The following is a 113,212-nucleotide window of genomic DNA, read 5'->3' as shown; positions in this document are numbered from 1 at the left end:
CACTGCTTAAGGCAATCGCCGCTGGCAACTCGTCACCGGGCACCAATTCCGGGGTCAGGGACGACCAAGCCGGCATCATCAACGCCGTACCAGTGCCCATGGCCAGGGTCAACAGCAGCAACAATGGCACGGTCATCAACCCGCTCAGGGTCAGCAATGCCAACAACAACGCCACGCCGGCCATCCAGCCTTGCACCATCAACAGATAACGACGCTTGTCGACAATGTCGGCCAACGCACCCGCCGGCAAGGCGAGAAAAAACATCGGTGCCGCACTGGCGACCTGTACCAGCGACACGGTCATCGGGCTGGCCGACAACGAGGTCATCAACCATCCGGCGCCGACCTCATGCATCCAGGTGCCGATGTTCGAGGCAATGCTGGCCAGCCACAGTCCACGGAAAATCCCGTGTTTCAAAGGACTCCACGGTGAACGGTTAACGGAACTGACAGTACTTTCGCTGGGCTGGCTCATGACGGTTCCCTGATCACGACTACTGTGGGCTTAACAACAGAACAATTGTGGGAGCGAGCTTGCTTGCGACGAGGGAGTGTCAGTCAACCCAAGTGTCATCAGACATTCCGCTATCGCGAGCAAGCTCGCTCCCACAGGGATAGCATCTAATTCAACATTGGCGGCTTACTTGACCTTGCGCTGCGATGCCTTGTGCACCATGGTGTAAGCGTAATCCACGCCCATGCCATACGTGCCGCTGTGTTCCATCACCGCCTCATAAGTATCCTTGTGCGCCCAGTCACGCTGGTATTCGAGTAATGCTTGTTGCCAGATCACCGGCACCACGCCGACCTGAATCATCCGTTGCACCGACATGTCGCTGGTTTCTTTGCTGGCGGTCCTGGGCGCAGCCATATTCCCGAGCCGGAAAAACACATCATGTAATACCGCAATCCCCTGCGGCAGCTCCTACACCGGTTTTTCGGCGCGCTTGAGGAATGGCGCTGACCCGATCATAAATGTTCAAGAACCCACTTTTGAACTGCAGGTGTATCGTTTATATCGCCATTAAAAACAAATTGCGGATCATAACTTTGATTATTTCCTCGCGTTCGACCTCTCCATACCTTTAATGGCAGCCAGAACTCGGCGCCACTCGGCAGCGTTTGAGCGCCAATATCAATATAAAGCGTATCGGCGCTCGTGGGTAACCCCAAATGAACAACCCCCGGAACAGTAAGAACGACGTCCGCAAAGTCGAGACAGGCACTTGCGCAAAATGAGTCAGTAACCAGCGCAAGCTTACCTTTAAAACCTTGGGCATTGACTCCTCTCGAACCCTCTTGATCGACCGAGGAAGTGCTGGGCTGACGCAACCAGTCTTTCTTTTCGTGAAGTGCGAGTTCCATCGATCTGGTTAAACTAAAAACAAATTTATAAGCTTCACTATTTTTTCCATAGTCGCTTTCCATGGCAGTGAGCGCTTTATTGAACGTTGAGAGTGCAAAAGGAGAAACTCGCCACATCGCATACGCACGAGATGGCTCATCCAGGCTTTTTACCAATTTCGAGCCTAACAGAGCGGACAGTATTTCAGCCCCCACTAAACTGTTGCCGCCGCGATTGCCTCGTGTATCAAGCACAACCAGCTTGGCATCATCGAGACTCTTAATGACGTCGAGCATTTTATCGAGGGAAGCATTCTCGGCTGCTGATGGCATGAAGTTGGATACATGTATCCAATATCGCCCGCCCCCCAAATCCTTGAGAGATTGGACCGGTTGAGGCTGGTGCAGGAAAGCCTCTAATTGTCCGGAGTCTTCTTGCCATAACAAAGTAAAATTTTGTCTTGCTCCATTTGGGAGAATAACCAGACAGCTTTTTGACAAGACCCTCGCCAGCACAGGATAGTTGGCATCATCGACCGTTAACTGCGTAGCCAAATGCAACCAGACCGACTTCAGGCTAAGTCTACGATCAACATAAGGAGATATTTCACTCTCTAGTATCTCGTGAACTGATTTGTCATCACACGATATAACCTTGGAATCAATCGGCGGTAACGGCACAGGCCAATTTTTTGCGGCGTGCTTTACAACAAAATCCTGCCCCTGCATGTCCAGAATAAAACCTGCCCAAGAAGAACCCCCAGGATTACTTTGACTCAGCCCTACGTGTCCATCCTTGAAGCCCGCGATGTAAAAATCAAGCACGGCTTGAGAGTCTTTCTTTGAGTTGACACGTTTTGCCAGCTGACTAGCCTCCAGATAACCCTGTTCGACCCAGTCTGTAAAAGACTCATTATTACTATCTATAGCACCCGGATGAGAATCAACTATCAGTTGCCGAATAACAGAAAGATCATTGACAGTTAGCTCCTGCCAATTTTTTACAGGCACTTCATCAGCCAATACAAAAGGCGACAACACAACAGAAAGAAGCATCAAGCATAAGCTTTTAAGGGGAAAGGCATTAGCATTACAAGTCATTTAAAACACCAAAAAAGCAGACAAATGATGATCACATAGATGTCATCTGATCTTTGCGCGCCTAATGCCCAACCGACTGATCCACACTGCTAGCAAAATCACCGAACCGCCGAGCAACAACCGCCCCAGTTCTTCATGCTGGTTCCAGATCAGCAGATTGATCAGCAACCCCACCGGCACATGCAGGTTGTTCATCACCGCCAGGGTCCCGCCGTTGACCAGGCACGCGCCTTTGTTCCACCAGTAGAGCCCCAAAGCGGTCGAAACCAGGCCGAGGAACAGCAGCACGCCCCATTGCAGCGGTGCTTCGGGCAGGAAGTTCTGTTTGCCGAACAGCAGAAACGCCGGCAATGCCACCGCCAGTGCGCCAAGGTAGAAATAACCGAAGCGTCGGTAGTGCGGCAGATCGCTCGGGTGGCGGGCAACCAGGTGTTTATAGAGTACCTGCCCGGCGGCGTAGGTGAAGTTGGCCAGTTGCAGCAACAGGAAACCCATGAAGAAGTCCGGGTTGATCCGGTCAAAGCGAATCACCGCCGCCCCCGCCACCGCCACCAGCGCCGCGACCAGGGCCCAGGGATTGAAGCGACGATTCAGTGCATCCTCAATCAGGGTCACATGCAACGGCGTGAGGATGGTGAACAGCAACACTTCCGGCACCGTCAATACGCGAAAGCTCAGGTACAGGCAGACGTAGGTCACGCCGAACTGCAACGCGCCGATCAGCAGCATGCCGCGCATGAATGCCGGTTCCACCGAACGCCAGCGGGTCAGAGGAATGAACACCAACCCTGCCAGCAGCACACGTACGAGTACTGCGAAGTAACTGTCGACATGACCGGCCAGGTATTCGCCGATCAAACTGAAGGAAAACGCCTGGATCAGCGTGACAAAAAGTAGATAGCCCATGCTCGCCTCATTTCGAATGGCGGCGACGATAACGGGTTTTGCTACTGATCGCGAACGCTAAACCAACACAAAAACTGTGGGAGCGGGCTTGCTCGCGAAGAGGGAGTGTCAGTCGACATAAATGTGGGATGACACACCGCTTTCGCGAGCAAGCCCGCTCCCACAAGGGTTATGTGTACGCTCAAAAAATCCCGGGCAAAAAAAAGCCCGATCTCGCTAAAGCGTTCAATCGGGCAAGAGCACTCAGGAGCAACAAGTGCGAAGGGAGGTTCGATGCGCGTGCAGGCTTGAAGGGTTGCGCCAGGTCACTAGACCATCCAGCGATTATCCGGCGATTAACGGGTCAGGCCACTTGCGAAAGCTTGGCGTTCGCCTGGTTCAGGCCTTTCTCCTGGAAGTCACCGCCCAGGTTCATGCCTTCGGCGTGGATGAACGTCACGTCGTGGATACCGATGAAGCCCATGACCTGACGCAGGTATGGTTCCTGGTGATCGGCGGCGCTGCCGGCATAGATGCCGCCGCGAGCCGTCAACACGTAGGCGCGCTTGCCGCTGAGCAGGCCTTGCGGGCCGGTTTCGGTGTACTTGAAAGTCACGCCGGCACGCAGCACATGGTCGAGCCAGGCTTTCAGGGTGCTGGGAATCGCGAAGTTGTACATGGGCGCGGCCATGACCAGCACATCGGCGGCGAGCAATTCATCGGTCAACTGGTTGGAGCGTTCCAGGGAAGCCTGCTCGATGTCACTGCGCTGCTCGGCGGGCTTCATCCAGCCACCCAGCAAGTTGATGTCCAGGTGCGGCACCGGCTTGACGGCCAGGTCCCGGACGGTGATCTGGTCATTCGGGTGAGCGGCTTTCCACTGGCTGATGAAGGTCTGGGTCAGTTGACGGGAAATCGAATCTTGCTGACGGGCACTGCTTTCGATGATCAGAACGCGGGACATGGGATGTAGCCTCCATCTGAGAATGCTGTAGGTCGATGGAGTGAAGGTTAAACAGAGTCATATCGATGAAAAAGCGCAAATAACTGCTATAACCCATCAATAAATTCGTTTATAAGCTCAGCATACTCTGTGGGAGCGGGCTTGCTCGCGAAGGCGGTGTGTCATTCACGTTGATATCGACTGGCACGGTCTCTTCGCGAGCAAGCCCGCTCCCACAGAAGATTGTTGTCATTTCGGGGTGCAGCTCAGCTCGATGCGCAGCTTGATGATGTTGCGGCTGAACTTGGCGGTGGCATTTTTGTGCTTGCCGGCCGGTACGTCGATCTTGCGGGTACGTGGTGCTTCCGGGCCATTAATGAAAACGGCTTTGCAGCTTGCATCGACGTCGCCGTAGTTGGCCACCTGAATGGAGCCGATGTCGCTATCCGTGTCGTAGGTCTGGTAATCGATCTTCATGCCGTTGAGGTCTTTCTTCACATCGATCGGGTAAGCCATCGCCGTCAGCGGCAGCAGCGCCAGCAGCACACAACAGAATTTTTTCATTCAGCAGCCTCCAATAAGGGCTGCCAGCTTAGGACAAGAGGAGCTCAACATGAAAGCGCCCCGCGTGACCCTTGATCAATGGCGAACGCTGCAGGCTGTGGTCGATCACGGTGGTTTCGCCCAGGCCGCCGAGGCGCTGCATCGCTCGCAATCGTCGGTCAGCTACACCGTGGCACGCATGCAGGATCAGCTCGGCGTGCCGTTGCTGCGCATCGACGGACGCAAAGCCGTGCTGACCGAAGCCGGCGGCGTGCTGTTGCGGCGCTCCCGGCAACTGGTGAAACAGGCCAGCCAACTCGAAGACCTGGCCCATCATATGGAGCAGGGCTGGGAAGCCGAAGTACGCCTGGTGGTCGATGCCGCTTACCCAAGCGCCCGCCTCGTCCGCGCCTTGACCGCATTCATGCCGCAAAGCCGTGGCTGCAGGGTGCGCCTGCGTGAGGAAGTGCTGTCGGGCGTGGAGGAAGTCCTGCTCGAAGGCGTGGCCGACCTGGCCATCACCGGGTTCAGTATTCCCGGTTACCTGGGCGCGGAATTGAGCGACGTCGAGTTCATCGCGGTTGCCCACCCGGAACATCCCCTGCACCGCCTCAACCGCGAACTGAGCTTCCAGGACCTGGAAAGCCAGATGCAAGTGGTGATCCGCGACTCGGGGCGCCAGCAACCACGGGACGTCGGCTGGCTCGGTGCCGAACAACGCTGGACTGTCGGTAGCCTGGCCACCGCCGCGACTTTCGTCAGCAGCGGCCTGGGTTTTGCCTGGCTACCCAGGCACATGATCGAACGAGAGCTCAAGGAAGGTACGCTCAAGGTGCTACCGTTGGATCAGGGCGGTAGCCGCAACCCGAGCTTTTACCTGTATTCGAACAAGGACAAACCGCTGGGACCTGCCACGCAGATTCTCATCGAACTGCTGCGTACGTTTGACACTGCACCACTGGACGCACCGTTCGCCGCCCCCGAACAAGCCTGACACGGAGTGTATGCATGGCCTATTTCGAACACGAAGGTTGCAACCTGCACTATGAGGAATATGGCCACGGCACGCCGCTGCTGCTGGTCCACGGTCTCGGCTCCAGCACGCTGGACTGGGAAAAACAGATCCCGACACTTGCCACCCGTTACCGGGTGATCGTTCCTGATGTACGCGGCCACGGCCGCTCCGACAAGCCCCGGGAGCGCTACAGCATCGCCGGTTTCAGCGCTGATCTGGTCGCGCTGATGGAGCATCTGAACCTTGGCCCGACGCATTATGTGGGGCTTTCCATGGGCGGCATGATCGGCTTTCAACTGGGCGTGGATCAGCCGCTACTGCTGAAAAGCCTGTGCATCGTCAACAGTGCGCCCGAGGTCAAGCTGCGCAGCCGCGACGATTACTGGCAGTGGTTCAAGCGCTGGAGCCTGATGCGCGTGCTGAGTCTGGGGGCTATCGGCAAGGCCTTGGGCGACAAGTTGTTCCCCAAGCCCGAGCAGGCAGAATTGCGACAAAAGATGGCCGAGCGCTGGGCAAAAAACGACAAACATGCTTATCTCGCCAGCTTCAATGCCATTGTGGGCTGGGGGGTCCAGGAACGACTTTCGAAAGTCACCTGTCCAACCCTCATCGTCAGTGCCGACCGTGACTACACACCGGTGGCGCTGAAGGAAAGCTACGTAAAACTGCTGCCTGATGCGCGGCTGGTGGTGATCGCCGATTCACGCCACGCCACGCCGCTGGACCAGCCGGAACACTTCAACCAAACACTGCTGGATTTTCTGACCGCAGTCGACACCACCACTCAGGATCACTGAACCATGCTGAAAAAAATCGCCCTCGCCGCAGGCTCCGTCCTGTTTGCCGCCAACCTGATGGCCGCAACGCCGGAAAAGGCACCGCACGTGCTGCTGGAAACCACCAACGGCCAGATCGAAATCGAACTGGACCCGGTCAAGGCCCCGATCAGTACCAAGAACTTCCTTGCGTACGTCGATAGTGGTTTCTACAACAACACGATTTTCCACCGGGTGATTCCGGGGTTCATGGTCCAGGGCGGTGGCTTCACCCAGGCCATGCAGCAAAAAGACACCAAGGCACCGATCAAGAACGAGCACAACAACGGCCTGGTCAACGTTCGTGGCACCTTGTCCATGGCCCGTACTTCGGTGCCTGACTCGGCCACCAGCCAGTTCTTCATCAACGTCAAGGACAACGACTTCCTTGACCAGGGTGACGGCTACGCTGTGTTCGGCAAAGTGGTCAAAGGCATGGACGTGGTCGACATCATCGTCAATTCGCCAACCACCGTTCGTAACGGCATGAAGGACGTGCCAGCCGACCCGGTGTTCATCAAGTCGGCCAAGCGCATCGACTGAGACTAAGCTGGACAAGGATGTCCGAGCCGTTGCCGGTGTTTGCCGGCAACGCTCAAACCGTTAAAAGGAGAGCCCGTTCGCGGGCGAACAACCCATGCTTTATCGCCGCTTTGAAAAACTGATCGATGTTTTCCGTGAAGCACCAACGGCGTCTCCGCCGGACCGGGTTTTCCCTTTTTATACCTATTACCTCAAGCAGGTCTGGCCAAGCTTCGCCGCCCTGCTGATCGTCGGGCTGATTGGTGCATTGATCGAGGTGGCGTTGTTCAGCTACCTGAGCCGCATCATCGACCTGGCCCAAGGTACGCCGAACATCAATTTGTTCCAGGAACACGCCCTGGAACTGACCTGGATGGTGGTGGTTGCGCTGGTTCTGCGCCCTATATTCGTTGGCCTGCATGACCTGCTGGTGCACCAGACCCTCAGCCCCAGTATGACCAGCATGATCCGCTGGCAAAACCACAGTTATGTGCTCAAGCAGAGCCTGAATTTTTTCCAGAATGATTTCGCCGGGCGCATCGCCCAACGCATCATGCAAACCGGCAACTCACTGCGCGACTCCGCCGTGCAGGCCGTCGATGCCCTGTGGCATGTGCTGATCTACGCCATCAGTTCGCTGGTGCTGTTCGCCGAAGCCGACTGGCGCCTGATGCTCCCGCTGCTGACCTGGATCGTCGCTTTCATCAGTGCCCTCTGTTACTTCGTACCCAGGGTGAAGGATCGCTCGGTGATGGCCTCTGATGCGCGCTCCAAACTCATGGGGCGGATTGTCGACGGCTATACCAATATCACCACCCTGAAGCTGTTCGCCCACACCAACTTCGAACAGCAATACGCCCGCGAAGCCATCAAGGAACAGACCGAGAAGGCACAACTGGCCGGCCGCGTGGTCACCAGCATGGACGTGGTCATCACCAGCCTGAACGGCTTGCTGATCGTCTGCACCACCGGCCTCGCCCTGTGGTTGTGGACCCAGTCGCTGATCACCGTCGGCGCCATCGCTCTGGCCACTGGTTTGGTGATCCGCATCGTCAACATGTCCGGCTGGATCATGTGGGTGGTCACCGGCATTTTTGAAAACATCGGCATGGTGCAGGACGGTCTGCAGACCATTTCGCAACCGGTCACCGTCACCGACCGCGACCAGGCCAAACCCCTGGCGGTGGCCCGCGGAGAAGTGCGTTTCGAGCATGTGGATTTTCACTACGGCAAGCAGAGCGGGATCATCGGCGACCTCAACCTGAGCATCAAAGCCGGTGAAAAAATCGGCCTGATCGGCCCGTCCGGTGCTGGTAAATCGACCCTGGTGAACCTGCTGCTGCGCCTGTATGACGTGGAAGGCGGACGCATCCTGATCGACGGCCAGAACATCGCCGACGTCAGCCAGGAAAGCCTGCGCGAGCGCATCGGCATGATCACCCAGGACACCTCGCTGCTGCACCGTTCAATCCGTGACAACTTGCTGTATGGCAAACCCGACGCCACCGACGCCGAACTCTGGGAGGCCGTACACAAGGCCCGGGCCGACGGGTTCATTCCTTCACTGTCGGACGCAGAGGGCCGCACCGGTTTCGATGCCCACGTTGGCGAGCGCGGGGTGAAACTCTCCGGTGGCCAGCGCCAGCGCATCGCCATTGCCCGTGTGCTGCTCAAGGACGCGCCGATTCTGATCATGGACGAAGCCACGTCAGCACTGGATTCGGAAGTCGAAGCGGCGATCCAGGAAAGCCTCGAAACCCTGATGCAGGGTAAAACCGTGATCGCCATCGCACACCGGCTCTCGACCATCGCCCGCATGGACCGGCTGGTGGTACTGGAAAACGGCAAGATCGCCGAAACCGGCAGCCATGCCGAACTGCTGGCCCATGGCGGTTTGTATGCGCGCTTGTGGCAACACCAGACCGGCGGGTTTGTCGGGATCGACTGAGCATTGCTGCGACCACAAACCCTGTGGGAGCGGGCTTGCTCGCGAATGCGGTAGATCATTCAACAACGATGCCGACTGATACACCGTCTTCGCGAGCAAGCCCGCTCCCACAGGGATTGGCGTGACCGATGGACCCAAAACACCGCCAGAACCCTTCAACAACGGGTCCTGGCGGTTTTTTCTGCCTGCTGGAATTCTGAAAAAACCCTGCTGTACTCACTGCAACGTTCTGGAGGTGGTTCTGCAGTCCATCGGCTGGATGCTCAAGGCTGCATAATCTCGAAAGGGCTCACTCTCATGTCTCTGTTAAAACGTTCGGCTACAGAGTTGGTAGGTACGTTCTGGCTGGTGTTGGGTGGTTGCGGCAGTGCGGTGCTGGCGGCGGCTTTTCCGGATGTGGGGATCGGTCTTCTCGGGGTGTCCTTCGCGTTTGGCCTGACCGTGCTGACCATGGCCTTCGCCATTGGCCATATTTCCGGCTGTCATCTCAATCCTGCGGTATCCCTCGGCCTGGTGGTGGGTGGGCGGTTTCCGGCCAATGAATTGCCGGCCTACATCATTGCCCAGGTCATTGGCGGCGTGATTGCAGCCGCCCTGCTGTACTTCATTGCCAGCGGCAAACCCGGTTTCGAACTGGCGGGAGGATTGGCATCCAACGGCTATGGCGAACACTCGCCCGGCGGCTATTCGATGGCCGCAGGGTTTGTCTGTGAACTGGTAATGACGGCGATGTTCATCCTGATCATCCTCGGCGCCACCGACAAACGTGCACCGGCTGGACTGGCACCGATTGCCATCGGCCTGGGGCTGACGCTAATCCACCTGATCTCGATCCCGGTCACCAACACCTCGGTCAACCCGGCGCGCAGCACCGGCCCGGCGCTGATCGTCGGCGGCTGGGCGATTCAACAACTGTGGATGTTCTGGGTCGCACCGCTGCTCGGTGCAGTCGTCGGCGGCGTGCTGTATCGCTGGCTGGGCAAGGAAGACACCTGACACACTGCGCGGTGAAGATCAGCCTTGTCGATAAGGCAAGGCTGACTTCGCATCCTCCGCATAAGCCAGTACCCCCAACCGCTCCTGCTCCAGGAAGTCTTTCACCGCCGCTTTCAATCCCGGATGCCGCAAGTAGTGCCAGGAATGGGTGATCACCGGCTCGAATCCGCGAATCAATTTATGCTCCCCCTGAGCCCCCGCATCGAAGCGCTGGAAACCGTTGGCGATGGCGTATTCCATGCCCTGGTAGAAGCAGGTCTCGAAATGCAGGCGGTCGAACTCCGCCAGGCAACCCCAGTAACGCCCGTAGAAACTGTCGCCCCCCACCAGGCTGAAAGCCATCGCCACCGGCCGTGATCCCTGTTTGGCCAGCACCACGCGAATCGATTCGGGCATGCGTTCGGCCAACAGGCTGAAAAATTCTCGCGTGAGATACGGCGCTTGCCGGCGCACCGCGTAAGTATTGGCGTAGCAGGCATAGACGAAATCCCACTGTGCCTGGCTCAGCTCTCGACCTTCAAGCCACTCGAATTCAATGCCCTGCCCCGCCACTTGCTCCCGCTCTTTGCGCATCTGTTTGCGCTTGCGCGAACTGAGCACGTCGAGGAAGTCCTGAAAATCCCGGTAGCCGCGATTCTGCCAGTGGTATTGACAGCCAACGCGCTGCAACCAGCCGGGCTGCTCGCTCAATGCCGCGTCGGTGAACGCATCGGTGAAATTGATGTGGGCGCTGGAGAGCCCCTCAAGCTCAAGGTAACCCGGCAGGCTTTTCAATAACTCGAAGCCGTCTTCGACCGTGGCCGCCAACAGCCGTGGCCCGGTAACGGGACTGAACGGCACGGCGGCCAACAGCTTGGGGTAGTAGTCGATGCCGGCGCGTTCACAGGCATCGGCCCAGGCGTGATCGAACACGTACTCGCCGTAGGAATGCCATTTGCGATAACCGGGCAGCGCAGCGATCAGGCGGTCACCTTCAACGTGCAGCAGATGCTCGGGCTGCCAGCCGGAATGGGGGCCGACGCTGCCGCTGTCTTCCAGCGCGCTCAAAAAAGCGTGACGCAGAAAAGGCTGAGTCTCGGGCACCAGGGCGTCCCAGGTCCGCGGGGCGATTTCTGACAGTCTTTGCAGGCGTTGCAACGGCATCACCATCCTCACTTTTCATGGTGTGAAAGCCTCGCGAGTATCGCCGATCGCTCTCCTTTGCACACGATCAATTCGACGACAGCGCTCTAACTCAATAGTTCACGACGACTCTGTATCGTCATCGACATGACATCACATCGCCACCGCTCTGTCATAAACCATCGCGATACTGGCGCCTGTTTTTAGAGCGCCGGGTTATACCCGGCCACTGTTTTCCGCCCCTTACGGTCGGTTGTGTCCGGATGGCTCTGTCATCCCCTCTCATCTTCGGAGATTGATATGCGTCTTGCTTCCACGAAAACTGCGGCGGCCTTGTGCGGTGGCCTGCTGTTGGCCATGAGTGTTCCGGCCAGTGCCGCAGTCGACGCCAAACTGCTCGACATGCTCAAGGCTAACGGCTCGATCACCAACGCGCAGTACAGCGAACTGCAAGCCGAGCTGGCCAGGGATCAGAAAGACCAGCAGATCGCGCGTCAGGCTCAGCAAGAGACTAACGAGCAAATCGCGGCCACCGCGAAGAAAACCGAGGCACTGAGCACCTTCGACCAGAAGCTGGCCTGGGCCGCCAAGACCCAATTCAAGGGTGACGTGCGTTTCCGTGAAGAAACCGTGCACAACGATGGCGTGCCAAACAACAAGGACCAGGATCGTCAGCGCATTCGTGCCCGCCTGGGTGCCTACAGCGAAATCAACCCGCAGGTCGACACTGGTATCCGTATCGCCACCGGCAGCAACGACGACGCTCGTTCGACCAACCAGGATCTGAACAACTACTTCGACAAGAAGCAGATCTGGCTGGACCTGGGTTACATCGACTACCACCCTGACGCGATCAAGAACCTGCACCTGGTTGGCGGCAAGATGCCGCAACAGTGGGTGAGCATGGGCGACATCATCTGGGATAGCGACATCAACCCTGAAGGTCTGGCCGTCACTTACAAGTACCCGCTGAGCGGCAGCACCGAGCTGTTCGGTAGCGCCGGTCACTACACCCTCAAGGACAACGTCGACGGTGAAGGCGTGCAGTTCAAGCACGACCTGCGCCTGTACGCTGGTCAGTTGGGTGGTCGCTTCGCCATCACCGACAGCATGAAAATGACGTTGGGCGGCAGTATCTACTCCTACGACAACGACAGCAGCAGTGCCTGCCCTACCTCCGGCACCGTTACCACGCCATGCGCCCTGGCCGTCAACGGCAACAGCCCGAACGAAACCTTCAAACTGTACGAAGGTTTTGGCCAGCTGGACTTCACCAACCTGCCGGTTCCGCTGTCGCTGTACGGTCAGTACGTCAACAACACCGATGCCAGCAACGACCAGGACACTGGCTGGCTGGCCGGTGTGAAGTCCAAGGTCTACGGCTTCAACCTGGACTACAACTACCGCGACGTGCAGCGTAACGCCGTGGTGGGTGCCTTCACCGACTCCGACTTCGCCAACGGCTTCACCGGTTCGCGCGGCAGCAAGCTGAAAGTGAGCTACGATCTGGACAAGAACTTCGCCCTGGGCGCGACCTACTTCATGGCGACCTCGGACCAGACCAACGCCAACATCAAGAAAACCGATTCGGACATCAACACCCTGCAACTGGATGCCGAAGCCAAGTTCTGATTCACCCCGCTACACGACCCGGGCAAGGAAGCCCGGGCCGCTTTTACAGCCTGGCGTTGGTGTGTCGGTCCCCATCATCCTCCGACACATCAACGCGAGTCTGTTTTCACATCCCCGCCTGCACCCTTCAATTGTGGCGAGCGAGCTTGCTCGCGCTGGACTGCGAAGCAGTCCCGAACTCAGCCACCGCGTTTTACCGGACACACCGCATCAGCTTGTCTTGCGACTGCTTCGCAGCCGAGCGGGAGCAAGCTCCCTCGCCACAAATGCCCAACCCAAAAAAAATCGCAGCTTTCGGCTGCGATCTTTTCATCTGCTGCGACAGTTAATTCAAACTCAGCGCTTGCGCAGCAACACGCTACCAATCGAATAACCGGCGCCGAACGAGCTGAGCACGGCCAGCGAGCCGGCGGCCAGATCGTCCTGGTTCTTGTGGAAGGCAATCACGGAGCCGGCGGAACTGGTGTTGGCGTAGGTGTCGAGAATCACCGGCGCTTCCTGTTCGGTGGCGTCGCGGCCCAGCAGTTTCTTGACGATCAGGTGATTCATGCTGAGGTTGGCCTGGTGCAACCAGAAACGCTTCACGTCGCTGACGTTGAGCTGGTTCTCTTCCAGGTGCGTAGCCACCAGTTCGGCCACCATCGGGCACACGTCGCGGAACACCTTGCGACCTTCCTGCACGAACAGTTTGTCCCTGGCGCCAATACCCTCTTCCGCCGCGCGGTTGAGGAAGCCGAAGTTGTTGCGGATGTTGTTGGAGAACTTGGTCAGCAGCTTGGTGCTGACGATGTCGAACTGGTACTTGGAAGTGGCCAGGTCGGCACGTTCGATGATCACCGCGGTGGCGGCGTCGCCGAAGATGAAGTGGCTGTCGCGGTCACGGAAGTTCAGGTGGCCGGTGCAGACTTCCGGGTTGACCATCAGGATCGCCCGGGCCTGACCCAGTTGCACGCTGTTGGCAGCGGTCTGGATACCGAAGGTCGCCGAAGAGCACGCCACGTTCATGTCGAAACCGAAACCCTGGATGCCCAGCGCTTCCTGGACTTCGATGGCAATGGCCGGGTAAGCGCGTTGCAGGTTGGAGCAGGCAACGATCACGCCGTCGATATCGGCAGCGGTCTTGCCGGCGCGCTGCAGGGCTTGTTCGGCAGCGCCGATGGCCATCTGGCACAGCACCGACCACTCGTCGTTGGAGCGTTCCGGCAGGCGCGGGGCCATGCGTTGCGGGTCAAGGATGCCTTCCTTGTCCATGACAAAGCGGCTCTTGATGCCAGAGGCTTTCTCGATGAACGCGGCGCTGGACTCGGTCAATGCTTCCACTTCACCGCGTGCGATGGCATCGGCGTTGTCGGCGTTGAATTGCGCCACGTAAGTATTGAAAGACTGCACCAGCTCTTCGTTGGAAATGCTGTTGGCCGGGGTGTACAGGCCGGTGCCACTGATGACGACGTTATGCATGGTCGTGTCTCTAATCTGTTCAGGCAGAAAGCATTGGCACCGTCGTACCAACACGCAAAGGGTCTATTCCAGTCCGGGGACGCAAACCTGGCATCGCTTAATTCCGACCCGCCCGCAACCGTGAAGGCTCAAAACCGCGGGGCCGGTGTTTATAGGCGCGAAGTTTGCCATAAACGTGGGCATTTCGCCCCTATTTGCTGGATCAAACTCCCACTGACACACCACCTGACCTGTGGGAGCGGGCTTGCTCGCGAAGGCGGTGTATCAGGCGACAGTGATATCGACTGACACGACGCCTTCGCGAGCAAGCCCGCTCCCACAGGGTATTGCACCAGCCTCGGGTCTACGGTTCGACTTGCGACCACTGCTTGTTCAGGCGCTTGTCGGAAATCGGCACCTTGGTCCCCAATTGCTGGGCAAACAGCGACACCCGGTATTCCTCCAGCCACCAGCGATACAACTCCAGCTGCGGATCGCGCTTGCCTTCCTGGGCATGTTTGTTGGCGCGGGTCTGGTATTGCGTCCACAGGCCGCTCAATTCACCGCTCCAGACCCGGTCTCGCTGGACCTGGGCACCGATTTTTTCGAAACGCTGTTCGATGGCCTTGAGATAACGCGGCAACTCCTTGAGCCATTGCATCGGCGTTTCCCGGACAAACCCCGGATACACCAGGTGGCTGAGTTGCTGCTTGATGTCGTTCAGGGCCACGGCTTGCGCAAGATCAATCTTGCCCTTGAAGCGCTTTTGCAAGCCATGCCAATGCTTGAGGATTTCCAGGGTCAGCTTCGCCACACGCTCGGCGTGCTCGGTCCAGGCGCCACGCTTGCGCTCGGCCAGCGACGCCAATCCGGCGCCGTCACGGGGCAACGGCTCTTCGCCTTCGAGAATGCAGCTGTCGAGGCTGGCCAGCAGAATGTCTTCCACCAGCGCATCGACACGCCCCATGTCGCGGTACAGCAGGCCCAGTTCGGTCAGACCCGGCAACTTGCCACGGAGGAATTTCGCCGACTCGGCCAATTGCTGCATCAGCAAGCGTTGCAGGGCACGGCGATGCTGGAACTCGGCTTCGGCCGGGGTCGAGAAACGCCCTTCCTTGACTGTGCCCGCCTCTTCCACCAGCGCCGGATAGACCGTCATCGACAGCCCGGCGATCTTCTGTTGGGTTTTCTCGGCCACGGCGGCAAACACTTTCGGCTCCACCGGCTGCTGGCTCTTCGCGGTTTGTGGCACCGCCAATGCAGCCTGGCTGGCCTCGGCGAAACGCGCCGTCAGTTCGGCCAGATCGCGCCCCTCACCGAGGAACTTGCCCTGGCCGTCGACGATCTCCAGGTTCATCCGCAGATGGCTTTCGACCTGCTGCGCCGCCTCGGCCCAGGCCTCATCGCTGACCCGCGCTCCGGTCATGCGCAGCAACTCACGACCCAACGCCTGGGGCAGCGAACCCTCGGCAAAGGTCATGCGCTGCAGGGCGGCCTTGACGAAGTCCGGTACCGGCACGAAGTTCTTGCGCAGGGCCTTGGGCAGGTTTCGCACCAGGGCAATGCACTTGGCTTCGATGACACCCGGCACCAGCCAGTCCAGGCGTTCCGGCGGCAGCATCGGCAACAGCGGTGCCGGCACGCGCAGGGTCACGCCATCCCGTGGATGGTTGGGTTCGAAGTGGTAGCTCAGGGCCAACTCCAGATCACCGATGTGCAGCGTATCCGGGTAATGCTGCGCTGTGACCTCACTGGCTTCACGGGCCAGCACGTCTTCCTCACGCATGATCAGCAGCTGCGGATCTTTCTGACTGTTGATCCGGTACCAGCTGTCGAAAGTCGCCGTCTGATGAATCTCCGCCGGCAGGCGCGCATCGTAGAAGGCGTACAGGGTTTCTTCATCGGCAAGGATGTCGCGACGGCGGGCCTTGGCCTCCAGTTCGTCGAGTTGCTCCAGCAGTTGCTTATTGGCCGTCAGGCACTTGGCTTTCGACTGAATCTCGCCGCGCACCAGCGCTTCGCGGATGAACAGTTCGCGGGACACTACCGGGTCGACCGGACCGTAATGCACCGGCCGGCGACCGACCACGATCAACCCGAACAGGGTGATCTGCTCGAACGCCACGACCTGGCCGCGCTTCTTTTCCCAATGCGGTTCGAAGTGGTTTTTCTTGATCAGGTGCCCGGCCAGCGGCTCAATCCAGTCGGCGTCAATCTTGGCGACCATACGTGCATAGAGCTTGGTGGTTTCCACCAGCTCGGCGGTCATCAGCCATTGCGGGCGTTTCTTGCCGATGCCCGAGGACGGGTGAATCCAGAAGCGCCGCTGACGGGCGCCAAGGTAATCGCCCTCTTCGGTTTTCTGGCCGATCTGGCTCAGCAACCCCACCAGCACCGCTTTGTGCAGCTTCGGATAGTCCGCGGGTTCTTTATTGAGGCTCAACTGCATGTCGCGACAGATCAGGCTCAACTGACGATGGGAGTCGCGCCATTCGCGCAGGCGCAGGTAATTCAGGAAATTCTTGCGGCACCAATTGCGCAGCGGGTTGGCACCCAGCGCCTGACGCTGCTCTTCGAAACCGCACCACAGATTGACCAGTCCGGCGAAGTCCGAGTCGGCGTCTTTCCATTGGGCATGGGCCTGATCTGCCGCCTGCTGACGCTCCGGTGGACGTTCACGCGGGTCCTGAATCGACATCGCGCTGGCGACGATCAGCACTTCCTGCAAGCTGCCGAGCTTGGCTGCTTCGAGCAGCATGCGGCCCATGCGCGGGTCCACCGGCAGCCGCGCCAATTGACGACCGAGCGGGGTCAACTGGCTGTTGCGATCCACCGCCGAGAGTTCCTGCAGCAGGTTGTAACCGTCGCTGATGGCCTTGCCATCCGGCGGCTCGATGAACGGGAACGCGCTGACCTCACCAAGGCGCAGGTGCAGCATCTGCAAAATGACTGCCGCAAGGTTGGTACGCAAGATTTCCGGATCGGTAAATTCCGGGCGACCGAGGAAATCTTCTTCGCTGTACAGGCGTACGCAAATGCCCGGCTCGACCCGTCCGCAACGGCCCTTGCGCTGGTTGGCGCTGGCCTGGGAAATGGCTTCGATGGGCAGGCGCTGGACCTTGGCGCGGTAGCTGTAGCGGCTGATGCGTGCGGTGCCGCTGTCGATCACGTAGCGGATGCCCGGCACGGTTAGCGAGGTTTCCGCGACGTTGGTCGCCAGTACCACGCGACGGCCCGGGTGCGACTGGAAAATCCGCTGTTGCTCCGCCGGCGAAAGGCGCGCATACAACGGCAGGATTTCAGTGTGCTTGAGCTGAGCCTTGCGCAGCATGTCGGCGGCGTCGCGAATCTCGCGCTCACCGGGCAAAAACACCAGCACGTCACCGGGACTGCGGCGTTCGCTGCGCTCGTAAGCAGCAATTTCGTCGAGGGTGGCGAGGATCGCCTGATCCACGGTCAAGTCATCTTCGACGCGATTACCCTCTTCGTCCTGCTCAAGCGTCAGCGGGCGATACCAAGTGTCCACCGGGAAGGTACGCCCGGACACTTCGACAATCGGTGCATCGTCGAAGTGCTTGGAAAAGCGCTCCAGATCGATGGTCGCCGAGGTGATGATGACTTTCAGGTCCGGGCGGCGCGGCAGCAGGGTTTTCAGGTAGCCGAGCAGGAAATCGATGTTGAGGCTGCGTTCGTGGGCTTCGTCGACGATGATCGTGTCGTAGCGTTCCAGATAGCGGTCGTTCTGGGTTTCCGCCAGCAGGATGCCGTCGGTCATCAGCTTGATCAGAGTATTGGAATCGCTCTGATCCTCGAAGCGCACCTGATAACCGACCAGCGCGCCCAGCGGCGTACCGAGTTCTTCGGCAACCCGGCTGGCCACGCTGCGCGCAGCGATCCGCCGTGGCTGGGTGTGACCGATCAGGCCATGCTGGCCGCGACCGATTTCCAGGCAGATCTTTGGCAACTGGGTGGTTTTACCCGAACCGGTTTCGCCGGCAATGATCAGCACCTGGTGCTTTTCCAGCGCTTTCTTGATTTCGTCGCGCTTGGCGGCAATCGGCAAACTGTCGTCGTAACGAATCACCGGCAGGCTGGCCTTGCGCGCCAGCACCTGCTCACAGGACGCCTGCATCCGCGCCACCCACTGGGCCAGCTTGGCCTCGTCGGTTTTCTTGCGCAGCTCAAGCAACTGCCGCCGCAGCCGGTGGCGGTCGGCGAGCATGGCGTGATCGAGGTTTTTCAGCAGTTTGTCGATGGAGGGCGATTCGTCGGTCATCGGGTACGCAATTCAGTCGTCTAGTGGCGCAAGGGGGGCGATTGTCGCAGATTTTACGACCGCTGCGCGGCCGATCGCGAGCAAGCTCGCTCCCACATGGGATCTATAGCGACCACAAAATCGGGGCACGCCACGGTCAAATGTGGGAGCGAGCTTGCTCGCGATCGATTGCGAAGCAATCGCAGAGAACTACTCGTTATCGAGGCCCTTGCGCCGATACGGAAACACATCAATCACCTTCCCCGCCCGAATCGCCTCCTGCAGGCTTTTCCAGTAATCAGCGTTGTACAACTCGCCATGCAGTTGATCGAACAGCTTGCGCTGCCCCGAGTCGGCAAACAGGAACGGCGGAAATTCTTCCGGGAACACGTCCAGCGGCCCGATCGAATACCACGGTTCGGAGGCCATTTCGTCCTCGGGGGTGCGCGGTGCCGGAATGTGGCGGAAGTTGGCCTCAGTGAGGAAGCAGATCTCGTCGTAGTCGTAGAACACCACCCGGCCGTGACGGGTAACACCGAAGTTCTTCAGCAGCATGTCGCCGGGAAAGATGTTGGCCGCCGCCAGTTGCTTGATCGCCAGCCCGTAATCTTCCAGGGCTTCGCGCACCTGCGCCTCGTTGGCGTTTTCCAGGTACAGGTTCAGCGGGGTCATGCGGCGTTCGGTCCAGCAGTGGCGGATCAGCACCGTGTCATCTTCCACCGACACCGTCGACGGTGCGACTTCCAGCAGTTCTTCCAGGCACGCCGGGGCGAACTTGCTCAGCGGGAAACGGAAGTCGGCGAACTCCTGGGTATCGGCCATGCGCCCGACGCGGTCGACGCTCTTCACCAAACGGTACTTTTCGATCACCGTGGCGCGGTCGACGTTTTTCGATGGCGAGAAACGGTCCTTGATGATTTTGAACACGGTGTTGAAACCCGGCAGGGTGAACACGCTCATGACCATGCCGCGTACGCCGGGGGCCATGATGAACTGGTCGTCGGTGTTGGCCAGGTGATTGATCAGCGCCCGGTAGAACTCCGACTTGCCGTGTTTGTAGAAACCGATCGAGGTATACAGCTCGGCGATGTGCTTGCCCGGCAGGATGCGCCTGAGGAAGCCGATGAACTCCGCGGGCACCGGCACATCCACCATGAAATACGAGCGGGTGAAGGAGAAAATGATCGACACGTCCGCTTCGTCGGTGATCAACGCATCGATCTGGATGCCGCGACCTTCGAGGTGCAGCAATGGAATGGCTAGCGGCCATTGCTCATCGGTGGTGTAAATACGCCCCACCAGGTACGCGCCTTTATTGCGGTACAGCACCGAGGAAAATAGCTCGACGCTCAGCTCCGGGTCCTTGCACACCCAATCCGGCAGGTTCTCGCGCAGCTGCGCTTCGAGGCGTTGCAGGTCACCGGGCAGGTCGGCGTAATCCTCGCTGAAGCGGTAGTCAGCAAAGATGCTGGCGAGCATGGCCGACAATTGGCCTTGCGGCTTGTAGGTGCGGGTTTGCGCGGCCCGGGCCCGGCGCAGGCTCGGCCGGGTGGTGTGGATGAACATGCAGCCATCGCTGATCAAGTCATGGCTGAACAGCCCGCAGAAGATCGAGTTGTACCAGGTCTCGGACAGTTCATCGTCGAAGCGCAGGTCGATCAGGCTGATGTAGGCGCTTTTGACCAGCGGCCAGCAACTGACGTCCAGCGTATCGGCGTCGAACGCAGTGCGCAGGCGCGCCACCGTTTCACCGACTTTTTCTTCGTACAGATTGATCCGTGCCGCCGACGCCGATTGCGTCTCTTGCCACCGGGCCTGTTCGAAGCGGGCCCGGGCGCCGTCAGTGATCTGGCGAAAGTGCTCGCGGTAATCGTCAAAGCCATCGAGGATCAAGCGGGCGATGTCGGCGGCTGGCCACTGCTGCGGCATGGTGAGACCTCTGCGGGAATTCGGAAGGCTGAGCTTAGCCAGTGAACCGGGTGCAGGAGAAGCGTAATTTTCCCGGCGAATTGAATGCCCGGTTTTCGGTTGCCATCGATCACACACTCAGCAACACTTTCGCCCCTCCATCAAGGAAGGACCGCGCTGTGAACCCCATCGATATTTTCCGTTTACTGTCCCTGGCGGCCATTTGGGGTGCGAGTTTCCTGTTCATGCGCATCATCGCCCCGGTGATTGGCAGCATTCCTACGGCTTTTTTCCGTGTATCAATAGCCGCTGCCGGACTGCTGGTGATTCTTGGGCTGATGCGCATCAGTTGGGATTTCAAGGGCAAACTCAAGACCGTGATGCTGCTCGGGGTGATCAATTCCGGCATCCCGGCGACGCTCTATTCGGTCGCGGCACAAGTGCTGCCGGCCGGTTACTCGTCGATTTTCAATGCCACAACCCCCTTGATGGGCGTGCTGATCGGCGGGCTGTTTTTCCATGAACGGCTTACTGGCGCCAAGCTCGGTGGCGTGTTCCTGGGGTTGTTTGGCGTGGGCGTGCTGACCCGTGCCGGTCCGGTGGCGTTCGATATGGGACTGCTGATGGGAGCCGTCGCCTGCCTGCTCGCAACCACTTGCTACGGCTTTGCGGGGTTTCTGGCCCGGCGCTGGCTCGATCAGGCCGGCGGTCTCGATAGCCGCTTGTCGGCACTGGGCAGCATGCTCGGCGCGACATTGTTCCTGCTGCCGCTGTTCGGCTATAGCGTGTTCAACCAGCCACCGGCGAGCTGGGGCGGCTGGAGCGTCTGGCTTTCGTTGTTGGGGTTAGGTCTGGGCTGCACGGCGTTTGCCTACATTATTTACTTCCGGCTGCTGAGCTCGATTGGCCCGGTGAAATCGATGACCACGACCTTTTTGATCCCGCTGTTCGGCGTGTTGTGGGGGGCGTTGTTTCTCGATGAGCCATTGTCGATGGCGCATATCTATGGCGGGTTGTTGATTGCGCTGGCGTTGTGGTTAGTGTTGAAGCCGGCTGCTGTGAAACCTGGCCTGGTGGCTGACCGGTAGGATTGTTGCGAGACGGATGACGCCTTCGCGGGCAAGCCCGCTCCCACAGGGTTCGATGTCGCGTACAAATTTTGTGTACAACATCAAATACTGTGGGAGCGGGCTTGCCCGCGAAAGCGGCTGATCAGACGCCAAAAGTCACAAAGGCCCGGAGCAATGCTCCAGGCCTTCTCGGGTTTACGCCGATTTACGGAACACAAACACCAGTCCGACGATGATCAACAGCATGCCGAACAGGCTCAACAGCGCCAGGCGGTTGCCGAAGATCAGATAGTCCATCACCGCCGTTACCGCCGGCACCAGATAAAACAGGCTGGTGACGTTCACCAGATTGCCCCGGGCGATCAAGCGGTACAGCAACAGCGTCGCCAGCACCGACACCACCAGCCCCATCCATAGCACCGGCACAATGAAACCGCTGCTGTGTTCGAAGTGAAACGGCTGGAAGGGCACGAACACTCCGCACAACAACAGCCCCGCGAGGTACTGCACCGGCAGCGTTCCGAGGGGATTGTCAGTGATGCGTTTTTGCATGATCGAACCAAACGTCATGCTCGCCAGCGCCAGTAAACCGAAGAGCATCCCGGCCAGCGACATCCCGGCCAGTCCGATGCCCTGATAGACCACCATGATCAACCCCGTCAGCCCCAGGGCCAGGCCGAACATCCGGCTCCAGGAGCGCTGGCGCTCCATCAGCACCACCGTGAGGATCGGCTGCACGCCCATGATGGTCGCCATCACCCCGGGCGTGACTTTCAGGTCAAGGGCCAGCAGATAGAAAATCTGATAAGCCCCCAACAACACCACACCGGTGGCCATCGCATACAGCATCGGTTTGCCGCCCTTGGGCAACTTCAGCTTGAGCAAGGGCACCAGCAACACCAGACCGCAAAGCGCGATAACGAAACGAAACATCAGGAAAGCAAAGGGCGACGCGTGGGCCAGCCCCCACTTGGAGAAAATCGCCCCGCTGCTCCACAGCAAAACGAACAGGCTCGTGGAGGCCGCCGCGAGTGCGGACTTTTTCGAAAGGACAAACATGAATACCACCTGTAGTCAGGCAAAAAGCCAACTCAGCAAAAGCTGAAGTTCAGTAGTTTTTTCAGGCGGGCAAGGGACAGCAGATGAAAGCTGATCAGCCCGAAATGCCAACGCCTGGCGGTGATACGACTGCGCACACCGGCGTGCTACTGACAGGTGGGGGGTAATGACTGATCTGCCCGGGCTGCTGATTCCCGCACGGCACGACGCCAGCGTTGACCGCTGAATCGACTACCGCGTTGATGTGGAATGCAGGCATTGGGCTGATCTTTGATCGAGGGAGAAAAAAGTGAGTCCGAAACTCACCGCGCGCCGACTATAACCAGCCCTCGACATGGATTGCAACGACTTGGTCAAAAGGCCAGTAACGACAAGTACAAGGGCGCTGCCTAGGCTTGAGAGCAACTGCAACGCCCAACGATGGGGAATGGAATGCAAGAGATCACATGCCAAGGGAAAGGACTCATCTTCGGTATCAGTTGTACAAGTCTCAGGCCAGAAAGCAGGCCAGCATTACCACCGCTCGACTGCAGAATGAATTGGAGCAAACAGGGGCATTTGACATCGAATTATCGCGAGTTCGCTTCGAAGCAATCGACGCTCAGGCACTCAATGCCTACGATCAGTGGGGCGACACTCATTTTTCATGGCATGACGTCACAGGATGGAAAGCCAGAGAGCCAATGTGTTTCGACCTGGCGATCTGGTTTGATCAGGAATTGTGCGGGCTTTGCTTCGCAAATCCGAACCAGAGCCGTTTGAGAGTGAAAATAGTCCGTCTGGAGGGTAAACCTGCTAACGATCACCCCTTGAAGAGGCACGTAGCAACACTGACATTGACCGCCGTTACCCACTTCGCACGAATCATAGGCAGCGAGCAGATTGAAATTCAGGAGCCGCTTGAAGGTGCAATCACTCTGTATCAACAGCTTGGTTTCGAATTCGATATGGAAGGTCGTCTTGTGATGCTTGTGGAGTACGACTAGTATCGGACCATCTGTTCATTTAATGAGCAACGCTGGAAGCATTATGAAAGCTCTCGTTGAAAACAAAGCTGCATACGCTAAATCTGTCAGAAACAAGCAAAAACGCTCCTCCATGGAATTATCCGAGGGTCAGTTGCGTCGTTTCAAAGAGGCGTTGGCAAACCCGATAATCGACGAACCTGCCGGCGTTCTCGCAGGCGCATCGTTTAAATTCTCGTCATAAAAAAACCGCTCCCAGTGAGCGGTTTTCTATTGCGTGACTGGCCTTAGCCAAACAACCAATACCCCAACAACCCCAGCACCACCACCGCCAAAACCGGTCGCAAAACGCGATACGCCTTGGGATTACGGCGTTTCCACTGTTTGACTACGCCGCTGAATTTGTCGCTGGAGTTCTTGCTCCAGGCATATGCCTTGTTGATCCCACCCACGCGCTCGTCATCCAGGTTCTGAGGAGCGGTAGCACGGCCCAGCCAAGCGCTGATACTGCGATTGATGCGGGTCATGACGCGATTGCTCAGCGGACGCTCGATATCACAGAACAGAATGACGCGGGTCTTTTCCGTTTCGTTCTTGACCCAGTGCACATAGGTTTCGTCGAACATCACGTCTTCACCATCGCGCCAGGCGTAAACCTGGCCGTCGACGAAGATGCGACAATCGTCGGAGTTCGGTGTCGACAACCCCAAGTGGTAACGCAGGGAACCGGCAAACGGATCGCGATGCGGATTGAGGTGGCTGCCGCCCGGTAGCAGCGCAAACATGGCGCCTTTGACGTTGGGAATGCTGCTGACCAGTTCCACGGTTCTCGGGCACAGGGCTTCGGCAGAAGGCAGCGGTTTGTCATACCACTTGAGATAGAAACGCTTCCAGCCCTTCTTGAAGAACGAGCCAAAACCGGCGTCGTTGTTCTTTGCCGCCGCGCGGATATACCCCTCGTCGAACAAGTGCATCGCTTCGTCGCGGATCACTTCCCAGTTGTCCTTGAGCACATCCAGCTCCGGGAACTTGCTGCGATCCAGGTACGGTTTCGAAGGCACACCGGAAAACAGGTACATCAAGGCGTTATAGGGTGCGAACAGTGCCGAATGGTTAACGAACTGACGCAAAACCGGCAGACGCGCCTTGCCGCGTAAATGCACATAGAGGGTGCTGCCGAGAAACAGCAGCAACAACGAGGCCTTCGCGGCAAACGATAAGGTCATCAACAACTCCTTTGAAGATAATCGACATTGCGCCACGCCCATTGCCCGACATGGCTGCCGGCATGATAAACACTGCCGACCTGGTGAAAAACCCGCACTTTTCAACATTCAATGTTAATGAATGTGCAACAAAGCATTGCTTACCATAAGGCGCCTGAACGCTGGCTGATGAAAATCCATCATCAACCGAACAAGATCAATAGTTCGCAACCAGCGATAATGCCTCAGGCATCACCGCCGACCACGACGCGCCAATGCTCAGCGCTTACTGCTGATTCTCCTGCTCGGTAAACAGATCACTGAACAGCATGCTCGACAGGTAACGCTCACCGGAATCCGGCAGGATTACCACTATGGTCTTGCCCTGCATTTCCGGGGTCTCCGCCAATCGTACGGCCACGGCCATGGCGGCGCCGCAGGAAATCCCGCACAAAATCCCCTCTTCCTGCATCAAACGCAAGGCCATGGCCTTGGATTCTTCGTCACTGACCAGCTCCACCCGATCGACGATCGACAAATCGAGGTTCTTCGGCACAAAACCGGCACCGATGCCCTGGATCTTGTGCGGGCTCGGCTTGATTTCTTCACCGGCCAGGGCCTGGGTAATCACCGGCGACACCGCCGGTTCCACCGCCACTGAGAGTATCGGCTTGCCCTGGGTATTCTTGATATACCGTGAAACCCCGGTGATGGTTCCACCTGTTCCGACGCCTGCCACCAGCACGTCGACCGCGCCGTCGGTATCGTTCCAGATTTCCGGGCCGGTGGTTTTTTCGTGGATGGCCGGGTTGGCCGGGTTGTCGAACTGTGCCGGCATGAAGTACTTCGACGGGTCGCTGGCAACGATTTCTCCCGCTTTTTCGATGGCGCCTTTCATGCCTTTGGCCGGCTCGGTCAACACCAGTTCGGCACCCAGTGCCTTGAGCACCTTGCGGCGTTCGATGCTCATGGATGCCGGCATGGTCAGCACCAGTTTGTAGCCACGGGCAGCGGCCACGAAGGCCAGACCGATGCCGGTATTGCCGGAAGTGGGTTCGACGATAGTCATGCCCGGCTTGAGTTTGCCGCTGCTCTCGGCATCCCAGATCATGTTCGCGCCGATCCGGCACTTGACCGAATACCCCGGGTTGCGCCCTTCGATCTTGGCCAGAATGGTCACACCACGCGGCGCAATGCGATTGATCTGCACCAGCGGCGTGTTGCCGATGGAGTGGGCGTTGTCAGCGAAAATGCGGCTCATGGCTGGGTCCTTAACGACAGCATTGAAATAGGGCATCAAGGTAAGCCTCTTGCCAGCAGGCGTCCAGTCGGGTCGAACGTCCGCTTATCGGTGCAATCAATGACTCTGGATCGCCAGAGTTTTACCACCATAAAACGTCGATACAACTTGGCCTCTGCGGCCCCTCATCGGCCTGGTTGTGCTGCTGATATCGCTACACATCGCCTTGCCCAATCTGGTGCGCAACTATCTCAATTTTTTTGCGCGTGACGATGTACCGGCCAGTGTCTTCTGCCGCACGGGGCGAATTCGATTGCTGTTGCAGGAAGTCCCAACCCAGGCAGGCCAAGGCCAAAGACCGGGGCACCGCTTCCCTGCCACCGCTATAACGACTGATGCTGCGGGTACTGACCCCCAGCGCTTCGGCGGCCTGTGTGAGAGACAAACCGGTGCGGGCGCGCCAGTCGATAAAGATTCGAGTGTTTTCGTCGGTCGCGTTTTGTGCGATCGCATCCAGGTACAACGTATCCGCACCAATTTGAATGTCCTGCTCAGGCCATTCGACGCACCAGCCATCATCGCCCACGGCGGCACCGGCGAAGGCGCGCCCCTGCAATGGCTGCAAGCCTGGAAAGGCCAGCAGATCACGACTCAGATCCAGTGTCAGTTGCTGGCCGTCAATAAAGGTCAGTTGCAGGCAATATTCCGGTAGTGGCTTTACGGCCAGCAGCCGTGGTCGTTTCATGGGTAACATCGTTTCCAGTCCTCGAGCAATTGCGCCTGATGAGCCCCGACCCACTCCAGCGCTTCCCTGATGATCAACGGTGGAGCCTTGCCTGCCAGCACTTCGACGGTTTCCAGGCTGAGCATGACATCCAGACCGCCACCGGTCAGGTGAACATGAGGCGGCGGATGATCCTTCTCGCGCAATTGAATGCGGTATGTATCTCGAAATCGGTATTTGGTAGACATGCCCGGCAAGCTATCGCCAAAATGGCGATAGCTCAATACTGGCCAGCAGCCGAGACTGAGTCAAGATGTGACGCCCCATTCAGAGACTGAATAAGCCGTCTGCGTTCACAGTCGACCGGGCAGCGCGTTATAGTCGGGGCTGACTCTTTTATTGCGCCCCCGCCCTGCCTCGTTCAGGTCGGCGTTACCGTTCGAGGATTAGCAGATGAAGTTCGAAGGCACCCAGGCCTACGTCGCCACCGATGACCTGAAGCTTGCGGTCAACGCCGCCATCACCCTGGAGCGGCCGTTGCTGGTCAAGGGCGAACCGGGTACCGGCAAGACCATGCTCGCCGAGCAACTGGCCGAATCCTTTGGCGCCAAGCTGATCACCTGGCACATCAAGTCCACCACCAAGGCTCACCAGGGCCTGTACGAGTACGACGCGGTCAGCCGCCTGCGCGATTCGCAGCTCGGCACGGAAAAGGTCCACGACGTTCGCAACTACCTGAAAAAGGGCAAGCTCTGGGAAGCCTTCGAATCCGAAGAGCGGGTGATCCTGCTGATCGACGAAATCGACAAGGCCGACATCGAATTCCCGAACGACCTGCTGCAAGAACTCGACAAGATGGAGTTCTACGTTTACGAGATCGACGAGACCATCAAGGCCAAAAAGCGTCCGATCATCATCATTACCTCCAACAACGAGAAAGAGCTGCCGGACGCGTTCCTGCGCCGCTGCTTCTTCCACTACATCGCTTTCCCCGATCGCGTGACGATGCAGCGGATCGTCGACGTGCACTACCCGGACATCAAGAAAGACCTGGTCAGCGAAGCGCTGGACGTGTTCTTCGACGTGCGCAAGGTGCCGGGCCTGAAGAAGAAGCCTTCGACCTCCGAGCTGGTGGACTGGCTGAAGCTGCTGATGGCCGACAACATCGGCGAAGCGGTGTTGCGCGAGCGCGATCCGACCAAGGCCATCCCGCCGCTGGCCGGCGCTTTGGTGAAAAACGAACAGGACGTGCAATTGCTTGAGCGTCTGGCGTTCATGAGTCGTCGCGGCACTCGATAAGGGTCAACGCCATGTTGCTCAACCTGTTCAATGAAATGCGCGCAGCCAAGGTACCGGTTTCGGTACGCGAGCTGCTGGACCTGATCAACGCGCTGAAACAGCGCGTGACCTTCGCCGACATGGACGAGTTCTATTACCTGTCCCGGGCGATCCTGGTGAAGGACGAACGGCATTTCGACAAGTTCGACCGGGCGTTCGGTGCCTACTTCAATGGCCTGGAAAAACTCGACGACCACTTGCAGGCGCTGATTCCGGAAGACTGGTTGCGCAAGGAGTTCGAACGCTCGCTGACCGATGAAGAGCGGGCGGCGATCCAGTCCCTCGGCGGCCTGGACAAGCTGATCGAAGAGTTCAAGAAACGCCTCGAGGAACAGAAGGAACGCCACGCCGGCGGCAACAAGTGGATCGGCACCGGTGGCACCAGCCCGTTCGGCTCCGGCGGCTTCAACCCGGAAGGCATTCGGGTCGGCGACGCCGGCAAGCGCCAGGGCAAGGCGGCCAAGGTCTGGGACCAGCGCGAATACAAGAACCTCGATGACTCGGTCGAGCTGGGCACCCGCAACATCAAGGTCGCCCTGCGCCGCTTGCGCAAGTTCGCCCGTCAGGGCGCGGCGGAAGAACTGGACATCGATGGCACCATCGATCACACCGCCAAGGACGCCGGCTTGCTGAACATCCAGATGCGGCCGGAGCGGCGCAACACCGTCAAGCTGTTGCTGCTGTTCGACATCGGCGGCTCGATGGACGCTCACGTGAAGATTTGCGAGGAGCTGTTCTCGGCCTGCAAGACCGAGTTCAAGCATCTGGAGTACTTCTACTTCCACAACTTCATTTATGAATCGGTGTGGAAGAACAACATGCGCCGCACCTCCGAGCGCACCTCGACCATGGACCTGCTGCACAAGTACGGCGCCGACTACAAAGTGATCTTCATCGGCGACGCCGCCATGGCGCCCTACGAAATCACCCAGCCGGGCGGCAGCGTCGAGCACTGGAACGAAGAAGCCGGCTACGTGTGGATGCAGCGTTTCAAGGAAAAGTACAAGAAACTCATCTGGATCAATCCGTATCCGAAAGACACCTGGGGCTATACCTCATCGACCAATATCGTGCGGGATTTGATTGAGGACCAGATGTATCCGTTGACACTTCGCGGGCTGGAAGAAGGGATGCGGTTTTTGTCCAAGTAGAAGTTCGTCGGCTGTGAAGGCCTCTTCGCGAGCAAGCCCGCTCCCACATTTGGAATGCATTTCACTGTGGGAGCGGGCTTGCTCGCGAAGCTTTTAGTGGCTTATGAAACGCTGCAAATACTCGACTTGCTCGCGATGAGCGACATCCTGCACCACCGGCCGCAACCTCACCGATGCACCCGGCAGACACTGCGCCAACCGCGCCAGCGCCAACGGCGTCAACGCCCCCAAACGCGGATACCCACCAATGGTCTGCCGATCATTGAGCAACACAATCGGCTGTCCGTCCGGCGGCACCTGGACGGCCCCCAACGGAATACCTTCGGAAATCATCGGTTTGCCCTGGTACTGCAACGCCGTACCCAACAGACGAATCCCCATCCGGTCGGCACGGCTGTCGAGGCTCCAGGTGCTATTGAACGCGTCGAACAGGCTTTGCCCGCTGAACTCGCCAATCTGCGCACCGAGCACCAGATCCAGCACTGGGTCGCCGGTGAAATCCGGCACCCATTCGCTCGGCAACTCCCGCAGCAATACCAGCGGGTTCCCCGAGTAGCTCAATGATGCGCCCTTACCCAGCGCATGGCCCATTCCGTCCAGGCCGCCGAGTTCCTCCCGGACCACCGTCGCGCTACTGCCCAGCACTTTCGGTGCATCAAACCCACCCGGCGCCGCCAGATAGGCCCGGGCGCCGAGCAGCGGCCGGGTGAATTGCAAGCGCTGACCTTTGTGCAACCTGAAACTGCGCCAGGGTGCCAGCGCCTCGCCGTCCACCTGCGCGCCAAGATCCGCTCCGGCCAAGGCCAGCAGGCAGTTTTCCTCGGCAACGACGCTGAACCCGCCGAGAGTGATTTCGATCACCGGCTTATCCAGTTCGTTGCCCAATAGCCAGTTGGCCCAGGACATCGAACACCAATCGGCCGCTCCGCCTTGGGTCACGCCCAGATGGCGCACGCCGAATCGACCGGCATCCTGCAACAGGCACAGAGCCGTACTCGCTTCAATCTTCAGACGGCTCATGCCTGGACCTCCAGTGGCGTATCGTCACCGCCCAGGTTAATGAACTCGGCATGGCCAACCGCTTCGAATCGTACGGTGTCACCTGGCTGCATCAGGCTGTAACCGTCACGGTTGCGATCGAACAATTTCGCCGGCGTGCGGCCGATCAGGTTCCAGCCGCCCGGCGACACCACCGGGTAAGCCGCTGTCTGCCGTTCGGCGATGCCGACACTGCCGGCGGCAACTTTCTTGCGTGGTGTGTTCAGACGCGGTGCGGCGAGCACCTCGTCCACCAGCCCCATAAAGGCGAAGCCCGGCGCAAAGCCCAGGGCGAACACCTGATATTCACGCTCGCTGTGACGACGGATCACCTCCTCCACCGCCAATCCGCTGCGCTGCGACAACAGGCTCAGCTCTGGACCGACACTCAAGTCGTACCACACCGGCAACACATGACAGGTACCGCGAGTACGCGCATTGGGCGACAGATCGATCAGCGCCTGGGCAATCAATTCCCGGGCCTGAGCGGGACTCAGCGCGGTCAAGTCGTAATGCACCATCAATGTGGTGTAGGACGGCACCAGATCGATCAGATGCTCACCGAATGCCGTGCGCAGACTTTCACTGGCCGCCAGCATCCACGGCATGTTGGTTTCGGCGATTTCATCGAACAGGCGCACCATCAGGCAATCCAGCGCCACCACTTCCACCCGCAGCTTCATGACGCACTCTGCCGGTTCAAGGCTTCACGGATGCGTTGCACGGCAGCGACCGAACTGGCGTTGTCGCCGTGCACGCAGAGGGTGTTGGCCTGCAAATGCAGGGCACTGCCGTCGCTGGCGGTGAGGTGATCGCCACGGGCAATGGTCAGCGCCTGCTCGATGATTTTTTCCGGGTCGTGATGCACCGCGCCCGGCAGTTGTCGCGAGACCAGCCTGCCGGCGCTGTCGTAAGCGCGATCGGCGAAGGCCTCGAACCACAGTGTCACGCCGTATTCATCGCCTAGTTGCTGGGCGGCGCTGTTGTCGCGGGTCGCCATCAGCATCAATGGCAGAGTACGGTCGTAGGACGCCACCGCTTGCAAAACGGCGCGCAGCTGCGCCGGGTTGGCCATCATGTCGTTGTACATCGCACCATGGGGTTTGACGTAGCTGACCCGGCCGCCCTGGGCCCGGCAGATGCCGTCGAGGGCGCCGATCTGGTAATGCAGAATGTCCTGAAGTTCCTGGGCGGCATACGCCATGGAGCGGCGGCCGAAGCCCACCAGATCCTGATAGGCCGGATGCGCGCCAATTTGCACACCGTGGCTGAGGGCCAGGCTGACGGTCTTGCGCATGATGCTCGGATCGCCGGCGTGAAAACCGCAGGCGATGTTGGCGCAATCGATGAAGGGCATGATTTCTGCGTCCAGACCCATGGTCCAGCTGCCGAAACTCTCGCCGATGTCGCAGTTCAATAGCAGGCGGCTCACGCTGAACACTCCTGTAGGCTTTGTTCTTTTTAGCTGCGGGACATATCTGTAAGACATGCCCGCAGGTTATCAGTTACTGGGCGTCGAGTTGCTTGCCACGGGTTTCCGGCAAACTCAGGGCCGCGAGTATCACCACACCGTAGGAAACTGCCGCAAAGGCACCAATGCCCACACTCAGCGGTACAGTCTGGCTGAGCAGACCGATCAGCAGCGGGAACAACGCCGCCAGCGCCCGGCCGATGTTGTAGCAAAACCCCTGGCCCGAACCGCGAATGCGCGTGGGGAACAATTCGGTCAGAAACGCGCCCATGCCACTGAAAATCCCCGAGGCGAAGAAGCCCAGCGGAAAGCCCAGCCACAGCATCACGCCGTTGCTGACCGGCATTTGCGTGTACAGCAACACAATGGTGAACGAGCCCACGGCGAACAGGATGAAGTTCTTCTTGCGTCCGAGGATGTCGGTCAAATAGGCGCTGATGACGTAACCGACGTAGGAACCAATGATCACCATTGCCAGATAACCGCCAGTGCCGAGTACGCTCAAACCGCGCTCGTTTTTCAGGAACGTCGGCAGCCAGGACGTGATCGCGTAATAGCCGCCCAGCGCACCGGTGGTCAGCAACGAAGCGCGAATCGTGGTGAAGAGCATGCCGGGGGCGAAGATCTCGTAGAACTTCGAAGGATTGCTCGGCGCCTCCTTGGCTTTGGCTTCACGATAGATTTCCGGGTCCTTGACCAGCCGACGGACGAAGATCACGAAAATTGCCGGCACGATGCCCAGGATAAACAGTGCACGCCAGGCGTCTTCCGCAGGCAAGACCGAGAACAGCAGCGCGTACAGAATCGCCGTCAGCCCCCAACCCAACGCCCAACCGGATTGCACCATGCCTACGGCCTTGCCACGGTCCTGGGCACGAATGACTTCACCGATCAGCACGGCGCCGGCCGTCCACTCGCCGCCAAAACCGAAGCCCATCAAGGTCCGCGCAATCAGCAGTTGCTCGTAGCTCTGGGCAAAGCCGCAAAGGAAGGTGAAGAAGGCAAACCACAGCACGGTCAGTTGCAAGGTGCGCACACGGCCGATGCGATCGGAAAGAATTCCCGCCACCCAGCCACCGATGGCCGAAGCGATCAACGTGCTGGTATGAATCAGCCCGGCCTGACCGGTGGTGATGCCCCACATGGCAATCAGGGTCGGCACCACGAAGCTGAGCATCTGGGTGTCCATGCCATCCAGGCCATAGCCGATCTTGCAGCTCCAGAAGGTGCGGCGCTCCTGCTGATTGATGTTGCGATACCAGTCGAAAGGTCCCGGGCGAGCCGTGGCTTTCGCAATGACGGGGGTGTCTGGCGCACTCATGGCAAATCTCCGCGCTGATTTTATTGGTATTGTTCTGAGCCCCGACGACGCCTATCGTGGGAACCGGATGCGTCGATTCTTGGACCCGCACCCCTGCTGAGTCCAACTAATAAAACCCCGCCTTAGGCATAAGAAATCTTTATCCCATGAACCTGAAGTTTCTCGAGACCTTTGTCTGGGTCGCCCGACTCAAGAGTTTTCGCCTGACTGCAGACAAGCTCTTCACCACCCAGGCCTCGATTTCCAGCCGTATTGCAGTGCTTGAAGGCGAGCTCGGAGTGAAGCTGTTTCTGCGTGATTCGCGCGGCGTGAGCCTGACACCCGAAGGCTTGAAAGTGCTCGATTACGCCGAGCAGATGATGGACACCATGCAGGCGCTCAAGCAGTCGATCGAGACTCGTTCGAGCAAGGCCGGACGGGTGCGCATCGGCGTGATGGACACGGTGATCCATACCTGGCTCAGCCCGTTGGTGGCGCAGATGACCGATCACTACCCGCTGGTGGAAATCGAGCTGGTGGCCGATACCTCGCTCAACCTCTGCGATCAGCTGCAAAAAGGCTTTCTCGATGTGATCCTGCAAACCGACCTGCTGCGTCAGGAAAGCGTGCGCAGCCTGGAACTGGCCAGCCACCCGATTGGCTGGATCGTCGCCAGCAACTCGATCTACAACCGCAATTACACGAACGTCGCCGAACTGGCGCGTGAACGTATCATTACCTACTCGAAAAACTCCCATCCTCATCAGGACGTGCTCAGCCTGATGCAGGCCAACGGCGTGCTCGCGCCACGGCTCAATTGCGTGAACTCGGTGTCGGCGATCACCCGATTGCTGCGTGACGGCTTCGGTATTGGTGCGTTACCGCCGGTGCTTGTCAGTGAAGAACTGGCCCGCGGCGAATTGACCTTGCTGGCACTCGACCAACGCCCGCCCAACCTGCAAGTAGTGGTGTCTTGGCGGGTCGGCGCAGAGTGGGTCGAAGAGATCGTGACGCTGTGTCAGCAGGTGGTGGAGCACTATGCGCAGAAGGTGGGCGAGCACTACATGGTCTTGAGCAAACCCCAGGCCAGACTCTGAAAAAGGGCTTTCTACATCACAAGTAGCAATCGCTATCATTTGCATTATTGTTTTGAAAATGTATTCTCTGCGCGCATTCAGCTAAACCATTGTCCAGAAGGAGTCGGACTTGATGCGCGCTTACACGCAAAAACAGCAGCAATTGCTCTCGCACTGGAGCGAAGCCCTCGGCACTCAGGCCTTCCAGTCCCACCGCATCACCCTCGACCATTTGAGCAATGCCCTGGAGCCCGCCGCCCAGCGCTGCTTCCAACGCCTGATCCAGGCGCTGTTTCGCGAAGGTCTGATCAACCCCGACGCCTGCGAATACGACGACAACAGCCGTTGCTGGCTGCCGCTTGGCAACGGCGCGCACCTTTGCTTCGATCACCTGTCGGGCGGAAGAATGAACAGCTGGGATGTGCGCGGCAGCATCGTCCTGCACACCCCCGACAACCTGCCCCACAAAATCCAGTTGCCCAGCGAACTGCTCGCTCACCTCGGCACTCAGCTCAACCCGCCCGCCTCCCCACAAGTACTGGAACGCCTGGCCTGCGAGCTGGACGATAGCTACAGCAACGACACCCTGTGCCTGGCGTTCCACCATGGATGGACCGAGCGCCTGAGAGAGCAGATCGACACCAGGCACGACAACAATCTGCTCGCCTGGCTCAAAGCCAGCCCCGACCACCAGAACCCGACGTCACTGCTCGAACAGTGGGGCACGCTCGGCCATCCATGGCATCCGAACTACAAGACCAAACTAGGCTTGAGCGCCGCGCAGGTCATCGCTTTCTCGCCGGAATTCGAAGCGAGTTTTCCGATTGTGCTGTGCGCCCTGCACCGTCAGTACACACACGTCGAGTCACTGGCCGGCACCGCCGATTACTGGGACTGGTGGCAGGGCCACTTCCCGCAGGCCGCCGAACAATTGCAGCGCCATTTGCAGCAACGGGGCCTGGAAGTAACGGACTACTTCCCGCTGCCGTCGCACCCATGGCAAGCCAATGAAGAACTGCCCAATTTGTTCGCTGGCGAGATCGCCGACAACCTGCTGATCATCACCGACATCGTTGCCTTCACTGGCCACCCGACCATGTCCTTCCGCACAGTCCTGCCAGAGGCCAGCCGCGTTGCGCCGATGGTCAAACTGCCAGTGGCCCTGCGACTGACCAGCGTGCAGCGCACCGTGTCGCCGCGCTCGGCCCGGATGGGACCGCGCATCAGCCAACTGATACTGCAGATTCTCGATCATGAACCGCAGATTCAGCGCCTGCTGAACATCGTGCCGGAGCGCATCGGCGTGCACTACGCACCACAACCGGCCAACGACGAACGGTCCCGGCATGCCGCTGTGCTGTACCGCGACAACCCGCTGACCCTGTTGCAGGAAGGCGAACTGGCCGTGCCGGTCGGCAGCCTGTTCGCCGTCAACGAATTCGAACAACCGTTGCTGCGTGACTGGGTGCAACTGGCTCAGGGCCGTGACGACAGCGAGGCCATGCTGGCGTTCTTCGATGATTACCTGTCGATTGCCGTCCCGAGCCTGCTGGGCATCTACCTGATGTATGGCGTGGCGTTCGAAGCGCACCAGCAAAACAGCTTCATGGTGATGGGTTCTGACGGGCAGTTGAATCGGCTGTTGCTGCGTGACTTCGGCGACATTCGCATTGATCGCAAAACCCTGCACGCCAGGGGGCTGGATATCCAGTTGCACGATCCGAAAATGACCCTGTACGACGACGCCGGATTTGTCCGCGACAAGCTCCTGCACACCACGTTCATGTGCCACCTCGGTGAGTTGACGTTGCTCTGTGCCCGTCACTGGAATGTGTCGGAAAATATCCTTTGGGAGCGTCTGGCTACGCACGTTGAACAGTGCTTCGAGAGCGTGCGCGAGCACGTCGAACCGGCACGCTGGGAAAGCGAGCGCCAGGCCCTGCTGGAACAGGATTGGCCGGCCAAATCGTTCATGCGCATGCGCTTGCACGACAGCCACGCCGACATCGTCGGACGCCTGAGTAATCCGCTGCGAACCAACGCCGATGCTCGCTGAAGGTCGTGCGTTGCGACTGCTGATCGTCATCCAGTTTGTCTCCATGGGTGCCATGGAAATGAGCGGCCCGTTCTGGCCCATGCAGATCCAGCATCTGCTTGGGCCAGAGGGCGCCGGCTACACCGCGCTGCTGTCGGCGCTGGTCTATGCCGGCCCGATGCTGGCGGCCATGCTACTGACGCCCGCATGGGGGCGGTTGGGTGATCGCACCGGGCACAAGCCGATGATCGTTCGGGCGTTGCTGGCACTTGCGCTGTGCCAGGGGCTGGCGGCCATTACCCTTGACCCGTGGCTGCTGGTGGGCATTCGCGTGATGCAAGGCGCATTGGCCGGGTTTCTCGCCGCCGCGCAAGCCTATGCCCTGGCCTGCTGCGACAGCTCCCGGCGCGGTCACACCCTGGCCCGTCTGCAATCGGCGACCGCCGTCGGCTCGTTGATCGGTCCGGTACTGGGCGGCTGGCTGATGGACATCTCGGGGTTTGCCCTGCTTTGTTATGGCGCAACGGCGGTTTGCCTGCTGTGTGCACTGGGGAGTTTTTTCCTGCCGGCCGACAAGGCGCGAGCCTCGACGAAGAAACCGCTGGCGCCGGTGGCCCTGCCTAAAGGCTGGCTCGGTGGAATTCTGTTGGTGATCGTGTTGATTCAAGCCGCGAAGATGATGCCGCAACCCTTCTACGCGCTGTACGTCGCCGACATTCTGCACGCGCCGGGCTGGCTGATCGGCGCTACTTACGCCGCGAGCGCCGCGACCCTGGCCATTTCCGCACCGTTGTGGGGACGTCTGTTCGACCGCTGGCAGCCGGCTTACACCTTGCGCGTCATCGAAGGCGTTGCCTGGCTCTGCGCCCTGACGCTAGCGGCCACGGCACTGGCTAACGAATGGCTGGGTTTTCTCGTCAGCCGGCTGGTCTGGGGCATCTGGCAAGGCGCGTTGCTCCCTGTCGCCTATGCACTGATCGCCAACACCGTTTCGTCAAGCCAGCAGGGTTTTGCCCTCGGCCTGGGCAACAGTGCGGCCAAGGCTGGCGCCCTGCTCGGTGCTGTCCTCGGCGGGATCGGCATGGGGCTGGTCGGGCTGGCCCACAGTTTCTGGCTGGTGGCGTTGACCTACGCACTGGCCGCCATCGGGATCCGCTGGGTGCGCTCATTCACCTCCACACCTGCCCCCGCAGTTTTATCTACCCACACTTATCACGACTAAAAAAAAGACCCTCTCATGACCCGAACCAAACTTTCTTTGCTGATTCCGCTGCTCGGCTCCGTCAGCGCCCAGACCTGGGCCGAGGACACCGAACAGCAACCCGGCACGTTGACCATGCAAGCCACCGTCGTTTCCGCAACTCGCAGCGAAGCGACCATTGCCTCGATTCCAGGCTCGGTCCAGGTGATCGACGAACAACAGATTCGCCAACAGAGTGGCGCCGGGCGTCGGGTCTCCGACATTCTGGGGCAACTGGTTCCCGGCCTGGCGCCGTCCAGCGGCGGGATGAGTAACTTCGGCCAGACCCTGCGCGGGCGCAACATGCTGGTGTTGATCGACGGCGTGTCGCAGAACGCCACGCGTGACAACTTCCGCCAGCTCAACAGCATCGCACCGGCCAGCATCGAACGCATCGAGGTGGTTTCCGGTGCCAGCAGCATTTATGGTGCCGGTGCTTCGGGCGGCATCATCAACATCATCACCAAGCGCAACCAGGGTCAGGACCTTGCCTACAGCAGCAAACTGGGCCTGACCAGCGGCAACAACCTCAACAGTAAAGGTTTTGCCTACGAGGCTTTTCAGAGTGCGACCGGGCGCAAGGATGCCCTGGACTGGTACGTGTCCGCCGACCTGACCCAGCGCAACGATCAGTACGACGGTAACGGCAATCGCATCCCTCAGGACACCTCCCAGGGCAGCAACATGGACACCGAAACCTATGACCTGCAAGGTCGTTTCGGTTACGAACTGGATGCCGATAAAAAACTCAGCCTGTCGCTGCAGGACTACAAGGACCAGCAGGACACTGGCTACACAAAAGACCCGAAAAACCTGCAACAGGCCGTGGCGGTCAAAGGACTGAAACTCGACGACCAGCCCTACACCCATAACCAGGCAGCCAACCTCAACTACACCGACAACGACTTCTACGGCCAGGGTCTGCAACTGGAAAGCTACTGGCGCCGGGCCGACGCGCTGTTCTTCCCGGACCTGTCGCGGGGCAAGGCCGGGATCGCCGACAACAACAGCGTGCAGGATGTTTACGGCCTGCGTGCGGCCATCGACACGCCGTTGCCGGCCATCGGCAGCGCCACCGGCAACCTGGTCTGGGGCGCCGACTATGATCACGAACGCTCCCGTCAGCGCGGTGACCAATACACCCTCAATGGGCTGACCTACACCAAGACCGGCACCACTTACGAGATGGGCCCGGACATCGAAACCACCACCAAGGCGCTGTTCGGGCAGATGTCCTGGGACATCGGTGACTGGACCTTGCGTGGTGGTGTGCGCCGCGAATGGATCGAAAGCGAGGTCTCCGACAGCATCGCTTACGGTCAGATCGTCCAGACCGGCGTACGCGCCATCCTGCCCGGTGACACCCTCAAATACGACGCCACGCTCTATAACCTGGGCGCGGTCTATCACCTGAGTGAAAACCAGGACGTCTTCGCCAATTTCAGCCAGGGGTTTTCGCTGCCGGACATCCAGCGCTTCCTGCGTGACGTGAACAGCACCTTCGATATCCAGAGCCTCAACGCCCAGGCCATCAAGGTCGACAGCTACGAGCTGGGCTGGCGCGGTAACTGGGACCGGTGGCAGGCCGACGTCACCGTGTATGAAAACACCTCGGACGTGACCCAGTTCTATGATGCCAATGACCGTGTCTTGCGTCTGATCAACCAGAAGGAGCGGGTTCGCGGCATCGAAAACAGCCTGACCTACCTCGCGACCGATCACTGGTCGGTGGGTGGCACCTATGCCTGGGCCAAAGGCGAGACCGAGCAGAACGGAAAATGGATCGATTTGCCGGCAACACGGATTTCACCGGCCAAAACCACGCTGTTCGTCGGCTACACCGAAGACGACTACAACCTGCGCCTGCAAGGCATGCACCTGTCCAGCTACGACGCTGCCGCCAAGGACAACAACGGGCGCGACATCGAAGGCTATACGCTGGTGGACCTGCTCGGCTCCGTGTACTTGCCGGTCGGCCGTCTGGAAGGCGGAATATACAACCTGACCAACCGCACGTACGTCAATCTGTTCGCCCAGGCCAACGCCAGAGCGCCATTCCCCAATGCCGAAGGCCGTACCTTGAGCATGAGCTATTCGGTTGATTGGTAATTAAGCAAGGAGCCGGCTTGCCGGCTCCTTGACGTTCGACGGTGTTACAAACCGCGTAAATCCCGCTCTTCGATCGGCCGGCTCTGGCGCAGGCGTTTACCGCCCAGCACCACCCAGTCGATCAAGCGATACAGGCATTCAAGGCCAAACGACAGCAACATTGCGCCACTCATGCCCCAGATCATCGCTTCGGGCGTCAACAGGATCTGGTAGCTGTAGCCATTCCAGGTTTCCTTGCGAATGTCCGGATCGGCAGCCAGCACCACTTGCAGGAAGCGGATGTACCACGGCCCCTGCATCGCCTGGAATTGCTTGTCCAGCGCCAATTGACGGTTCAGCAGGTTGCTCAGGCTGTCGGCGTCGCTGCGGAAGATCGGATCTTCGCTGGCGCGGTAATGGGCCACCAGGGCCTGCATGTCACCCTTGAAGAACTGATTGGCGGTGTTCTGAAAGCCGCTCAACCCGGCTTGCGCCTCGATCAGATGGGCTTCGACACGCTTGGCGTAATCATTGATGAACCCCGGCACCTGGACACCGATCAACAGGCCCGCCGCAAACAACACCAGCCGTAGATAACTGAGCAACATGGAAAGCAGATCCTTATTCGGTCTTGCCCTGGCTGACGCATTCGCCGCGTCGCCACAGGCTCCATTGGCCCGGTTCGTAGCGGGTCCAGGTTTCGTTTTCGGTCAGGGGTTCGGTGGCGATGACGGTGACCACATCGTTGGGTGTGGTTTCGGCCTGAAAATCGACGATCACGTCGACATCTTTCAGGCGCGCCGGGCCAAACGGTGCGCGACGGGTGATTTGCGCCAGTTTGGTCGAGCAATAGCAGAACAGCCAGTCGCCATCGCTGAGCAGGCAGTTGAATACACCTTTGCTGCGGTACTCGGCACAAGCGGCCACCAGATCCGGTAGCAACGCTTCGATCTCGACCGGCTCGGGGAACGCCGCACGCACACGGTTGAGCAAATCGCAAAACGCCGCTTCGCTGTCGGTATCCCCCACGGGGCGATAGAAACTGGCCGCTGGCTGAAAATCCGCCAACTGGCCGTTATGGGCGAAACACCAGTTGCGCCCCCACAGCTCACGGACGAACGGGTGGGTATTGGACAGGCAGACCTTGCCGACATTGGCCTGGCGGATGTGCCCGATCACCACTTCGCTCTTGATCGGATAGCGCTGCACCAGGTTCGCGACTTCCGACTCGCAGCTCGCCGCCGGGTCCTGGAACAGCCGCAGCCCACGGCCTTCATAAAAGGCAATGCCCCAGCCATCGCGATGCGGGCCGGTACGACCGCCGCGCTGCATCAGCCCGGTGAAGCTGAACACGATATCGGTCGGGACATTGGCGCTCATGCCCAATAACTCACACATGTTCGGACTCTCGCTCAATCGCAGGGGCAAGGTTACAGACGGGGTTCGACTCGCATCCGTTGAGGACTGCTCGGCACGGGAGGACGACCGTATCGATCATCGCCGGCACCGCCGAACGGTTGATCATCCTCGGGCTCGTCGGCGCGGACGGCGGCTTTGGTGGCAGCCTCACGCTCCTTGCGGGCGTTGGCGGCGCGCTCGATGGGGAAACGGATCGCCACCAGCACCAGATAGAGGCCGAATGCGATCATGCCGTACATGAACAGATCGGAAATGGCCCGCCAGGCGTTGTTGCCGACCTTGAACAGCAGGTCGAGCGCGGTAATGGCGACGGCCGGTGCGACTTTATCCTTGACCGGGTCGATGATGGTCGGGCTGAACAACAGCACCGCCATCGCCAGCCGCAGTGGCTCACGCAGCCAACGCCACATCCAGCGGGTCAAGCGCATCCACACCAACAGGCAGCCCAAAGCGGCGAAGGCGTAGAGGCCCCAAGCGATCAGATAGTCGTTCTCGGTCATGGTGTCCATGGCAAGGCAGGCAAAGAGGCGCTTATGATAACGGCTTTTCGCCCATCAGGCTGCATCAATGCCTGACTGTTGAGCGCTATCCATGTGGGAGCGGGCTTGTGTGGCGAGGGGGCTTGCCCCCGTTCGGCTGCGAAGCAGTCGTAATACAGACACCGCGTGGTTGACTAAACACCGCAGTGACTCGTTTTAGGGCCTCTTTGCGACCCAACGGGGGCAAGCCCCCTCGCCACACAAGCCCGCTCCCACAGGTTGCCAGGCCCCTATTTCGTACATTGTTCGAGAACCCTTCATGCCCCTATCCGCCAACACTTGCGACGCTCCGATTGCCCACAAGGCTGAAGGTTCCGACCCGTATGCCTGGCTGCAAGAACGCGACACCGATGCAGTGCTCGATTACCTCAAGGCTGAAAACCGCTATCAGCAAGCGCAAACCGCCGACCAGGCCGGATTGCGCGAAACCCTGTTCGAGGAGATCAAGGGGCGGATACTCGAGACCGATTTGTCCCTGCCCTCGCCATGGGGACCGTATCTGTATTACACCCGCACCCTGGCGGGTGACGAATACGCCCGGCACTACCGCTGCCCGCGTCCGGCCGATGACAGCCTGACCCTCGACGAAAGCCGCGAACAACTGCTGCTGGACCCGAACGAACTGGCCAACGGCGGTTTCTTTTCGCTCGGCGCGTTCAGCATCAGCCCGGATCACCAGCGCCTGGCCTACAGCATCGACTCCAGTGGCGACGAGATTTACAGGCTGTTCGTGAAGGAACTGTCCGACGGCCGCGTCAGCGAACTGGAATTCCAGGACTGTGACGGCAGCATGACCTGGGCCAACGACAGCCTGACGCTGTTCTTTGGCGAACTGGACGATACCCATCGCCCGCACAAGCTGTACCGCTATCGCCTGGACGGCACGGCGGCCGAAGAAGTGTTCCATGAGCCGGACGGCCGTTTCTTCATGCATTGCTACCGCTCAAGTTCCGAACAGCAATTGCTGCTGTCCGTGGGCAGCAAGACCACCAGCGAAGTCTGGGTCCTCGATGCCTCCCAGCCCCAGCAGGCGTTCACCTGCCTGGCGCCACGGGTTGAAGATCATGAGTACGACGTCGATCACGGCGTACTCGACGGTCAACGGACCTGGTTCATTCGCAGCAACCGTGACGGGATCAATTTCGCCTTGTATACCGCCGTCGATACCGGTGCCGCGCCGTCCGAGGCCGACTGGCAGAACCTGATCCCCCACAGCGACACAGTGATGATCGACGGCATCAGCCTGAACACCGGGGCCATGACCCTCAGCCTGCGGGTCGGCGGCTTGCCGGTCATTGAAGTTCACCCGCAAGGCCTGGCGCCCTATCGCGTACAACTGCCGGATGCAGCCTACAGCCTGCACGTGCAAAACAGCCTGGAATTCGAAAGCGACCGGATTCGCCTGCGCTACGAAGCGTTGAACCGTCCTGCGCAAATCCGTCAGCTTGAACTGGCGACCGGTGAGCAGAAAGTGCTCAAGCAAACCCCGGTGCTCGGTCCGTTCGACGCCGATGCCTACGTCAGCCAGCGCCTGTGGGCGACCGCACCGGACGGTACGCAAGTGCCGATCAGCCTGGTGATCAAACGCGGTGACCTCGGCAAACCCGTGCCGTTGTATCTCTACGGCTATGGCGCCTATGGCGAAAGCCTCGACCCGTGGTTTTCCCATGCGCGCCTGAGCTTGCTGGATCGCGGCATGGCGTTTGCCATTGCCCACGTGCGTGGCGGCGGCGAACTGGGGGAAGCCTGGTATCGCGCCGGCAAGCAAGAGCACAAGCACAACACCTTCAGCGACTTCATCGCCTGCGCCGAACACTTGATTGCCCAGGGTTTTACCAGCCCTTCGCAACTGGCGATCAGCGGCGGCAGCGCCGGTGGTTTGCTGATCGGCGCGGTGCTCAATCAACGGCCGGAACTGTTTGGTGCCGCCATCGCCGAAGTGCCGTTCGTCGACGTACTCAACACCATGCTCGACCCTGACCTGCCGTTGACCGTGACGGAATACGACGAGTGGGGCAACCCTGAGGAGCCGGATGTCTATGATCGGATCAAGGCCTACGCCCCGTACGAAAACGTCACCGCACAAGCGTATCCGGCGACCCTGGTGATCGCCGGCTACAACGACAGCCGCGTGCAGTATTGGGAAGCGGCCAAGTGGGTGGCGAAATTGCGCGCAACCAAGACCGACAGCAATCCCCTGCTGCTCAAGACTGAACTGGGAGCCGGGCATGGCGGGATGAGCGGTCGATATCAGGGATTGCGTGACGTAGCTCTCGAATATGCATTTTTGTTCAAGGTTTTGGGTATTGCCTGAGGAACCTGGTGCGGTGTGCCGGTCTTAACTCCACACACCGACAGCCGAAACAACCCGTATCCCTTGTGGGAGCGAGCTTTTGTGGCGAGGGGGCTTGCCCCCGTTCGATTGCGCAGCAATCGCAAACCTGTCACTGCGATCGAGATCAGGATTGCGGCAAATGGTTTCAGGGGCGCTTCGCACCCCAACGGGGGCAAGCCCCCTCGCCACAGGCCCGCTCCCACAGGGGATTTGCGGTGAATTCAAGTCAGTAACCATCACAAAAAAGACCGTGACGACATGTCCGAATCAACCTTTCTGAACAACGAAATTCGCGACTGGCTAATGGATTGCGGCCTGTTCAATCAACTGCTGCCGGTGGACTTCGCTGCGGCTTCGGGCTACTTCAGTATCAGCACCATTGCCCAGGGCGAGGAGATCTTCCAGGAGGGCGATGCTGGCAGTTTCATGTGCATCATTCATACCGGTCAGGTGGCCGTGCAGAAAACCACCGCTGACGGACAACGAGTCACCATCGCCACCTTGCGCAGCGGCCGCTCGTTCGGCGAAATGGCCGTGCTCGATGGTGAACGGCGCTCGGCCAGTTGCGTGGCCGCAAGCAACTGCCAGTTGCTCAACCTGGGCAAGGACTCGCTGGAAAAGATGCTCAACGATGCGCCGAAAATCGCCGCCAAGATCATTCGCGCCCTCGCCGTTTCCCTCTCCAAACGCCTGCGCATGGCCGACGGCCAACTGCTTTCGCAGCAGGTCTAGCCGCCCGGCGACTTGGGTTTCGGCGGATTGAACTCCAGCCCCGGCACGGGCTGGTCCTTGGTCGGCGGGCTCGGCATTTCAATCGGCACCAACGGCGGACCGCTACTGCCGGGGCCGACTTTAGGCAAAGGCGCCGGGCTGATTTGCGGGTACGGCGTGGGCGTCGCGGTGCCGGGCGAACCGGGCATCGGCGCGGGGCTGACAGGAATCGATTGCAACTGCTGGCCCTGCACTGCAGTTATCGAGAGCGCGGCCAGGGCAATGACCGTTAGAATGGTGCGCTTCATCAATGGCTCCGTTGGCCTTGTCGTCATAAACAGGCTACTCCCAACTGCGTCTGTTTGCCCTCCCGTGTTCTGCCAATTTTCTTCAAGTGAGCCCCATGAAACGTTTCGTTCTGCTGGACACCACCCCCATACCTGAAAACGGCGGTGCCCTGTGCCTGTTCGAATACGGCGAGGATTTCGTCATCAAGATCCAGGGTGGTGACGGCGGGCAATTGATGAACACGCGCATGCACGGCTCCGAAGATGCCCTGGCCGAAATTCCGTGTCGCAAAGTCGCCGGTCGGCCGAATTCGCGGGTGCTCATCGGCGGCCTGGGCATGGGTTTCACCCTCGCTTCGGCGCTCAAGCACCTGGGCAAGACCGCCGAAGTGGTGGTCGCCGAACTGGTCCCCGGTGTCGTCGAGTGGAACCGTGGACCGCTGGGCGAGAAGGCTGGCAATCCACTGCTCGATCCGCGGACCGTGATTCGCATGGAAGACGTGGCCAAGGTCCTGCAAGCCGAACCTCAGGGTTTCGATGCCATCATGCTCGATGTCGACAACGGCCCCGAAGGCCTGACCCAGAAAGCCAACAGCTGGCTGTATTCCGCCGCCGGACTGAACGCCTGCGCCAAAGCCATGCGCCCCAAAGGCATACTGGCGGTCTGGTCGGCCAGCGCTGACCGGCAGTTTTCCGACAAACTGAAGAAAGCCGGGTTCAAGGCCGAGGAAGTGCAGGTCTTCGCCCATGGCAACAAGGGCACCCGCCACACCATCTGGATTGCCGAGAAGCTCAAGGGCTGAGCTAAACTTCGCTTAATACCGTCATTAGTCTTTCTACAAAGGTGAACCCATGAGTTCGTCCACCCCGACCAACACTTCGAAGCTGGATCGCATCCTCGCCGACAACCAGCGCGACAAGGAAATGGGCTACCGCGACAAGGCCCTGAAGATGTATCCGCACGTCTGTGGCCGCTGCGCCCGTGAGTTCTCCGGCAAGCGCCTGAGCGAACTGACCGTGCACCACCGCGACCACAACCACGACAACAACCCGCAGGACGGCTCGAACTGGGAGCTGTTGTGCCTGTACTGCCACGATAACGAACACTCGCGTTATACCGACCAGCAGTATTTCGACGAAGGTTCGCTGAGCACGCCAAAAATCGCCAAGGCCACGCACAACCCGTTTGCGGCGTTGGCGGGGTTGATGAAAAAAGAAGACTGAAGATCTTCAGCGCCTGAACCGGCCCCTTCGCGAGCAAGCCCGCTCCCACATTGGTTTTGTGTACGACGCAGATCAAATGTGGGAGCGGGCTTGCTCGCGAAGGCATTGGCTCAGACACCACAAGTCTTGAATCTGCCCGCCCTCCCCCAATCCCCGTATAATCGCGCTTTTTTCCCGAAAGGCACCCCGCTCGTGGCAGACAAACGGTACAGCTGCATTGGTTTGTATAACCCCAAATCACCGGAGAACGTCGGTTCGGTGATGCGCGCCGCTGGCTGTTATGGCGTGGCGTCTGTGTTCTACACCGGCAAGCGCTACGAGCGCGCCGCCGATTTCGTCACCGATACCAAGCGCGTGCACTACGACATCCCGCTGATCGGCATCGACGACCTGAAGAAAATCCTGCCCCTCAATTGTGTACCTGTCGCCGTTGAACTGGTCGAAGGCGCCCGCCCGTTGCCGGAATACACCCACCCGGATCGCGCGCTCTACATTTTCGGCCCGGAAGACGGATCGCTGGATAAAGAGATTCGCGACTGGTGCGAAGACGTGGTCTACATTCCGACCACCGGGTGCATGAACCTGGCCGCCACGGTCAACGTCGTGCTCTACGACCGTATGTCCAAGGGGCTCAATACCCGCTCCGGGCCAAAATTCCGCTGAATCGCCGCACATCCGATTGAACAAGCTGCCCGCCCAGGCAGTCAGCTTAACTATCGATCACTGAAGCCTGGAGTCAGACCATGAGCGAACTCAAACCCGTCGAGCGTATCGAATCCACCCCGTTCCAGAGCCCCTCCGAGCAAAACGTGCAGGGCTGGGAACGCATCGGTTCCCTGGCCGGCGGCGTGGTGATGGTGGGCAAGGGCCTGCGTCGTGGCGGGGTCTTTGGCCTGATCCAGGTGGCCATCGGTGGCGTGGCCATGGCGCGTGGCATTACCGGCCACAGCTCGGCGAAAAGCCTGCTGGAGAAAAGCCGTCAGGACATGAACAACGTGCGGGCGAAAATCCAGCGGGCGGGGGAAGAACTGAAAACGCTGAAGGCCAATGCCGAGGCGGCGACCAAAACTGCCACCGTGACCGGCAATGATTCGTTGAAGTCGCCGAAAGCCGGGGTTTGATCCAAAGGTTTCGGTGAGGCTACTGGCCTCTTCGCGAGCAAGCCCGCTCCCACATTGGTTTTGTGTACGGCACAAAACCAATGTGGGAGCGGGCTTGCTCGCGAATGGCGGTGTTACTGAATCAACTCGGTACTGAGCACTTTTGAAGAACCACCGATCACGCTCTCGCTGAGCTGAACAAACGCCTGGGTATCGATTTCCCCCAGCCGCATCGCCCCGCGCAACACATCATCCAGCGAACGCTTGTTATGGGTTTTCAGGCGAATCTCGCGGTCCAGTTCCTGCAGCAACACCACTGCCCTGGCCACCTGCGCCGGGCTGATCTGCTCACCGCGCAGCGTGGTGACTTTCTGGCTGTCCCTGACCAGTTTGCCGTGCAGGTTCTCGTAGCGCTCATCGCTCATGCCGCCGGCCCGGCGCACCAGTTCGATGGCGTAATACTCGGCAAAGCCTTCGCCGATCCAGTCACTGCGCTGCGTACCGTTGATCCGCCCGAACACCTGGGCCAACTCACGGACCAAGGCACTGGTGCCGCTTTCGCTGACCAACGGCAGGTGGCTGTTGAGGTAGATCGACTCGTGCGCCGACCGGCTGCCGCGCCACATTGGATCATTGGCCCCGACGATCAGCAGTTTGCCAGGGTGTCGCGGATACAGCGCCTGCACTTGCGGCCAGACGAAGGTCAGCAGCGTCAGCACATCCATCCGGCGCATACCCTGCCCTAGCGGCGAGGCGACGGTGACTTCGGTCTCGCCCAGACGAGTGCGGCGGCTGCCAAGTTGGCCGGCGAGCATCCAGCCTGTGGGCCGGTCGAACAGTCGGGACGGGTTATCGATACGGAATTTGTTCTGGCCAATCCGTGGCCAGGCGGTTTCAACGCTTTTCCAGCCACCGGGCAGCTCGAATACAAGACGAGAAACCAGTTCGATGCCGTCCTGTTGATCGAGTCTGGCGGCGGGCACCAGATCGTCGCCACGCATCAACGCCCAGTTTGGCGTCATGCGCGTGTCGAAGCTGCCGTTCTTGCGCCCATGGCTGATATTCACGCGATAGGTCAGGCTGGCCTTGTCAGCAGACGGACGCCAGACACCACGCGCCGTTTTGCCGGGAGTCAGTTGCCATTGGCCGTCGGCCTTGAAATCGCTGTAGTGGCTGCCGTCGCCGAGGTCGAAATCCAGGCTGCGTACCGCCGAGCCCTGGGCGAGCGTCAGGCGGACTTCGGCCTGATCACTCTGCGGCAACAGGCGCACGTGATAATCCAGATCGACCTTGTTCGCGGCCCACACAGGCGAATTCACGGCCAGTAATCCAACGACCCACGCCTGCCGCCATCCCACAGCCATACACACTCCTGATGTGGCGAGCGAGCTTGCTCGCGCTGGGCCGCATAGCGGCCCCAAATCCTTGTTATCACTGGCGACTTTGTGAGTGCTACGCACTGTTACGCCAGCCTGGTCAAACGGGAGCAAGCTCCCTCGCCACAAAAAAAGCGATGAGCATTAACCCGCGCGGAAAATCAGATGATCTTCCCAATCGTCTTCCGGCACGCTGCCTTCGGCGAGCATGCGCCCGGACTGTGAGATCCGCTCGTGATGCACGGCATCGCGATCGCCGCACACCAGGTGATGCCACAACGGCAGGTCCTTGCCTTCGCTGACCAGGCGATAACCGCAGGTTGGCGGGAGCCATTTGAATTCGTCGGCCTTGCCCGGCGTAAGCTGGATGCAGTCCGGCACGGTGTCACGACGGTTAGGATAGTCCGTGCACTGGCAGGTTTTCAGGTCCAGCAATTTGCAGGCGATGCGCGTGTAATAGACGCTATTGTCGTCTTCGTCCTCAAGCTTTTGCAGGCAGCACAATCCACAGCCGTCGCACAGCGACTCCCATTCCTCCTGATCGAGTTGATCGAGGGTTTTGCGTATCCAGAACGGTTCTACTTTGGCGGCCATGGTTCGAGCATCGACATCAGGTGGTGAAAAGGCCGCCAGTCTAGTGCCCGAAGCCCCGCGGGCCAAGCATTGGCGACTGTCGGTAGAACGGGCTTGTCAGTTTTTGCGCTGCCAAGTAGCTTTGCCAATCGCAAGGAGCCCTGCCCGCGTGCCATTAACGCTCAACCGCGTTGCATTACGGTGAACCGCCACGGCTCTAGAGAAGCCTCAAGGCCCAGCTCAACTGCGCCTACAGGTTTCGGACGACCCTCACTTTCAAACGTAGCAAGGAATCTCTTGATGAGTGCTAACCCACGCGTTGCCGATTACGCCATTCACCCTCAGTTCACCGATCGCTGGTCGCCCCGCGCCTTCACTGGCGAAACGATTCCAGAGGAGACTCTGCTGAGCTTCTTCGAAGCCGCACGCTGGGCACCCTCGGCCTACAACTCGCAGCCTTGGCGTTTTCTTTACGCGCGTCGTGATACACCGAACTGGGAGCGCTACCTGGGCCTGCTGAACGAATTCAACCGCAGTTGGGCACAACATGCTTCGGCCCTGGTGATCGTGATTTCGAAAACCACCTTCGCCGTGCCTGGCGCGACTGAAGAAACCCCGGCCCTGTGGCACACCTTCGACACCGGTTCCGCCTGGGGCCACCTGGCCTTGCAAGCGAGCCTGAGCGGCTGGCACACCCACGGCATGGCCGGCTTCGATCAGGAACTGACCCGCAAGGAGCTGAACATTCCTGAAGGCTACGCCCTGCACGCCGCCGTCGCAGTGGGCAAGCTGGGGGACAAGGCGAGCCTGGCGGATTACCTGCAAGCCCGTGAAGAACCGAGCCCGCGCCGTCCGTTGAGCGAATTGGCGGCTGAAGGCGACTTCACCCTCTAAACCGCTGCACATACCAATGTGGGAGCGGGCTTGCTCGCGAATGCGGTGTATCAGTCACTAAATTGTCGACTGACACTCCGTATTCGCGAGCAAGCCCGCTCCCACACTTTTTGATCGCGGTGAATCAATACCCGCGATCGAAATCCACTTCTCCGCGCAACGCCTCTCCCGCCTGATACGCCCGCAGGTTCTCGACAAACAGCTTCACCATCATCGACGGCGAAGTCGGTGCCGAGCTATGGCCGGTCAGCAGCAAACCCCAGGCTGTCCAGAATGGATGACGCTGGGGCAATGGCTCCTGACGGCACACATCGATCACTGCGCCCGCCAGATGCCCTTCTTTCAAGGCGTCCACCAGATCCGCATCGACCACCGCGACACCGCGCCCGGCGTTGATGAACAACCCGGTCGGCTTGAATTGCTTGAACAGCGCCGCGTCGTAGATATCGTGGGTTTCCGGCGTGTTCGGCAGCAGATTGACCACGTAATCGACTTCACCGACCAGCCGCGGCAGATCCGCCAGTGAACCGACTTCGATAAACGGTGCCTGCTCCCGCGCGCTGCTGGCAACGCCATACAACTCGACGCCGAACGGCACGAGGAACTGCGCGACACTTTGACCGATGTCACCCGTGCCGACGATCAACACCTTACGCCCGGCCAGGCTCTGCCCCTGGCGGCTGTCCCATTTGCGCTCGACCTGGCTGACCAGCCGTGCCAGCACTTCACGTTCGTGACCGAGCATATACGTGAGCACGTACTCGGCCATGACCTGTCCGAAGATGCCGACGGCACGCGTCAGCCGATAGTGCCGCGGCAAACCGTCAGCCAGCAACGGCGTAATGCCGGCCCAGGTCGATTGCAGCCATTGCGGTTGATGGCCCTGGCGCAACAGGGTCGCCAGCAGATCAGGCTGGCCGAGCCACACCGGACAATCGGCGGCCTGACTGGCCAGTTCAGCGGAATCACCGCTGGTCAGTACCTCCAGATCCGGCGCCGCCTCGCGCAACAGTTGGGCGTACACGGGGTGGTCATGTTCAGCAATCAGGACGCGCATGCTTCAAACCTTTCAAAAACAGTGCAAACGGCCGCCGACAGAGCTGTGCTCCATCGAGGCTGCCATCGCTAAAATCAATCAGTGTTTCACAACCACTCTGAACAGAGCCTGTCTGCCGCTCACACCGGATCGTTGCGACGCAACAATTCTTCCGGCAAGTGCTCGATGTACTCGTCTTCGGCAGGCGGCATTTGCAGGTGATAACCCTGTTTTTCGAGGTTTTCCAGCACGACCGTGATGTCCTCGCGCGACAGCTTGCGCTCAGGGCTCAGTACCAGGTCAAACGCGTGGATGGCCTTGCCAAAGGCTGCCATCAGGGCATCCGGCACGCGCTCCAGAGCATCGCTCTTGAGCACATACAGGTACATTTCGTTTTTCTTCGAGCTGCGGTAGATGGAGCAAATACGTTTCAAGGCTGTTCTCCGGCGGTGGCCAGGCTGTCGAGCAGCGCCTGGCCCATCAATTCGCGGCGCCAGCCACGCAGCGAATCAGGCAATTGGTAGGGACCATTGGGGAAGCCGCTCTTGAGCAGCGCTTCCAGGGTTTTCTTGCGCAGCATCAGTTCCGGTGCAATGTTCAGGCGCTCGGCCTCGGCCTGGCCGATGGCTTTCAGCTGTTTGAGCAATGCCGCGGCATCCACCGGCAGCGGCTCCGGCACGGCTGGCGGCCATTGATCAGGCGACACACTGCCAGAGCGCTTGATCAGATCAAGCAGAAACTCGCCATCCTGACGCACGGTACGCGGGTGCATGTCTTCGATTTTCGCCAGGGCACCGAGGTTATCCGGTTGCGTACGCGCCAGCGGCCACAACGAATGCTCGCGGATAATCCGGTTGCGCGGCAGGTCACGGGCCCGGGCTTCCTTTTCGCGCCAGGCGCAGAGCTCACGCAATACCGCGAGTTGGGCACGGGACAGCTTCCAGGCCAGCTTGGCTTCGCGATAGACCTCGTACGGGTCGGTCTCGCGGCGCAGGTTGGCCACCAGCTCGGCGCCATCTTCCAGGACCCAGGCGTATTTATCGTCAGACAGCTTTGGACGCAGCTTTACGAAGACTTCAGCCAAATGCACGGCATCTTCGGCGGCATAGCTGATCTGGGTTTCGGATAGCGGACGTTGCAGCCAGTCGGAACGGGTTTCACCCTTGGGCAGGTCGATGCCGAGCACTTCCTGCACCAGCCGCGAATAGCCCATGGAAAAACCGAGGTTCAGGTAAGCGGCAGCCAGTTGCGTATCGAACAATGGAGCTGGCAGGCTACCGGTCAGGCGTAGCAGGACTTCGAGGTCTTCGCTACATGCGTGGACCACTTTGACCACGGCCGGGTTTTCCAGCAGCGCGGCGAATGGTTGCCAGTTGTCGATGCTCAGCGGGTCAATCAGGTAGGCGCGCTCGCCATCGCCGACCTGCAGCAGGCCCGCGATCGGATAGAAGGTGTCGACCCGCATGAATTCGGTGTCGAGGGCAACGAATGGCAATTGCTGCCACTCGGCACACAATCGTCCGAGGCTATCGTTGTCGCGAATCCAGTGAATATCGATGGCCACACGGCTCTCCCTTGAAGAATGGCGCGCAGTATATATCGCCCCCGGCGATTTCCGCGCATCCACTGAACAAGAGCATTAGCGAAAATTACTGCGTGGCATAAAGAATAGTCCGACAAAGTCGGACTAGCTGGTCTTACCCAGCACGTAGACCCGCATCCGCACGCAACCGGGCAAAAAGTCGTGATGGCTGAGCAAACGGAAACCCGCCTGCCTGAACTCGCTTTCTACTTCGGCCTTGCTCGGCAACGGCCGGGCAGGAACGCCCCCCACGCCCGGACGCGCGCCCTTGAAACGACTGTCCAGACGCACCGCGACAATCACCGTATCGCGACTGACCCGGTAAAACTCGCCAAGCATCGCCAGGCGGTGTTCTGAGTGGGTGAGGTGCTGAAACAGTTGCATGCAAAAAATGCAGTCAACCGCATTCTCCGACAAGCCAATCTTGAACGCGGAGCTTTGAAAGGTCTTGACCCGCTTCAACAAACTCTGCGGATGATGTGTACGGGCATGATCGAGGATGTCTTGAGACGGATCCGTCGCGAGGATCACCCGATTCGCATGTTCGGCCAGCACCGACCAGAAACGCCCCACACCACAGGCCACGTCGAGGATCAGACCGGGCTCGCCAGCGACGTTGAGCGCATTGCGCACCATACGCTCCTCACGCCAGAGCGTCAGACGCCCGGCCAGGCCCGGCGCTTGCGGCTGATGGCAGACGCGAGCGTGCTCCTGGTCGTAGCGCCGGGCAATCTCAAGCTCGATGGCGGATGGGGGCTGAGCGGACATGTGCATTGGCTCTTGATGAAAGTTCTACAGGCCGCAGGTCGGCGGCCGCCGCGTGAAACAAAATCGGAGCACTCAATCTTTGGCCAACGCGCCGTCGACCACTGGACCACGACATCCGGCAAACATGTCCAGATCCTGGTTGTAGACTTTGCTGTTGACCTCCAGCAACCCAAGCATCGAATGGAACAGGTTGTCCTGACTCAAGGGTTTTTCACGACTCTGTTGCAGGCAATGGGCATCTACCGCAAACGATTTTTTATAGCTGTCGGAGAACCAGGCAAACATGGCTACATGCTTTTGCTGCTCCGGGGCCAGCATGTAAGGCGTACCGTGGAGGAACAAGTTGTATTCACCCAGGGACTCACCGTGGTCCGACAGATAGAGCATCGCGGTATCCACTTTGTCCTGACTACCGCGCAACAGATCGATCAAGGTCGACAGCACATGGTCGGTATACACCAAGGTGTTGTCGTAGCCGTTGACGATACTTTCGCGACTGCAATTGTTCAGGGCGTTACTCTCGCAAACCGGGGTGAAGCGTTCGAATTCTTTCGGATAACGCTTGAAGTACTCAGGACCGTGGCTGCCCATCTGGTGCAGTACCAATACGGTGTCTTTGTCCAGGTTATCGATGAAATGTTGCAGTCCTTGCAGCAGGATTTCGTCGCGGCATTCACTGTTGGCACACAACACCGGGTCTTTCAGGTTGCTGACGTCCTGAACGGTGACGCGATCGCACGTACCTTTGCAGCCTGACTGGTTGTCACGCCAGATCACGTCAATACCCGCATGCTTGAGCACATCCAGCAGGCCTTCTTCATTCTTTGCCTTGCTGGCGTTGTAATCCTTGCGCCCCATATTGGAGAACATGCAAGGCACCGATACGGCGGTTTCAGTACCGCAGGAATGCACATCGGTGAAGGCGATCAGGCCATCTTCCTTGCTCAGTTTCGGAGTGGTGTCCCGGCTGTAGCCAAGGATGCCGAAGTTCTCTGCCCGGGCACTTTCACCCACGACAAGAACCGTCAGGGATTTGCGGCTGTGAGTTTGCCAGGCCGGATTGCGCACGGCATCTTCACCGATTTTGACAAAGGGTTGCTGTGCCGTTGCTACTTTCTCGCGCAAGAAACCAACCGAGGCACCAATATAGTTGCTTGGCACCACCATCAGGCGCAACTCGTGGTGATTGCGAAACAGCGAAGACAGGCCTTGATAGTTAACCAGTGCAACACCACCAATGACCGCTGCCGAGGCAAAAGTCACCAGAACTTTACTGAGTAGTTCACGGTGCCAACGGCGATAATCAATCGGAGTCTTCCACAACAGCCAAGACGGTAAAACGCCGAGCAGCGCGATATAAACAAACAACTTTGGCGACAGTAAGTCGCGCACTTCCGTAGCATTGGTCTCAGCGAAGTTACGCAACATGCCAGTGTCGATCAGAACACCATACTGGCTCATGAAATACGCCACACCCGCGCTGATCATGAACAGCAGGGTCAGGACCGGCTTCAGCACCGGCCGGAATGCCAGCAGGGTCAGCACAATATTGAAGGCCGCGAAGATCATCACCCCGAAGGCCACACGCATGACGATGCCTTTGCCGTCGGATGCGGTGATTTCGAACAGGTGTTGCCAGAGTACAAAATTGAAGCCAACTAACAAAAATACGCTGGCAATCAGTGTCACCCATTCGGGGCGCACGGCTTTAATCTTAAGCATGAGATTCGGCGGGTCCTGAAAATAAGTGCCTTCGGTAAATGTGAAAATTTCATTTACCGAGACAGCTCTAATTTTAGATAGCCAACCATCAATTTTTTGTGAAAAAGAAGCCAACAATTAGTTGGCTTATAAAACCTGCCTGAAACCTTCAGACTATTTGAGAATGGTTCAGCCCTGATTCAGATTCGACTCAAGCCTGGTGCAAATACCAGCGCCAGTCCTGCTCACCGACTTCCCCCATGAATTGGCGATATTCGGCGCGTTTCACCGCCAGGTAAACGCCGAGGAATTCACTGCCGAAGGCCTCCCTGGCCCAACTCGAACCTTCCAGCGATCGCAAGGTGGTCAGCCAGTCTGTCGGCAACAGTTTCGCGGCCTGGGCGTAGCCATTGCCTTCCACCGGCGCACCCGGGTCGAGTCGCTCGCGGATACCGCGATGAATGCCGGCCAGAATCGCCGCAGCCGCCAGATAAGGATTGGCATCCGCACCACAAATTCGATGCTCGATGTGCCGGGAATACGCCGGCCCGCCGGGTACGCGCAAACTCACGGTGCGATTGTCCACGCCCCAGGTGGCCGCCAGGGGTGCATAACTGTTGGCCTGGAATCGACGGTAGGAGTTGGCGTTGGGGCAGAACAGCAACAGCGAATCGAGCAAGGTACTGAGCATGCCTGCGACGGCCTGCTTGAGCAGGGGCGTTCCATCCGGGGCTTCACTGGCGAAGAGGTTGTTGCCGTCCTTGTCTGCCAGACTCACGTGCATGTGCATCCCGGTGCCGGCCAGGTCATCGAAAGGCTTGGCCATGAAGCAGGCTGTCATGCCGTGCTTGTGCGCCACCCCTTTGACCAGACGCTTGTAACGCACCGCTTCATCCATCGCCTGCAACGCGTTGGTGCGGTGTTCGAGGGTGATCTCCACTTGCCCCGGTGCGTACTCGGAAATTGCCGTGCGTGCCGGAATCCCCTGGAGCTTGCAGGCGCTGTAGAGATCGGCCAGGAACGGCTCGATCTGTTCAAGCTCGCGCAAACCATAGACCTGCGTTGCGCGCGGACGCCCGCCATCGACATCCCGTGCCGGTTGCGGCCGGCCATTGCTGTCGCGTTGCTGATCCAGCAGGTAGAACTCCAGTTCCGCCGCCATGACCGGGTAATAGCCGTCAGCCTGCAGACCTTCGATGACTTTCGCCAGCAAATGCCGAGGATCGGCAATGGTGGCGGGCATTCCTTCCGTCGGGTGCATGCTGACCTGCACGGCCGCGGTCGGTATCAGTCGCCAGGGCATGCGCGTGAGACTGCCGCTGATCGGGTAGGCCCGGCAGTCGATATCACCGACATCCCAGACCAGCCCGGAGTTTTCCACGTCATCGCCGTTGATGGTCAGACCGAGGATGGTGCTCGGCAATGGTCGCCCGCTTTCGTAAACCCCCAGCAACTCGTCACGATGCAGCAACTTGCCTCGCGGCACACCGTTGTTGTCGAGGATGAACAACTCGAACATTTCAATATCCGGGTTCTGCTCCAGAAAGGTCAGGGCTTCTTGCCTGGTGGCAAACGAGGTCGTGGCACAACTCATGGGAACTCTCTTTTTCCGTGTCAGGCGGGTACGCAAAAGCACCCGCGCTTTAATCCCGGCATCAACCGGAAATCTAGGGACAATCAGCGGAAAAAGCAGGAATCCGGCGGGCGCGCATGGCGGCAATGCCACAGCGCCCAGAAGGCCAGTTCAGAAGGTAGTGCAGAGAGGTTTGGCGCGGTGGCGGGCGTGAGTCGACGACCAAGGCTCGACGCACGTGCGTCGGTGGATGCCTTGAAGTGGATTGCGACTGGCCAACCGTCCATAGAGAGAACCGCAGAAAACAGATGACCGCAGCGTCACACGACGGGTTGAGTCGTTAAATCGGGATTTGAAGAACTTTGGATGTCGCCTGGCTAAACATTTGACTGTTCAGTGCAGCCCCCCCTGTGGGAGCGGTTTGTATTTAATTTCCAAATACCACGCCGGACTTTCTGATTTGCCGTCTCCATGCCTCACGCGTCTAATCGGAACCCTACTGTTCAAGGCCCGATCATGGAAAACACCCGAGCCACTTCCCGCCCTGCCCTCTGGTTCATGTTCAGCATTGTCCTGGTTGCCCTGAACCTGCGCCCATCCATGGCCGCTGTCGGACCTTTGCTCCCGGTGATTCGCGTCGACATCCCGCTAAGCTTCAGCCTGGCTTCACTGCTGACCATGTTACCGGTCATGGCCATGGGACTGGCGATGTTTGTCGGCCTGCGCGTCAGCCAGCAACTCGGCGATCAGCGCACGGTGGTGTTCTCGTTGCTGATCATCGGCGTGGCCACGGTTTCGCGGTTGTTCCTTGATTCAGCAGCGGAGTTGATCCTCAGCGCGGTGCTGGCAGGTATCGGGATCGCCCTGATCCAGGCCCTGATGCCAGCGTTGATCAAATCCCGATTCAGCGACCACGTTGCCCTGAGCATGGGGCTCTATGTCACGTCGATCATGGGTGGTGCCGCCATTGCTGCGTCCTTTTCACCGCTGGTGATGCAGGGCACCGGCAGCTGGCGCATGGGTCTGGCGATCTGGGCCGTTCTCGCCGTGCTGGCATTGCTGTTCTGGGGCACCCAACGAGCGGGGATGCCGACACTGGATTCAAAGACATCCAGCAACGTTTCATTCTTCGCCAATTCCCGCGCATGGTTACTCGCGATCTTCTTTGGCCTGGGCACTGCGTCCTACACCTGTGTTCTGGCCTGGTTGGCGCCGTACTACGTGGAAAAGGGCTGGAGCGAACAGCACGCCGGGTTGCTGCTCGGATTTCTGACCGCCATGGAAGTGCTGTCAGGTCTGCTGACCCCCGTCATCGCCAATCGCAACCGCGATCGCCGCATCGTGCTGATGGTATTGCTGACGCTCATCATCGCCGGCTTCAGCGGACTGATTCTGAGCCCGCAGCATTTGAGCCTGATTTGGCCATGCCTGCTGGGGCTGGGCATTGGCGGCCTGTTCCCTATGAGCCTGATTGTATCGCTGGATCACCTGGACAATCCCTTGCGCGCCGGTGGCCTGACCGCGTTCGTTCAAGGCATCGGCTACCTGATTGCCGGCCTGTCGCCGCTGCTGGCCGGGATAATCCGCGACCAGCTCGGCAGCTTCGAATGGGCCTGGTGGTCGCTGACGGCAGTCATGGTGCTGATGATGTTGATGGTCTTGCGCTTCAACCCAAGGCACTACACCCGACACATCCACTGACCCGGAGCCTGCCATGAAAACCACCGGTTTCGCCGTAGCTCACGCCAGCATGCTGCTTTGGGCCTTGTTGATCGCCGCGTCGTTTTCCGCCGCGGCGCAAGTCAGCCAGGCCATCGACCCGATCCTGCTGACCGGTTTGCGCCTGCTGTTTTGCGCCGTAGTATTTCTGCCGCTGTTGCTGCTTAAAGGCGACGCCGGCATGACCGCCCGCGGGCTGCTCGGTCATGCCGTGCTCGGCCTGCTGCTGGCGTTGTACTTCGGCTCGCTGTTCGAAGCCTTGCGCTACACCTCGGCCGTCAACACCGGGACGATGTTCACGCTGGTGCCGCTGATGACCCTGGCGTTCGAAGCCGTGCTGACACCTGACAGCCGCCTGAAACAACGGATTGTGCCCATGCTGCTCGCCGCTGCCGGGGCGGTCTTGCTGATCATGAAGGGCACCGGCCCCGGCGAGTTACCATCGCCGTACGCATTGACGGTGTACGGCATCGGATGCCTGGCGATGGCGCTCTACGCCCCCCTCAGCCAACGCCTGAAAGCCAATAGCCTCAAGGGGCGCGGGCCGGTGGCCATGACGTTCTGGAACATGCTGTTCGGTGCGCTGTTTCTGCTGGTGTTCTGTGGATTCAGTGGCGGTTGGCGCTCGGCATCATTACTGACGCTCAACGACTTCTATTGGCTGATGTACCTGGCCGTATTCGCCACGCTGGCAACGTTCTGGCTATTGCATCGGGCCATCGGCGTGATCGCGCCTTCCTCGGTGATTTCCTACATCTACCTGAGCACGCTGTTCATCACCTTGTTTCACTGGCTTTGGGGGCGCCAGATGCCTCTGCCGCTGGAGTTGGCCGGTGCGGTACTGGTAGGCATCGGCATGTTTGCACTGCTGATGTCCAGCCGCCGTGCAGTGTCGCTGGTAGTCCAGGGCTGACTCGGCCTGAACCGAAACCCCCTGCAAATCATTCTCAATGCGCCCTCGTTCCGCTAGGATCATTCGCTCACACTTGCGCACGGTCAGCGCAGGGGCGCAGCGAGACAGAACGGATGCTGAACAGTAATTCACTTAGAAAACTCGATATGCAGGACCTCATGGTGTTCGTCGCCGTGTATGAGCAAAACAGCGTCACTGGTGTATCCGAGACGCTTTGCATCAGCCAGTCCACGGTGAGTTACTGCCTGAAAAAACTGCGCACCAGTTTCGCGGACGAACTGTTCATCAATACCCGCACCGGCGGCATGCAGCCCACCTGCAAGGCCGGCACGATGTATCCTCACGCGCTGAAAATCCTGGAAAGCATCAACCTGTGTCACGCAGGTCCCCCCGCATTCAACCCTGGCCTGCAACCTGTGACATTCAACATCTGCGCACCGGAATACTTCGAACTGTTGATTCTGCCGCGCCTGTTGAAAACCTTTGACCTCGCCGATCTTCCGGTGATGGTCAATGTGTTAAAACTCGAAGCGGACATCCCGGCTGAAGCGTTGCGCGACGGTAGCCTCGACCTGGTGATGTGCTTCGGCCCGAACTTTCATCGCAGTCATGCCGACTTCACATCCCGGACGCTGCTCAAAGACGATCTGGTCTGTGTTTTCGATAAACGCGCCGCGCCGGCGGAACCACGCCTGAGTCTGCAAACCTATGTCGAGCGTCGACACGTGTTCCCGACACCCTGGACATCTGCCACTAACATGGTCGACGGCTGGCTCGCGCAACAGGCAAGACAGCGCCAGATTATCGCGCGCGCCAACAGCTACAGTGCAGCGCTGAAGCTGATCACCGGCACCGACTATGCCCTGACCCTGCCGCGCCGTATCCAGCAACTTCTGGCCAGCTCAGACACCTTCGATCACTGCGAAGCACCCGAAGGCTTGCCGGGTTTCACCCTCGATATGCAGTGGAGCCAAGGCGTTGATCAAGATAGCGCCAACGCCTGGCTACGAGAGCAAGTGATCCTGGCCTGCACCGAGCAGGAAACGGCCTGATACTCAGTTGTTGATGGCGGTCTTGCTGTAGGAATCGCGATCGATATCGAGAATCTCCACGCACAACTGGACTTCAACGCCGCCCGGCCACTCACACAGATCCTGCACCACCGCCAGCAGGCTTTCAGACAGCTGCTGCTTGATCTGTGCGGAACGACCACTCAACAGCGCCAGCTTCACATGCACGAACGCCCGCTCAGCCAATGCCGTACCGACTTTGAACGTCTCGACCTTGACCGCGCGGCTCTTGATGTCGAATTCGGCAGCAAACTGACCAGAAGCCACCAACGCATTGTTCAAACGCATCAATGCCACATCGGCATTCAGATCAGTCAGGTTGGCGGTGTATTCCATGTGCAGGTGAGGCATGAGTGGGTTCCTGATAGTGGATGAACAGGTGGTACATATAACACAGCGCCGCCGTGCTCATTCGGGCAGCGGCAAAATCGCACGCTCACTCATGAACGCTTCCAGGCGCGAGCGTAACCAGCGCTCGGCGGGGTCGGTATCGACATGACTGAGCCAAACCATAGACAGGTCCAGGGTGGGTGTCTTGATCGGAAAGGGTTCCTTGAACAGCATTCCCGATGCGGCCATCGCCTCGGCGGTGTAGTCCGGCAGGCTGGCAATCAAGTCCGTCCCGGCGAGCAGTGCCGGCAAAGAACTGTATTGCGGTACCGAGAGCACCACCTGGCGCGTGCGGCCGATTTCCGCCAGCCACTCGTCGGCGTAACCGCTGACATTGGCGGTATGGGACACCAGCACGTGCGGTCGCGCGCAATACTCATCGAGGGTCAGCGGTGTGTCGGAGGCATCGGCGCGCAAAATGCAGGGCTGGATGTGCCGCAGCAACTTGCGTTTGGCATTGGCCGGCAAGCCACGGGTCTGGCTGATACCCACCGTGATATCGCCGGACGCCAACAAGTCGGGAATCCGCCAGTAATCGACATGCTGCACTACAAACACCACATTGGGCGCTTCCTGGCGCAGGGTTCGCAGCAACGGCGGCAACAGGCCAAACTCGACATCGTCGGACAACCCGATGCGGAACGTCATTGTGCTGCTGGCCGGGTCAAAATCATGGGTCAGGCTCAAGGCCACGGACAAGGAGTCCAGCGCCGGCGACAAGTGCCTGATGATTTCCTCAGCCCGCGCTGTCGGCTCCATGCGATGACCAACGCGTATGAACAGCGGATCATTGAACATCGCACGCAAGCGGTTGAGCGCAGAGCTGATGGTCGGCTGACCGAGAAACAGCTTCTCCGCCACCCGAGTGACATTACGCTCAAGCATCAGCGTTTCGAATACCACCATCAGGTTGATATCCGCCTTGCGAAGTTCGTTGCGATTCATCCCTTGTCCCCCGATCCCCAGACTGGAAGGCAGTGTAGAAAGGCTCGGGGGCTAACGTCTACGTGCTTGCACGACAGACAATGCCGGTGCAGACGTTACGTTTGTTCAATTCAAAGTCAGCGCCTGTATTCCGATTGCCAGTTTGCGCGGGTCGTTACTCATACCAAGCTCTCCCGGACTGATGGCATTGGGGTATTTGAAAAAAATACGCAGTACGCCCTGATGTTCGATGAGCTGTTGCACGGCTGCGGGTAATTCGATGTTGATTCGGTTTGCTTCAGGCTTGACCAACCGGGTGGACAGTACACTCACATCATTGACGACAACCTCCAGCGACTGCTCTGTGTGCGTAGGTGCGAGCAACGCGCTGGTTTCCAGCAACAATGAATTCACCCTTGATGTTGGCCGCAAAACGATTTGCGACTCGGCGCCTTCGGACCAGGTTCCCCACGGTTCGTTGAGCGACCATCCCTTGGCCAAATAATCCACCGCCGGACTCTCTTTACTGAACACCACTCTCTCACCTTGCTTGAGCTCCGGAATCAGCTTCAATGCATCCGGCGCCAAGACGGGCGGGCAATCGTTACAGCGCTTCCATCCCGGCGCCAACACATTCAAACCGTCAATTCTGGCGAGCACATCAATATCACTCTTCAATGTCAGGGCAGCCTGGAGCAAGGAGCGGTTATCCAGCACGTACAGGGTATCTTGCGCGTAACTTCCCGAATCCAGCATCCGAACCGACTGTGCCTGCGCCGCCTCGACGGCCAGCGAACTGACTCGCCCAAGATAGACGGCATTTGTGGGCAGATGATGGGTATGCGCATAGTCGGCCAATGTCATCCACTGCTCCGATAAGTTCTGCGGGCGAATCCATCGCACGTACTGATAATGCTTTGCTGCTTGTTGCCAGAAAGGATCGGCCAGTGGCGTCTTCCACTTGGACGCCGGTGAAGTCATGAAAAAACCGCGCGAGACTGTCCATCCCGATCGCGTATCCGCCACCTGAATCACCAAAGCGATGCTCAACAGCAACATCGCCGTGCGCGGGGTATGCCCGCGAACCACCACATAAAGAGTGACAAAAATAACCATGTACATCACCGGCCAGATCATCCGCCCTGAGCCACGGAAGATGGTTGCGACGGCTACAACGGCGTCCGGCAGGGGAATCCGGAATTCGAATGACCCTACACCTACGTTATTGGATACGGCGAACATCGCCAGGCTGGCAAGCGCAATAAAAAGCAGCGGATATCGGCGAACCTTGGCGCCAAGGTCCCCCGCCCCTTGCAGCAATAGCACGAAAGCGCAGATGAGCAGGAAAATGACACCCAACCCCAGGAAGGCAAACCCATCACTGTCGCCCAACACACCTGGCATGTCCCGCAGGGTGTAGGACCAGGTACCCGGATCAAAGAGGGTCAGGACATTCGCCCGAAACAAGCCATATCCCATTAACGAAAGACCACCATCGCCAACACTGAAGTAACCCGCTTGCCAGCAACACAGACTGACCAGCAGGAACAGACCGATCAACTCGGTCAGCGCTTTGCCCAGCGTCAGGCGGCGCTGGAGGGCTTTGGCTGCGAGGTCCGCGATCCAGATCAATGCAACCATCGCCAGCAAATAAGCGTGCACCAGTGCTGTCGCACCAAGCAGCGTCCCCCATGCCAGACAGCGTTTTTGCGTAAATGGGCGCAGGGCCAGATAAAGCGCTGCCAATACGAGAAAATGTCCGGCCAGGGATAAATGCACTCCCATCCGGATAATCATCGCCGGGACGAACAAAAACAGCCCGGCACCGAGCAATTGCAACACCACATTGCGACTGACCAACCCCGTCAGCTTCCAGCCAAACCAGCTCTGCAGGATGAAGCACGTCAGAAACCAAAACCCGAAATACTGGAATGGTTCAGGAAGCAGAGCCGAAAACGGCTTGAAGATAAAAGCGAACAGAGGATTGGAATCCGAGAAAATTACCGCGTTGCTCAATTCCAACCCATACGACGGATTAAGCCCTAACGGAAATGTCCACGGTGAATGCCTGAAAAAAGCCCAGCCCAGGTAATGCGTGGCTGGGTCGCCCCCCTCCAACCAGGCAATATTCATCGGGTTCAATGCCCGCGGGCCGACCACGATGAAAAATGCAAGGATTCCCAAAAGGACGGGCAGCAGCGCAGTCACCCGGCGCGTTGTGGAAAGTTTCATCGGTACGTCCAGAAATTGTGCAAGACAAAAGTGAATGCCGGAATCGTTAGCGCCACCGCACCAATCCCCAGCAGATAATGCAACCCCGCCATCTGCGCGACCCAGGCGACAAACATCGCCAACAAAAAACCGCCCGCCGATACCAGCAGGAAACGCAGCAGTGTTCTGCCATGCAATCGGGCAGAAAAACTCCAGGTCGTGTTGATGACGTAGGACACCACCGTCGCCACGGCAAATGCCACACCGTTAGCCAGAGGCGGATGTGCGACGACGAAATTGATGAACAGCACCGCAACCAGCGCATGCAGGGCAGTAACGAACAATCCGGTTACAGCAAAGCGCAAACCGCGCTGGATCAACGCTGTTTTTTCGGCTGATGTCACGGCTTTCGCGCCAGCACGAATACACTCAAACCGGCCAGGCGGTTCATGCCCATCAATGGCAATTCAAGCTTACAGAGGGTCTTGAGCACAGTGTTCACCAGCGGATGATGGCGTTTAAGCTGCGAACGAGGCGCCAAACCCTTCCGTCCGAGGGGCAACAAGCGTAACGCAGCGGCAATCGGGAACACCGCACCGAAATAGTAGGCACCGCGTTGTACCGTCAAACCCGCGTTCCGGGCCAGAGTTTCAAATTGGGCCAGGGTGTAGCGACGCTTGTGTTCGAGAAAGTCGTCGTGGCCGCTCCAGAGAAACTGGAAGGCCGGCACCGTCATCAGGAAGCGACTGCCTGACGGCACTGTATCGACGTAAGCCTTGAGCAAACCGAGGTCGTCATCGACATGCTCCAGCACGTCCATCAAAAGTACCAGGTCGGCGTCGACGGTCTCGATGCCACGACGGTAATGCACCGGTTTACCGGCGGTGGTCGCACTGGAATCGGCGATGTAGCTGATATCGACGCACCAGGCCTCGCGCGCCTCGGTATGAGCCAACAGATGGTGGGTAAAAAAACCGGAACCGGCGCCCACGTCGAGAATCCGCTTGATTGGCGCGTCACCCAGCAGGCGGCGGGTCGCTGCCGCTTTCGAGCAGTAATACCAATGTTCACCGATGTTATCGCCGAGGATGGCGGTTTCCTTGAGATCCATGCTTTAGGCCTTGGGGTCGTAGACGCGGCGCACGAGAAAAACCGGCCGGCGTTTGGATTCGATGTAAGTGCGGCCCAAGTACTCACCGAGTACGCCGATGCCAATCAGTTGCAGGCCGCCAAGGAACGTCACGGCGACCATCAGCGAGGCGTAACCGGGCATGTCGACACCATGGATCAACGTGCGCAATACGATAAATATGGCAAAAGCGAAAGAGACGAGCGACACCAGCGCCCCTATATACGTCCACACTCGCAAAGGCTCAGTGCTGAAACTGGTGATACCTTCCAGCGCAAAGTTCCACAGCCGCCAACCGTTGAATTTACTCTGCCCCGCTACCCGCTCGGGACGCTTGTAATCAACCAGGGTGGTGCGAAACCCGACCCAGGCAAACAGGCCTTTCATGAAGCGCCGGGATTCGGGCAAGGTCAGCAAGGCATCGACTACACAGCGATCCATCAGGCGAAAATCCCCGACGTTTTCCGGCAGCGGCTGCTCAGCAATCTTGTTGTGCAGGCGATAGAACCAGTGGGCGGAAGTCTGTTTGGCCCACGTATCGCTACGACGGCTGATCCGGTGACCGAGTACCACTTCATAGCCCTCTCGCCAACGCTCGATCATCTGCAAAATGATCTCTGGCGGATCCTGCAGATCGGCGTCGATCGGCACAACGATCTGTCCGGTGGCGATCTGTAAACCGGCGGACAATGCCGCTTCTTTGCCGAAGTTGCGACTCAGGTCAACGATGCGCAGACGCGAATCGTGCTGCTGACGCTCAAGCAGACGTGCAAGCGTGGCGTCAGTGCTGCCGTCATTGATGAATACCAATTCAAGCTTTATCAATTCCTGCTGCCGGAAGACTTCATCAATGCGCAGGAGAAACGTGTCGAGACTGTCTTCCTCGTTAAAAACGGGGACAACCAGCGATAACGTCACCTGGGAGGCCAGTTGCGTTCCATGCTCAGTCAATGGAGTGCTCTTTTTATAGTGGTTTTCGGTTGCCGACAGATTTTGGACGCTATGAGCGACTCCGTATTAAGCAGTAGCTCCGAAGGTGTTGCAAGTGTGAAACGGCGCCGTTTTGGACAATCCAGAGGCTGATCCACCCGCTCTAACCCGCCGTCTCAGAACATCCGCCAACGACTGGAAACAAATGTCCGATAGCAAAAAAAACCTGCTCCGCTAGGCTTGCATCGATGCGTCACACAGGTTGTCGCACGATCTATCGCAGGGAGCGAACTGAATGTACTTCGAGATTTACAGGCAATTCAAAGGCACACCGAGCACCGGCAAAGGCCAATGGCGATGGAGGTTGCGGGCGGGGAACCATGAGACCATCGCCAGCGGCGAGTCTTATGTGAACAAAGCGGATTGTTTGCACGTGATCGAATTAATCAAGGGTGTACAAGGGGAGGCCCCGGTCAAGGAGATTTGATAGCTGCCGACAGTAATCGCAGAAACGAAAAAGCCCCGTAGCTTTTCAGCTACGGGGCTTTTTCCATGTAATGGCGGAGAGATAGGGATTCGAACCCTAGGTACCGGTGAAGGTACAACGGATTTCGAATCCGTCCCATTCGGCCACTCTGGCATCTCTCCAACGGCGCGCATCATAACAACACTTTCGCAGGAAGCGAACCCCCCAAGCGAAATATTTCTGTGCTTTCAGATGCTTGCGTCGATTAAAGCGGTACGCCCAGACGATTGGCAACTTCTTCGTAGGCTTCGATGACATCACCGAGGCCCTGACGGAAGCGGTCCTTGTCCATTTTCTTGCCGGTGGCCTTGTCCCACAGACGGCAGCCGTCCGGGCTGAATTCGTCGCCCAGCACGATGGAACCATCGTGGAACACGCCGAATTCCAGCTTGAAGTCGACCAGCAGCAGGCCAGCGTCGTCGAACAACTTGCTCAGGACTTCGTTGACCTTGAGCGACAGTTCTTTCATGCGAACCAGTTGCTCGGCGGTGCCCCAGCCAAATGCCACGACGTGGGATTCGTTGATGAACGGGTCACCCTTGGCGTCGTCCTTCAGGAACAGTTCGAAGGTGTAAGGGTTGAGCTTCATGCCCTCTTCGACACCCAGGCGCTTGACCAGACTGCCAGCGGCGTAGTTACGCACGACGCACTCGACCGGGATCATGTCGAGCTTCTTCACCAGACACTCGTTGTCGCCCAGCAATTTGTCGAATTGGGTCGGCACGCCAGCAGCTTCGAGCTTCTGCATGATGAAGGCGTTGAACTTGTTGTTCACCATGCCTTTGCGGTCAAGCTGTTCGATACGCTTGCCGTCGAACGCCGAAGTGTCGTTGCGAAACAGCAGGATCAAACGGTTAGCGTCGTCGGTCTTGTAAACCGATTTGGCTTTGCCGCGGTAGAGTTCTTCACGTTTTTCCATGATGGGCTCCGCTTGCTAAGTAGATGGGCTAGGCGATGTGACGCCAGTCGAGCCCTGAATCTTGATCGGCCAGTTGCAGCCAGTCCGGGTCGCACCCGAGAGTGTCGACAAAACATTGCCGGGCCAGCTGCGGCAGGTTGTTCTTGCTGCTCAGATGGGCCAGGACCAGGTGTTGCAGGTCTTTCCAGCCCAGCTCGGCCACCAGGAATGCCGCCTGATGGTTATTCAAATGTCCCAGTTCACCGCCCACCCGCTGCTTGAGAAAGTACGGGTAATGACCGCGAGCCAGCATGTCACGACAGTGATTGGACTCGATCATCAACGCATCGAGGTCCCGATAGCCGTCCAGCACCTTGTCACAATACGAGCCCAGGTCGGTCAACAGGCCAAAGCGGCGCTCACCGTCACTGAAAACATATTGCGTCGGTTCTTGTGCATCGTGGGCCACGGCAATGACACCAATGCTCAAGTCGCCGATTTGCAGCTGTTCGCCGCCAGCCAGAAAGCCTGCGGGTTCAATCGGTTTGCGCATCCCGCGCAAGGTCCCGCGACTGAGGTAGACAGGCAGATTGTAGCGCCGAGACAGCAAACCCACGCCATGCACGTGGTCGGCATGTTCGTGGGTCACGAGTATCGCGCTCAACTGCGCAGGGTTCACACCCAGGCGCAGCAGGCGTTTTTCGGTTTCCCGCAGGGAAAACCCACAATCCACCAGCACGTACGTATCAGCACTGGCTATCAGCGTGCCGTTCCCTTGACTACCGCTGCCGAGAACGGCGAAACGCATAGGATCAGCCCAGGTTGTCCTGAATCTTGCTCAACACTTTACGCGCCACGTCTGCCGGCGCCACGGTGTTGATGTTTTTCTCGACGGTGACCTGGACGTTCTCGCCAACCTTGCTCAGGCGAACCTGATAACGTTCGGCGCGGGCGTCAAGCTCTTCCTTGCTCGGCGCGCTGCCGAACAGGCTGCTGAAGAAGCCTGGCTTGTCGTCTTTCTTCTCGGCTTTTTCGGCCAGGTTGATGTAGTACAGGCCCAGGCTGCGGTTGATGTCTTCAACGCGCCATTCGCCTTGTTCCAGCGCACGACCGACGCTCGACCAGGCACGATCCAGGTCGGTACCGACGTTCAGCACAGGGTTGCCGCTGCCGTCTTCACTCAGGCTGACACGACTAGGCGCGTCGAAATCACGCGAAGCCAGCATCGAGACCGAACCGCCCTTCTCCGAGATACGGCTCATGCTCGCGAGCATGTCGTCGACCAGTGCCGCATCCAGGCCAGTGTTGACCGAACGGTTGGTGAAAGCCACGTCAGCGGTGCTGCCGGCAGGACGCTCGGCGCTGACCACATAGACTTCACTGGTGTTGCGCTGCACGCCCGGCTCGATGCGCACCCGCACACGGGTTTCGCTGTCCGTGCTGACCCCCGCCGCGCTCAGGCGCTTGGCCATGGCCGCAGACAGTTCGTCGGAATGCTGCCAGGTCGTGGTGAATTCACCGGTTTGCGGACGCTGATCATCCAGACGGAAACCGTTGTCCTGGAAGAACTGAACGGCCACGGGCCAGACTTCAGCCGGTGGATTCTGCGCCAGGATGGAGCTGGAGCCGCCGCTCTTCTGCAGGGAGTAGGCACTGGCATCGGCACCCGCCGTCAGCGGCTGCGGCCGAGGTACGACGTATTCGCCCTTGACGGTGTCATCGGCCACGTTGCGCGGGATCGGCAACAGCGGATCCAGACGCTTGGCGGTACGGACATCCTGCGGTATTTGCATCGGTGCAGTCTGTTGCGCTTCCAGGTAATCGCTACCACGGTCACGGAAATAACCTTCCGGGCCCCAGATCCATCCGCAGCCACTGGTGCTGGAGATAATCAAGGCAAGTGCGGAAAGTCCGGCCATTCGCTTCATGCGTTGTACTTCCTCAATTAAACCAGGACGCTGCACTGGCGCAGGGCCGTGCGCAGCGTTTCGTGACAGGGTGCGCTCAGCCAGGTCAACGGCAGGCGAATGCCTTCGTGCATCAGGCCCATTTCAACCAATGCCCACTTCACCGGAATCGGGTTGGCTTCGATGAACAGGTCCCTGTGCAGCGGCATCAGTTTTTCGTTGATTGCCCGCGCAGTCTCGGCATCCCCCTTGAGGGCGGCCTCGCACAGATCGGCCATTTCACGCGGAGCGACGTTGGCGGTGACGGAGATGTTGCCCTTGCCGCCCATCAGGATCAGCTCGACGGCAGTCGGATCATCGCCGGAAAGGACGATGAAGTCCTTGCTTACGCCATCGAGGATGGCTTTGGCGCGCTTGAGGTCGCCGGTCGCTTCCTTGATACCGATGATGTTCGGCACGGTGGACAGGCGGATCACGGTTTCGGCCTGCATGTCGCAGGAGGTGCGGCCGGGAACGTTATAAAGAATCTGCGGGATGTCGACCGCTTCGGCGATGTGCTTGAAGTGCAGGTACAGGCCTTCCTGGGTCGGCTTGTTGTAGTACGGCACGACCAGCAGGCAGGCATCGGCGCCGGCTTCCTTGGCATTACGGGTCAATTCGACGGCTTCGCGGGTCGAGTTGGCGCCGGTACCGGCGATCACCGGAATGCGGCCATTGACCTGTTTTACAACGGCACGGATGACTGCGATGTGCTCGTTGACATCGAGGGTTGCCGACTCGCCGGTGGTGCCGACGGCGACAATGGCATGGGTGCCGTTTTCAAGGTGGAAGTCCACGAGTTTGCTGAGGCTGTCCCAGTCAAGACGACCCTGTGCATCCATGGGTGTGACCAGTGCCACCATACTGCCCGCAATCATGAAACCGCTCCTGCCGGAAAAAGAGAGCCGTAATGGTACTGGCGCCAAGATGCTTGCACAAGCGAAGTACTGTGCTGCCGCCATTCCCCTTGGCGCCGGTTTTCGCTACCCTTCAGACTTTGATCGGTACAGACAAGCTCGTCCGTCGGGTTTCAGCCTCCATTTTCGGCATCACAAGCCCTGATCCAGCGTTGCCACCTCTCGCTCCCGCCCTGGCGGAGCACGTCGCAACCTGCCGCTTGGGGCTTTCTGAATTCGCATCCGCAGGCTCGCTCCCGACAAAACGCCACTTCGATGTATCGACCGCTCATCGCTTTAGGAATGCTGCATGTCCACCCCCACAGTTCGCGAACAATTCCTTGTTATCAGTGCCCTCGGCGCCAACCCCATGGAGCTGACCAACGTCCTGTGCCGCGCCAGCCATGAAAACCGCTGCGCCGTGGTCACTTCTCGCCTGACCCGTCATGGCGAATGCAGTGCGCTGGTGCTGGAAATCTCCGGTAGCTGGGATGCCCTGGCGCGCCTGGAAGGCAGCCTGCCGGTGCTGGCCAAACGGCATGCGTTCACGGTCAACGTGGTGCGCAGCGCCGCCCTGGAAAACCGCCCCCAGGCCCTGCCATACGTCGCTTATGTCAGCTCGGCCTACCGCTCGGACATCATCAACGAACTGTGCCAGTTCTTCATGGACCACAATGTCGAACTGGAAAACCTGACCTGCGACACTTATCAGGCTCCGCAGACCGGCGGCACCATGCTAAATGCCACGTTTACCGTGACCTTGCCGCCCGGCGTGCAGATCAGCTGGCTGCGCGATCAGTTCCTGGATTTTGCCGACGCGCTGAACCTCGATGCCCTGATCGAACCCTGGCGCCCACAGAACCCAATGTAAGGAAGCTTTCATGGCCGTTGCCATCGACCAACCGGTTGCCGATTTCGAAGCCCCCGCCACCAGCGGGCACACCGTCAGCCTCGCCGGCCTGAAAGGCAAGCAGGTGGTGATCTACTTCTACCCCAAGGACAGCACGCCGGGTTGCACGACCGAGGGGCAAGGCTTTCGTGATCAGTATGCTGCGTTCAAGGCCGCCAATACCGAAGTGTTCGGCGTGTCTCGCGACAGCCTGAAATCCCACGAGAACTTCAAGTGCAAGCAAGAGTTCCCCTTTGAGCTGATCAGCGACAAGGACGAAGCCATCTGCCAGCTGTTCGACGTGATCAAGCTGAAAAAGCTGTATGGCAAGGAATACATGGGCGTGGATCGCAGCACGTTCCTGATCGACGACAAAGGCGTGCTGCGTCAGGAATGGCGTGGCGTGAAGGTGCCGGGGCATGTGGATGCAGTTCTGGCGGCGGCTCAGGCCCTGAACAACGCCTGAGTCATATAGCGCCTATCCGGACGCCTTCGCGAGCAAGCCCGCTCCCACATTTTGGACCGTGTTCGTCTGAACAACTCGGTCAACTGTGGGAGTGGGCTTGCTCGCGAAGAGGCCCCTGACTTCACCGAAAATTTGGCGCTGACAGTCAAAGCAACGGCGCAACTTCCGGCTCCTTGCGCGGCCAGGCATCCAGCACGGCCTTGAACAGCGTCGCCAGGGGAATCGCAAAGAATACGCCCCAGAACCCCCACAACCCGCCAAACAGCAGCACCGCGCAGATGATCGCCACCGGGTGCAGGTTGACCGCCTCCGAGAACAGCAATGGCACCAGCACGTTGCCATCCAGCGTCTGAATGATCCCGTAAACCGCCATCAGATAGATGAACTGATCGCTCCAGCCCCACTGGAACAGCGCAATCAGAAACACAGGCACTGTCACCACCACGGCGCCGACATAAGGCACCACCACCGAAATCCCCACCAGCAATGCCAGCAGCGCCGCGTAATTGAGCTCAAGAACAACAAAGGCAATGTAGGTCACGCCACCGCAAATGAAGATTTCGATGACCTTGCCGCGAATGTAATTGGCGATCTGCCGGTTCATCTCATGCGCGACCCGGGTGATCAACGCCCGCTCACGGGGCAGGTAACCGCGCACCCACTGGCCGATCATGGCCCGATCCTTGAGGAAGAAAAACACCAGGATCGGCACCAGCACCAGGTAAATCATGATGTTCACCAGCAATGGCAGGCTCGACAGCGAGAATGTCAGCGCCCACTGACCAAACTTGCCGATTTCGCCCCGCGCCACTTCGATGGCTTGCAGCACTTGCTCATCAGACACCAGATGCGGATAGCGCTCGGGCAGCAGCAGCAACAGTGACTGCCACTTGGCGAGCATGCCGGGCAACTCGTTGAACAGCGTGATCAGTTGATGCCAGAGCAATGGCACGACAACCACGATGAACACCAGCAACAGCCCCATAAACAACGCAAAGACCAACCCCACCGCGACCCCGCCCGGCACCCGCAGGCGCTCGAGGGTCACAACCAACCCTTGCATCAGGTACGCCAGCACCATCCCGGCGAGCACCGGCGCCAGCATACCGCCCAGAGTCAATACGGCGGTGAACGCCAGAAACAGCAGGACAGCCAACACCACCGCTTCTTCATCGGAGAAATAGCGCTGAATCCAGTCGCGTAACACTTTGAACATCAATAATCCTTAGGGACAAACGCAGCCGATTTCAGGCTTTTTTCAACCAGTAGCGGTAAACACCCGCGTCTTCTTCTTCACGAAGCAGGGTATGACCGGCCAATCGGGCAAAGGTGCGAAAGTCACGCTGCGAACCCGCATCGGTGGCGATGACCTTGAGCACTGCACCACTGGCCAGCCGGTTGAGCTCCATCTTGGCCTTGAGCAACGGCAACGGGCAATTCAGGCCACTGGCGTCCAGTTCAACGTCATGCTCTACAGCGTCGGTCATATTGCATCACTCCGGGTCAGGTGGTTGAGTTGCCTAGAATATCTGGTCGCAACGCTGGTGTCCGGCTACAGTAAGGTCTTTGTCGACTAAGGCTTTGTGCATGACATTTTTGCGCCCTACCCTGCTGACGCTCGCTTGCCTGCTCGCCTCACCGGGCTTCGCCGACGACTTGCCGTCACTCGGCGACGCCAGCTCTGCCATTGTCTCGCCGCAACAGGAATACCAGCTCGGCCGCGCCTGGCTGGCAATGTTGCGCAGTCAGGTTTCGCAGCTCAACGATCCGCAACTCAAGGATTACGTGGAATCCAGCGTTTACCGACTGGTGGAGACCAGCCAGGTCACCGACCGGCGCCTGGAATTCATCCTGATCAATAGCCCGCAGCTCAACGCCTTTGCGGCGCCCGGCGGAATTGTCGGGGTTAACGGTGGCTTATTCCTGAACGCCCAGACCGAGGGCGAATACGCTTCGGTACTGGCGCACGAATTGGCTCACTTGTCGCAGCGCCACTTTGCCCGGGGCGTCGAAGCACAAAAACGCATGCAAGTGCCGATGATGGCGGCATTGCTGGCCGGGATCGTGGTTGCAGCCGCCGGCGCCGGTGACGCCGGGATCGCGGCCATTGCCGGCACACAGGCAGCGGCCATTCAGGAACAGCGGCGCTTTTCCCGTCAGAACGAACAGGAAGCCGACCGTATCGGCATTCTCAATCTGGAAAAGGCCGGTTACGACCCCCGCTCGATGCCCACGATGTTCGAGCGCCTGATGCGTCAGTACCGCTACGATGCCAAGCCGCCGGAATTCCTGCTGACTCACCCGGTCACCGAATCGCGTATCGCCGACACCCGCAACCGCGCCGAACTGGCGCCACAGGGCGGTATCGAAGACAGCATGCGTTATCAACTGATTCGCGCGCGCGTCCAACTGACCTATGAAGAAACCCCGGGGCTCGGCGCCAAGCGCTTCCGCGCCCTGCTCGATGAGAACCCGAAAAACGACGTGGCGCGCTACGGCCTGGCGATTGCCCAGATCAAGGGCGGCCAATTGAACGAAGCCCGGGAAAACCTCAAGCCGCTGCTGGCCAAGTCACCCAACGAAATCATTTACAACCTGGCTCAGGTCGATCTGGACATCACCAACAATCGCCTGCCGGATGCACAGTCCCGGGTTGACCGGTTGATGACCCAGTACCCTGGCAACTATCCGCTGAATCAGGTGCGCGTCGACCTGCTGCTCAAGCAGAATCGCGCCGCGGATGCGGAGAAAGCGCTGGAAGGCCTGCTCAAGTCGCGCCCGGATGATCCGGACGTGTGGTATCAGGTTGCCGAGACGCGCGGCCTGTCGGGCAATATCATCGGCCTGCATCAGGCTCGCGCCGAATATTTTGCGCTGGTCGGGGACTACAAACAGGCCATCCAGCAACTGGACTTCGCCAAACGCAAGGCAGGCAGCAACTTCCCGCTGTCTTCGCGGATCGACGCACGGCAACGCGAGCTGATGGAACAGGAACGCATGATCAAGGACATGATGGGCTGACGCCCCCCCAGAGACAAAAAAATCCGGACAAAAAAAAACCGCCTCTTTCGAGGCGGTTTTTTTATTCAACCAACAACCGGGTTATTCAGCCAGTTTGAAGGTGATGAAGCTCGCACGCCCCTGACGCAGAACCCGCATCGACACCGAGCGGTTCTTCGGCAGCGCCTTGGCGATGTCCGCGAACTCCTTGGTGGAACCGATCGCCTGGTTGTTCAGGTGGGTGATCACATCACCCGGCTGCAAGCCGATCATGGCGGCAGGGCCGTCCTGCACTTCCTTGATCACCACACCACCTTTGAGGTCGTAGGTTTTCTTCTGGTCGTCAGTCAGCTCGACCACGGAAACACCGAGGCGATTGCTGCTGCGCTCGATGCTGGATTTCGGCTCGGCGCCCAGCTCTTTACCTTCTTCCGGAATGGCACCAACGGTCAGCTCGACATTCTTGCGCTTGCCGTCACGAATGACTTCCAGATTGGCTTTTGCACCCGCCTTCAACGCGCCAACGAGATGCGGCAAGTCGGCCGACATAACGATTGGCTGACCGTTCATGCTCAGGATCACGTCGCCCACTTGCAGGCCACCCTTGGCAGCCGGGCCATCATCCTGGATTTGGGCAACCAGCGCACCCGCCGGCTTCTCCAGACCGAACGACTCGGCCAGGTCCTTGCTCACTTCCTGAATCACGACACCCAGCCAGCCACGGCTGACTTTGCCACCGGATTTCAGCTGATTGGAAACATCCATGGCCACATCGATCGGGATCGCAAACGACACACCCATGAAGCCACCGGAGCGGGTATAAATCTGCGAGTTGATCCCGACCACCTCACCGTTCAGGTTGAACAGCGGACCACCCGAGTTACCCGGGTTGATCGGCACGTCGGTCTGGATGAACGGCACATAGTTTTCGTTCGGCAGGCTGCGACCGACGGCACTGACGATGCCTTGGGTCACAGTGTGGTCAAAGCCGAACGGCGAACCGATCGCGACAACCCATTGGCCGGCCTTCAGGTCCTGGGATTTACCGAGTTTCAACACCGGTAGATCCTTGCCTTCGATTTTCAGCAGCGCCACGTCGGAGCGTGGATCGGTACCGACCAGCTTGGCTTTCATTTCGCTACGATCAGCCAGGCGGACGAGGATTTCGTCAGCATCGGCGATCACGTGGTTGTTGGTCAGGATGTAGCCATCGGAAGAGATGATGAATCCCGAGCCCAGGGAGGTTGCCTCGCGCTGACGGTCACGAGGTGAACGCGATTGTGGCGGCATGCCCCGCTCGAAGAATTCGCGCAGCATCGGCGGCAAACCTTCGAGATCAGGCATCTGCTCGCTGACTTTGCGATCCGGCAGCTTTTGCGTGGTACTGATGTTCACGACTGCAGGCGACGCCTGCTCGACCAATTGCGTAAAGTCGGGCAACTCGACCGCTTGGGCGGTGACCGCCTGACCGAGCACCAGGACAGTGGCAATAATGGAAAGGTAAGACTTCAAGCGTGGTATCGACATACGGCTCCCGTTACGACGAGCATGGTTAAGCGATATGGAGCAAGGAACACCGGGAACAATACGCCGGTATTTTTGTTCCGGGAACAACAAACAAGGCCAGAGCCGAGGGGCTCTGACCTATAAAAAATTTTTGGGGTATTTGCAAACTGAAATGCTCACGAAACATTTCAAATCCAGTTCACTGCTTGGTTGCAGCGGCGTCGGAGCGCATCGAAAGTGCTATCCGTTCAGCGGTACCGACGGGTATCTCGCCGACGACGGTCACCATCATGTCACCCTGTGCCGTGCTCAAGCGCCGGGAAACCGCGACGGTTGGCCCCAACTGAGTGCGGGTATCGGTGACGGTTGCACCGTTCAAAGGCTCCAGGAACACCGAAAAACGCGCCAGGCCATCGTCATACAGCAGACTGTTGACCTGGGTTTTGGTTTCCGGATCCTTGCGCGCCGTACTGCTGGTCAGCTCGAAACCGGGTGGTAGCCAGTCCGAATGCCAGACCTGTGCGGCTTTGACTGCGGAAGCCTTGTCGCTTTCGAGATTGACTGCCTTGCAATCATTACTGGCCTGCAAGTCGTTTTCGGAAGGAGCGTCAGCGGTATCCAGTTGCGTGAACTGGAAGCGCTCCAACAACCGTCCCTTGTCGTCCAATAACAAAGACTTCAGGGGCAGGCCGGTCTCTTTATCCAGATGCAGTTCAAAACCGTAGCGGTGTTGGTCGCGGGGAGTCAGCGATACGATTACCGCCGAACGCCCGGCGACACGCGACTTGCCGATGACGGCGAGGTCATACCAATTCTTCAGCTTTTGAGGATCAAGTGCACGGGCAGCGGAGTTTGGGGAGTCCCCAAGCCCTGCTATCAGGGTGCCGCTGACGCATTGAGTATGCCCATCAATGCGTACGACTTCCTGCGGTGAGCCGTCGAGCCGGATCAATCGCTCGCGGACCTTCCCATCCTGGACGCGGTGCCAGATGTTATGGGTAGAAAAACTACCGTTACGCTCGTAGACGAAAGTACCCTGAAAGCTTTGCTGTTGCTCGGCCTGGCCCAGGCGGGTCAACCAGTCCTGGGCTTCATCGGCTTGGGCTGGAACGATGAACCAGCCGCTGAGCAGAAGCGAAAGTAGAGGTATGGCGCGCATGATCCTCCTTAACGGTTTTCCAGACTTGCGGCACGAGCGTAAGGCAGAGCGCTCTCAGTACCTTTCAGTGCAGCCTGTTGTGCATGTTGGCGCAAGTAACCTGGCAGACGCTGATCGTGCCAGCCTGGCTGACCTTGCAAAACGCCATTGGCCATTGGGCCAGTTGCATCTGAACTCTCATTGTAGCCTGCCAGAACAGCCGGGCCTTTTACTTGAGGAACGGCCAATCCGGGTTGACTGGATTGCTGGGCCAGTTCGACACCGGCGATCTCATCCTGGTTGTACAGACGCACACCGGCCAGTACCGCCAGGGTCACGGAAGCTGCGACCGCCAGACGACCCAGGCTGCGCCATGGACCGCGGGAAGCTTTTGCCGGTACGGCTTCGTCAGCCAGGGCAGCAGAAACAGCCGCAGCGATATCCAGACGCGGAAGCAGCAGATCCTTGTGCATCACTGCCCGAGCGATCTGATAACGAGCCCAGGTATCACGAGTTTCAACATCGTCACAGGCATTCAATACCCGACGTAATTCCAATTCGTCCGCTTCGTTATCCATCACTGCGGACAGCGATTCCTGCAGGGCTTCACGACTCATGGCGTTCCTCTCTTGGCTGTCGCCGCTGTCTTTAGTTTTCCTGCAACAACGGCTGCAGGGCTTTGTCGATGGCCTCCCGGGCGCGGAAGATCCGGGAGCGCACGGTGCCTACCGGACATTGCATGACACTCGCAATGTCCTCGTAACTCAGACCATCAAACTCACGTAAAGTTAAAGCCGTACGCAAATCTTCCGGCAGTTGCTGAATGGTTCGATGGACGGTGCCTTCGATCTCATCCCGCAGCAAGGCCCGCTCTGGCGACTCGAGATCCTTGAGGCCATGATCGCCATCGTAGAACTCTGCATCCTCGGAACTGACATCGCTATCCGGCGGCCGACGGCCGCGTGAAACCAGATAGTTTTTCGCCGTATTGATGGCGATGCGGTAAAGCCACGTATAAAACGCACTGTCTCCGCGAAAATTTCCAAGTGCACGGTACGCCTTGATAAAGGCTTCTTGTGCCACATCCTGGGCTTCATGGGTGTCGTGCACAAAACGCACGATCAACCCGAGAATTTTGTGCTGGTATTTCAGCACTAGCAGATCGAAAGCACGCTTGTCGCCGCGCTGAACGCGTTCGACCAGTTGCTGATCCTCTTCCTGGGTTAGCATGAACACTCCTCGATGAGCTCGGAGGAGGCTTGCAGAACTAAACGACCAGACTTGCAAACATAGACTCGGGCTTTTCGCAAAAGTTCTCCCCCTCCAGGCAAGTTTCCTGCGGGCTCTGATTTGGCACGCACGAAAAGCGCAGCACGAGTTGACCCGGCTGCGCGGATAATCTTGTCATCGGATTCTTCAGCAAGGATCGAACTGCCATCCCCCACTGAAACCGACACTGTCCCTTGTTTCAGGCAACCGTCTATTGATCTTGGCCCTTTGGCAAAAGTTCCAAATATTTATAGCCGTGCCAACCCGACATTGTGCAACCGTGAAGGGAAAAAGACTGTTAAATCGGCGATACAGTCATTCTCGCGCCCAACGGGCAGAAAAACATCCGACGAAGCGACCGATGTTTTGCGTCACAGTAGTTTCACAATGCCATGCTGGCTCGGGTATTGTGCCGCTCCCCCCCTCTATATACTAGTAGGCGGTGCGGCTGCCTCGACTCGCCAGTCCAGCTGCGCCACCCCCGACCCGGGTCGCTTTGAGCGGAATCCTGAAATGAGCCAACAGTTTCAACACGATGTTCTGGTAATTGGCAGCGGTGCTGCCGGCTTGAGCCTTGCGCTGACCTTGCCCGGTCATTTGCGCATTGCCGTATTGAGCAAGGGCAACCTCGCCAATGGCTCGACTTTCTGGGCCCAGGGTGGCGTTGCTGCCGTGCTGGATGACACCGATACCGTTGAATCCCATGTCGATGACACGCTCAATGCCGGCGGCGGCCTGTGCCATGAGGATGCCGTGCGCTTTACCGTCGAGCACAGCAAGGAAGCGATTCAATGGCTGATCGACCAAGGCGTGCCCTTTACCCGCGATGAACAGTCGAGTAATGAAGATGGCGGGTTCGAGTTCCACCTGACCCGCGAGGGCGGCCACAGCCATCGGCGCATCATCCACGCCGCCGATGCCACGGGCGCTGCCATTTTCACAACCCTGCTCGACCAGGCCAGGAAACGACCGAACATTGAGCTGCTGGAGCAACGGGTTGCGGTTGACCTGATCACGGAGAAACGCCTGGGACTCGAAGGTGATCGCTGCCTCGGCGCTTATGTGCTCAATCGCGGCACCGGCGAAGTCGACACTTACGGCGCGCGTTTTGTGATCCTCGCCTCAGGTGGCGCGGCCAAGGTTTACCTTTACACCAGTAACCCCGACGGCGCCTGCGGCGATGGCATCGCCATGGCCTGGCGCTCGGGCTGCCGGGTGGCGAACCTGGAATTCAACCAGTTCCACCCCACTTGCCTGTACCACCCGCAAGCCAAGAGCTTCCTGATCACCGAAGCCCTGCGCGGCGAAGGTGCCCACCTGAAACTGCCAAACGGCGAGCGCTTCATGCCGCGCTTCGATCCACGTGCCGAGTTGGCGCCACGGGACATCGTCGCCCGGGCCATCGACCATGAAATGAAACGCCTGGGTGTCGATTGCGTCTATCTGGACATCAGCCACAAGCCCGAAGCCTTCATCAAGACACACTTCCCGACGGTGTACGAACGCTGCCTGGAATTTTCCATCGATATCACCAAACAACCGATTCCGGTGGTACCGGCGGCGCACTACACCTGTGGCGGCGTGATGGTCGACCAGCAGGGCCGCACCGATGTGCCAGGGCTCTATGCCATTGGCGAAACCAGTTTCACCGGCCTGCACGGCGCCAACCGCATGGCCAGCAACTCGCTGCTGGAATGCTTCGTTTATGCCCGCTCGGCGGCGGCAGACATTCTCGAACAACTGCCCCGCGTTTCGATGCCTGCCCCCCTTCCCGCCTGGGATGCGAGCCAGGTCACCGATTCCGATGAAGACGTGATCATTGCGCACAACTGGGATGAGTTGCGGCGTTTCATGTGGGACTACGTCGGTATCGTACGCACCAACAAACGCCTGCAACGGGCGCAACACCGCGTACAACTGTTGCTGGATGAAATCGACGAGTTCTACAGCAACTACAAGGTCAGCCGGGATTTGATCGAGCTGCGCAACCTGGCCCAAGTGGCCGAGCTGATGATTCTGTCAGCCATGGAGCGCAAGGAAAGCCGTGGCCTGCATTACACCCTCGACTATCCGGACATGTTGCCGGTCGCGCTGGACACTATTCTGGTGCCGCCCACCTACGGCGGCTGAATTTGAGCCGGACCCGCAGGCGTCGGTGCACATCCGCCGCCTGCGCATCCCGGGGCACACAAATGGCCCTGACCCGGCGCTCGCCACGCAGACGAAAGCGCAATACCACAATCAACGGCAGCGCCAGGCTGTCCGGCCTTAGTTGCACGGGCTGCCAACCTTTGGCCCGACTCCACAACTGCCAGCCTTCGGTATCGCGCCGCAAGCCACAAAATGCCTGCGGGTGCGTCAGCAGGATCTGCCGGGGCAACAGCCAGACTCCATGAGCCACGCACAGCACAACGCCGAGCGAGCTGGCCCAGAGCGGAATTGACAGTAAAAACAGCGAGCCCAACGCGAACAGTTGGGCGAAAAGATATGCCGCCAGCAATTGCCGTGAGGCATGCCAGCGGCATTCGAACGAATTACTTGGGCTGGACACGATCCAGGATCATGCGAACCATGCGTTGCAGCTCGGGATCTTCCGATTCGCTGCGTTCCATGAACCAGCCGAACATGTCCTGATCCTCACACGTCAGCAGTCGAACGTACAACGCGCGATCCACCTCGTTGAGCGTTGCGTAAACCTCTTTCGTGAACGGTACCAGCAACACGTCAAGCTCAAGCATGCCACGGCGGCTGTGCCAAAAGAGGCGGTTCAGTTCAACATCTTCGACCATGGAGCGCTCCTCAAATAGGCCGCAAGTATACAGGCCCGCGCCCGGTCGAACAGTCGGCTTTGGTCGGGCACCGGTGATCCTTTGTGAACTACCCATTTCCAAGGCGTCCCCTTATGATGTCCGCCAGACTCTTTACCCTGCGATGACCCATGGCCGATTCTGCTTTTTTCTGCACCCTTTCTCATGAAGGTGTTCTCGCGGTCCGCGGCGCGGACGCCAGCAAATTCCTGCAAGGCCAATTGACCTGCAATCTCGACTACCTGAGCGATTCCCGGGCCAGCCTCGGTGCGCGCTGCACCCAAAAAGGCCGGATGCAATCGAGTTTCCGCATCCTGCTCGAAGGGGACGGCGTAGTCCTGGCCATGGCCAGCGAATTGCTCGAACCACAACTGGTGGACCTGAAAAAGTACGCGGTGTTTTCCAAGTCGAAACTGACCGACGAAAGTGCCGCCTGGGTCCGCTTCGGCATTGACCATGGCGACGCCGCACTGGCCAGCCTCGGCCTGGACCTGCCGGCAGAAACCGACAGCGTCGTGCGCAACGATGGGTTGATTGCCATCCGTGTCTCGCCTGAGCGCGCCGAGTTGTGGGTCGTCACCGGTCAAGCCGATGCGGTCAAAGGCAAGTTGTCGGCTTTGCTGAGCGAAGGCGATCTGAATCAATGGCTGCTGGGTCAGGTCCGCGCAGGGATCGGCCAGGTCATGCCCGGCACCCGCGAGTTGTTCATCCCGCAGATGCTCAACCTGCAAGCGGTCGGTGGCGTGAGTTTCAAGAAAGGTTGCTACACCGGGCAGGAAATCGTCGCGCGGATGCAGTACCTGGGCAAACTCAAGCGCCGCTTGTATCGCCTGCAACTGGCAGCCAGCGAGCTGCCTGAACCGGGTGTCCCGCTGTTTTCCCCGACCCACGGCAGCTCCATCGGCGAAGTGGTGCTGGCTGCCCGCACCGGGCAAAACATTGAACTCCTGGCGGTGTTGCAAGCCGAAGCAGCAGACAGTGGAGACATCCACCTGGGCGCGATCGAAGGGCCGTCCTTGCAGCTGCTCGACCTGCCTTATGAACTGGACCGCGATCGCGAAATCCAGCAATAACGGCAGCACTTGGCGCGACACCTAGAGAGACTAAATGAGCGAGCTGGCGGAAAAGGTCCAACAGGATTTGGTTGAGGCCATCAATAACGATGACCTGGTTCTGCCAACGTTACCGGAAGTGGCCCTGCAGATTCGCAAGGCCGCGGAAAACCCGGAAGTCAGCGTCAGTACCCTGAGCAAAGTGATCGGCCGTGATACCGCGCTGTCGGCACGCCTGATCAAAGTGGTCAACAGCCCACTGTTGCGCGCAACCCAGGAAGTGACCGATCTGCATACCGCGATCACCCGCCTGGGCATCAACTACAGCTGTAATCTGGCGATCGGCCTGGTCATGGAGCAGATTTTCCATGCCCGCTCCGACGTGGTGGAACAGAAGATGCGCGATGTCTGGCGTAAAAGCCTGGAAATCGCCGGCGTCAGCTACGCCTTGTGCCGTCGATACACCCGACTCAAACCCGATCAGGCGGCCCTTGGCGGGCTGGTGCATCAGATCGGCGTGCTGCCGATCCTGACCTACGCTGAAGATCACTATGAGCTGCTGTCCGACCCGGTCAGCCTCAATCATGTGATCGACCAGATTCATCCGCTGATCGGCGAAAAACTGCTCAGGGTCTGGGAGTTTCCCGACATGCTGGTGCAAGTGCCGCAGCTATACCTGAACTTCAAACGCCAGTCTGCGCAGGTCGACTATGTGGACCTGGTACAGGTGGCCAGCCTGTATTGCCACAAAGACACTGATCATCCGATCTCGCGCATCGATCCCTTCAGCGTACCCGCTTTCGTCAAGCTCGGGATCGATCCGGACAACAAGGAGATGTGTGCCGATCTGGAAGAAACGCGCTCGATGTTTTACTGATCATTGTGGCGAGGAGCTTGCTCCCGCTGGGGCGCGAAGCGGCCCCTCCTTTCCCCTAAAGAGCAGGGGACTGCTGCGCAGTCCAACGGGAGCAAGCTCCCTCGCCACAGTAGGTCTGCTCAATCCCCTGCAATAAAGCTCACCCGCACCTTCAACCCCGCGTGTTCGCCATCGTGCAGGCTGATCTGGGCCAGATGCGCGCGGCAGATCTCACCGACAATCGCCAACCCCAATCCAGAACCGGCCACTTGCTGATTGCGTCGGTAAAAGCGCTCGAATACCCGATTGCGCTCCTCCAGAGGAATGCCGGGGCCATCATCTTCGACTTCCAGCACGGCGGGCGCCGAGACGCGCAAAACCACGTTGCCACCCGGCGGCGTGTGAGCCAGTGCGTTATCCACCAGATTGCTCAACAGTTCGTTCAGTAGCGTCGGCTCACCCCGCAGCCAGACGGGTTCTTCCGCCTCCAGCGCCAGCGCGATACCACGCTTGTGCGCCAACGGCGCCATGGCCATGCCTAGTTCCCGGGCCAATTGACTCAGGTCCAGTAACTGCGCGCCGCCCTCGGCAATCGCCCTGGCACCATTTTCGACCCGTGCCAGGGAAAGCAATTGATTGGCCAAGTGGGTCAAGCGATCAGTGCCTTGGGCTGCGGTCTCCAAAGTGCTGCGCCAGGTATCGGGCTCGGCTGAGCGCATGCCCAGTTCCAGTCGCGCCTTGAGCGCCGCCAGTGGCGTACGCAGTTCGTGGGCGGCATCGGCGATGAATTGCGCCTGTTTCTCGAACTGCCCGCGCAGGCGTTCGGTAAAGTGATTGAGCGCACGCACCAGCGGCCACAATTCGCGCTGCACTTCCACCAACGGCAGGGGGCGCAGATCGTCCGGCTGGCGCTCTTCCACCGCCGTACGCAAGCGCTCCAACGGGCGCAACGCGGCACTCACTGCGAACCACACCAGCATCAATGCCCCGCCCGCCAACATACCCAGGCGTAACAAAGTATCCGCCGCCAGACTGCGGGCCATGCTCACTCGCGCTTCATCGGTTTCTGCCACGCGGATTTCCGCCATGCCGTTCATGTTCGGCTCGCTCACGGGTTTGAGCAGGCTCACCACACGCACGTTCTGCCCACGGTATTGGGCGTTGTAGAAACGTGCCAGCGCCGGATAGTCATCGGTGCGCGGCGTTCCCGGCGGTGGCCCGGGCAGGTTTTCGTAACCGGAAATCAGCTTCTGATTGATGTCATTGACCAGATAGAAAATCCGCCCGGCGCTGTCGTAGGCGAAGGTATCGAGGGCGACATAAGGCACGTCGAGGCTAAGGCTCCCGTCGCGCGCGGACAGGCCCGCGGCGATAGTCCGCGCCGAGGCCAGCAAGGTGCGGTCATAGGCCGTGTCGGCGGCTTCGCGACCGTTCCAGTAGGCGCTCAATCCACTGGCCAGCATCAACACCACCAACAATAGCGCCAGGTTCCACAGCAACCGCCAGCGCAGACTGCTGGGCTTATGCATCGCGGCTTTCCAGCAAGTAACCGAGGCCGCGGAAGGTCACGATGGCGACCGGCTGGCCGTCGAGTTTCTTGCGCAGGCGGTGCACGTAGATTTCGATCGCATCGGGACTGGCCTCTTCATCGAGCCCGAATACTTGGGAGGCCAGTTGCTCCTTGCTCATCACCCGGCCGGGACGCGCAATCAGGGCTTCGAGTACAGCCTGTTCGCGGGAGGTCAGGGTCAGCAGTTCTTCGCCGAGGGTGAAACGCCGGGTTTCCAGGTCATAGGCCAGCACACCACAACGCTGAATGCGCTCACCGCCCAGCACACTGCGACGCAGCAAGGCTTTGACCCGGGCTTCGAGCTCGGTCAGTTCGAACGGCTTGGCCAGGTAATCGTCGGCTCCAAGGTTCAGGCCGTGGACCCGATCCTTGACATCGCTGCGCGCGGTCAGCATCAACACCGGCAGGTTCTTGCCCCGCGCCCGCAAACGCGCCAGCACTTCGAAACCATCCATGCGCGGCAAGCCGACATCGAGGATCGCCATGGCGTATTCCTCGCTGCCCAGCGCCAGGTCGGCTGCCACGCCATCGTGCAGCACGTCCACGGTCAGCCCGGTGCTCTTGAGCGCCTGGGCGACACTTTCGGCGAGCTGCAAATGGTCTTCGACGAGCAGGACACGCATGGATCTTTACCTCATTCCGGGATGGTCGACGCCACTCTCTGGCGCGAAGTTTACAGCCGCAACCGCCGCTGTGAAGCCCGAAAACCGTGAAAGCCAGCTGAAAGGTTAGCGAAAGGTTAGCCCGTTACAGTCCAGCCACGGACAGTTTCGACTGCCGTCGCTGCCGCCACACAGCGTTACGAAAAACGCCTCGAAGCGTTTTCGACAAATAAGAACAATAAACGGAGTAAGTCATCCATGCAGTCCCTGCAGACCCAGGCTATCGCGCCTGCCCGCCTCTCCCGTTTCAGCCACACCGCGCTTGCCAGCGCTGCCGCCCTTGCCGGTTTTTCACCTTTGAGCCAGGCCGCATTCGTCGACGACAGCTCGGCCACTTTCGAAACCCGCAACATGTATTTCAACCGCGATTTTCGCGACGGTACCAGTGCCCAACAGTCCAAGCGCGACGAGTGGGCCCAGGGTTTCATGCTCAATCTGAAATCAGGCTACACCGACGGCACCGTGGGGTTCGGTGTCGATGCGCTGGGCATGATGGGGGTCAAACTCGATTCGAGCCCGGATCGTACCGGTACCGGCCTGCTGCCGACCGACGATGGGCGTGCCGTCGATGAATACTCCAAACTCGGCCTGACCGGTAAAATGAAAATTTCCGCCAGCGAGCTGAAAATCGGCAGCCTGATTCCGGAATTGCCGATCCTCAAGGCCAACGACGGGCGCATCCTGCCGCAGACCTTTGAAGGCGGCATGCTGACCTCCAAAGAGATCAAGAACCTGACCTTCACCGGCGGGCGCCTGAACAAGGCCAAGGATCGCGACAGCACCGACTTCGAGGACGTTGCCCTCAACAACAAGAACAGCCGTTTCGCTGGCACCGTGGCCGGCAAGCACTTCGATTTCGGCGGCGCGGACTACAAGTTCACCGACAAGATCACCGGCAGTTATCACTTCGCGCAACTCGATGAAGTCTACAACCAGCACTTCCTCGGGTTGATCGCCTCGCAACCGTTCGGCCCCGGCACTTTTGCCAGCGACCTGCGGTTTGCCATCAGTGACGACCAGGGCGAAGCCCGTGGCGGCAAGATCGACAACAAGTCCCTCAACGGCCTGGTGAGTTACGCCTTGAGCGGGCACAAGTTCAGCGCGGGCTACCAGCACATGTCCGGCGACAGCGCATTCCCGTATGTGGATGGCAGCGACCCGTACCTGGTGAACTTCGTACAGATCAACGACTTTGCCGGCGCCGAGGAACGCTCCTGGCAAGCGCGCTATGACTTCGACTTCGTCGCGCTCGGCGTCCCTGGCCTGAGCTTCATGAGCCGTTACGTGAGTGGCGACAACATCAAGCTCAAGAACGGTGACGAAGGCAAAGAGTGGGAACGCAACTCCGAGATTAAATATGTTGTACAAAGCGGCGCACTCAAGGATGTCGCCGTGCGCTTGCGCAATGCCACCTACCGTTCCAATTACTCCGCTCGCGATGCCGATGAAGTACGTCTGCTGGTGAGCTATAGCGTTGCCCTTTGGTAATTCAGTACGTCGATAACAACAACTCCCAAGGAGACTTGAATGAACCTGTCAATGCGTAAACTAGCCCTCGCCGCCAGCGTCCTGCTGTTCGCCGGCCAAGCGCTTGCCGAACCAAAACGCCCGGAATGCATCGCCCCGGCCTCGCCCGGCGGTGGTTTCGACCTGACCTGCAAACTGGCGCAAAGCGCGCTGATCAACGAAAAACTGCTGACCAAACCGATGCGCGTGACGTACATGCCCGGCGGTGTCGGCGCGGTGGCGTACAACGCGGTGGTTGCCCAGCGTCCGGCGGATGCCGGCACTCTGGTGGCATGGTCAAGCGGTTCGCTGCTGAACCTGGCCCAAGGCAAATTCGGTCGCTTCGATGAAAGCAACGTACGCTGGCTGGCCGCCGTCGGCACCAGCTATGGCGCCATCGCGGTGAAAAGCGATTCGCCTTACAAGACCCTGGACGATCTGGTCCAGGCACTGAAGAAAGATCCGAGCAAAGTGGTGATCGGATCCGGTGGCACCGTCGGCAGCCAGGACTGGATGCAAACCGCGCTGATCGCCAAGGCCGCCGGGATCAATCCTCGTGACCTGCGTTACGTTGCCCTTGAAGGTGGCGGTGAAATTGCCACCGCTCTGCTCGGCGGCCACATCCAGGTCGGCAGCACCGACATCTCCGACTCCATGCCACACATCCAGAGCGGCGACATGCGTCTGCTGGCGGTGTTCTCCGACAAACGCCTGGACGAGCCGGAAATGAAAGACATCCCGACCGCCCGAGAGCAAGGCTACGACATCGTCTGGCCGGTGGTGCGCGGTTTCTACCTCGGGCCAAAAGTCAGCGACGAAGACTACGCCTGGTGGAAAGCTGCCTTCGACAAACTGCTGGCTTCCGAAGACTTCGCCAAGTTGCGCGATCAACGTGAGCTCTTCCCGTTCGCCATGACCGGCCCCGAGCTGGACACCTACGTGAAGAAGCAGGTCGCGGACTACAAAGTGCTGGCCAAAGAGTTCGGCCTGATCCAGTGATCGTCTCTGTCTAGCGGCTGCGACCCTGATTTTTTCGGGGCCGCAGCCCAGGAGTTCCCCATGCTCTTACAACGCATTTTTGCCGCGGTGCTGTTACTGGTCTGTATCGGCCTGGCGCTGATGGCGTGGCCGTACCAAGCGGCTTTTTCCTATGAACCGGTGGGGCCTCGGGCCTTTCCACTGCTGATGCTCGGCCTGATGGGCTCGGCGCTGTTGTACATGGTGTTCCGTCCGGCACCGATCAAACACAGTGCTGACGAGCCGCCGCTGGATCGCGAAACCCTGACCAAGATCGGCATCTGTGTGGTGCTGTTGCTGGTGTTCGCCGGTACTTTCGAGCCGCTGGGCTTTATCGTCGCCAGCATCATCACCGGTGTGCCGATGGCGCGCCTGTATGGCGGCCGCTGGGTGCCCAGCGTGGTGATCATCAGCCTGATGGCCGTCGGTCTTTACCTGCTGTTCGACCGCTTGATGGACGTGCCGCTGCCACTTGGCGTGCTCGACGTTCTGGAGAACTGATATGGATACTCTTGGCTATTTGGGTCAGGGCTTCGGCGTCGCGCTGAGCCCGTACAACCTGGTGACCGCACTGTGCGGCACCCTGATCGGCACCGTGGTCGGCCTGTTGCCGGGCCTGGGTCCGATCAACGGCGTGGCACTGTTGATTCCGATCGCATTCGCCCTTGGCCTGCCTCCGGAGTCGGCGCTGATCCTGCTGGCAGCGGTGTACCTGGGTTGCGAATACGGCGGCCGGATCAGCTCGATCCTGCTGAACATTCCGGGTGAAGCTTCCACTGTGATGACCACCCTCGACGGTTACCCGATGGCGCGCAAAGGCCTGGCCGGTGTAGCGCTGTCGCTGTCGGCATGGAGCTCGTTCATCGGTGCGTTTATCGCCACTTGCGGCATGGTGCTGTTCGCCCCGCTACTGGCGAAATGGGCGATTGCCTTCGGGCCGGCGGAATACTTCGTGTTGATGGTGTTTGCGATTGTCTGCCTCGGCGGCATGGCCGGCGACCGTCCGCTGAAGACGTTCATCGCGGCGCTGATCGGACTGTTCCTGTCGACCGTCGGCATCGACGCCAACAGCGGTGTGTATCGCTTCACCGGGGACAATATTCACCTGACCGACGGCATCCAGTTCGTCGTGCTGGTGCTGGGCCTGTTCTCCATCAGCGAAATCCTTCTGTTGCTGGAAAAAACCCACCACGGCCAGGAAGCGGTGAAAGCCACCGGGCGCATGATGTTCAACTTCAAGGAAGCGGCGTCGGTGTTCGTGGTGAACATTCGTTGCGGCGTACTGGGTTTCATCATGGGCGTGTTGCCGGGTGCAGGCGCTACCCTGGCCAGTGCCGTGGCCTACATGACTGAAAAACGCATCGCCGGTGCCAAGGGTACTTTCGGCCAGGGTGACATGCGCGGTCTCGCCGCTCCGGAAACCGCCATCGGTGGCGCGGCTTGCGGTGCGCTGGTGCCGATGCTGACCCTCGGCGTTCCAGGTTCCGGCACCACGGCAGTGATGATTGGCGCGCTGTCGCTGTACAACATCACCCCCGGTCCACTGTTGTTCCAGGAACAACCCGACATTGTCTGGGGCCTGATCGCGTCGTTGTTCATTGCCAACGTGATGCTGGTGATCCTCAACATCCCGATGATCCGCGTGTTCACCCGCATCCTCGCCGTGCCGAACTGGGCGCTGGTGCCGGTGATCGCCATCATTACCGGGATCGGCGTCTACGCCGTGCACGCCACCACATTCGACCTGTTCCTGATGATCGGTATCGGCATCTTCGGCTACATCCTGCGCAAGCTGGACTTCCCGTTGTCTCCGCTGTTGCTGGGTTTCATCCTCGGTGGCCTGATGGAGCAGAACCTGCGTCGCGCCCTGTCGATTTCCAACGGTGCGCTGGAAATCCTCTGGTCGAGCCCGATCACCTTTGGTGTCTGGGTACTGACGGCGATCATGCTGTTGATGCCGATCATCCGTATCTGGCGCAAACGCTCGGTCGCGCAACGCGCTATTGCCGATGTCTGATCGGTCACCCTTCAGAAACTGGTGGGGAACCCCGCTGGTCGGCCTGCTCGGCGGTTACCTCGCCAGCCAGGTCGGCTGGCCTTTGCCGTGGATGGTCGGCTCATTGCTGGCGATCATCCTCGTGCGCTGCCTGACACCCTGGCAATTGGCGGAAATCCCTGGCGGCCGCAAGTGCGGCCAGTGGATTGTCGGTATCGGCATTGGCCTGCACTTCACCCCGGTGGTGATGGAGCAGGTGCTGAGTCATTTCGGTCTGATCTTCTTCGGTGCGTTGGTCACCAGCCTGTCCGCCGTGGTCGGCGTGTGGCTGATGCGCCGCACCGGTGAAGATCGTGCCACGGCGTTTTTTTCCAGCATGCCCGGCGGTTCCGGGGAGATGGTCAACCTTGGCGCACGCAACGGCGCGGTACTCAGCCGTGTCGCGGCGGGGCAGAGTCTGCGGGTGTTGGTCGTAGTGCTCTGCGTGCCGGCGGCTTTCAAATATCTACTGGGCGATGGTGCCCCGGTTTTACATGCCACCGCCGTGGACTGGCGCTGGCTGGCCCTGCTGTTCCCGGCAGGCGCATTGGCGGCCTGGATCTGGGAACGCCTGCGTCAACCCAATCCCTGGCTGTTCGGGCCGTTGCTGGTCAGTGCGGCCGTCAGCATCGGCTGGGATTTGCACATCGGTTTGCCCAATGGCGGCAGCCAGATCGGCCAATGGCTGATCGGTAGCGGACTGGGCTGTCACTTCAACCGGCAGTTTTTCCGGCGTGCGCCATCGTTCATGGGCCGCACCTTGATCGGCACGGTGTTGACCATGCTGATCGCGACCGTAGCAGCCCTGGGTTTGAGTGCGCTGACCCACCTGGATCTGCGCTCACTGACATTGGGCATGATGCCCGGCGGCATTGCCGAGATGAGCCTGACGGCGGAAACCCTGCAACTGTCGGTGCCGCTGGTGACGGCGATGCAGGTGATGCGGTTGTTGTTTGTGCTGTTTCTGGCGGAACCGTTGTTCAAGTACTGGGACCGACAACCGGATTCTGTCTGAAAGACCTGTGGCGAGGGAGCTTGCTCCCGCTGGGCTGCGAAGCAGCCCCTCTTTCCACATCCAGTTTCTTCAGGCGCACCGCATATGCAGGCTTTACGGCTGCTACGCAACCGAGCGGGAGCAAGCTCCCTCGCCACAAAGGCCCATACGGGCAATCATCAAACCGGTGGCAACCGCCACTCGATCGGCGTTTCGCCATTCTGCTCAAGAAACTTGTTGGTGCGGCTGAAGTGCCCGCACCCGAGGAAGCCGCGATAGGCCGATAGCGGTGACGGGTGCACCGAAGTCAGCACCAGGTGCTTGGTGGCATCGATCAGTTTCTGCTTGCTCTGGGCATGGGCGCCCCACAGCATGAACACCAGGTGCGGTTGCTGCTGGCTGACCACTTCAATGACCCGATCGGTGAAAAACTGCCAGCCCTTGTCCTTGTGCGCATTGGCATTGGCACGCTCGACGGTCATGGTGGTGTTGAGCATCAACACGCCCTGATCGGCCCAGCTCTGCAAGTAGCCATGGTTGGGGATATCGATGTTCAGGTCGCGTTTGAGTTCTTTGTAAATGTTCACCAATGACGGTGGCGCCGGCACGCCGGGTTGCACCGAAAAGCACAAACCATGGGCCTGGCCCGGGCCGTGATAAGGATCCTGACCGAGGATCACCACTTTGACCTTGTTCAGCGGCGTGGAATTGAGCGCGTTGAAAATCATCGGCCCCGGCGGATAGATCTCCTTGCCGGCCGCCCGCTCCTGTTGCAGGAAGTTTCGCAACTCTGTCATGTAGGGCTGGTCGAATTCGGCACGCAGTGCTTCCTTCCAGCTCGGTTCGAGTTTGATACGGTCGTCAGCAGTCATGGTCATACCCGGCAGAAACAATGGGGCGAACCCTAGGAAAGCGCACCACGCTTGTCAATTGATCTGACGCAGATCCGGCACTTTCCTACACTGCGATCATACTTAACCTTCAAATTCCCGATCGAGGTCACGATGAATCTGCACTTCGAAGAACTCACCGGCACCGACGGCGCCCGCATCGGCATCGCCAGCCTGGATGCAGAAAAATCCCTGAACGCCCTGTCCCTGCCTATGATCAACGCCCTGCGCGACCGTATGGAAGCCTGGGCCAAGGACCCGCAAATTGTCTGCGTGCTGTTGCGCGGTAATGGCCCCAAGGCTTTTTGCGCCGGGGGTGAAGTACGCAGCCTGGTCGAAGCCTGCCGCGCGCACCCCGGGGAAGTGCCGCCACTGGCCGCGCACTTTTTTGCGGCGGAATATCGCCTGGACTTCAATCTGCACACCTACCCGAAACCGTTGATCTGTTGGGGTCATGGCTATGTGCTGGGCGGCGGCGTGGGGTTATTGCAAGGTGCGAACATACGCATCGTCACACCGAGCAGCCGCTTGGCGATGCCCGAGATCAGCATCGGTCTGTACCCGGACGTTGGCGGCAGTTGGTTCCTGTCGCGCCTGCCCGGCAAGCTCGGGTTGTTCCTGGGCCTGACCGGTGCACACATGAACGGTCGCGATGCCATCGACCTGGACCTGGCCGACCGTTTCCTGCTCGATGAACAGCAGCCGGAATTGATCGAAGGTCTGTTGCAACTGAACTGGCAGGAACAGACACCCATGCAGCTCAACAGCCTGCTCAAGGCCTTGCAGCAGGAAGCCGTGGCGCAAATGCCCGAAGCCCAGTGGTTGCCGCGGCGCCAGCAGATCGACGAGCTGCTGGATGTCAGCGACGTGCGTTGCGCCTGGAAGGCCATCAGCGCCTTGCGCGATCACACCGATCTGTTGCTGAGCCGCGCGGCCAGGACCATGAGCGAAGGCTCGCCGCTGACCGCGCACCTGGTGTGGGAGCAGATCATCCGTGCCCGGCACCTGTCGCTGGCCGAGGTCTTTCAGATGGAATACACCCTGAGCCTCAACTGCTGTCGTCATCCGGAGTTCAGCGAAGGCGTACGTGCCCGGCTGATCGACAAGGATCAGAAGCCGCACTGGCATTGGCCGGACATCAACAACGTGCCGGACGCGGTGGTGCAAGCGCACTTTCACAAGGCATGGGAAGGTCGGCATCCACTGGCGGACTTGTCCGAATACTGAAAACTGTGGGAGCGGGCTTGCTCGCGAAGGCGTCGTCTCAGAAACATTGATGTTGTCTGACACTCCGCCTTCGCGAGCAAGCCCGCTCCCACATTAGAGCTGTGTTCTATACAAAACTAGCGGTGATTACCCCGCCAGTTGTGATCGCCGCGTTCGCCACGATGGTTGCGCCAGTCTCGGCCTCGATTGTCATTGTTCCAGTCCCCGCGGTTACGGCCGTCCCAGCCATGGTTCTGATGCATCCGGTAATCACCCCGATATGGCTGGTAGTAACGCGGAGCGGGTTGGTAATAGCGCGGTTGATACATCCGCGGCTGGTAGTAATAGCGCGGTGTCGGCTGGTAATACCGCGCTGGCGGCATGTAATACCGTGGTGACGGTGTGTAGTAACCATTGGAATAGTAGGAACTCCCCCCGGCGTAATAGGTTGGCGCAGGCGAGGTATAGACTTCGGAACTGTAGTAACTGCCTCCTTCGTCGTAATAAGGCACGCACCCACCAAGGGACAATCCCGACACAACAAGTAGAAGAATTCGCCGCAGCTTATTTTGACAGAGCATGGCGGCCTCCTGGACCGCGGGTGAGCCACACCAGCGACGCTGGCAAGCGACAGTCAAATGTTCGGTGACTGTCGAAAGATCAGACATCGATTTCGGAATCTGGTGCGCCCTTGAAACAAGTGGAAACATCTGGCCGATGAAAGGTTTTTCATCCATTCACGCCCTGATTAACGGTGGCCGCCGTGAAATCCACCGCCATGATATCCACCTCCGTGATACCAACCGCCGCGATAGCCATGGCCACCGTAGTAACCGTGCCCACCGTAGTAATAGGGGCGATAGCCACCGTAATAACGTGGGCTGTAGTAATAAGGCGAGTAGTAACCGGGGTAGTAATAAGATGTCCCGTAGACGTCGGCGGGACTGTCGTAGTAATAGCAGCCAGACAATCCAAAACCGAGCACTGCACCCAACAACAAACGACGCAACATGACGGCCTCCGTAAAGACCTGTGACAGCAGTCGGCACTCATCGACTGACATCTGTTTTGACTGGCAAACCTCTGCCAAGTGCAACGTTGCATCAACCTTCGGATCAGCGGCGGACACGTTCCAATGCAGTGCATCTGCGCACCATCACAAGGCAGTCCGCCCTCCCGATCACCCTCCTCGACCACTCCACCCCCCGCACTAGAGCGCTCGGGCCAACTTGGCACGTCTCTCGCTTTAGCGCAGTTGTTCCAAAAAAATGTGCAGGCGTCACCACAGGTTCGCGGCACCACAATTTGCAATGGCTGACTAGGGTTCCGGCTCGCGATGGCGAGTGACTGGTCCGAGAGTTGGCGACCTCCAGTTGAGGTTACACGGCGGGACAAAAGCCCGGGAGACAAGCCACCGTTCGCGGTGCCGCTGCCTTCCTGTCCGTCCTTGATCAACTGGAGAACCATCATGTCCAAGCTTCGTTTACCCGCCCTGCTCGCTGCTGCGTTCGCAGCCCTCGTGAGCCTCTCGTCCCAGGCCGCCCAGAAGGACCACTTCAGCGTGTGCTGGACGATCTACGCCGGCTGGATGCCATGGGAATATGCCGGCAGCCAGGGCATCGTCGATAAATGGGCGAAAAAGTACGGCATCAAGATCGACGTGGTGCAGCTCAATGACTACGTCGAATCGATCAACCAGTACACCGCCGGCCAGTTCGACGGTTGCACCATGACCAACATGGACGCGCTGACCATTCCGGCGGCCGGTGGCGTCGACAGCACTGCGCTGATCGTCAGCGATTTCTCCAACGGCAACGACGGCATCGTGCTCAAGGGCGAAGGCAAGAAAGTCGCCGACCTCAAGGGCATGGACGTCAACCTGGTGGAGCTCTCGGTCTCCCACTACCTGCTGGCTCGCGCCCTTGATTCGGTGGACCTCACCGAGAAAGACCTGAAAGTGGTCAACACCTCCGACGCCGATATTTCGGCGGCCTTCAACACCGAACAGGTCAACGCCGTCACCACCTGGAACCCGATGCTCTCGGACATCAAGGCCAAGCCTGCGGTGACCGAAGTGTTCAACTCCAGCCAGATCCCCGGCGAAATCATGGACATGATGGTGGTCAACTCCCAAACCCTCAAAGACAACCCGGCCCTTGGCAAGGCGCTGACCGGCGCCTGGTTTGAAGTGGTCGAGTTGATGAACGCCAGGACCGCCGCGGGCAAAGCCGCACTGGAACACATGGCCAAGGCCTCGGGCACTGACCTGCCGGGTTTCCAGGCACAACTGGACACCACCAAATTGTTCACCACGCCCAAGGAAGCCCTGGCGTTCAGCACCAGCAAGCAACTGCCGGAGACCATGCGCAAAGTCGCCGAGTTCTCCTTCCAGCACGGCTTGCTGGGTGAAGGCGCCAAGGACACCAGCGCAGTCGGCATGGCCTTCGCCAACGGCGTGACCAGCGGCGACAAGAGCAACCTCAAGCTGCGCTTCGACCCGAGTTACGTGCAGATGGCCGCCGACGCCAAGCTGTAAGAAGAGGACTTGGCCATGCGCCTGATCAACCGTCACCCGGATCGCCCGAGTCGCCTGCTGTTGGTGATCCTGCCGTTCGCCCTGGTGCTGTTCGTCTACTTCATGGGCTCGGCCGAGCGACTGGTGGACAACCCCAATGACAAGCTGCTGCCCAGCGCCGTGCAAATGACCGATGCGGTGAAACGCCTGGCGTTCGTGGCCGACACCCGCACCGGCGAATACCTGCTCTGGCAGGACACGGCGTCCAGCCTGCAACGTCTGGCCATCGGCCTGGGGATCAGCGCCTTGGCCGGGCTGTGCCTGGGTATCGCCGCTGGCACCCTGCCGTTGTTCGGCGCGCCGCTATCGCCGTTGTTGACGGTGCTGTCGATGGTGCCACCGCTGGCGATCCTGCCGATCCTGTTCATCGTCTTCGGCCTGGGAGAGCTGTCGAAAGTGATGTTGATCGTGATCGGCATCACACCGGCCCTGGCCCGTGACCTGGAACAGCGTGCTCGGGAAATTCCCGTGGAGTTGCTGATCAAGGCCCAGACCCTCGGTGCCTCGACCTGGACCCTGATGCTGCGGGTGGTGCTGCCACAGCTGCTGCCACGGTTGTTGATTTCGCTGCGGCTGATGCTCGGCTCGGCGTGGCTGTTCCTGATCGCCGCCGAAGCCATCGCCTCTACCGACGGCCTCGGCTACCGGATTTTCCTGGTGCGCCGCTACCTGGCAATGGACGTGATCCTGCCGTATGTGGTGTGGATCACCCTGCTTGCCTGGCTGATGGATTGGGGGCTCAAATACCTGACTCGTCGGGCGTTCCCTTGGTACGAGGGGGCCGCCAAATGAGCTTCATCAGCGTTAAAAACGTCTGGCAACAATACGCCGATCAGGTGGTGCTCGAAGGCTTGAACCTGAACGTCAATGAGGGTGAGTTCTGCACACTCGTCGGCGCTTCCGGTTGCGGTAAATCGACCTTCCTGCGCCTGCTGCTCGGCCAGGAACGCGCCAGTCGCGGCGAGATCCTGCTCGACGGTCTGCCCTTGGCCAGTGAGCCGGACGCCAGTCGTGGCGTGGTGTTCCAGCGCTACTCGGTGTTCCCGCATTTGAGCGTACTGGACAACGTCGCCCTCGGCCTCGAACTGCCCCGCTCACCGTTGCTCGGCCGCCTGTTCGGCAGCGCCAAACGTGAGGCCCGGGAACAGGCTTCGGAGCTGCTGCGCAAAGTCGGCCTCGGTCACTCGCTGGACAAGTACCCCGCGCAGCTTTCCGGCGGCATGCAGCAACGACTGGCCATCGCCCAGGCACTGATCATGAAGCCCCGCGTGCTGTTGCTCGACGAACCGTTCGGTGCCCTCGATCCGGGCATCCGCAAAGACATGCACGCCTTGCTGCTGGAGCTGTGGCGCGAGACCCGACTGACAGTGTTCATGGTCACCCATGACCTGTCCGAAGGTTTCAGCCTCGGTACGCGCCTGCTGGTGTTCGACAAGGTTCGCCTCGACCCGCACGCACCCGGCGCCTATGGCGCACGCATCACCTACGACATCCCTTTGAACAGCGACCGCCGCACCGACCGTGCCGTCGTCGACGCCTTGCCGGTGCAACTGGCGGGCTCACTTCGAACTGCTTGAGAGGAATTTTCCAGTGACCGATTCGACCCAGTTGTTCCCGCCCTTCGCCGAAGAAATGCTCCCCGGCGGCGGCCATCGCTCTTTTGTGCTCAAGCGCGGCCAACTGCTGCGCCTGACCGACCTGCGCGGCGGCGCCAATGTCAGCCTGACGTTGCTCAATGCCAATGAAAAAACCGAACGCCTGAACCTGCCCGACAGCCTCAAATGCCAACACACCGCCAAGCTCACCGCCGGCCATTGCCTGTACTCGGACATGGGCCGCGTACTAGCCGCCATCACCGCCGACACTTGCGGCTGGAGCGACAGCCTGGGCGGCGTGCTCTGCGCTGAAGAAGTCGCAGAAAAGTACGGTGCAGGCCGCTACCAGGAACTGCGCAACGGCTTCTTCCGCAACGGCACCGACAACCTGCTGGTGGAGCTGGGCAAGTGGGGGCTGGGTCTGTCCGACCTGCTGATGACCCTCAACCTGTTCAGCCGCGTGAACGTCGACGACGCCGGGCGCTTCCATTTCGTCGAGGGCAATTCCAAGGCCGGCGACTACATCGAGTTGTACGCGCCGATGGACACCCTGGTGGTGCTCACCGCTCTGCAACACCCGATGGACCCGACGCCGGAATACGCACCGAAACCGCTGAAACTCAGCTGGATGAACGCCGACGCCAGCGTCGCCGAACACTGCCGCACCTCGCGCCCGGAAAACGAGCGCGGCTTCATCAACACCGACCGTTTGTTCGCCTGAGGATCGCTGCCATGTCACTCGCAATCGCCACCGCTCCACAGTCGCCTGAAACCGCGGTCTACCGCGCCACCATCCCCGCCGGCGAACCCTGGCTGATGGAGGTCAAGGCCGGCCAGACCCTGCGCATCCTCGACCTGGAAGGCAATCAGGCGGTCGATACGCTGTTCTACAGCGTCGCCAATCCAAAAGAACGCTACGACGTACAGCGCACCTTGCGCCGGCAGAACAGCGTGTACCTGAGCACCGGCAGCGTGCTGTATTCCAACCTCGGCAAGCCGATGCTGACCATCGTCGCCGACACCTGCGGGCGTCACGACACCCTCGGCGGCGCCTGTGCGCAAGAGAGCAACACCGTGCGCTACGCCCTGGAAAAACGCTACATGCACAGCTGCCGCGACAACTACTTGCGCGCCTGTGTCCACGATGGCCGCCTGGGCAAGAGCGACATCGGGCCGAACATCAATTTCTTCATGAACGTACCGGTCACGGCTGATGGCGGCCTGAGCTTTGAAGACGGGATTTCCGCACCGGGCAAGTACGTCGACCTGCGCGCCGAAATGGACGTGATCGTGCTGATCTCCAACTGCCCTCAATTGAACAACCCGTGCAACGCCTACAACCCCACCCCTGCGGAGCTGCTGGTATGGAACTGAAACTCCGCCGTTTGCGCCGTTGGTTGTTTGCCCTGTGCCAGGCCCGTTCAGGCCAGTGCCTCAAACAGTAAAAGCACCACAAATCCCCATGTGGGAGCGGGCTTGCTCGCGAAAGCGGTGAATCAGACACATCGAAGTCGACTGACACGCCCCCTTCGCGAGCAAGCCCGCTCCCACAGGGGATCAGCAGTGTCTGGAAGAGAACTGATTCTGCCGCCGGGGACGACCCTGGCGCCTGTCGAAAAACTGCGGGACGGCCCGCATCCCAGTCGAGGCTGATGCGCTATCGCCTCCGGGGGTTATGCCATGTTCGAAAAAGTCCTGATTGCCAACCGTGGCGCCATCGTTTGCCGCATCTTGCGTACCTTGCGTGAACTGCAAGTGCAGGGTGTCGCCGTCTACTCCGAGGCCGATGCCGCCAGCCTGCACATCCTGCAAGCCGACGAGGCCCACAGCCTCGGTGAGGGCGCGGCCGCCGGCACTTACCTGGCGGTCGAAAAGATCCTCGCCATCGCCAGAACCAGCGGCGCCACCGCGATCCATCCCGGCTACGGCTTTCTCTCGGAAAACGCCGCGTTCGCCGAAGCCTGCGAAACCGCCGGTATCGCCTTCATCGGCCCGACGCCGGAGCAACTACGGGTGTTCGGCCTCAAGCACACCGCGCGCGCCCTGGCCAAACAACACGGCGTGCCGATGCTCGAAGGCACCGAACTGCTCGACAGCCTCGATGCCGCGCTGCTGGCCGGTGAACAGGTCGGCTATCCGGTGATGCTCAAAAGCACCGCTGGCGGTGGCGGCATCGGCATGCGCGTATGCCGCAGCGCGGCCGAGTTGAGCGAATCCTTCGAAGCCGTCAAACGCCTCGGCCAGAACAACTTCAGCGACGCCGGTGTGTTCATCGAGAAGTACATCCAGCGCGCCCGTCACTTGGAAGTGCAGGTGTTTGGCGACGGTCACGGCGAGGTGATCGCCCTCGGCGTGCGCGATTGCTCGGTGCAGCGCCGCAACCAGAAAGTCCTCGAAGAAACCCCGGCGCCGAACCTGCCCGACGACATGGCCGATGAGTTGTGCGCGGCCGCGATCAAACTGGCCAAAGCGGTGAATTACCGCAGCGCCGGCACTGTGGAGTTCGTTTTCGACAGCGATGCACGGCGTTTCTACTTTCTGGAAGTTAACACTCGCTTGCAGGTGGAACACGGCGTTACGGAGCAGGTATGGGGCGTCGACCTGGTGCGCTGGATGGTGCAACTGGCGGCGGGTGATTTGCCCCCGTTGAGCGGGTTAATCCAAGGCCTGAAGCCTGATGGACATGCGATTCAGGCGCGGTTGTATGCCGAAGATCCCGGGCGTGATTTTCAACCGAGCCCCGGTTTGCTGACTGCCGTGAATTTCCCCACCGCCGACGGCAAACAACTGCGCATCGACACCTGGGTCGAGGCCGGTTGCGAGATCCCGCCCTACTTCGATCCGATGATCGCCAAGGTCATCACCTGGGCACCGACCCGCGAACAAGCCGCCGCTGACTTGCACCAGACCTTGGGCGACAGCCTGCTCTACGGCGTGGAAACCAACCGCGACTACCTGCGGCAGATTCTGCTTGATTCGCCCTTCGCCAGCGGCCAGCCGTGGACCCGTTGCCTGGAAGGCCTGGTCTATCAGGCCAACACGTTCGAGGTGCTCAGCGCTGGCACCCAAACCAGCGTTCAGGACTATCCCGGCCGCCTCGGTTATTGGGCGGTCGGCGTTCCGCCATCGGGGCCGATGGACAGTCGGGCATTGCGCTTGGGCAATCGTTTGCTGGGCAATGACGAAGGCGCGGCGGCGCTGGAAATCACCATGAGTGGACCGTTGCTGCGCTTCAATTGCGAAGCGGTAGTGGCGGTGACCGGAGCGCAAATTCCATTGACGCTGAACGGTGAAGCCGTTGCGATGAACACGACGCTGCTGGTTCCGGCCGGTGCTACGTTGAGCCTCGGCACAATTGCCGGTGCAGGGGCTCGCAGTTATCTGTGCCTGCGCGGCGGTCTGCAAGTGCCGGATTATCTGGGCAGCAAAAGTACCTTCACTCTCGGCCAGTTTGGTGGCCACGGCGGTCGCGCCTTGCGTGCCGGCGACGTGTTGCATGTAGCGGCCTTGAGCGATCGCAGCGCCGGTCAGGTATTGGCTGAAAATCAGCTCAACGAATTGCCCGGCGTACGGCAAATCCGCGTGATCTACGGTCCGCACGGCGCCCCGGAATACTTCACCGAAAACTACATCGACACATTCTTCGCCACGCAGTGGGAAGTGCATTTCAATTCCAGCCGCACGGGCGTCCGGTTGATCGGACCAAAACCGGAATGGGTGCGTGCCGATGGTGGCGAGGCGGGTTTGCATCCGTCGAACATTCACGACAATCCATATGCGATTGGTGCGGTGGATTTCACCGGTGACATGCCGGTCATCCTCGGCCCGGATGGCCCGAGCCTTGGCGGGTTCGTGTGCCCGGTGACCGTGATCGAGGCAGATCTTTGGCAACTGGGGCAGCTCAAGGCTGGGGACAAGGTGCAGTTCTCCCCCATCGAAATCAAGACCGCCCGCACCCTGGCCTTTAAATGGGATCAATCCTGTAGGAGCGAGCTTGCTCGCGATGGTGTGTCAGCCACCCTGATGTCGACTGACACACCTTCGCGAGCAAGCTCGCTCCTACAGGGGGTTGTGTCGCCTGTGGTGTTGGATATCGGCAAGGACGATACGCGGCTGGTCGCAAGACTGTCCGGCGATACACACCTGCTGCTGGAAATCGGCGCCCCGGAACTGGACCTGGTCCTGCGCTTCCGCGCCCACGCCCTGATGCAAGCCCTGGAAAGCAAACACCTGCACGGCGTGATCGACCTGACGCCGGGCATCCGTTCACTACAAGTGCACTACCAGCCCGAACAACTGCCGCTGGCGGATCTGCTCGGCATCGTCGCCGGCGAATGGGACGCCGTGTGCGCCGCCAAAGACCTGCAAGTACCCTCGCGCATCGTCCATCTGCCGCTGTCCTGGGATGACCCTGCGTGCCAGTTGGCCATCGAGAAATACATGACCACGGTGCGCAAGGACGCGCCGTGGTGCCCGAGCAACCTGGAGTTCATCCGTCGCATCAACGACCTGCCGAACCTCGATGAAGTACAACGCACGGTGTTCAATGCCAGTTACCTGGTGATGGGCCTCGGTGACGTTTACCTCGGCGCACCGGTCGCCACCCCGCTCGACCCGCGCCATCGACTGGTGACTACCAAGTACAACCCGGCGCGCACCTGGACCGCCGAGAACTCGGTGGGCATTGGTGGCGCCTACATGTGCGTCTACGGCATGGAAGGCCCCGGCGGTTATCAGTTTGTCGGGCGCACGTTGCAGATGTGGAACCGCTACCGCGAAGTCGCCGCGTTCGATGGCAAACCGTGGTTGTTGCGGTTTTTCGACCAAATCCGTTTTTACCCGGTCAGCGCCGATGAACTGCTGCGCATACGCCGGGATTTCCCCCTTGGACGCTTCGACCTGAACATCGAGCACGGTCAGTTGAAACTTGCGGATTACCAGGCGTTTCTGGCTCAAGAAGCCGAGACCATTGCCGCGTTTCGCGATCAGCAAAAAGCCGCGTTCAACGCCGAACGCGAACGCTGGATCGCCAGTGGCCAGGCGCATTTCGACAGTGAAGAACTGGCCCCGGAGGCCACCGAAGAGGCACCGCTGGCCAGCGCTCAACAGAGCGTCGACAGCCACATCGCCGGCAACCTCTGGCAGGTTCAGGTCGAGATCGGCAGCTGCGTCGAGGCCGGTGACGTGCTGGTGATTCTGGAGTCGATGAAGATGGAAATCCCCCTGCTCGCACCAATGGCCGGCGTGGTGCGCGAGATTCGCGTGCAACCGGGGTCGGCGGTGCGCGCCGGGCAGCGCGTTGTAGTGCTGGAACTCGAGTGAACCCATTTTGCCAAGGACTCAAGCCATGAATATCAATCTGCAATTCGACGCCCTGCGCAGCGCTTATCGCAACGGCAGTCTCACTCCCCGGCAATTGCTGCTGAACCTGCGGGACAAAGCCGCGGCACTGAATCCGGACTATCACCTGTTCATCCATTTGCTCAGCGTCGAAGAGCTGGAACCGTACCTCGCCGCGCTCGACGGTCGCGATATCGACAGCCTGCCGCTGTATGGCGTGCCCTTCGCAATCAAGGACAATATTGACCTGGCCGGTATCCCGACCACCGCGGCCTGCCCGGCGTTCGCCTACGTGCCCGAGCGTTCGGCAACCATCGTCGAGCAACTGCTGGCGCTGGGGGCTATTCCTCTGGGCAAGACCAATCTCGACCAGTTCGCCACCGGTCTCAATGGCAGTCGCTCGCCATATGGCGCGTGCCCCAATAGCGTGTTGCCGGAGTATCCGTCAGGCGGTTCCAGCGCCGGTTCTTCGCTGGCAGTGGCGCTCGGGGTCGCGAGCTTTTCGTTGGGCACCGACACCGCCGGCTCCGGGCGTGTACCGGCGGCGTTGAACAACCTGGTCGGCATGAAGGCCACCAAGGGCCTGATCTCGACGGCCGGCGTCGTACCGGCCTGTCGTACGCTCGATTGCGTCACCACATTTACCGCCACCGCACGGGAGGCCAGTCAGTTGCTGGCACTCACCGCACGCCTCGACCCGCGGGACGAATACAGCCGCAGCAACCCGTTGTGGAACGACGGCTCGGCGTTCGGCACCCCGCGCCCGTTCCGTTTCGGCGTACCCCGTGCACAGGACCTGCAATTCTTCGGCTGCCCTGAAGGCCCGCTGTTGTTCGGTGATGCCATCGACCGCCTCAGGGCCTTGGGCGGGGAAGCGGTGGAACTGGACCTGTCGCCGTTCCTGGAGGCCGCACGTTTGCTCTATGAAGGCCCGTGGGTAGCCGAGCGCTACAGCGTGGCCGGTGAGTTGATGGCGCAAAACCCCGAGGCCGTGTTGCCAGTGATTCGCGCCGTATTAGCCAAGGCGCCTAGTGTCGATGGTGTGCAAACCTTCCGCGCCCAATACCGGCTGCAAGCGCTCAAAGCCTTGTGCGACACAGCGCTGGAAGGCCTTGACTGCGTCGTCACGCCGACCATCGGCCGCCCGGTCAGGCTGGCGGAGCTCGAGGCCGAACCGGTGCTGCGCAATTCGGAACTGGGCTACTACACCAACTTCATGAACCTGCTCGATTTCGCCGCCGTTGCCGTACCCAGCGCGTTCATGGACAACGGCCTGCCATGGGGTGTGACGCTGTTTGGGCGGGCCTTTACCGATCAGTATCTGTTGAGCGTGGCGGATGCCTTGCAGCGCCAGCAAGGCCTGGCCGCACCTGCTCCGGTGACGGTTGCACGCCATGATCGGGCGCGACTGGTGGTCTGTGGTGCGCACCTGGACGGGTTGACGCTGAACTGGCAGCTCAAGCAGCGCGGTGCCCGGTTGGTGGAAACGACATTCAGCTCGCCGGATTATCAACTCTATGCCCTGGCCGGTGGCCCGCCGTTTCGTCCGGGCATGGTCCGCGTGAAGGATGGCGGCGTGGCGATTGCAGTGGAAGTCTGGGAGTTGCCAAGCCGAGAACTGGGTTCGTTCCTGACCGGGATTCCGGCGCCGCTGGGGTTGGGCAAAGTGCAACTGGCGGATGGGCGCTGGGAGAGCGGGTTTATCTGCGAGGCGTATGGGCTGGAGGGCGCGGTGAACATCAGTCATTTGGGTGGGTGGCGGGTCTACCTGAAAAGTCTGCGTTGATCTCTCGATTCGCGGGCAAGCCCGCTCCCACAAGGACCGCGCTGTACCTGTGGGAGCGGGCTTGCCCGCGAAGGCGTCGGCTCAGGCACCACAGCCCTTGATGCTTGCCGGTTCATTCTGCAAATGCCGCAGTTTTTCCCCCGCAGTGCCATTAGAATGCCTGCCATCGGACCACTGCCAACGGAACTGCCATGCCGCTTCGCTCGCCGCTGTATTCTCAACGTTCCTTGGTCCTCACGCTGGTCGCATTGCTGGGTGCAGGCTTTCTCGCTACTTCCTTTCTCAGTTACTACGCCTCCCGGGCGTCGATCCGCGACAACATCGTCAACACCGAGCTGCCGCTGACGTCGGACACGGTCTATTCGGAAATCCAGAAAGACCTGGTCAGGCCGATCCTGATTTCCTCGATGATGGCCCGCGACACCTTCATGCGCGACTGGGTGGTCAACGGTGAAAAAGATTCCGACCAGATGACCCGTTACCTCAACGAGGTCATGACCCACTATGGCGCCTACACCGCGTTCTTCGTCTCCAACACCAGCCTGACCTACTACCACGCCAAGGGTGTGCTCAAACAGGTCAAGGCCACCGAACCCCGCGATGCCTGGTACTTTCGCGTGCGGGACATGAAGGATCCTTACGAGATCAACGTCGACCCGGACCTCGCCAACAAGGACGACCTGACCTTCTTCATCAACTACAAGGTCTACGACTACAACGACCGATTCATCGGTGCGGCCGGGGTTGGCCTGACCGTCGACGCCGTGATCAAGCTGATCGACAAGTACCAACAGCGTTATCAGCGCAGTGTGTATTTCGTCGACAACTCCGGGCGCCTGGTGCTCACCGGCGCTGAAGGGGGTCCGCAGGGTGCACGCATCGGGCAGAAACTCGGCGAACTCGACAGCATGAAAGACCTGGTCAGTCGACTGCCTCAACCCCACAGCGGCAGCTACGAATACTCCGTGCAGGGCCAGGGACATTTCCTCAACGTGCGGTTTATCCCGGAGCTGAACTGGTACCTGTTCGTCAATAAACGCGAAGACAGCGCCCTGGGTGAAATCCGCCAGTCGCTGTACCTCAACCTGCTGATCTGCCTGTTGGTCACACTGACCGTACTGGCCCTGCTCAACCGGGTGATCAAGCGCTATCAGGACAAGATCCAGGCCCAGGCCATCCTCGACAGTCTGACCGAACTGCCCAACCGTCGCGGCTTCGACCTGCTGGCCGCGCAGGCCATGCACGAAGCCCGGCGCGAGCCCAAACCACTGACCGCTTTGCTGCTGGACCTTGACCACTTCAAGGCGTTGAACGACACCTACGGCCACCTGGCCGGCGATCAGGTACTGATCGGTTTCGCACGGGATCTGGAAAGTTGCCTGCGGCACTCCGACATCGTCTGCCGCTGGGGCGGTGAAGAATTCATCGTGCTGCTCAAGGACACCGACGGTAAGACCGGTCTGATGATTGCCGAGAAAATTCGCCAGCATGTGGAACAGCAGCGCTATGCCTACAACGACAAAGCCTTGCAACTGACCGTGAGCATCGGCCTCACCACCCTGCAGCCCGATGACACCTTGCACAGCCTGCTGTCACGGGCGGATCATGCGATGTACCGGGCCAAGCAAACCGGCCGTAACCGAACCTGCGTGGAAAAATCTCACTCCAGTTATGAACCAGTCTGACCTCTGCCCCGCCTGCGGCGCCCCCAACGACTGCACCCTGGCCGACCCGCGAACCGCCGACCGCGCCTGCTGGTGCTACGGCGTCAGCATCGACCCGGCGGTGCTCCAGGCGCTGCCGGCCGAACTGCGCAATGCCTCCTGCCTGTGTCCGCGTTGCGCCGAAGTCGAGGCGCAGTTGCGAGCAGCGCCCGAGTCGATCCAGTAAGATGCGCGCCCCTTACTTCCCTGATCCTTAGTCATGCGTGTCGACCGATTCCTCAGCAACCTGCCGTGCTTCAACCGTAAACAGGTGCGCTTGTTGCTGGTGGAAAAGCGCGTCAGGGTTGACGGAAAAGTCGTCAGTGACCCGCACAGTGAAGTCCGCGAATTCAGCCGCGTCGAAGTCGACAACGATGTTCTGCAAGTGGGCAAACCATTGCGCCACTTCATGCTGCACAAGCCCGCCGGATGCGTCAGCGCCACTCGGGATCCACAGCACCCGACCGTGCTCGATTTGATCCATGAACCGGACAAGGACGAACTGCACATCGCCGGACGCCTGGACTTCAATACCACCGGCCTGATGCTGATCACCAATGACGGTAGCTGGTCGCGGCGCCTGACCCAACCGCAGACCAAACTGCCCAAGGTCTATTACGTCGAAACCGAACAGGAAATCGGCCCCGAATACGCCATCAAGTTCAGCGAAGGGCTGTACTTCGCCTTCGAAGACCTCACCACGCAACCCGCCGGGCTGGAACTGCTCGGGCCGAAATGCGCGCGCCTGAGCATCGTCGAAGGCCGCTATCACCAGGTCAAGCGCATGTTCGGCCACTTCAACAACAAAGTGATGCGCCTGCACCGCGAATGCATGGGCCCGCTGGTGCTCGACGACGCGTTGAAACCGGGCGAATACCGCCCACTGAGCGACGAAGAGATCGGCTTGATCTAAGCGCACGACCGCTCAGCAGAAAGTTGTCGAACAATTTACCAGCGGCACTTGCGCAATGATGTGACCCCTGCTTGAATCAGGACGTCGGCCGAAATGTGACCGACGAGTCACCCCATACTTCTAAGAAACTTTTTGCCGGTAGGAACCCTTGGGTTCCGGCCTCATCCGGCAGACTGCCCGCCAATAACAATACCCGTCGACCGGACTGCAATGGATCGACATGGGCCTCTCAAATTCCAGGCGTATGCCTACCTGTCACAAAGCTCGTGCAATCTCCATTTGCGCGCATACTCGCTTGCCAGGAGTCTTATGACATGAGGCCAGAAATCGCTGTGCTGGATATACAGGGTCAGTATCGGGTTTACACGGAGTTCTATCGCGCAGACGCCGCAGAGAAGACCATTATCTTGGTCAACGGCTCGATGGCCACGACTGCGTCGTTTGCACAAACCGTGAAAAACCTCCATCCGCAGTTCAACGTCGTCTGCTACGACCAGCCCTACGCGGGTCGGTCAAAAGCCCACAACCTGCATGAAAAAATGCTCACCAAGGAAATCGAAGGACAGATCCTGCTTGAGCTGATCGACCACTTCGCCGCCGAACACGTGCTGTCGTTCTCCTGGGGCGGTGCGGCGACCATGATGGCGTTGTCGCAACGGCCACGGCGCATCGAAAAAGCCGTGATCAGCTCGTTCTCCCCGGTGATCAACGCGCACATGCTCGACTACCTCGAACGCGGCGTCGAACACCTCGGCAACCTGGACCGCGACCGGGTCGGGCACCTGGTGAACGACACCATCGGCAAACACCTGCCGTCGCTGTTCAAGCGCTTCAACTATCGCCACGTCAGCTCCCTGGCCGAACATGAGTACGGGCAGATGCACTTCCACATCAACGACGTGTTGCACAGCGATCGCCAGTGCTACCTGCATGCGGCGAAGAAAATCGACGTGCCGGTGCTGTTCATGAACGGCGAATGGGACGAGTACACCGCCGCCGAAGACGCCCGGTTGTTCGCCGGCCACGTGCAACACAGCACCTTCAGCACCCTCCAGGCCACCGGCCACTTTCTCGACATGGAACACAAAGCCGCCTGCCGAGACAGCCGCAACGCACTGATGGGGTTCCTGAAACCTTCGCAACACGAAAGCCGACCGCGTTACCACTACGTCCAGGACCACCATGCATTGGCAAGCTGAAGTAGCGTCATCGCGAGCAAGCCCCGCCCTGCTGCGTTAAACGTATTCTGCAGGCGCGAGGCTTGCCCGCGATCGACCGTCATGCGGTCTGTGCCTTGTTTCACCTGCGCTAAAGCCATCTCGCGCAAAGAAAAACTTCATTTCCATGCGCACATCTGGTACAAAGTCACCGCTCTGAGCGGGTGTCGTATAATGGCATTACTCCAGCTTCCCAAGCTGATAACGAGGGTTCGATTCCCTTCACCCGCTCCAATCAATTTAAGTCTCACGTCAAAGTGGTTTTGACGGGGGATGCAGAGTCAGAAAAAACCGGTCCAAGTGGCCGGTTTTTTTATGGGCGGGATTTGGGTTAGCGTCTCCAAACCCTGAAAATTAGCGTTTTCGCGCAAAATCCAGGTTTTGTTAACGTTTTACTTGTCCCGATAAAGGATTTCCTCCACGACATCAGAGATTGCAACTCTCCAAAACTCAGACTAACATCTCCCAAAACGGGAGGACGTGCAGTGCGTGTGATTGCAAAAGGGACATTGCGGGAGTTCTGGGAAAGTAGCCCGGCTTATGCTGACTCCGAAACACCACTGGTTGAATGGTATCGGCACATGGAAAAAGCTGTTTATGGCACGCCGCAAGAGGTTAAAGCGGAGCTGAGAACGGCCAGCATCCTCAAGGGTGGCAGGGTTGTATTCAACATCGGTGGCAACAAATACCGGGTGATCATGGCAATCGACTATCAGCGCCAGCTCGGTTTCATACGATTCGTTGGCACCCACGCCCAGTACGATCAGATCAACGCGGAGACCGTGTGATGGACATTAAACCTATTCGCAACCAAGAAGACCTGACTGCTGCATTTGCACGCGTGGAACAATTGTGGGGAGCTGAAATTGGTTCACCTGAGGGTGATGAGCTGGAAATTCTGGCGCTGCTCATCGAAAAGTACGAAGACGAGCATTACCCAATGCCTCCGTCCGATCCGATTGAGGCCATTAAATTTCGCATGGATCAGCAAGGCCTGACCCCTCGTGACCTGGAACCCTTTATCGGCACAAGCGGACGGGTATCCGAGGTGCTGAACCGCAAACGCAAATTGAGCCTGTCAATGATTAAGCGTCTGCACGATGGGTTGCGAATTCCTTACGAAAGCTTGCTCGCGGGTGTTGCCTGATAGCGTAGACCCCTCCCCCAATTCCAACCTCAGCACAGGTTGTCTGACGGGAGATGCAGAGTAAGAAAAAACCGGTCCATGTGGCCGGTTTTTTGTGCGCGACATTTGTACCGCGCGTTCACGGCAAAACCTCGAAATACACAAAACAGGTAATGACAGGCTTACCCAAAGCCTTTGCCACAGCGCCCTCCTAGACTCAAAGCCTATCGCTTTCCCGCCTAACCCAGGAAGGTTTGGTAGGTATAGTGTTGATAACAGAATTCCAGTAGGTATAGTACCCACAAGCACACCACAGGGAGGTGATGTGAATAGCCGATTTTTGATAAGCCAAATCGTTGCGGACGGCTGGTATCTGGTACGAATCAGAGGCAGCCACCATCACTTCAAGCATCCGACCAAGCCGGGGCTGGTGACGGTCCCTCATCCGAAGAAAGATCTGCTCAAGAAAACGGCCATCAGTATTTTGCAACAGGCGCTGCTCTAAGGAGCCCGACGCGCCAGGTCCGCGGAGGACAATGAACATGCTGTACCCAATCGCTATTTCAATGGGCGACGAACAACACGCTTGGGGCGTGGAAGTCCCCGACATTCCGGGGTGCTTTTCCGCTGGGGAAGACCTGGATGACGCGATGGCCATGGCACGGGAAGCCATTGAAGGCCACTTCGAAATTCTGGCTGAAGATGGTTCGCCCATTCCCCCTGCCAACAAAGTGACCCTGCACGCAGCCAATCCAAAATACGCCGGGTGTGCATGGGCGCTGGTGGACATCGACGTCACCAAATATCTGGGCAAGGCCCAAAAACTGAACATCACTTTACCGGGCTACCTGCTCAACCGGATTGATGAGTACGTACTGCATCACCCGGAAGAGAAAAGCCGTTCGGGTTTTCTGGCCTCGGCAGCGCTCAAGGTGTTGCAACAGAGCTGAAAACCTTGCTTTTGACATGAATAAACCGGTCCCAAGTGGCCGGTTTTTTTGTGGGCGGGATTGGGCGAAGTACCTGCCAAAGTCAGAGTGAAAGCCCGATTTTAAAAGGCATGCAGGAGATCAACGCCAGAAAAAGCAACGTCCTACACGACACTGGGAATTGTCCGTACACTTGCGCATTGCTGTGCCTTTGTCATGAGACCTATAGTCCGAGCACGCCCAAATGGCGTATCGGGTTTGGCGACTCGATGCCTTGGTACAGAAGCCTCCGAGTAGCTCTCGGAGCGCTTTTGAACGCACTTGGCTGCCTGCTTTTTTGGTGGCTGTGCGTGGGAGATCCCAGGATCTGCCGGTTTACCATGGCCCGGTTCGCCAACCCGCGTACAGCTACCACCCTATTGTTTGGCGACGATTGAGTGGTAGGTCATCTACTCTCCATGGAAACCACTCATGAACGAATACATGGCTTTAACCAGCAACGCCGACGATCTACCCTCCTTTTACGTCAACACCAAACAACCGTTGCATTCACTGCTCAGCAGCGCCCGTTACCGAATCGGTGCCGTGACGCAGGTTCTCGAAAACCTCGCGATGCGAGGTGAAATCAGCACTGACTCCGTGATCCTCAGCGACTTCGCATTATTGTGCTGCATCCCCTTGCGCGATGGTTGCGATGTACTGGATGTCATCGCTCGACGCATGGATGCAGAACCGTCCTGACGTACATCCGACACACGTTCAAATCGCAGGGGCGAAGTGTCATTGTGGCGAGGGAGCTTGCTCCCGCTGGGCCGCGAAGCGGCCCCTAAAAAGGACTGCTACGCAGTCCAACGGGAGCAAGCTCCCTCGCCACAGGGTCGGTGTCAGCCCCGACTGACCGGCATTGCCCGGCCGGCTAGCATTTTCCCCAACTCCAACCACCCTCTCCACTGCGCGACCATCAGCGAACACGCGTCATGATTTTTCGAAAGAACGCATACGGAACACTTCCGATGCTGCCAATGAATGATTTCAACAGAGCAACTCGAAAATGACCCAAAACATCTACGACGATCCCGGTTTCTTCCGGGGCTACAGCCAGATGGCCCGTTCGATTGGAGGTCTTGATGCCGCGCCGGAATGGCCTGCGCTGAAGGCCATGCTGCCGCCGATGCAAGGCTTGAAGGTGGTGGACCTCGGTTGCGGCTACGGCTGGTTCTGCCGTTGGGCCAGTGAGCAAGGCGCTGACAGCGTGCTCGGGCTCGACGTTTCGGAAAAAATGCTGGAGCAGGCACGCAAAACCACCTCCGCATCGAACATCCGTTATGAGCGCGCCGACCTGGAAGCCCTGGATCTGCCGGGCGGCGGTTTCGATCTGGCCTACAGCTCCTTGGCGCTGCATTACATCAAGGACTTGCCAGGGTTGTTCGCCAATGTCCATGCGGCGCTAAAACCCGGCGCGCATTTCGTGTTTTCCATCGAACATCCGATCTTCATGGCACCGCGTAACCCTGGCTGGATCATTGATGCCGAGGGCCGCAAGAGTTGGCCGGTGGACGCTTATCAGAATGAAGGCGAGCGCGTGACCAATTGGCTGGCCGACGGTGTGATCAAGCAGCATCGCACCATTGGCACGTTGCTCAACATGCTGATTGCGGTGGGTTTCAGCATCCGCCATGTCAATGAATGGGGGCCGAGCAATACCGAGGTGGCGGCACAACCGGCGCTTGCCGAAGAGCGCGAGCGGCCGATGATGATGTTGGTCGGCGTTCAGCGCTGAGCCACGCTCGTATCTTTTGCGTATAGATCCCGGCACGCAAATAAAGAAACCGTAGAGCTGCGTTGAGCGAGACAGTTGATCCCTTATTCTCCCGGCTCACCCTTCGGCCCCGAGATCAACATGCACAATTCAGAGTTGGGAATCATGATCATTTCAATGATCGGGTTGTTCGGCTTTGCCTCGTTTGCTTTTGAATACCTGAGTGCCCGGCGCTCGAAAAAAAACAAGCCGCAGTGATTTTTCCAAGCGGTAAAAAAGGGACAGGTGACGCTCATCAACTGTCCCTTTTTCGCATCAGCGAGTTGCGACGATAAACAACCGTGGAAACGGCAGCAGCACTGACCCATCGGCCAAGGCCGTATACGCCCGCTCGATAGCAGTCTGATATTGCTTCAGATACTGCGCCCGTTCCGCCTCGTCCAGCGGATCGAGAAACGGCCGCAAGCCACTGCCCTTGAACCACTCCACCACGCCAGACGCGCCACCCGCCAGCGGATGGTGGTAAGTGGTGCGCCACACATCGACGCGAGTGCAACAGGCTTTCAATATCGAATAGTAGCCACTGGCATCGGCCATTTCCGTCCGTTGCCCAGCGGCGCCCGCCAGTTTGCTGACCCATGGGCCATCAGCGGCGACTTCACGCATCAAACGATGCGAGTGTTCATTCAGGTTGTCAGGCATCTGGACGGCCAGGCTGCCACCCGCCGAGAGTTTGCTAACCAATGAAGGCAACAACGTCGCGTGATCAGGCACCCACTGCAACACCGCGTTAGCAAAAATCACGTCGAACGGGCCGTTGTCATTCCAGGTGTCGATGTCGGCAACATCGAACTGCACCTGAGGCAGGCGTTTGCGTGCGGCATCGATCATGTCGGTCGAACTGTCCAGCCCACGCACCGTTGCGTTGGCAAAACGCTCCACCAGCAACTCGGTGGAGTTACCGGGACCACAACCGATATCGATGGCCGAGCGCACGTCCCCAGCGGGGATAGCCGCCAACAGGTCACGGGCGGGACGGGTGCGTTCATCTTCAAAAGCGACGTACTGTTTGGCGGACCAACTCATTGCGTTCTCCTGTCGGTGTGTTGTTCTGGCCGAAGCCGACAATCGGGTAGCTACATTACATCGCCTGACAGGTTCCGCTCTATTCCACTTTTGGTAAGAGTCATCGCTAAGCGTTTCAGAAAAAAACCGGCGTGATTAGCTAATGCCAGTCAGTTAAGCGCTAATTCGATCTGTAGCAGCAGCC

The 113,212-nt window shown here is 59.3% G+C and carries 110 protein-coding genes, 2 tRNA genes, 1 pseudogene and 1 riboswitch (1 of these 114 cut by a window edge); of the genes and pseudogenes, 56 read left to right on the top strand and 57 right to left on the bottom strand.

What is annotated here, in order from left to right; all coding sequences use genetic code 11:
* The 6 genes and pseudogenes from PMI28_RS19615 to PMI28_RS19640 form a co-directional block, all read right to left on the bottom strand.
* A protein-coding gene (locus PMI28_RS19615) for an MFS transporter (protein ID WP_007984877.1) crosses the window boundary here: on the bottom strand, window positions 1–475 show its 5' portion. 1,133 nt of this gene lie to the left of the window's left edge; 475 of the gene's 1,608 nt are visible here — the first part of the coding sequence; the start codon lies at window positions 473–475; its stop codon lies beyond the left edge, outside the window.
* A 165-nt stretch (window positions 476–640) separates the two neighbouring features.
* Window positions 641–820: pseudogene (locus PMI28_RS19620) on the bottom strand (hypothetical protein); the annotation flags it as partial.
* Window positions 821–969: 149 nt separating this feature from the next.
* Window positions 970–2,445 (bottom strand): S41 family peptidase, encoded by a 1,476-nt coding sequence (locus PMI28_RS19625; RefSeq protein ID WP_007984873.1) that lies wholly within the window; start codon window positions 2,443–2,445, stop codon window positions 970–972.
* Window positions 2,446–2,487: 42 nt separating this feature from the next.
* Entirely contained in the window at window positions 2,488–3,351 is an 864-nt protein-coding gene (locus PMI28_RS19630) for a carboxylate/amino acid/amine transporter (RefSeq protein WP_007984871.1), read from the bottom strand.
* A 343-nt stretch (window positions 3,352–3,694) separates the two neighbouring features.
* Window positions 3,695–4,294: an FMN-dependent NADH-azoreductase gene (locus PMI28_RS19635; RefSeq protein WP_007984869.1), complete on the bottom strand. Its 600-nt coding sequence runs from the start codon at window positions 4,292–4,294 to the stop codon at window positions 3,695–3,697.
* A 228-nt stretch (window positions 4,295–4,522) separates the two neighbouring features.
* Window positions 4,523–4,837 carry a hypothetical protein gene (locus tag PMI28_RS19640; RefSeq protein ID WP_007984867.1) on the bottom strand — a complete coding sequence of 105 codons (315 nt, stop codon included), beginning with the start codon at window positions 4,835–4,837 and terminating at the stop codon, window positions 4,523–4,525.
* Window positions 4,838–4,886: 49 nt separating this feature from the next.
* On the opposite strand from PMI28_RS19640, the gene PMI28_RS19645 reads away from it, so the two are divergent.
* The 5 genes from PMI28_RS19645 to aqpZ all read left to right on the top strand — a co-directional run bounded on the left by PMI28_RS19645 (window position 4,887) and on the right by aqpZ (window position 10,112).
* On the top strand, window positions 4,887–5,810 hold the full coding sequence (locus PMI28_RS19645; protein WP_007984865.1) for a LysR family transcriptional regulator: 924 nt from the start codon (window positions 4,887–4,889) through the stop codon (window positions 5,808–5,810).
* Window positions 5,811–5,824: 14 nt separating this feature from the next.
* The gene (locus PMI28_RS19650) at window positions 5,825–6,628 is read left to right on the top strand and encodes an alpha/beta fold hydrolase (protein ID WP_007984863.1); all 804 of its coding nucleotides are present in this window, start codon (window positions 5,825–5,827) and stop codon (window positions 6,626–6,628) included.
* 3 nt (window positions 6,629–6,631) lie between these two features.
* Window positions 6,632–7,189 (top strand): peptidylprolyl isomerase A, encoded by a 558-nt coding sequence (locus tag PMI28_RS19655; protein ID WP_007984860.1) that lies wholly within the window; start codon window positions 6,632–6,634, stop codon window positions 7,187–7,189.
* A gap of 94 nt (window positions 7,190–7,283) precedes the next feature.
* The gene (locus PMI28_RS19660; protein WP_007984858.1) at window positions 7,284–9,116 is read left to right on the top strand and encodes an ABC transporter ATP-binding protein; all 1,833 of its coding nucleotides are present in this window, start codon (window positions 7,284–7,286) and stop codon (window positions 9,114–9,116) included.
* 297 nt (window positions 9,117–9,413) lie between these two features.
* Complete coding sequence (gene aqpZ / locus PMI28_RS19665; protein WP_007984856.1) at window positions 9,414–10,112, top strand: aquaporin Z; 699 nt, start codon at window positions 9,414–9,416, stop codon at window positions 10,110–10,112.
* Window positions 10,113–10,130: 18 nt separating this feature from the next.
* Here aqpZ and PMI28_RS19670 read toward each other — a convergent pair whose 3' ends face one another.
* Window positions 10,131–11,255, bottom strand: a complete 1,125-nt coding sequence (locus tag PMI28_RS19670) for a GNAT family N-acetyltransferase (protein WP_007984854.1) — start codon at window positions 11,253–11,255, stop codon at window positions 10,131–10,133.
* Window positions 11,256–11,534: 279 nt separating this feature from the next.
* Between PMI28_RS19670 and PMI28_RS19675 the strand changes: the two genes are divergently transcribed.
* Window positions 11,535–12,866 carry a putative porin gene (locus PMI28_RS19675; RefSeq protein WP_007984852.1) on the top strand — a complete coding sequence of 444 codons (1,332 nt, stop codon included), beginning with the start codon at window positions 11,535–11,537 and terminating at the stop codon, window positions 12,864–12,866.
* A 336-nt stretch (window positions 12,867–13,202) separates the two neighbouring features.
* On the opposite strand, the gene PMI28_RS19680 is transcribed toward PMI28_RS19675, so the two are convergent.
* The 3 genes from PMI28_RS19680 to aceK form a co-directional block, all read right to left on the bottom strand.
* Window positions 13,203–14,324, bottom strand: a complete 1,122-nt coding sequence (locus tag PMI28_RS19680) for a beta-ketoacyl-ACP synthase III (RefSeq protein ID WP_007984850.1) — start codon at window positions 14,322–14,324, stop codon at window positions 13,203–13,205.
* A 343-nt stretch (window positions 14,325–14,667) separates the two neighbouring features.
* Entirely contained in the window at window positions 14,668–18,579 is a 3,912-nt protein-coding gene (gene hrpA, locus PMI28_RS19685) for an ATP-dependent RNA helicase HrpA (protein ID WP_007984848.1), read from the bottom strand.
* Window positions 18,580–18,768: 189 nt separating this feature from the next.
* A complete protein-coding gene (gene aceK, locus PMI28_RS19690) occupies window positions 18,769–20,487 on the bottom strand; it encodes a bifunctional isocitrate dehydrogenase kinase/phosphatase (protein ID WP_007984846.1) in 1,719 nt (572 codons plus the stop codon).
* Window positions 20,488–20,645: 158 nt separating this feature from the next.
* Between aceK and PMI28_RS19695 the strand changes: the two genes are divergently transcribed.
* Window positions 20,646–21,554, top strand: coding sequence for a DMT family transporter (locus PMI28_RS19695; RefSeq protein ID WP_007984843.1), 909 nt, complete (start codon window positions 20,646–20,648; stop codon window positions 21,552–21,554).
* Between the two features lie 177 nt (window positions 21,555–21,731).
* Here the strand turns inward: PMI28_RS19695 and PMI28_RS19700 are convergent, their stop codons facing one another.
* Complete coding sequence (locus PMI28_RS19700; protein ID WP_007984842.1) at window positions 21,732–22,595, bottom strand: DMT family transporter; 864 nt, start codon at window positions 22,593–22,595, stop codon at window positions 21,732–21,734.
* A 446-nt stretch (window positions 22,596–23,041) separates the two neighbouring features.
* On the opposite strand from PMI28_RS19700, the gene PMI28_RS19705 reads away from it, so the two are divergent.
* Both PMI28_RS19705 and PMI28_RS19710 read left to right on the top strand, forming a co-directional pair.
* Entirely contained in the window at window positions 23,042–23,581 is a 540-nt protein-coding gene (locus PMI28_RS19705) for a hypothetical protein (RefSeq protein WP_007984840.1), read from the top strand.
* 43 nt (window positions 23,582–23,624) lie between these two features.
* Entirely contained in the window at window positions 23,625–23,804 is a 180-nt protein-coding gene (locus PMI28_RS19710) for a hypothetical protein (protein ID WP_007984838.1), read from the top strand.
* 43 nt (window positions 23,805–23,847) lie between these two features.
* Here PMI28_RS19710 and PMI28_RS19715 read toward each other — a convergent pair whose 3' ends face one another.
* From PMI28_RS19715 to PMI28_RS19730, 4 genes are all read right to left on the bottom strand, one after another.
* Window positions 23,848–24,786: an aspartyl/asparaginyl beta-hydroxylase domain-containing protein gene (locus tag PMI28_RS19715; RefSeq protein ID WP_007984837.1), complete on the bottom strand. Its 939-nt coding sequence runs from the start codon at window positions 24,784–24,786 to the stop codon at window positions 23,848–23,850.
* Window positions 24,787–25,051: 265 nt separating this feature from the next.
* Window positions 25,052–26,026, bottom strand: coding sequence for a cysteine synthase A (gene cysK, locus PMI28_RS19720; protein WP_033063203.1), 975 nt, complete (start codon window positions 26,024–26,026; stop codon window positions 25,052–25,054).
* Between the two features lie 193 nt (window positions 26,027–26,219).
* Window positions 26,220–26,759 (bottom strand): DUF2442 domain-containing protein, encoded by a 540-nt coding sequence (locus tag PMI28_RS19725; RefSeq protein WP_007984833.1) that lies wholly within the window; start codon window positions 26,757–26,759, stop codon window positions 26,220–26,222.
* Window positions 26,747–26,977, bottom strand: a complete 231-nt coding sequence (locus tag PMI28_RS19730) for a DUF4160 domain-containing protein (protein WP_033063200.1) — start codon at window positions 26,975–26,977, stop codon at window positions 26,747–26,749. The genes PMI28_RS19725 and PMI28_RS19730 overlap by 13 nt, the downstream gene beginning before the upstream one ends.
* A 205-nt stretch (window positions 26,978–27,182) precedes the next feature.
* Between PMI28_RS19730 and PMI28_RS19735 the strand changes: the two genes are divergently transcribed.
* Both PMI28_RS19735 and PMI28_RS19740 read left to right on the top strand, forming a co-directional pair.
* Window positions 27,183–28,028, top strand: coding sequence for an AAA family ATPase (locus PMI28_RS19735; protein WP_007984829.1), 846 nt, complete (start codon window positions 27,183–27,185; stop codon window positions 28,026–28,028).
* Between the two features lie 11 nt (window positions 28,029–28,039).
* Window positions 28,040–29,218: a vWA domain-containing protein gene (locus tag PMI28_RS19740; RefSeq protein ID WP_007984827.1), complete on the top strand. Its 1,179-nt coding sequence runs from the start codon at window positions 28,040–28,042 to the stop codon at window positions 29,216–29,218.
* Between the two features lie 93 nt (window positions 29,219–29,311).
* On the opposite strand, the gene PMI28_RS19745 is transcribed toward PMI28_RS19740, so the two are convergent.
* The 4 genes from PMI28_RS19745 to PMI28_RS19760 form a co-directional block, all read right to left on the bottom strand.
* Window positions 29,312–30,238 (bottom strand): biotin-dependent carboxyltransferase family protein, encoded by a 927-nt coding sequence (locus tag PMI28_RS19745; protein ID WP_007984825.1) that lies wholly within the window; start codon window positions 30,236–30,238, stop codon window positions 29,312–29,314.
* Window positions 30,235–30,939 (bottom strand): 5-oxoprolinase subunit PxpB, encoded by a 705-nt coding sequence (pxpB, locus tag PMI28_RS19750; RefSeq protein WP_007984824.1) that lies wholly within the window; start codon window positions 30,937–30,939, stop codon window positions 30,235–30,237. The genes PMI28_RS19745 and pxpB overlap by 4 nt, the downstream gene beginning before the upstream one ends.
* Window positions 30,936–31,688, bottom strand: coding sequence for a 5-oxoprolinase subunit PxpA (locus PMI28_RS19755; RefSeq protein ID WP_007984822.1), 753 nt, complete (start codon window positions 31,686–31,688; stop codon window positions 30,936–30,938). Before PMI28_RS19755 ends, pxpB begins: the two co-directional genes overlap by 4 nt.
* Before the next feature lie 73 nt (window positions 31,689–31,761).
* Window positions 31,762–33,048 (bottom strand): MFS transporter, encoded by a 1,287-nt coding sequence (locus PMI28_RS19760; RefSeq protein WP_007984820.1) that lies wholly within the window; start codon window positions 33,046–33,048, stop codon window positions 31,762–31,764.
* A 146-nt stretch (window positions 33,049–33,194) separates the two neighbouring features.
* On the opposite strand from PMI28_RS19760, the gene PMI28_RS19765 reads away from it, so the two are divergent.
* The 4 genes from PMI28_RS19765 (at window position 33,195) to PMI28_RS19780 (ending at window position 39,487) form a co-directional block, all read left to right on the top strand.
* Window positions 33,195–34,124: a LysR family transcriptional regulator gene (locus PMI28_RS19765; RefSeq protein ID WP_007984819.1), complete on the top strand. Its 930-nt coding sequence runs from the start codon at window positions 33,195–33,197 to the stop codon at window positions 34,122–34,124.
* A 112-nt stretch (window positions 34,125–34,236) separates the two neighbouring features.
* Window positions 34,237–36,159, top strand: coding sequence for an IucA/IucC family protein (locus tag PMI28_RS19770; protein ID WP_007984817.1), 1,923 nt, complete (start codon window positions 34,237–34,239; stop codon window positions 36,157–36,159).
* The gene (locus PMI28_RS19775; protein WP_007984815.1) at window positions 36,149–37,360 is read left to right on the top strand and encodes an MFS transporter; all 1,212 of its coding nucleotides are present in this window, start codon (window positions 36,149–36,151) and stop codon (window positions 37,358–37,360) included. Before PMI28_RS19770 ends, PMI28_RS19775 begins: the two co-directional genes overlap by 11 nt.
* Before the next feature lie 15 nt (window positions 37,361–37,375).
* Window positions 37,376–39,487 (top strand): TonB-dependent receptor, encoded by a 2,112-nt coding sequence (locus tag PMI28_RS19780; RefSeq protein WP_007984813.1) that lies wholly within the window; start codon window positions 37,376–37,378, stop codon window positions 39,485–39,487.
* Window positions 39,488–39,531: 44 nt separating this feature from the next.
* On the opposite strand, the gene PMI28_RS19785 is transcribed toward PMI28_RS19780, so the two are convergent.
* From PMI28_RS19785 to PMI28_RS19795, 3 genes are read right to left on the bottom strand one after another with little or no spacing between them, the layout of a single operon-like run.
* Window positions 39,532–40,074 (bottom strand): DUF2937 family protein, encoded by a 543-nt coding sequence (locus tag PMI28_RS19785; protein ID WP_007984811.1) that lies wholly within the window; start codon window positions 40,072–40,074, stop codon window positions 39,532–39,534.
* A gap of 13 nt (window positions 40,075–40,087) precedes the next feature.
* Complete coding sequence (locus tag PMI28_RS19790) at window positions 40,088–40,864, bottom strand: class II glutamine amidotransferase (RefSeq protein WP_007984810.1); 777 nt, start codon at window positions 40,862–40,864, stop codon at window positions 40,088–40,090.
* A gap of 32 nt (window positions 40,865–40,896) precedes the next feature.
* Entirely contained in the window at window positions 40,897–41,394 is a 498-nt protein-coding gene (locus PMI28_RS19795) for a hypothetical protein (protein WP_007984808.1), read from the bottom strand.
* A gap of 289 nt (window positions 41,395–41,683) precedes the next feature.
* Between PMI28_RS19795 and PMI28_RS19800 the strand changes: the two genes are divergently transcribed.
* Entirely contained in the window at window positions 41,684–43,738 is a 2,055-nt protein-coding gene (locus PMI28_RS19800; RefSeq protein WP_007984807.1) for a S9 family peptidase, read from the top strand.
* Window positions 43,739–44,017: 279 nt separating this feature from the next.
* Window positions 44,018–44,491, top strand: coding sequence for a cyclic nucleotide-binding domain-containing protein (locus tag PMI28_RS19805; protein WP_007984805.1), 474 nt, complete (start codon window positions 44,018–44,020; stop codon window positions 44,489–44,491).
* Here PMI28_RS19805 and PMI28_RS19810 read toward each other — a convergent pair.
* The gene (locus tag PMI28_RS19810) at window positions 44,488–44,778 is read right to left on the bottom strand and encodes a hypothetical protein (protein ID WP_007984803.1); all 291 of its coding nucleotides are present in this window, start codon (window positions 44,776–44,778) and stop codon (window positions 44,488–44,490) included. The two genes, PMI28_RS19805 and PMI28_RS19810, sit on opposite strands and share 4 nt — an antisense overlap.
* A 95-nt stretch (window positions 44,779–44,873) precedes the next feature.
* Between PMI28_RS19810 and PMI28_RS19815 the strand changes: the two genes are divergently transcribed.
* From PMI28_RS19815 to PMI28_RS19830, 4 genes are all read left to right on the top strand, one after another.
* Window positions 44,874–45,560, top strand: coding sequence for a spermidine synthase (locus PMI28_RS19815; RefSeq protein ID WP_007984802.1), 687 nt, complete (start codon window positions 44,874–44,876; stop codon window positions 45,558–45,560).
* Window positions 45,561–45,609: 49 nt separating this feature from the next.
* Window positions 45,610–45,981, top strand: a complete 372-nt coding sequence (locus PMI28_RS19820) for a YajD family HNH nuclease (RefSeq protein WP_007898702.1) — start codon at window positions 45,610–45,612, stop codon at window positions 45,979–45,981.
* A 192-nt stretch (window positions 45,982–46,173) separates the two neighbouring features.
* On the top strand, window positions 46,174–46,644 hold the full coding sequence (locus PMI28_RS19825) for an RNA methyltransferase (RefSeq protein ID WP_007993783.1): 471 nt from the start codon (window positions 46,174–46,176) through the stop codon (window positions 46,642–46,644).
* Window positions 46,645–46,724: 80 nt separating this feature from the next.
* Complete coding sequence (locus PMI28_RS19830; protein ID WP_007984798.1) at window positions 46,725–47,102, top strand: YgaP family membrane protein; 378 nt, start codon at window positions 46,725–46,727, stop codon at window positions 47,100–47,102.
* 113 nt (window positions 47,103–47,215) lie between these two features.
* On the opposite strand, the gene PMI28_RS19835 is transcribed toward PMI28_RS19830, so the two are convergent.
* Window positions 47,216–48,445, bottom strand: a complete 1,230-nt coding sequence (locus PMI28_RS19835) for a hypothetical protein (protein ID WP_007984796.1) — start codon at window positions 48,443–48,445, stop codon at window positions 47,216–47,218.
* 156 nt (window positions 48,446–48,601) lie between these two features.
* Window positions 48,602–49,051: a YcgN family cysteine cluster protein gene (locus PMI28_RS19840; protein ID WP_007984794.1), complete on the bottom strand. Its 450-nt coding sequence runs from the start codon at window positions 49,049–49,051 to the stop codon at window positions 48,602–48,604.
* Between the two features lie 279 nt (window positions 49,052–49,330).
* Between PMI28_RS19840 and PMI28_RS19845 the strand changes: the two genes are divergently transcribed.
* Complete coding sequence (locus tag PMI28_RS19845; protein WP_007984791.1) at window positions 49,331–49,924, top strand: nitroreductase family protein; 594 nt, start codon at window positions 49,331–49,333, stop codon at window positions 49,922–49,924.
* 124 nt (window positions 49,925–50,048) lie between these two features.
* On the opposite strand, the gene PMI28_RS19850 is transcribed toward PMI28_RS19845, so the two are convergent.
* The 6 genes from PMI28_RS19850 to PMI28_RS19875 all read right to left on the bottom strand — a co-directional run bounded on the left by PMI28_RS19850 (window position 50,049) and on the right by PMI28_RS19875 (window position 56,605).
* Window positions 50,049–50,981, bottom strand: a complete 933-nt coding sequence (locus PMI28_RS19850) for a D-2-hydroxyacid dehydrogenase (RefSeq protein ID WP_007984789.1) — start codon at window positions 50,979–50,981, stop codon at window positions 50,049–50,051.
* 119 nt (window positions 50,982–51,100) lie between these two features.
* Window positions 51,101–51,394: a YcgL domain-containing protein gene (locus PMI28_RS19855; protein WP_007984787.1), complete on the bottom strand. Its 294-nt coding sequence runs from the start codon at window positions 51,392–51,394 to the stop codon at window positions 51,101–51,103.
* Window positions 51,391–52,524: a ribonuclease D gene (rnd, locus tag PMI28_RS19860; RefSeq protein ID WP_007984785.1), complete on the bottom strand. Its 1,134-nt coding sequence runs from the start codon at window positions 52,522–52,524 to the stop codon at window positions 51,391–51,393. Before rnd ends, PMI28_RS19855 begins: the two co-directional genes overlap by 4 nt.
* A gap of 123 nt (window positions 52,525–52,647) precedes the next feature.
* Window positions 52,648–53,310 carry a class I SAM-dependent methyltransferase gene (locus PMI28_RS19865; protein WP_007984783.1) on the bottom strand — a complete coding sequence of 221 codons (663 nt, stop codon included), beginning with the start codon at window positions 53,308–53,310 and terminating at the stop codon, window positions 52,648–52,650.
* 72 nt (window positions 53,311–53,382) lie between these two features.
* On the bottom strand, window positions 53,383–55,032 hold the full coding sequence (locus PMI28_RS19870; protein ID WP_007984782.1) for a phosphoethanolamine transferase: 1,650 nt from the start codon (window positions 55,030–55,032) through the stop codon (window positions 53,383–53,385).
* A 190-nt stretch (window positions 55,033–55,222) separates the two neighbouring features.
* Window positions 55,223–56,605 carry a glutamine synthetase family protein gene (locus PMI28_RS19875; RefSeq protein ID WP_007984780.1) on the bottom strand — a complete coding sequence of 461 codons (1,383 nt, stop codon included), beginning with the start codon at window positions 56,603–56,605 and terminating at the stop codon, window positions 55,223–55,225.
* Between the two features lie 495 nt (window positions 56,606–57,100).
* On the opposite strand from PMI28_RS19875, the gene PMI28_RS19880 reads away from it, so the two are divergent.
* The 3 genes from PMI28_RS19880 to PMI28_RS19890 all read left to right on the top strand — a co-directional run bounded on the left by PMI28_RS19880 (window position 57,101) and on the right by PMI28_RS19890 (window position 60,268).
* Window positions 57,101–58,285: a cyanate transporter gene (locus tag PMI28_RS19880; protein ID WP_007984778.1), complete on the top strand. Its 1,185-nt coding sequence runs from the start codon at window positions 57,101–57,103 to the stop codon at window positions 58,283–58,285.
* Window positions 58,286–58,298: 13 nt separating this feature from the next.
* Window positions 58,299–59,216, top strand: a complete 918-nt coding sequence (locus PMI28_RS19885; RefSeq protein ID WP_007984776.1) for a DMT family transporter — start codon at window positions 58,299–58,301, stop codon at window positions 59,214–59,216.
* A 113-nt stretch (window positions 59,217–59,329) separates the two neighbouring features.
* Complete coding sequence (locus PMI28_RS19890; protein ID WP_007984774.1) at window positions 59,330–60,268, top strand: LysR family transcriptional regulator; 939 nt, start codon at window positions 59,330–59,332, stop codon at window positions 60,266–60,268.
* 3 nt (window positions 60,269–60,271) lie between these two features.
* On the opposite strand, the gene PMI28_RS19895 is transcribed toward PMI28_RS19890, so the two are convergent.
* The 6 genes from PMI28_RS19895 to PMI28_RS19920 form a co-directional block, all read right to left on the bottom strand.
* On the bottom strand, window positions 60,272–60,637 hold the full coding sequence (locus PMI28_RS19895; RefSeq protein ID WP_007984772.1) for a 5-carboxymethyl-2-hydroxymuconate Delta-isomerase: 366 nt from the start codon (window positions 60,635–60,637) through the stop codon (window positions 60,272–60,274).
* Window positions 60,638–60,694: 57 nt separating this feature from the next.
* Complete coding sequence (locus PMI28_RS19900; RefSeq protein WP_007984770.1) at window positions 60,695–61,621, bottom strand: LysR substrate-binding domain-containing protein; 927 nt, start codon at window positions 61,619–61,621, stop codon at window positions 60,695–60,697.
* Between the two features lie 105 nt (window positions 61,622–61,726).
* A complete protein-coding gene (locus tag PMI28_RS19905) occupies window positions 61,727–63,832 on the bottom strand; it encodes a DUF6311 domain-containing protein (RefSeq protein WP_007984768.1) in 2,106 nt (701 codons plus the stop codon).
* On the bottom strand, window positions 63,829–64,215 hold the full coding sequence (locus PMI28_RS19910; RefSeq protein WP_007984766.1) for a GtrA family protein: 387 nt from the start codon (window positions 64,213–64,215) through the stop codon (window positions 63,829–63,831). Before PMI28_RS19910 ends, PMI28_RS19905 begins: the two co-directional genes overlap by 4 nt.
* On the bottom strand, window positions 64,212–64,922 hold the full coding sequence (locus PMI28_RS19915) for a class I SAM-dependent methyltransferase (RefSeq protein WP_007984764.1): 711 nt from the start codon (window positions 64,920–64,922) through the stop codon (window positions 64,212–64,214). Before PMI28_RS19915 ends, PMI28_RS19910 begins: the two co-directional genes overlap by 4 nt.
* Window positions 64,923–64,925: 3 nt before the next feature.
* Window positions 64,926–65,891, bottom strand: a complete 966-nt coding sequence (locus PMI28_RS19920) for a glycosyltransferase family 2 protein (RefSeq protein ID WP_007984762.1) — start codon at window positions 65,889–65,891, stop codon at window positions 64,926–64,928.
* Window positions 65,892–66,165: 274 nt separating this feature from the next.
* Between PMI28_RS19920 and PMI28_RS19925 the strand changes: the two genes are divergently transcribed.
* The gene (locus PMI28_RS19925) at window positions 66,166–66,357 is read left to right on the top strand and encodes a YegP family protein (protein ID WP_007984761.1); all 192 of its coding nucleotides are present in this window, start codon (window positions 66,166–66,168) and stop codon (window positions 66,355–66,357) included.
* A gap of 71 nt (window positions 66,358–66,428) precedes the next feature.
* Here PMI28_RS19925 and PMI28_RS19930 read toward each other — a convergent pair.
* The 5 genes from PMI28_RS19930 to dapA form a co-directional block, all read right to left on the bottom strand.
* Window positions 66,429–66,518 (bottom strand) — tRNA-Ser (locus PMI28_RS19930).
* Between the two features lie 83 nt (window positions 66,519–66,601).
* Window positions 66,602–67,315 (bottom strand): phosphoribosylaminoimidazolesuccinocarboxamide synthase, encoded by a 714-nt coding sequence (purC, locus tag PMI28_RS19935; protein WP_007944067.1) that lies wholly within the window; start codon window positions 67,313–67,315, stop codon window positions 66,602–66,604.
* Window positions 67,316–67,343: 28 nt separating this feature from the next.
* Complete coding sequence (locus PMI28_RS19940) at window positions 67,344–68,102, bottom strand: MBL fold metallo-hydrolase (RefSeq protein ID WP_007984759.1); 759 nt, start codon at window positions 68,100–68,102, stop codon at window positions 67,344–67,346.
* A gap of 4 nt (window positions 68,103–68,106) precedes the next feature.
* The gene (bamC, locus tag PMI28_RS19945; protein WP_007984757.1) at window positions 68,107–69,222 is read right to left on the bottom strand and encodes an outer membrane protein assembly factor BamC; all 1,116 of its coding nucleotides are present in this window, start codon (window positions 69,220–69,222) and stop codon (window positions 68,107–68,109) included.
* 17 nt (window positions 69,223–69,239) lie between these two features.
* On the bottom strand, window positions 69,240–70,118 hold the full coding sequence (gene dapA, locus PMI28_RS19950; RefSeq protein ID WP_007984755.1) for a 4-hydroxy-tetrahydrodipicolinate synthase: 879 nt from the start codon (window positions 70,116–70,118) through the stop codon (window positions 69,240–69,242).
* 328 nt (window positions 70,119–70,446) lie between these two features.
* Between dapA and PMI28_RS19955 the strand changes: the two genes are divergently transcribed.
* Window positions 70,447–71,007, top strand: coding sequence for a glycine cleavage system protein R (locus PMI28_RS19955; RefSeq protein WP_007984753.1), 561 nt, complete (start codon window positions 70,447–70,449; stop codon window positions 71,005–71,007).
* Window positions 71,008–71,017: 10 nt separating this feature from the next.
* Window positions 71,018–71,491, top strand: a complete 474-nt coding sequence (locus PMI28_RS19960; RefSeq protein ID WP_007984751.1) for a peroxiredoxin — start codon at window positions 71,018–71,020, stop codon at window positions 71,489–71,491.
* A 145-nt stretch (window positions 71,492–71,636) separates the two neighbouring features.
* On the opposite strand, the gene PMI28_RS19965 is transcribed toward PMI28_RS19960, so the two are convergent.
* Both PMI28_RS19965 and PMI28_RS19970 read right to left on the bottom strand, forming a co-directional pair.
* Window positions 71,637–72,707 carry an AI-2E family transporter gene (locus PMI28_RS19965; protein ID WP_007979780.1) on the bottom strand — a complete coding sequence of 357 codons (1,071 nt, stop codon included), beginning with the start codon at window positions 72,705–72,707 and terminating at the stop codon, window positions 71,637–71,639.
* A 31-nt stretch (window positions 72,708–72,738) separates the two neighbouring features.
* Window positions 72,739–72,978 (bottom strand): sulfurtransferase TusA family protein, encoded by a 240-nt coding sequence (locus PMI28_RS19970; protein WP_007984748.1) that lies wholly within the window; start codon window positions 72,976–72,978, stop codon window positions 72,739–72,741.
* A 100-nt stretch (window positions 72,979–73,078) separates the two neighbouring features.
* Between PMI28_RS19970 and PMI28_RS19975 the strand changes: the two genes are divergently transcribed.
* A complete protein-coding gene (locus tag PMI28_RS19975; protein ID WP_007984746.1) occupies window positions 73,079–74,512 on the top strand; it encodes a M48 family metalloprotease in 1,434 nt (477 codons plus the stop codon).
* An 81-nt stretch (window positions 74,513–74,593) separates the two neighbouring features.
* Here the strand turns inward: PMI28_RS19975 and PMI28_RS19980 are convergent, their stop codons facing one another.
* From PMI28_RS19980 to rpoE, 4 genes are all read right to left on the bottom strand, one after another.
* Window positions 74,594–76,018, bottom strand: coding sequence for a DegQ family serine endoprotease (locus tag PMI28_RS19980; RefSeq protein ID WP_007984744.1), 1,425 nt, complete (start codon window positions 76,016–76,018; stop codon window positions 74,594–74,596).
* Between the two features lie 178 nt (window positions 76,019–76,196).
* Window positions 76,197–77,156 carry a MucB/RseB C-terminal domain-containing protein gene (locus PMI28_RS19985; protein WP_007984742.1) on the bottom strand — a complete coding sequence of 320 codons (960 nt, stop codon included), beginning with the start codon at window positions 77,154–77,156 and terminating at the stop codon, window positions 76,197–76,199.
* A gap of 8 nt (window positions 77,157–77,164) precedes the next feature.
* A complete protein-coding gene (locus tag PMI28_RS19990; RefSeq protein ID WP_007984741.1) occupies window positions 77,165–77,752 on the bottom strand; it encodes a sigma-E factor negative regulatory protein in 588 nt (195 codons plus the stop codon).
* 31 nt (window positions 77,753–77,783) lie between these two features.
* The gene (gene rpoE, locus PMI28_RS19995; protein ID WP_003172477.1) at window positions 77,784–78,365 is read right to left on the bottom strand and encodes an RNA polymerase sigma factor RpoE; all 582 of its coding nucleotides are present in this window, start codon (window positions 78,363–78,365) and stop codon (window positions 77,784–77,786) included.
* Between the two features lie 552 nt (window positions 78,366–78,917).
* On the opposite strand from rpoE, the gene nadB reads away from it, so the two are divergent.
* Window positions 78,918–80,534: an L-aspartate oxidase gene (gene nadB / locus PMI28_RS20000; RefSeq protein WP_007984739.1), complete on the top strand. Its 1,617-nt coding sequence runs from the start codon at window positions 78,918–78,920 to the stop codon at window positions 80,532–80,534.
* Here the strand turns inward: nadB and PMI28_RS0128395 are convergent.
* Window positions 80,503–80,955, bottom strand: coding sequence for a protein YgfX (locus PMI28_RS0128395; protein WP_033063197.1), 453 nt, complete (start codon window positions 80,953–80,955; stop codon window positions 80,503–80,505). The genes nadB and PMI28_RS0128395 overlap by 32 nt on opposite strands.
* Complete coding sequence (locus PMI28_RS20005) at window positions 80,939–81,193, bottom strand: FAD assembly factor SdhE (protein ID WP_007979797.1); 255 nt, start codon at window positions 81,191–81,193, stop codon at window positions 80,939–80,941. The genes PMI28_RS0128395 and PMI28_RS20005 overlap by 17 nt, the downstream gene beginning before the upstream one ends.
* A 149-nt stretch (window positions 81,194–81,342) precedes the next feature.
* Here PMI28_RS20005 and ygfZ point away from each other — a divergent pair, with 149 nt between their 5' ends.
* Together ygfZ and PMI28_RS20015 are read left to right on the top strand one after the other, a co-directional pair.
* Entirely contained in the window at window positions 81,343–82,284 is a 942-nt protein-coding gene (ygfZ, locus tag PMI28_RS20010) for a CAF17-like 4Fe-4S cluster assembly/insertion protein YgfZ (RefSeq protein WP_007984738.1), read from the top strand.
* A 34-nt stretch (window positions 82,285–82,318) separates the two neighbouring features.
* A complete protein-coding gene (locus tag PMI28_RS20015) occupies window positions 82,319–83,140 on the top strand; it encodes an HDOD domain-containing protein (RefSeq protein WP_007984737.1) in 822 nt (273 codons plus the stop codon).
* A 119-nt stretch (window positions 83,141–83,259) separates the two neighbouring features.
* On the opposite strand, the gene PMI28_RS20020 is transcribed toward PMI28_RS20015, so the two are convergent.
* Both PMI28_RS20020 and PMI28_RS20025 read right to left on the bottom strand, forming a co-directional pair.
* Window positions 83,260–84,648 (bottom strand): sensor histidine kinase, encoded by a 1,389-nt coding sequence (locus PMI28_RS20020; RefSeq protein WP_007984735.1) that lies wholly within the window; start codon window positions 84,646–84,648, stop codon window positions 83,260–83,262.
* Window positions 84,641–85,312 carry a response regulator gene (locus PMI28_RS20025; protein WP_007979804.1) on the bottom strand — a complete coding sequence of 224 codons (672 nt, stop codon included), beginning with the start codon at window positions 85,310–85,312 and terminating at the stop codon, window positions 84,641–84,643. The genes PMI28_RS20020 and PMI28_RS20025 overlap by 8 nt, the downstream gene beginning before the upstream one ends.
* 237 nt (window positions 85,313–85,549) lie before the next feature.
* Here PMI28_RS20025 and PMI28_RS20030 point away from each other — a divergent pair, with 237 nt between their 5' ends.
* Genes PMI28_RS20030 through PMI28_RS20050 form a run of 5 tightly spaced genes read left to right on the top strand, consistent with a single transcriptional unit; the run spans window position 85,550 to window position 90,924 of the window.
* Entirely contained in the window at window positions 85,550–86,839 is a 1,290-nt protein-coding gene (locus PMI28_RS20030) for an OprD family porin (RefSeq protein ID WP_007984727.1), read from the top strand.
* Window positions 86,840–86,878: 39 nt separating this feature from the next.
* Window positions 86,879–87,856 carry a Bug family tripartite tricarboxylate transporter substrate binding protein gene (locus PMI28_RS20035; RefSeq protein WP_007984726.1) on the top strand — a complete coding sequence of 326 codons (978 nt, stop codon included), beginning with the start codon at window positions 86,879–86,881 and terminating at the stop codon, window positions 87,854–87,856.
* A 60-nt stretch (window positions 87,857–87,916) separates the two neighbouring features.
* On the top strand, window positions 87,917–88,375 hold the full coding sequence (locus tag PMI28_RS20040) for a tripartite tricarboxylate transporter TctB family protein (RefSeq protein WP_007984725.1): 459 nt from the start codon (window positions 87,917–87,919) through the stop codon (window positions 88,373–88,375).
* A gap of 1 nt (window position 88,376) precedes the next feature.
* Window positions 88,377–89,891: a tripartite tricarboxylate transporter permease gene (locus PMI28_RS20045; RefSeq protein ID WP_007984722.1), complete on the top strand. Its 1,515-nt coding sequence runs from the start codon at window positions 88,377–88,379 to the stop codon at window positions 89,889–89,891.
* Window positions 89,884–90,924, top strand: a complete 1,041-nt coding sequence (locus PMI28_RS20050) for an AbrB family transcriptional regulator (protein WP_007984721.1) — start codon at window positions 89,884–89,886, stop codon at window positions 90,922–90,924. The genes PMI28_RS20045 and PMI28_RS20050 overlap by 8 nt, the downstream gene beginning before the upstream one ends.
* A 158-nt stretch (window positions 90,925–91,082) precedes the next feature.
* Here the strand turns inward: PMI28_RS20050 and ung are convergent, their stop codons facing one another.
* Window positions 91,083–91,775, bottom strand: a complete 693-nt coding sequence (gene ung, locus PMI28_RS20055; protein WP_007996228.1) for a uracil-DNA glycosylase — start codon at window positions 91,773–91,775, stop codon at window positions 91,083–91,085.
* A gap of 132 nt (window positions 91,776–91,907) precedes the next feature.
* Between ung and PMI28_RS20060 the strand changes: the two genes are divergently transcribed.
* Complete coding sequence (locus tag PMI28_RS20060) at window positions 91,908–93,020, top strand: enoyl-CoA hydratase/isomerase family protein (protein WP_007984717.1); 1,113 nt, start codon at window positions 91,908–91,910, stop codon at window positions 93,018–93,020.
* A 116-nt stretch (window positions 93,021–93,136) separates the two neighbouring features.
* Here PMI28_RS20060 and PMI28_RS29450 read toward each other — a convergent pair whose 3' ends face one another.
* Together PMI28_RS29450 and PMI28_RS20065 are read right to left on the bottom strand one after the other, a co-directional pair.
* On the bottom strand, window positions 93,137–93,580 hold the full coding sequence (locus PMI28_RS29450; RefSeq protein ID WP_007984715.1) for a hypothetical protein: 444 nt from the start codon (window positions 93,578–93,580) through the stop codon (window positions 93,137–93,139).
* A gap of 167 nt (window positions 93,581–93,747) precedes the next feature.
* Window positions 93,748–94,011 carry a hypothetical protein gene (locus tag PMI28_RS20065; RefSeq protein ID WP_007984714.1) on the bottom strand — a complete coding sequence of 88 codons (264 nt, stop codon included), beginning with the start codon at window positions 94,009–94,011 and terminating at the stop codon, window positions 93,748–93,750.
* A 295-nt stretch (window positions 94,012–94,306) separates the two neighbouring features.
* Window positions 94,307–94,407: riboswitch (guanidine-I (ykkC/yxkD leader) on the top strand.
* 60 nt (window positions 94,408–94,467) lie between these two features.
* Here PMI28_RS20065 and PMI28_RS20070 point away from each other — a divergent pair.
* The 18 genes from PMI28_RS20070 to PMI28_RS20150 all read left to right on the top strand — a co-directional run bounded on the left by PMI28_RS20070 (window position 94,468) and on the right by PMI28_RS20150 (window position 111,963).
* On the top strand, window positions 94,468–95,535 hold the full coding sequence (locus tag PMI28_RS20070) for a putative urea ABC transporter substrate-binding protein (RefSeq protein ID WP_007984711.1): 1,068 nt from the start codon (window positions 94,468–94,470) through the stop codon (window positions 95,533–95,535).
* Window positions 95,536–95,550: 15 nt separating this feature from the next.
* Window positions 95,551–96,366 (top strand): ABC transporter permease, encoded by an 816-nt coding sequence (locus tag PMI28_RS20075; protein ID WP_007984710.1) that lies wholly within the window; start codon window positions 95,551–95,553, stop codon window positions 96,364–96,366.
* Window positions 96,363–97,151 (top strand): ABC transporter ATP-binding protein, encoded by a 789-nt coding sequence (locus PMI28_RS20080; RefSeq protein WP_007984708.1) that lies wholly within the window; start codon window positions 96,363–96,365, stop codon window positions 97,149–97,151. Before PMI28_RS20075 ends, PMI28_RS20080 begins: the two co-directional genes overlap by 4 nt.
* Before the next feature lie 13 nt (window positions 97,152–97,164).
* Window positions 97,165–97,890: an urea amidolyase associated protein UAAP1 gene (locus tag PMI28_RS20085; RefSeq protein WP_007984706.1), complete on the top strand. Its 726-nt coding sequence runs from the start codon at window positions 97,165–97,167 to the stop codon at window positions 97,888–97,890.
* Window positions 97,891–97,901: 11 nt separating this feature from the next.
* On the top strand, window positions 97,902–98,543 hold the full coding sequence (locus PMI28_RS20090; protein ID WP_007984704.1) for an urea amidolyase associated protein UAAP2: 642 nt from the start codon (window positions 97,902–97,904) through the stop codon (window positions 98,541–98,543).
* Window positions 98,544–98,849: 306 nt separating this feature from the next.
* A complete protein-coding gene (gene uca, locus PMI28_RS20095) occupies window positions 98,850–102,491 on the top strand; it encodes an urea carboxylase (protein WP_007984703.1) in 3,642 nt (1,213 codons plus the stop codon).
* A 25-nt stretch (window positions 102,492–102,516) separates the two neighbouring features.
* A complete protein-coding gene (gene atzF, locus PMI28_RS20100; protein WP_007984702.1) occupies window positions 102,517–104,295 on the top strand; it encodes an allophanate hydrolase in 1,779 nt (592 codons plus the stop codon).
* A gap of 191 nt (window positions 104,296–104,486) precedes the next feature.
* Complete coding sequence (locus PMI28_RS20105) at window positions 104,487–105,980, top strand: sensor domain-containing diguanylate cyclase (protein ID WP_007984700.1); 1,494 nt, start codon at window positions 104,487–104,489, stop codon at window positions 105,978–105,980.
* Entirely contained in the window at window positions 105,967–106,185 is a 219-nt protein-coding gene (locus tag PMI28_RS20110; protein WP_007984698.1) for a cysteine-rich CWC family protein, read from the top strand. Before PMI28_RS20105 ends, PMI28_RS20110 begins: the two co-directional genes overlap by 14 nt.
* A 33-nt stretch (window positions 106,186–106,218) precedes the next feature.
* Window positions 106,219–106,911: a pseudouridine synthase gene (locus PMI28_RS20115; protein WP_007984696.1), complete on the top strand. Its 693-nt coding sequence runs from the start codon at window positions 106,219–106,221 to the stop codon at window positions 106,909–106,911.
* A gap of 314 nt (window positions 106,912–107,225) precedes the next feature.
* On the top strand, window positions 107,226–108,110 hold the full coding sequence (locus PMI28_RS20120; protein ID WP_007984693.1) for an alpha/beta fold hydrolase: 885 nt from the start codon (window positions 107,226–107,228) through the stop codon (window positions 108,108–108,110).
* 178 nt (window positions 108,111–108,288) lie between these two features.
* Window positions 108,289–108,362 (top strand) — tRNA-Gly (locus PMI28_RS0128390).
* Between the two features lie 251 nt (window positions 108,363–108,613).
* Complete coding sequence (locus tag PMI28_RS20125; RefSeq protein ID WP_007984692.1) at window positions 108,614–108,916, top strand: type II toxin-antitoxin system HigB family toxin; 303 nt, start codon at window positions 108,614–108,616, stop codon at window positions 108,914–108,916.
* Window positions 108,916–109,275, top strand: a complete 360-nt coding sequence (locus PMI28_RS20130) for a helix-turn-helix domain-containing protein (RefSeq protein WP_007984691.1) — start codon at window positions 108,916–108,918, stop codon at window positions 109,273–109,275. The genes PMI28_RS20125 and PMI28_RS20130 overlap by 1 nt, the downstream gene beginning before the upstream one ends.
* Before the next feature lie 304 nt (window positions 109,276–109,579).
* Entirely contained in the window at window positions 109,580–109,759 is a 180-nt protein-coding gene (locus PMI28_RS20135) for a type II toxin-antitoxin system HicA family toxin (protein ID WP_007984690.1), read from the top strand.
* Between the two features lie 37 nt (window positions 109,760–109,796).
* Window positions 109,797–110,204 carry a type II toxin-antitoxin system HicB family antitoxin gene (locus PMI28_RS20140; RefSeq protein ID WP_007984688.1) on the top strand — a complete coding sequence of 136 codons (408 nt, stop codon included), beginning with the start codon at window positions 109,797–109,799 and terminating at the stop codon, window positions 110,202–110,204.
* A gap of 450 nt (window positions 110,205–110,654) precedes the next feature.
* On the top strand, window positions 110,655–110,924 hold the full coding sequence (locus PMI28_RS20145) for a hypothetical protein (protein ID WP_007984686.1): 270 nt from the start codon (window positions 110,655–110,657) through the stop codon (window positions 110,922–110,924).
* Window positions 110,925–111,234: 310 nt separating this feature from the next.
* A complete protein-coding gene (locus PMI28_RS20150) occupies window positions 111,235–111,963 on the top strand; it encodes a class I SAM-dependent methyltransferase (protein WP_007984684.1) in 729 nt (242 codons plus the stop codon).
* A gap of 83 nt (window positions 111,964–112,046) precedes the next feature.
* Here the strand turns inward: PMI28_RS20150 and PMI28_RS30490 are convergent, their stop codons facing one another.
* Together PMI28_RS30490 and tam are read right to left on the bottom strand one after the other, a co-directional pair.
* Complete coding sequence (locus tag PMI28_RS30490) at window positions 112,047–112,238, bottom strand: hypothetical protein (protein ID WP_007984682.1); 192 nt, start codon at window positions 112,236–112,238, stop codon at window positions 112,047–112,049.
* Between the two features lie 19 nt (window positions 112,239–112,257).
* Entirely contained in the window at window positions 112,258–113,028 is a 771-nt protein-coding gene (tam, locus tag PMI28_RS20155) for a trans-aconitate 2-methyltransferase (protein ID WP_007984681.1), read from the bottom strand.
* Window positions 113,029–113,212 lie beyond the last annotated feature (184 nt).

Origin of the sequence: Pseudomonas sp. GM48 (assembly GCF_000282335.1) — a bacterium.
GTDB lineage: Bacteria > Pseudomonadota > Gammaproteobacteria > Pseudomonadales > Pseudomonadaceae > Aquipseudomonas.
The sequence above is the reverse complement of the archived record's forward strand: the minus strand, read 5'-3'. Positions and strand labels throughout refer to the sequence as shown.

Excerpts from the sequence above, each read along its gene's own strand:
- PMI28_RS19625 (WP_007984873.1), bottom strand. The coding sequence starts at position 2,445 with ATGACTTGTAATGCTAATGCCTTTCCCCTTAAAAGCTTATGCTTGATG.
- PMI28_RS19630 (WP_007984871.1), bottom strand. The coding sequence starts at position 3,351 with ATGGGCTATCTACTTTTTGTCACGCTGATCCAGGCGTTTTCCTTCAGT.
- PMI28_RS19635 (WP_007984869.1), bottom strand. The coding sequence starts at position 4,294 with ATGTCCCGCGTTCTGATCATCGAAAGCAGTGCCCGTCAGCAAGATTCG.
- PMI28_RS19640 (WP_007984867.1), bottom strand. The coding sequence starts at position 4,837 with ATGAAAAAATTCTGTTGTGTGCTGCTGGCGCTGCTGCCGCTGACGGCG.
- PMI28_RS19645 (WP_007984865.1), top strand. The coding sequence starts at position 4,887 with ATGAAAGCGCCCCGCGTGACCCTTGATCAATGGCGAACGCTGCAGGCT.
- PMI28_RS19650 (WP_007984863.1), top strand. The coding sequence starts at position 5,825 with ATGGCCTATTTCGAACACGAAGGTTGCAACCTGCACTATGAGGAATAT.
- PMI28_RS19655 (WP_007984860.1), top strand. The coding sequence starts at position 6,632 with ATGCTGAAAAAAATCGCCCTCGCCGCAGGCTCCGTCCTGTTTGCCGCC.
- PMI28_RS19660 (WP_007984858.1), top strand. The coding sequence starts at position 7,284 with ATGCTTTATCGCCGCTTTGAAAAACTGATCGATGTTTTCCGTGAAGCA.
- aqpZ (WP_007984856.1), top strand. The coding sequence starts at position 9,414 with ATGTCTCTGTTAAAACGTTCGGCTACAGAGTTGGTAGGTACGTTCTGG.
- PMI28_RS19670 (WP_007984854.1), bottom strand. The coding sequence starts at position 11,255 with ATGCCGTTGCAACGCCTGCAAAGACTGTCAGAAATCGCCCCGCGGACC.
- PMI28_RS19675 (WP_007984852.1), top strand. The coding sequence starts at position 11,535 with ATGCGTCTTGCTTCCACGAAAACTGCGGCGGCCTTGTGCGGTGGCCTG.
- PMI28_RS19680 (WP_007984850.1), bottom strand. The coding sequence starts at position 14,324 with ATGCATAACGTCGTCATCAGTGGCACCGGCCTGTACACCCCGGCCAAC.
- hrpA (WP_007984848.1), bottom strand. The coding sequence starts at position 18,579 with ATGACCGACGAATCGCCCTCCATCGACAAACTGCTGAAAAACCTCGAT.
- aceK (WP_007984846.1), bottom strand. The coding sequence starts at position 20,487 with ATGCCGCAGCAGTGGCCAGCCGCCGACATCGCCCGCTTGATCCTCGAT.
- PMI28_RS19700 (WP_007984842.1), bottom strand. The coding sequence starts at position 22,595 with ATGTTTGTCCTTTCGAAAAAGTCCGCACTCGCGGCGGCCTCCACGAGC.
- PMI28_RS19705 (WP_007984840.1), top strand. The coding sequence starts at position 23,042 with ATGCCAAGGGAAAGGACTCATCTTCGGTATCAGTTGTACAAGTCTCAG.
- PMI28_RS19710 (WP_007984838.1), top strand. The coding sequence starts at position 23,625 with ATGAAAGCTCTCGTTGAAAACAAAGCTGCATACGCTAAATCTGTCAGA.
- PMI28_RS19715 (WP_007984837.1), bottom strand. The coding sequence starts at position 24,786 with ATGACCTTATCGTTTGCCGCGAAGGCCTCGTTGTTGCTGCTGTTTCTC.
- cysK (WP_033063203.1), bottom strand. The coding sequence starts at position 26,026 with ATGAGCCGCATTTTCGCTGACAACGCCCACTCCATCGGCAACACGCCG.
- PMI28_RS19725 (WP_007984833.1), bottom strand. The coding sequence starts at position 26,759 with ATGTTACCCATGAAACGACCACGGCTGCTGGCCGTAAAGCCACTACCG.
- PMI28_RS19730 (WP_033063200.1), bottom strand. The coding sequence starts at position 26,977 with ATGTCTACCAAATACCGATTTCGAGATACATACCGCATTCAATTGCGC.
- PMI28_RS19735 (WP_007984829.1), top strand. The coding sequence starts at position 27,183 with ATGAAGTTCGAAGGCACCCAGGCCTACGTCGCCACCGATGACCTGAAG.
- PMI28_RS19740 (WP_007984827.1), top strand. The coding sequence starts at position 28,040 with ATGTTGCTCAACCTGTTCAATGAAATGCGCGCAGCCAAGGTACCGGTT.
- PMI28_RS19745 (WP_007984825.1), bottom strand. The coding sequence starts at position 30,238 with ATGAGCCGTCTGAAGATTGAAGCGAGTACGGCTCTGTGCCTGTTGCAG.
- pxpB (WP_007984824.1), bottom strand. The coding sequence starts at position 30,939 with ATGAAGCTGCGGGTGGAAGTGGTGGCGCTGGATTGCCTGATGGTGCGC.
- PMI28_RS19760 (WP_007984820.1), bottom strand. The coding sequence starts at position 33,048 with ATGAGTGCGCCAGACACCCCCGTCATTGCGAAAGCCACGGCTCGCCCG.
- PMI28_RS19765 (WP_007984819.1), top strand. The coding sequence starts at position 33,195 with ATGAACCTGAAGTTTCTCGAGACCTTTGTCTGGGTCGCCCGACTCAAG.
- PMI28_RS19770 (WP_007984817.1), top strand. The coding sequence starts at position 34,237 with ATGCGCGCTTACACGCAAAAACAGCAGCAATTGCTCTCGCACTGGAGC.
- PMI28_RS19775 (WP_007984815.1), top strand. The coding sequence starts at position 36,149 with ATGCTCGCTGAAGGTCGTGCGTTGCGACTGCTGATCGTCATCCAGTTT.
- PMI28_RS19780 (WP_007984813.1), top strand. The coding sequence starts at position 37,376 with ATGACCCGAACCAAACTTTCTTTGCTGATTCCGCTGCTCGGCTCCGTC.
- PMI28_RS19785 (WP_007984811.1), bottom strand. The coding sequence starts at position 40,074 with ATGTTGCTCAGTTATCTACGGCTGGTGTTGTTTGCGGCGGGCCTGTTG.
- PMI28_RS19790 (WP_007984810.1), bottom strand. The coding sequence starts at position 40,864 with ATGTGTGAGTTATTGGGCATGAGCGCCAATGTCCCGACCGATATCGTG.
- PMI28_RS19795 (WP_007984808.1), bottom strand. The coding sequence starts at position 41,394 with ATGGACACCATGACCGAGAACGACTATCTGATCGCTTGGGGCCTCTAC.
- PMI28_RS19800 (WP_007984807.1), top strand. The coding sequence starts at position 41,684 with ATGCCCCTATCCGCCAACACTTGCGACGCTCCGATTGCCCACAAGGCT.
- PMI28_RS19805 (WP_007984805.1), top strand. The coding sequence starts at position 44,018 with ATGTCCGAATCAACCTTTCTGAACAACGAAATTCGCGACTGGCTAATG.
- PMI28_RS19810 (WP_007984803.1), bottom strand. The coding sequence starts at position 44,778 with ATGAAGCGCACCATTCTAACGGTCATTGCCCTGGCCGCGCTCTCGATA.
- PMI28_RS19815 (WP_007984802.1), top strand. The coding sequence starts at position 44,874 with ATGAAACGTTTCGTTCTGCTGGACACCACCCCCATACCTGAAAACGGC.
- PMI28_RS19820 (WP_007898702.1), top strand. The coding sequence starts at position 45,610 with ATGAGTTCGTCCACCCCGACCAACACTTCGAAGCTGGATCGCATCCTC.
- PMI28_RS19830 (WP_007984798.1), top strand. The coding sequence starts at position 46,725 with ATGAGCGAACTCAAACCCGTCGAGCGTATCGAATCCACCCCGTTCCAG.
- PMI28_RS19835 (WP_007984796.1), bottom strand. The coding sequence starts at position 48,445 with ATGGCTGTGGGATGGCGGCAGGCGTGGGTCGTTGGATTACTGGCCGTG.
- PMI28_RS19840 (WP_007984794.1), bottom strand. The coding sequence starts at position 49,051 with ATGGCCGCCAAAGTAGAACCGTTCTGGATACGCAAAACCCTCGATCAA.
- PMI28_RS19845 (WP_007984791.1), top strand. The coding sequence starts at position 49,331 with ATGAGTGCTAACCCACGCGTTGCCGATTACGCCATTCACCCTCAGTTC.
- PMI28_RS19850 (WP_007984789.1), bottom strand. The coding sequence starts at position 50,981 with ATGCGCGTCCTGATTGCTGAACATGACCACCCCGTGTACGCCCAACTG.
- PMI28_RS19865 (WP_007984783.1), bottom strand. The coding sequence starts at position 53,310 with ATGTCCGCTCAGCCCCCATCCGCCATCGAGCTTGAGATTGCCCGGCGC.
- PMI28_RS19870 (WP_007984782.1), bottom strand. The coding sequence starts at position 55,032 with ATGCTTAAGATTAAAGCCGTGCGCCCCGAATGGGTGACACTGATTGCC.
- PMI28_RS19875 (WP_007984780.1), bottom strand. The coding sequence starts at position 56,605 with ATGAGTTGTGCCACGACCTCGTTTGCCACCAGGCAAGAAGCCCTGACC.
- PMI28_RS19880 (WP_007984778.1), top strand. The coding sequence starts at position 57,101 with ATGGAAAACACCCGAGCCACTTCCCGCCCTGCCCTCTGGTTCATGTTC.
- PMI28_RS19885 (WP_007984776.1), top strand. The coding sequence starts at position 58,299 with ATGAAAACCACCGGTTTCGCCGTAGCTCACGCCAGCATGCTGCTTTGG.
- PMI28_RS19890 (WP_007984774.1), top strand. The coding sequence starts at position 59,330 with ATGCTGAACAGTAATTCACTTAGAAAACTCGATATGCAGGACCTCATG.
- PMI28_RS19895 (WP_007984772.1), bottom strand. The coding sequence starts at position 60,637 with ATGCCTCACCTGCACATGGAATACACCGCCAACCTGACTGATCTGAAT.
- PMI28_RS19900 (WP_007984770.1), bottom strand. The coding sequence starts at position 61,621 with ATGAATCGCAACGAACTTCGCAAGGCGGATATCAACCTGATGGTGGTA.
- PMI28_RS19905 (WP_007984768.1), bottom strand. The coding sequence starts at position 63,832 with ATGAAACTTTCCACAACGCGCCGGGTGACTGCGCTGCTGCCCGTCCTT.
- PMI28_RS19915 (WP_007984764.1), bottom strand. The coding sequence starts at position 64,922 with ATGGATCTCAAGGAAACCGCCATCCTCGGCGATAACATCGGTGAACAT.
- PMI28_RS19925 (WP_007984761.1), top strand. The coding sequence starts at position 66,166 with ATGTACTTCGAGATTTACAGGCAATTCAAAGGCACACCGAGCACCGGC.
- purC (WP_007944067.1), bottom strand. The coding sequence starts at position 67,315 with ATGGAAAAACGTGAAGAACTCTACCGCGGCAAAGCCAAATCGGTTTAC.
- PMI28_RS19940 (WP_007984759.1), bottom strand. The coding sequence starts at position 68,102 with ATGCGTTTCGCCGTTCTCGGCAGCGGTAGTCAAGGGAACGGCACGCTG.
- bamC (WP_007984757.1), bottom strand. The coding sequence starts at position 69,222 with ATGAAGCGAATGGCCGGACTTTCCGCACTTGCCTTGATTATCTCCAGC.
- dapA (WP_007984755.1), bottom strand. The coding sequence starts at position 70,118 with ATGATTGCGGGCAGTATGGTGGCACTGGTCACACCCATGGATGCACAG.
- PMI28_RS19955 (WP_007984753.1), top strand. The coding sequence starts at position 70,447 with ATGTCCACCCCCACAGTTCGCGAACAATTCCTTGTTATCAGTGCCCTC.
- PMI28_RS19960 (WP_007984751.1), top strand. The coding sequence starts at position 71,018 with ATGGCCGTTGCCATCGACCAACCGGTTGCCGATTTCGAAGCCCCCGCC.
- PMI28_RS19965 (WP_007979780.1), bottom strand. The coding sequence starts at position 72,707 with ATGTTCAAAGTGTTACGCGACTGGATTCAGCGCTATTTCTCCGATGAA.
- PMI28_RS19970 (WP_007984748.1), bottom strand. The coding sequence starts at position 72,978 with ATGACCGACGCTGTAGAGCATGACGTTGAACTGGACGCCAGTGGCCTG.
- PMI28_RS19975 (WP_007984746.1), top strand. The coding sequence starts at position 73,079 with ATGACATTTTTGCGCCCTACCCTGCTGACGCTCGCTTGCCTGCTCGCC.
- PMI28_RS19980 (WP_007984744.1), bottom strand. The coding sequence starts at position 76,018 with ATGTCGATACCACGCTTGAAGTCTTACCTTTCCATTATTGCCACTGTC.
- PMI28_RS19985 (WP_007984742.1), bottom strand. The coding sequence starts at position 77,156 with ATGCGCGCCATACCTCTACTTTCGCTTCTGCTCAGCGGCTGGTTCATC.
- PMI28_RS19990 (WP_007984741.1), bottom strand. The coding sequence starts at position 77,752 with ATGAGTCGTGAAGCCCTGCAGGAATCGCTGTCCGCAGTGATGGATAAC.
- rpoE (WP_003172477.1), bottom strand. The coding sequence starts at position 78,365 with ATGCTAACCCAGGAAGAGGATCAGCAACTGGTCGAACGCGTTCAGCGC.
- nadB (WP_007984739.1), top strand. The coding sequence starts at position 78,918 with ATGAGCCAACAGTTTCAACACGATGTTCTGGTAATTGGCAGCGGTGCT.
- PMI28_RS20005 (WP_007979797.1), bottom strand. The coding sequence starts at position 81,193 with ATGGTCGAAGATGTTGAACTGAACCGCCTCTTTTGGCACAGCCGCCGT.
- ygfZ (WP_007984738.1), top strand. The coding sequence starts at position 81,343 with ATGGCCGATTCTGCTTTTTTCTGCACCCTTTCTCATGAAGGTGTTCTC.
- PMI28_RS20015 (WP_007984737.1), top strand. The coding sequence starts at position 82,319 with ATGAGCGAGCTGGCGGAAAAGGTCCAACAGGATTTGGTTGAGGCCATC.
- PMI28_RS20020 (WP_007984735.1), bottom strand. The coding sequence starts at position 84,648 with ATGCATAAGCCCAGCAGTCTGCGCTGGCGGTTGCTGTGGAACCTGGCG.
- PMI28_RS20025 (WP_007979804.1), bottom strand. The coding sequence starts at position 85,312 with ATGCGTGTCCTGCTCGTCGAAGACCATTTGCAGCTCGCCGAAAGTGTC.
- PMI28_RS20030 (WP_007984727.1), top strand. The coding sequence starts at position 85,550 with ATGCAGTCCCTGCAGACCCAGGCTATCGCGCCTGCCCGCCTCTCCCGT.
- PMI28_RS20035 (WP_007984726.1), top strand. The coding sequence starts at position 86,879 with ATGAACCTGTCAATGCGTAAACTAGCCCTCGCCGCCAGCGTCCTGCTG.
- PMI28_RS20040 (WP_007984725.1), top strand. The coding sequence starts at position 87,917 with ATGCTCTTACAACGCATTTTTGCCGCGGTGCTGTTACTGGTCTGTATC.
- PMI28_RS20045 (WP_007984722.1), top strand. The coding sequence starts at position 88,377 with ATGGATACTCTTGGCTATTTGGGTCAGGGCTTCGGCGTCGCGCTGAGC.
- PMI28_RS20050 (WP_007984721.1), top strand. The coding sequence starts at position 89,884 with ATGTCTGATCGGTCACCCTTCAGAAACTGGTGGGGAACCCCGCTGGTC.
- ung (WP_007996228.1), bottom strand. The coding sequence starts at position 91,775 with ATGACTGCTGACGACCGTATCAAACTCGAACCGAGCTGGAAGGAAGCA.
- PMI28_RS20060 (WP_007984717.1), top strand. The coding sequence starts at position 91,908 with ATGAATCTGCACTTCGAAGAACTCACCGGCACCGACGGCGCCCGCATC.
- PMI28_RS29450 (WP_007984715.1), bottom strand. The coding sequence starts at position 93,580 with ATGCTCTGTCAAAATAAGCTGCGGCGAATTCTTCTACTTGTTGTGTCG.
- PMI28_RS20065 (WP_007984714.1), bottom strand. The coding sequence starts at position 94,011 with ATGTTGCGTCGTTTGTTGTTGGGTGCAGTGCTCGGTTTTGGATTGTCT.
- PMI28_RS20070 (WP_007984711.1), top strand. The coding sequence starts at position 94,468 with ATGTCCAAGCTTCGTTTACCCGCCCTGCTCGCTGCTGCGTTCGCAGCC.
- PMI28_RS20075 (WP_007984710.1), top strand. The coding sequence starts at position 95,551 with ATGCGCCTGATCAACCGTCACCCGGATCGCCCGAGTCGCCTGCTGTTG.
- PMI28_RS20080 (WP_007984708.1), top strand. The coding sequence starts at position 96,363 with ATGAGCTTCATCAGCGTTAAAAACGTCTGGCAACAATACGCCGATCAG.
- PMI28_RS20090 (WP_007984704.1), top strand. The coding sequence starts at position 97,902 with ATGTCACTCGCAATCGCCACCGCTCCACAGTCGCCTGAAACCGCGGTC.
- uca (WP_007984703.1), top strand. The coding sequence starts at position 98,850 with ATGTTCGAAAAAGTCCTGATTGCCAACCGTGGCGCCATCGTTTGCCGC.
- atzF (WP_007984702.1), top strand. The coding sequence starts at position 102,517 with ATGAATATCAATCTGCAATTCGACGCCCTGCGCAGCGCTTATCGCAAC.
- PMI28_RS20105 (WP_007984700.1), top strand. The coding sequence starts at position 104,487 with ATGCCGCTTCGCTCGCCGCTGTATTCTCAACGTTCCTTGGTCCTCACG.
- PMI28_RS20110 (WP_007984698.1), top strand. The coding sequence starts at position 105,967 with ATGAACCAGTCTGACCTCTGCCCCGCCTGCGGCGCCCCCAACGACTGC.
- PMI28_RS20115 (WP_007984696.1), top strand. The coding sequence starts at position 106,219 with ATGCGTGTCGACCGATTCCTCAGCAACCTGCCGTGCTTCAACCGTAAA.
- PMI28_RS20120 (WP_007984693.1), top strand. The coding sequence starts at position 107,226 with ATGAGGCCAGAAATCGCTGTGCTGGATATACAGGGTCAGTATCGGGTT.
- PMI28_RS20130 (WP_007984691.1), top strand. The coding sequence starts at position 108,916 with ATGGACATTAAACCTATTCGCAACCAAGAAGACCTGACTGCTGCATTT.
- PMI28_RS20140 (WP_007984688.1), top strand. The coding sequence starts at position 109,797 with ATGCTGTACCCAATCGCTATTTCAATGGGCGACGAACAACACGCTTGG.
- PMI28_RS20145 (WP_007984686.1), top strand. The coding sequence starts at position 110,655 with ATGAACGAATACATGGCTTTAACCAGCAACGCCGACGATCTACCCTCC.
- PMI28_RS20150 (WP_007984684.1), top strand. The coding sequence starts at position 111,235 with ATGACCCAAAACATCTACGACGATCCCGGTTTCTTCCGGGGCTACAGC.
- PMI28_RS30490 (WP_007984682.1), bottom strand. The coding sequence starts at position 112,238 with ATGAGCGTCACCTGTCCCTTTTTTACCGCTTGGAAAAATCACTGCGGC.
- tam (WP_007984681.1), bottom strand. The coding sequence starts at position 113,028 with ATGAGTTGGTCCGCCAAACAGTACGTCGCTTTTGAAGATGAACGCACC.